Source organism: Aliikangiella sp. G2MR2-5 (genome assembly GCF_015687155.1).
Lineage (GTDB): Bacteria > Pseudomonadota > Gammaproteobacteria > Enterobacterales > Kangiellaceae > Aliikangiella.
Window position 1 is genome coordinate 1 of record NZ_JADPQF010000008.1, and the last position, 115,343, is coordinate 115,343.

Genomic DNA, 115,343 nt, shown 5'->3' on the forward strand with positions numbered 1-115,343 from the left:
TGCCGAACACAGCGGGAGATGCAGTGATAAAATCCAGCTGAATTTTTGTCGACCAGATACTTTCTAGGGATAGGCATATTTTTTCTCATCCATGAGAAGTGATTTCCTGATGTTAGTCTACTTAAAAAACTAATGAGAACAATCAGCCACAGTAAATAGCGCTTGTAGGAAATGGCCGATAATTAATGTAGGATATGGATTAAATCGGGGTGTCCGAAATTCGTTTGAGAGTTTGGCAAGGTGCTTATGCACTATAACCCGCTGTTACGCTTAATCCCTTTGTTCTCAATCCTGGAGATAGCTTGGCTATCTATGGTTATGAAAATCAACACACAGCTTCATAATTTGAGTAAACGTGATGAGAAGAATCTAATATTAAAGAAGGATTGACTAAATGATTGAACCACTATCCTCCCAGTTCCAGTGCAGCGATGTTTATCTTAATAGCGCAACGGTAGGTCTTGCTTGCAATGGATCAATTGAGGCCATGCAAGCTGACTTGCAAAAATGGGCAAGTGGGAAGGTAAATCCGTTTGAGTATGATGCCATAGTCAATCGTTGCCGTGAGCTGTTTGCGAGTTTGGTAGGGGCTGAAACCGGCGAGGTGTTAATTGCAAATCAAGTATCAACTTCCATAGGATTGTTAGCCGCTTCTTTTACCAAAGGCACAAAAATACTCGCCCCAGAGGGTGACTTTGCTAGCGTATTGTTTCCGCTCATGGCACAGCAATCCCGTGGAATAGAATTGACATTAGTTCCCCATGATCAACTTGTCGAATCCATTTCATCTAAATACGACTGGGTAGTGTGCAGCATTGCTCAGTCTAGTAACGGAAAAGTCATTGAGCCGAGTCAACTTTCGAGGGCCGCTAAGGCAGTAGGTTGCAAAATACTACTGGATGGAACTCAGTCCGTTGGATGGATGCCAGTTAATCGTGAGGATTGGGACGTTCTTGTTTGTGGTACTTATAAATGGTTGCTATCACCGCGTGGCACAGCCTTTGCCGCAATAAAGCCTGAACTTTATGAGTCAATTACGCCAATTAACGCAAACTGGTACTCAGGTGAATCTCCTTGGGAGTCAATCTATGGTAGCCCTCTTCGCTTGGATTCATCCGCGAGACAATACGATATTTCTCCGGCTTGGTTAAACTGGGTAGGAACCTTGCCAGCTCTAGAGCTGATATCTTCAATTGGAGTTGAGGCAATAAACAAACACAATGTCGGTTTAGCCAATCAGTTTTGCAAGCGAATGGGACTGTCACCAACAGATTCTGCTATTGTCAGTGTAAAAGTTGACGGCAAAGAAGCCAATCTAATGAATGCCGGCGTGACCGCTTCCATTCGCGATGAAGCTTTAAGGCTAAGTTTTCACCTTTACAATTGTGAGAAAGATGTGGACTCGGTGATTAACGCCATCATGGATTTTTAGTCAACGTAATATTGTCTGCTTTTGGCCGTTTGCCGAACTTATATAAAATAAGAAGGAGAAAGCCAATTCTTCCCCCGTCTTACTTTTCAACAATCACTCTCCCGCTAATTTAAAGTTTAAGGTGTAAGTCATATTTGGTTGTTCAACCGGCCTACCATCAACAATACGCGGTTTGAATTTCCATTTATAAATCGCTTTGCGCGCCGCTTTTTCAAAAGTTTTACGAGGATTGGCATCAACCACTTCAATATCTTTCGGCGTGCCATCGGTCGCAATAGTAAATTTAAATTTCACCCAACCTTCCACTCCTTCCATCGCGGGCTTGCGTGGATAAGTCGGTTGGATAACGACCATCGGAATTGCATCTCCATCGGAAACACCTCCATGTCCACCGGGTTTTCCCAGATAAGTATCGCCTTTGAGGCCCGGTTTAAGACCTGCAACTTTGAAGTTGATGGTTTTTAATTCTGGCTTATTCGGCTTATCACTAACCGTCGTTTTCGGTGGCGGTGGCTCTTTTGGCAGCTCTTTCTTTTCAGGTGGTTTGCGGTCTATGAGTTCGAGAGGCTTTTCATCAATCTTCATCGAAAAGTCAACTGGCGGTATCACTTCATCCTCTGGAAGTTCAACGTTTGACTTGATTAAAAATGACATTAGTGCAAATAAAGCGACTGTGATACTGCTTCCAATACCTAACCCCGTTAGTATTCTATGCATACTCTTCTCCTGTTTTAGCTTTCACTTTTTTAGTTGTTGAAGAAATCATGGCCACAATTTCGCTCTTTGCTATTACCAACGTAGCAGCCGATAATTTAGGGGTTAAAATAATTTTAATTGATGGTATCGAATTAGTATGGCGTAAAAAGATAAAGCGCCGACGGCCTGCTAGTAACTCATCTGCGACTAATTAACTTATATTGCATTGAATCTAGTAATAACAATGATATTGCACACCTTGTTCTTGTAGAAACGACTCCGCGTTTTCTTCGTTTAAAATTGCAAGGGTAGAGAGTAAGCCTGCCTGTAGACACTGATCGGCTAATACGGTAACTGTCTTAGGTGCGTTCTTTGCTGGCCAGCCGGTTTTCGGATTAAGAATATGGGAGTAGCGTTTTCCTTCATGCATGATAAAGCGCTCAGTATCTCCGCTAGTACAAACCGCGCCCACGGACAAACTGACCGCACGCTCGGTCGTTCCGCTTTTCCCGTCGACGCCAATTTGCCAACGAGGTTTGTTTTTCGGTGGGCAGGTCACCCTCAGATCGCCGCCAAAGTTGACCACTACGGAAACTTCCGGCGCTTTTTCTGCTACAAGTTGAGCGGCTTTGTCGACAGCGTATTCTTTGCCGATACCGCCAAAATCGATCTCCATAGAAGGAGGCAGACAAACACTGTTTTCGTCAAAGGTAACTTTTTTCCAGCCAATGAGCGGGAGCAGGGAATCGATGAATTCTTTATCCGGAAACTTTGCCCCCGGTTTAAATTGCCATGCCCGTCGCAGTACTCCGGAGGTAATGTCAAACAGACCATCGCTGAGCTGGTAACAGGCGTCGGCAAAGCTTAGTAATTGAAAGGTTTCGCTATCGATAGCAACAGGTTGCCCGTTGCTCTGATTGATCTGATCGCAAGGATTCCCTTTGAGGTATCGACTAAATTTTTTCTCTATTCGCCAGCCTTCATTCGCGGCAATTTGGGTGAGCTGAAGCGCAAGTTTTTGTTCGTCGCTTTCTATCAGGCACTCGCAGGGACTGGCCATAGCCTTAAAGTGTCCGACAAATCCGTAGTCGGTTTTATCAAGAGAGATCTCGGCGTTGTTTTTCATCTGGGCTCGCTTGGAACATTTCTCTGGTGTTTATTCCTATTCCTGTTTCTATCTCAATTCTTATCATGCATAGATAAAGAAAACCGCCGTTTCACACGGCGGTCGAATGGTTTTACCAAGGATAACATTTTGTTATTTAGATAGAACAGTGGCTATCTAGAATTTCCGTGACTTGAAAACTTCGACATTCAAAATTATGAAAATTAAAAGTCCGGAAATTAAAAGTCATATGTATACTGCAGGAAAACCGCGGTCAACTCAGGATAAATATCCAGACTGGCCAAATCTCCCGGATGACTGGAAAGCACGTCTTCTGCTGTTTGTTGGTAGAGTGAAAGGCGTAATGCCATATCGCTTCCCCCTTGAGTTCGCCAGCCATACTTCAATCCCAGTGTAATTGCACTAAACTCGCCCAGTCGTGAATCTGCTGATGCAAATTCAGGCATTACCTGACCTTCTATCAGATACGGCGTATAGAAGTCAGCTGCACTTTGTTGATACCAGCGAAACTGAGGTTCCAGATAGCTGTTGTTTTCCCACAGGAAGTGATGCTTGTACTCAAGTGTTACTGAGTCAATTTCCCAGTCATCCGTCATATAGCGAACGGAGAGGTCGGCAATCGAATTATCCATATGATATTTGGTTTGCCAGAAGAAACTATGTTTGGTTCGGTTATCAGGACGGCTTTCATAAAGGTGTTCCTGAGCCACGCCCTGAGCGTCGACAACCGAAACGACTTTAAAGGGATCGGTTAAATAACCACTGACATCCGAGTAGGAGTAGTTAAATTGCATAACCGTGCGCCGATTGATAATTTGCGTCCAGCCGAGAAGAAGGTCGGTGGTATCTTTATCATCACTGTCTATTCGTCGCGTCGCGTCAAAAGCTTGATTGTAAGCATCCTGATTGGCGAACTGACCTTCATCGATCACCATGGCGGCAAAAGCGTAAGGAATGCGGCCCTCCGGCTCAAATTGATCCATGGCGATAGATAGTCCGGCAGAAAGAGTCGAGTTTTTGTTATAAAAGTCCCAAGACATGCCACCGTTAAGGGCGACTGAAAGGTAGTCGTACTCTTTCGAAAAGTGCAGGCCGTAGTTGACCAGTTTGTCTTCTCCCCTGGGGGTGGTCCACTGCGCGTTCATTTGCACGCGAGTATCCCGGAAGGTATCGTCGAGTGGGATTTCTCCGGCGGCAACATCGAACTGACCACGTCCAGAAGGTCGAGTGAAGGTCTGAATATCTGTCTGGGCAACTGCGCCATTGGGAGATGCGCCTGTGAGACTGTCCAGTACCAGCTTAAAACTGAATTTGTCGTTATAGGATGCTTCGCGAGTCGCGTTGAAAACTCCTTCAACAGCTGTTACTCGATCCTGTTCGCCATAATAGAGACCGCCAGTGTTAAATTTCCAGTCTTTTGAGAAGTCCCAAAAATCTCCTTCGGCTTTCGCTGCTGAGCCAAGTAAGGCAAGGCTGGCTGCCGTGAGAGCTGAAGCTACATTTTTGGGTTTGGTCGCGGTTGCGAGCTTTTTAGTGTCTAGTTGCATCCGCAGCCTCCCCCAGCAAAGCTTCGACCACCACTGGTGGCTTCTTTTGAAAAATAGATATGATCGTCCAGCCCGAGTTCGGTACTCGGGTAAGAAAGACTCATTTCCGATTTGGCCAGTAGATCTCGTTCCCAGGGTTTTACCCCCATGTTTGCACACCCGCTAGATATCAATACCAGCGCTGCGAGACAAGCAGCTTTAAGTAGACGAATTCCACTTTTACCTGATATGCATTTACCTGCTTTACGCATACTGGATATGTGTATAGCAGGAAGGAGAGAGAGATAGGTAGTCTTTCTATTCATGACCTTCGCCTTTAGTCTTAAGTAATTGGTTTAGTTCTGATTCGTATTGAGGGATTTTTTTGGTGATAAAGCCCACATGAGAGAACTGGGGCTTACCATTTCGGTCAAACACAAAGCTCATTGGCATTCCCTGAAGCGCAAACTTTTCAGCGGTTTCACCTTTAGGGTCAAAAATAATCTGAAAGTCAGCCGGATTTTCTTTCAGAAACTGCTCGGCAAGCTGATGTTCTTTGTCCAGATTGACAGTAATGATTTTCAGTCCCTCAGCGCCGTATTTTCGTTTCATTTGATTCATCCAGGGAAACGACTGGCGACAGGGTTTACACCAGGAAGCCCAGAAATCTACATAGATGACTTTTCCTTTATTGGTATTCAGCGCGGTCTGAAGCTGAGTTATGGCGCTCTGTTCAGCTGTTGGCTCACTTGCAATGGTGACTGATGAAACAGGAAGTGTAAGCGTCAGGAAAACCAGCCCTTTCAAAAGGATGTTTCCTTTAGTGCGTAATTGGATAAGGTTGAGCATTTTTCTCCGGTCTATTGAGTTAGAAGTTTGAAAATGTTCGCTTTAGAACACTAACAATAGGCTGGAGTTTCCTTTAAAGCATGGTACATGTGTCTATGAAACTTGTAACCTACTGTTTTTTATGTGTTTATTGTAAATCTAAAAATTAATAAAACAGGCATGTGCCTGATACGATATAATCTTTTTAACTTTCCGTAAGCCCGACTTGTTAACAGATTTTGTGGCCTTAAAACATCAGGCCTCTGGGTAATGCGGAAGTTTATCTTTTTAAAATAGCTAGTATTGGGCCAAAACTAAAAAACATAATGATTGATTTCAGCTTAAACTATCTTAACCGACTACGTCTTTCTATTATTGCCATTGTTATTGTTGCGTTAGCAGCAGTGCTGGATATTTATGATGATCTTATTGAAGGCTCTTCGTTATCACACATTATCGAAGAATCTTTTATGGTGTTTTTCTTTCTGGCGGTTATTGTATTTCTTATTCGTAAGCTGGTTCTCAGCGTACAAAATATTCAGTCTCTGAAAGTAGAACTGGAAAATATCAAGCAGCTTAATCACAAGCAGTCCGAAATCATGAAGCAGGCTCGTGCAGGATATAGTGAAGTGATCCGGAGTCAGTTTAAAGAGTGGGGCTTAACAAAAAGTGAAGTTGAAACTGGCTTTCTTTTGCTTAAAGGACTCAGCTTAAAAGAAGTTGCTGCAGTAAGAGAAGTTAAGGAGAAAACGACGCGTCAGCAAGCTTCGAACATTTATCAAAAAGCCGGAGTTGCCGGACGTCATGAGTTTGCCGGCTGGTTTCTCGAAGACCGCTAAATAGATTTGCTGCCAGTGTCTGCGATAATTTCTACTCGACTTCTCTTTCCGAGAACTCGCGGCAAATTTTCAAGGTTTCATCATCATTTAAAGGTTGGCTCAGCAGGCTGCAACGATAGCCCTTGCTGGTTTGGCGATGGTAAATGCAGTAGCGACACTCTCCAAAAGCTCGGTTATCACTGGCGTTTCTGTATTCGGACAGGAGTTGGTGAACGACATTGCTCAGTAAGGCCTGAACGGACTTTGATTGATTATCAAGAACAGATATGAAGTCGGGTGGCGGATAGCTGCTGGAAATAAGTTGTGCACCTTCAGAAGTTAAATTTAAGTGAGTAAGTCGTTTGTCTTCTTTATCTTTGACCTTAGTCACGTAGCCTTTTCGTTCCAGTACCTTGATTGTTTGAGAAACGGTTCCCTTGGTCAGGCCGAGATACTCGGTTACCGCAATCGGCGTGTTAGAAAAGCGGTTGCAGCGAGATAAATACAAAAGTGCATCGTACTGAACAGCCTGCAATCCGGACTTTGTGCTTGCTGTCCTGGCCTCCTGCTTCAGCAGATTGGCAAGACGCTCGAATGTATAAACCAGCTCGTTTTTCATAAAATTATGTATTGAATCAAAACATCAAATGGGTGGTGAACAAATAACCTGGTCTAAGTATAGTCTTGTTTCGTGTATTTATGTTGCTTGTCTATAAAGTCACTTTTTAGCATTTGTAGAAATAGGGCTCATAATTGGAGCATGGTATAAGCGATAAAGTATCGTAACGATACTATGGTTTGTGAAGTAATATGCTGAATTACTTAGTTTTTTTCTAAAGAATAGCGATGTTTGCTTGCTGTCTATCTGTTCTTGTTCGTTGATAGTCTTTTGTTGTCTGTCATAAAGCATAGTGTTGAAGCGAAACGAAATGAAACAAATTCAAAGCGAGCAGCTTTAAAACCAGGATGATGTTTCTCGAAGTTCGACTCGGTAAATAGTGTTTAATAAAGTATCGATACGAATCTATCGTGGTAAGAATGCAGGTGGACAAAGAATATGAAATCACTAAAAAAGTCTCTAGTGTCAGGAAAAATCCCCAGAGTTATTGGCTTTGACGACGCGCCCTTTGTAAAGAGTGACAAACAGCCGGTAAATATCAGTGGGGTAGTCTGTTCTGGTACTCGCTTTGAGGGAATGTTATGGGGAAGTGTAACAGCTGATGGTGTTGATTCAACACGAAGTGTTGTTGACCTGGTTTCTCAGTCCAAATTTCATTCTCAATTGCATGCTGTGCTATTTGATGGTCTTGCTTTTGGTGGCTTTAACCTTCTTGATCTTCCTGCAGTATCCAGGAAACTAGAACTGCCAGTTATCGCCGTTATGAGAAAAGCACCTGACCTTGAGTCAATCAAAAATGCCCTGCAAAATTTTCCAGATTTTTCATCGCGCTGGAGCCTTGTTAGGGCCGCTGGTCCAATACATCAGATACTGTTGCCAGAAAGAAAGAAACCTTTTATTTTTCAGGTGCATGGAGCCACTCCCGAAGAGGCCGCAGAGTTACTAGAGCGGTTGACAGACACCGGCGATGTGCCTGAAGCATTGAGATTAGCCCATCTTATTGGCGCTGCGGTCAAAACAGGCCAAAGCAACAACCGCGCTTAATTGCGCCGTCACATTGTTTTCAATCGATACTATTGCTTTTAGTGATTTTTCAGCTATTTATTATCAGTTTGGATTGAATTGATTAAAGTGTCGATGCGAAACATGATAGATTTTCTGTAAGCTGCATGAGGTGTTGTATCGATACTATATGTGTGTTCGTAATAGCGGAATGATCGTAAAAGTGACTGGTATTATTTGACCTCTTTGGAGTTAACAGAAAGCTTGTCTTTTATAAAGCGGCTGGTTGCCTGCTGTAGACGACTAGCCGGTTTTCATTATTTTATTGCCATAACAGAGGAACGAGTCCTAGAAATGTCGCGACCCCCAAACCTCCTGCGACATAGCCTCCGATAACACGACCACCAACGATAAAGGCCAGCGTAGTTTTCATGACATTATTAGTTACCGCAGCAATCAGTACTGCAATAGATGCAGTTTTGATGGAAAGGTCGGCGCTGGCGCTTTTTGAAATGGACAGGGCAATAGCATCCAGGTCCGCAATACCGGAAAAAGCAGAGAAAACGTAGATCCCGGTTTCACCCAGTTCGGCCTGAATTAACTTGGTTGCCAGCAATACTACTGCCAGAAAGGCGGCAAAAGCCAAAGCAGGAAAAAGAACGAAAGGGTTTCTCATCTGGTTGAGCGCAGTCACTTCTGTTGATTGATTTCGCCACCAAAGCAGGTATGCGGCAAGGTAGGTTAGCACTGTCATCGTTGTCAGGGGGAGGGCCAGTGACCAGGTTAACCGGGATTCAAATACCAGAGTGATTACCAATATTCGCGGGAACATGGTACCGCAAGCGGCAAGGATTCCAACAGCCAGGGGAGCTGCAGCTTCCGGGGCCATTCGTACCTGGCGGGAAAACTCTAGCGTCGTTGCTGTTGAGCTGGCGAGCCCGCCGAAAAAACCGGTTAGAATACTACCCTTGGTTGGTCCTATGTACTTAACCGAAAAATAACCGATATAGGAAATGGCTGCGATAATAACGACCATCCACCAGATGTGATGAGGGTTTAACACCTGCCAGGGGTCAAAAGTCTCATTGGGCAAAATGGGGAGAATCACTAGCGCAACCAGCGCAAATTTAAAGGTCGCATAAAGTTCGTCAGGTTCGATTTTCTCGACAAAGCCATGCAGCGGTAATTTCATTCCCAGTAAAATGGTTGCGACCACTGCCACTGGCGCAGCAAGCCAACTGAAACCGATAGTGCAAAGCGCTCCAAGAGAAAAGGTAAGTGGAATAGTGACTATCGTTGTCAAACCAATTCGTTGTTGTTGTTTGCCAATTTGTTGATATCCGGCAAAAGCGAGAATACCGACAATCGCAGCCATGGTCACAAGCCACCAGGGAGTAGAAGCCTGGGCGCTGGTACCTGAGATGCCGCCCAATAAACCTATCAGGCCAAAAGTTCGGATACCGGCAACATGCTCCTGATCGGAATGTTGATAGCTATACCAGCTACGTTCGAGCCCGATCAAAAGGCCGAGGCCCATTGCGATCAAAACATCAATAACGACTTGAATCTGTTCCATAAGCTACTACTTTTTTATGGGATTAGTTTAAGCTTAGTCAATTAATCGAGATAGCTCCATTTGTCGGCTGGTGATATTGTCAGAGATAAGACTCGCGGCTTGGCCTCCGCAATTTGGCCTCCGCGATTTGAAACTCGAAATTTGATATTTGAGATGATTGATATATGGTACTGCAATATTTAAATCAAAAGTCCTGCCTGATTCGTAAATAGCTGGCAAAGCGCGGAAAACCATTTTTAGTGATACCGCGAAACCTGTAGGTTATCGTCTGCCCTATTTTGGGCGGATTTTTTCGGTTTGCCAGCGTAAAGCCGGTGCCAATTTTGAATTGGCGTCCATCGGACATTTCTACCAACAGAGAGCCCATCATTCCTGTGAATTTTCCTGTGCCGGAAATATGGGCAACCACTCGTGCTTCCGCATCTTCAAAAGGCTTGAATTTTAGAATGTCTGAAGTGCGACTAGCCTGATATAAAGAGTCACCCTTGTGTAGCATCAATCCTTCACCACCCTGTGCGATCACTGATTCTAGCCTGGCATTGAGAGTTTCTCTGTTGACGATTTTGGTCTGCTTAACGAGTTTTAGATAAGAAGAATTTGAATCGGATATGATGTCTTCGAGCTCTTTAATTCGCAGTGTAAATATTTTTAAACTGTCCGGCTTATCGAACACCATATATCGAATTTTCTGCCATTCATGATTAACCGGCGTTTGTTTTCGAACCGCGCCGGAAAGTTGAGCAAATTGTTGTCTTCCCATCCACAGCTCACCATCCAGTTGGCCGTCAGGAAAGTCTTTGGTGAACCAGTCGGGCGCGTTGATTTTATTGCCTTGACGAGTAATCAATTGTTTACCGTCCCAAAATGCTCTTACTCCATCAAGCTTTTCACTGACCCAATAATCCTCAAGATTTTGCTGATCAGTAAATACTTTGGCATGTTGTAACGGTGGCGCTGTGAAGTCAGCTGATATTGTTTTAAAAGAAGCACTGATTAAAATCGTGACGAGTAAATAAAGGTAACTTCGACTTAGCATTTTTTTCCTGTTTTATACTTGAGAGTCTTTTCTTGATTGCTAAAAGTTTAATGCGCTGTGCTTTTAAAACAAGCAGAAGGGGACTATTTGGGGCTAGGAATATGTCCGCGTATGATGTAGGAAAAGAGCTATGATTGATAAACTACCTGAGCGGACCGGCAAAGCCCTTGCTATGCTTCGAACTTTCAGGTGTTTCCTGAACCATTAAGTTTCTCAGTTGAGATATCGACCGCTATCAAGCCTTTGTTTTCATCTGCCTTTGGCGGCAAAAGAAAAGTAAATATCTTTAGTTTGAGCAGAACAACCAATATCAAAATTACAATGAACGGCAAAACATGCCAAAGTTTGATTTTGCTTTTCATAGGACTGTGCTTTCTCCAAAGCATCGTTTTAAGGAGGCGCTTTTGTTGATTAAAAAGCGCCAGCTTTATCTTTTAGGTTCTCAATTGCCTGAAATTATTATTCTGGTTCCATAGTATCAAAATAGAAACGCTTGCCATAACTATTTGCGTCGCCGGATAGGCGTACCAGATCTGGTTTACATCTAAAGACGGCGGGATTAAAAGCAGTAACGGGATTAATAAAAGGTAGATCTGGGAGAAGGTCAGAGCGATAGCTAGCGGCGCTTTTTTTACCGCTTGAAGGTAAGCAATGCCTACAGTGGTAACTCCCGAAACAGGCAGCAGAATAAACATGATAGCAAAAATTTTCTCGGCATATTTAGCCTGATTTTCACCAATTCCCAGCGTATCGAGAATATTGGCGGAAAATAAAATGAGTATCAAAGTGATAAAGAATAAATAGGTTATGGCCGTAGTTATTCCGATCCGCAAGCAGCTTTGCACACGCTCAATATTATTTGCCCCGAAGTTTTGCGCGATAATAGTTTGACTTGCGTTACTTATTGCCATCAGTGGTAGCAACAACAGGATATTGATTCTAACGGTGATGCCATAGGCACCAATCCATACTTCGGGATTGATCGAATTGTAGTTGATAATATTCATATTTACTGTCGCCATAACCATCGCTGCACCTAGCGTAGTAATCAATGCAGGAGAACCGGTTACCAGGATCTCTTTGACTATTGTCAGGTTCAACTCAATGCCAATTTTTGATAGTCTCAAAGGCGCTGAGCTTTTGGCAACAATTAATACGCCTGTTATTACGCCAGATAGTTGAGCGATAACTGTCGCTAATGCGGCACCGCTAGTGCCCAGGTTAAAAACGACAATCAGTAAATAGTCGAGAACAACATTACTCAAGGCTCCCATCAGGATAATAAGCAGCAAACCTTTCATGTTGGAAATTGCACGTAGATAGTCGCTGAGTAGAGATAATAGCAATAGGAAAATGTAGCCGGATACTATGATAAAAAAGTAATCCATGGCATGGACAAGAGTTGCATCGGAATCCGGATTTGAGCTTGAAACGGGTATGAAACTCTCTATGGATAAGTTAAAACTGGCAATCAAAACCAGTAGCGAGATGCTCAAAATGAGCACCAATGTGTTGTTAAAAATGCGTTTGATAGCTGCCAGATTATTTGCTCCGAATTGATTGCTAATCAATACACTGGAGCCATTACCGATGCAGATTGCAATAGCGATAAGTGCCATTTGCAGCGGAAATATTGATGACACCCCTGCAAAAGCTGCGTCACCGATAAAGCTTGAAATAAAGTAGGCATCCACCAGACTGTACAAGCCATTGAGTAGCATCCCTATCATCATTGGAACTGATAATTTGATAAAAAGCGTTTTCAAATCGCCGCTGACAAGACAGACGCTTTTCGTTTGCTGATGTTTTTTTGCTTGTTGTTTTGGGGCTCGTGGGCTTTGGGGGACAGGAATAGCACCTGCTTTAGAAGAGCTTTCTAATTTCATAATTCAACAGTCCTAAGTCAATTTAGCCGTACCGCTTGGGCTACTTAGTTCTGGTTGAACTGAAAATAAAAAGTTTTAACAGAGTGAATTCATCTTTTGCGGTCAAGGTCTCTCTGTCAACCCTGGCCGCGAATTCTAGAGCCTTGTAACTTCCTTGTCAAATGTCACTATTTCGGAGGGCACGCCTTTTATGCATTAGCTAATACGCTATTACTTGGTCAACTCAACGAGAGCGCCTCTAGTATCATATCTTGTTTCGACCCTGCTTCCATCCGCTTTATAGTTGAAAATTCGTTTCGCGTATCCTTCCTTTTCCGGTTGAAAAAGATTTCCTTCGGCGTCCAGAAAAGCTGCTTCGATGTAGCGTCCAGTCTCGTCTTTTGTGTAGCGAATTGTTGTGGCCCCGTTGGGATGAGTGGTATTTACGCCTGTTGAGTTGTAAACCTGTACCCACATGTACTTGAATTGTCCAAGTTGACGATTTGTCCACTGTCTGTAGTAGGACCATCTGGCAATGTTTGGACTTTCCTTTTTGTCATCTGTCAGGTTTTCATTGGGATCGAGATAGTCCCACCCGGTTTCAAATCCATATTCATCAAAGTGGACTTTTAGTGTGGCATATTTCACTTGTTCATTAACAAATGGTTTGAGACTAACCGGATCAATATTGGATACTTTATCTAGAAAGCCTGCTTCATCCAGAGTAATCATAGTTGTCATAAACGGCATTGCATTTCTAAATTTATGGGGCTTGTTTTCAAGGGTGAACTGAGTTTGAATAAATCGATTTTTAGTTAAAAATTTGGCTACAAATTTGTGACTGCCAATTCCACTTTCTATACCATTATTCTTTTGATCAAATAGCGTGACTTGCGCTCTATCTTTCTGTTTTTTATAGCGTTCGATATGAATATCTCCGCCCTGATAGTAGTGTCGCCACATGGAAGCGGGTTGATTATCCTTGTCAAAATAGCGTCTTTCGTAATCATCTTTGTTCTGATAAATATAACTCACTTTATGAGTACCAAAGTATGCGTTGTTACTGGTTTCGCCTCTTTCAAAGTAAGCCATTTCTAGTAGTCGATTGTGTTTGTCTCTGGTTACTTTGTAATAATTGGCTTTGGGCAGGTCCAATGCACTAATAGGGAGTATTGGGTGATATTCAATAAAAGGACTGATTACCCCAGCCATTCCTGCAAAATACGATATTGATATTGATATTGAGTTTTTGGACTGATTGGTATCCAGATTGTCGCTGTTGTTTTCTATATGGATATGCTCCGGCTTTGCGACTCCAAAAGTAATGTTTGAAATCAAAAGTGCTGAAAGAGCCAGTATGAGCCGAAAGAACCTGTTTTTTTGCATAGTTTCGTCGTTTGAAAATGTAAAATCAGATTGTTAATAGTATTCGAGGGAGGGTTGGTCACAAGTTGAATGAGGTGAGAGGAAGGAATCGTGGGACGAAATGGCTGTTCTGCATAGTTCGCTGCGGATACAAGGTGCAAATCAAGTGTTCATTTTGGCGAGCACTAACTTTACGTTATTTCACTAAAGGGGTCCTTTATGAACTTTTGATAAAAGTTCTTTAATATTTTTAGAAAGCGGTTTCGCACCGCTGCGCTTGCGTGCGACCTACTTTTGCCAAGAGCTGCAAAAGTAGGCAAAAAAGCCCTTTATCGCTGCGCTGGCACTCTTACATGAGCGCGTTTGTGCCACCGAAATCTTTAGCATCGATAAAACTGATAATTGCTATCGCCCTCTCGGTATAATTGCAGCCAAAAAGCTGGGCATGGTTGCTTTAGCGCTGAAATTACGAATTGAGTTAAATTCAAGCTGTAAAATCCATCCAAACCTTTAACTTATTTCGACCTGTTCTGGTTGAAGCTATTAAAGGGATTCTATTGCTTTACTTAGCTGTCTTAACGGCCTCGTGGAATGGATGATTCTTCAGACAAGCAGGGTGAATGTTTGAGCGTAGCGAGTTTTTACCCTGCCTGAAGAATCGGCTTCAAGTTGGGTGTTGCCAAAGGCTTTGATTAAATTGAAAGTCAGTAGGGGCTAGTTAACTCAGCGTAATGACCTTTTGGTTTCTTTTGGGGCATTGGCCAAAAGAAACTCGCAGGAAAGCGCAGCGCTGCGAAATTTCTTAAAAGTTTTAAGAGCTTTTACCAAAAGCTCAAGAGCTCCCATTTAGATAATAAGCTACCACCCCAATAACCACCAAATTCCAAAATAACCAAAATTCGAATAGAATAGTTTTAAGCGCGCTCTGGTAAACCTTAATGATTAATTGCTTTCCACTCTGGATCGGCAAAGTAGTCCGGATATTTTTTAAGCGCCTTAAAAATAAGGATAGCTCCCTGTTTTTTGTTGTCGGAATTTTTCATTAAGTCAGTTCCCTGTATGACTTCTGAAAGCAGAATGTGTAGCTGTGCATCAGCGTCTGGTTTTAGTTTGCAATTTTTAAAAAGAAAACCTAGATGACTTTCCATTTTTTCTGCTAGTTGGGCATACTCTGGTGCGGTAAAGCGATCATAGTGAATGGAGTCCAGACTTTCCTTTAAATCATTCTGGATGCGGCTCATGCCTGCATGTAGACTTTCATCGATGGACCACTTTTTTCCCTGGTTAAGAGCAAGTTCAGCTGTATGACTTTCGTGTTGATGTTTATGTTCTTCTGCGATCACAACGGAAGTGCTCATCGCTGAAATATAACTCGCAAAAGTTAAGGATAAAATAGTATTTTTCAAATCAATGCCTCTTAAATAATTTTTGTTTAGAGAAAGCAAACGGGCTGAAAGCTAAGTTTAATTTTTAAACGGTTAAACTTTCAAGCCCGGATGATTTATATGTTGACGTTTTTAAAATGTTTACTGCGATTACTTTGTATTGTCTCCACATGATCCGCAGCAGTAATCGACGCCATGAACCAGTCCGGAGCCTGATTCGGTAGCGGCTTCCGGAATAAAGGTTGTCGCAGCAGTTGCTTCGGGAGTCTTGGTACTCATTCCAAAAATCCCTTTGACTACTTGCCAGGCCACAGCCAGACCGCCAATAATAAAGACAACATCGCCAATGGTTCGTATCCAGCGAAGCGTTACCAATAGATCGCTTTGCAACAGAGCTTCACTACGAGCGTACCACAACCCTTCTTGAGCACTGGCAACAAACTGAATAATGCCGACAGGGAGCAGGCTGGTAAACAGCATTAACGCCAACCCGCCATTAAGCCACCAGAATGCCTTTTTCATCAGCTTTTCGTCGAACTTCATTGTCGGCCGAATATATCGAAGCACCAGCAAAGTAAAGCCTAAGGCGAGAAATCCGTATACGCCAAACAAGGCGGCATGGGCATGAGTGGCAGTGGTATTCAGTCCTTGCACATAATATAGCGCAATCGGCGGGTTAATTGAGAAACCGAGTACCCCGGCGCCCAGCATATTCCAGAATGCTACGGCGACAAAAAACATTAACGGCCATTTTATATTGGCCATCCACGGGGCCCGGCTTTTCAGGCTGTAATGCTCCCAGGCTTCATAGCCAAGCACAATCAGAGGAACCACTTCAAGCGCACTAAAGGTTGCGCCAACGGCCATTACCGGTGTGGTTGTGCCGGAGAAATACAGGTGATGAAAAGTCCCCGGAACACCGCCGAGTAAAAATAATGATGCAGAAGCCAGCGAGGCAACGGTGGCCATTCGTTTGCTGACCAGTCCCATATTAAAGAAAATAAATGCGAGTGCAGTGGTCGCAAATACCTCGAAGAAACCTTCAACCCAAAGATGGACAATCCACCAGCGCCAGTATTCCATTACCGAAATATGAGTGCGCTCACCGTAGAAAAATCCGGCGCCGTAAAAGAGGCCGATGGCTACTACCGATGCGGTAAACAGAGCGAGCAAGTTTTTGTCGCCTTTTTGTTGTAATGCCGGAACAATACAGCGGAGCATTAGCACTAACCAGAATACGACGCCTGTAAATTTGCCAATCTGCCAGAGTCGACCCAGATCGACAAATTCATAGCCCTGATGGCCCAGCCAGAAGCTCCACTCGGGAGGCAAAATCTGCGCAATCGCCAGATAGTTACCAGTGAATGAGCCGGCAACCACAGCAATGAGTGCCCAGAATAGAATATCGACGCCAACTTTTTGATATTTGGGATCTTTACCGCCATTAATAATAGGCGCCAAAAATAACCCTGCCGCCAGAAAACCTGTGGCTATCCAAAATAATGCTGCCTGAATATGCCAGGTTCTCACCAGACTATAGGGAAGCCATTCGGAGGTTTGAATGCCGTAAAAGCCCTGTCCTTCGACCGTGTAATGCGCGGTGAATCCACCGAGAAATATTTGAAAAATAAACAGGGCAACCACCACAAACAGATATTTGCCAAGGGCTTTTTGCGATGCGGTGAGCTTAAACGAAGTGATAGGATCTTCTTGCGGTGCAACTGGATGAGCTTCCTCTTTTCGTAAAAAGGACCAGGCCCAAACCAGCGCACCGATCCCGGCGATCAATAGCACCACACTGGCGATGGACCATACAATGTTTTCGCTTGTCGGTTTATTGTCAATCAGTGGTTCATGAGGCCAGTTATTGGTATAGGTGGCGCCACCTTCAGGACGTTCTGTTGAGGCTGCCCAGGCGGTCCAGAAAAAGAACTCGGTCAATCGAGCCCGGCGCTCAGGGTCGGGGAGGGTAACTTCTTTCATGGCGTAGTGCTCACGGGTCTCCTGCAATTCAGGGGCTCCGCCAAACAGCTTGTCGTAATAGGTTGCGGTTGTCTTTATTGCCTTGATTCGACGTGCAGAAAGGGTGACCTGATTTACATTTGAGTTATAGGTATTGGTTCGGTACTCCTGTTTTAAATCGAATTGTAAAGATTGTTGCTGTTTGTCGCTCAGCGCCTGATAACTGTTCTGATATTCATCGATCGCAGCCAGTTCAAGCCAGTTAAGCAGCTCTCGGTGCAGCCAGTCGGCGGTCCAGTCCGGCGCCTGGTAGGCGCCGTGTCCCCAGATTGAGCCCAGCTGCATTCCGCCAATGGATTGCCACGCTGTCTGACCGTCCAGAATTTGCTTTTCAGTTGTCAGGATCTCGCCTTCGACTGTGTTAAATTGATTCGGTATCGGTGGGGCGACCCGATAAACTTCGGTGCCAAAGTAACCCAATATACTAAAAGTGATAGCTACGACCCCAAGCAGGGTCCACCATAGTTTTTTATACTCTCTCATCGGTATTCTCCGCGACTCAATGCGTTAACGGTTAAATAAAATATTGTTTTCAATATGAATGTGCTGGTTTAGATCGCTGATAAATTCCTGCAATCCTAGATAAAGTGCGCGCCAGGTGTTGCAGGCATCCTCGTGGGGCGTGACATCATTGGTCAGCTCATAAATGGTTTCTATATTGGCGAGATGATCGTCGTGTTCTGCACGCATAACGCTGATCGGACCGCGAGCCATGGGAGCGGAATTGTTCGCCAGTAGTGGAAACAAAATTGATTCTTCCTTGCGCATATGTTGTTCCAGCTCGGCTTCCATATTAGCCAGTAGCTGGGCAAGGCCCGTCGGGCAAAGCGGGTGCTTTCCGTGAACCGTCTCGACCCTTTGTGCCAGTCGTTGCAGCTCATTGAGTTGATCCCGATGGACTTCATGAAAGCGTTGCAGCACATAGCCAATCACCTGCTGGTTGGTCAGCTCTTCAAGGCTCAGCTGCTCTTCCTTTCTTTGGCTGAGCGCTTGCAAAGCCTGCAGAATAGGCTGCTTATCGAGTGATTTTCGCTCAATCACATCTGACAATATTTTCTTGCCGTCACAGCAAAAGTTGATTCTGTTTTTAAAAAATACGGCGGTAGCGCCGGGAACCTCGGTGGCGATTTTGCCAACGGGCCAGTCAATATAGGACATGGTTTACTCCTGTTATTAAATATGTATATCAGATGCATCTTTATTAAAATGTATTTTACATACATCTTCAAAAGATGTAAACTAAATGCATCTTATTGATTAAGGAAGCTTGCCGGACACCCGTCCTGCTCGCCCGTTTACAGGAATCCACAGACGGAGAAAACTGGTGTGAACATCACTCGATTTACAGACTATGCGTTAAGAGTTCTTATTTATCTTGGGGTTAATGATCAGGAACTTATAACCATCAAGGATGCCGCGGAGCGCTACGGGATCTCCAAGAACCATTTGATGAAGGTGGTACAGGAGCTGAGTGCCAAAGGCTATGTTGAAGCCATTCGGGGGAAAAATGGCGGGATAAGGCTCAATCGTCCACCGCAGGAAATTCGAATTGGCGAACTGGTTCGAGGATTTGAGCAGGACTCGACTCTGGTTGAATGTTTCGGCGCCAATAATCAATGTGTAATCACTCCGGCGTGTATGCTCAAGCCCATGTTTGCAGAAGCGATGAATCAATTTTTTCTCTATCTGGAGAAATTTACCCTGGCCGATCTTTTGAAAGGATCGGGTAAGACAAAGCTCGATCAAATATTGGGTTCGTCAATTATTTCGACTTCAGTCAAAAGTGCTGACGAAATTAATCTAGATTTAAAATAGAGGTGTGAAGTAATGGGCTTGCTATCAAACGGTCAGGTAACTTATCAGAAAGCTTCAGGTTCCGGCATTCCTCTTTTTCGACTGGCGTTTCGTCCTTTCTTCTGGCTTGGCCCACTATTTGGCGTGTTAAGTATTTGCTTATGGGGGCTGGTGTTTTCCGGTCATATTGAATTTTCCCCATTTGGAGGTAGTTATTTCTGGCACGTACACGAGATGCTATTCGGCTTCACCGTTGCGATTATCGTCGGCTTTTTGCTGACTGCCGTTCAAAATTGGACCGGTGTTTCCAGTATCAAAGGCATGCCGCTCGCTTTACTGGTTTTGTTATGGGGATCTGCTCGTCTGCTCATGGCCTTTCCCCATCTAACGAGCGATCTTGTCGTCCGCATCGTCGATTTACTATTTTTACCGCTTGCAGCTTTTGCTTTTTCTATTCCGATTGTTAAAGCCCGAATGTGGCGTAATTTATTTCTTGTTCCTGTGCTGCTATTTATGGGCGCGCTAAACATTTTGATGCACTTTTCTATTATCGGTAGTTTCTCAGTTTCTTTCATCGAAATCAGTCATATGATGGTTGTACTTGTCAGTTTGGTCATTTGTATTATCGGCGGACGGGTATTTCCGATGTTTACTGCCAACGGGACGCGAACGCCTCGAGTGCTGGCGCTTCCCTGGTTGGAGAAAACGGCCATTATTTCAATATTGCTCAGTATTCTGGTCACGGTTCTAGTCACGATACCGTCTGTTGAATTACCTAAAACTTTCGCTGCTTTGATTTACTTAATTGCCGGGGTTGCCAACTTTGCCAGAGCCTGGCGCTGGCAAATCTGGGTCACTTTTTCGACACCATTGGTTTGGTCATTACACCTGAGCTACTGGGCCGTATGCTTAGGTTTCATTATGTTGGGGCTGGCTCAGTTTGACGTTCTGACCAATGCTTCTTTGGCCTACCATGCGATTACAGTCGGCGGGATTAGCTGGATGGTTTTGTCGATGATTTCCAGAGTTTCTCTCGGCCATACCGGTAGACCTATTCAGGTAGGCAGAATAATGCTGGCGGCTTTTTTACTGATGGGACTGGCATTTCTAACGCGTGTTATAGCGCCACTTCTATTTGACGCTTATTCAAGCTTGGTCTTAATTTCGTCAATGTTATGGGGCGGCGCTTTCGTCACTTTTCTGATTATTTATACGCCGATCCTTTTTGCTGCAAGAGTGGATGGCGGGCAGGGATAATAACGATCTTTATATGACACGCTGTACATTGCGAGCATTCGTATTCTTTCTGTGATGAGTAATCCACAATCTGAATTTGAGAAAGGTCGGGCGAAATGTTTAATTATTTAATCAGTAAGCAGGTTAACACCAAACGGCCTTTTTATTTTTTGGCTTCACTATGGGCGGTTATTTGTCCTGTCATTTTTCTGCTCTCATTTTTTGCCAACTTGGGTTTCAGCATCGATGTCGTTGAGCACGGTCGAGGTATGCTGTTTGGGTTTACCAGCGCGTTAATTACCGGATATTTAGCCGGGCCGCGTCGTGTTCTTGAAGTTATCTGGTTGGTGGGGCTATGGAGTGTAACCCGCTTGGTCGAGTTATTTAGCGCCGAGCATGAACTGTCTCTCTGGATGTATGGGGTTTACGGTTGTCATGTGGCTTTTATTATTGCCCCCAAGTTTATATCTGCCAAAAAATTAAGAAACAAATTGATGTCGCCGACACTGGCCATTTTGATTGGCTTTCCTGTGCTACTGGTTATATTTAATTCGACTTCGATTTATCAAGCCGATTTTGTTTTTATTTTCTCGCAGCTGTTGACCATGCTGATGTTTTTTATGGGCGGACGAATTATCTCTCCCATGATCGTCAAAGCGAGTATGAAAAATAATTATAGAATTCCCCACCGAGTGCAACCCAATATTGAAGGCGCAACTATTGCGTTGATTATTTTTTCGGTAGTGCTGCGAGCTTTAAATCTTGATTGGCTGGCTCCGTATAACCGCTACCTTCTTTCTGGCACACATGCTGCGATAGCTTTGCTAATTGTCACTAGAATTTGGCGCTGGACACCCACAAGTCTGTCAAAACGGAATGGTGCTATTTGGGCTCTGCTAACCGGATACCTGTGGATGGCATTGGCGCAACTAACGCTGGGCGTAAATGTTTTGCAAGAGCAAGTGGACATTTCGAGTTTGCATCTTATCTCTGTTGGCGCACTTGGTTTAATGTCCAGCAGTATTATGACGCTGGCGGTAAGCAAGCAGCGCCAGACATCAACGGAGATTTATTTTTCCTTTCTGATACTCATCAGTGGAGCTGTGATATTGCGTTATATTGCGAGCTGGCTACCGGATTATTACCGGTTACTTTTGAGTATAAGTGTGGTGTTTTGGTGCACTACATATTTATTGGTCCTCAAAGAGGTGTTGGCTATGAAACTTCCGGAGTGGAAGCTAAGGGGCAGGTAATTAGGCCCTGATAGATTTCTATCTCCTATAATTGAATTCTGAGCGAGGGGATAAAAGCTACTCAACACAATGTGAGAGGCCGAAGTTTTAATCCAGATAGTTCTGTTGCTTGTGAAGGTTTTATAATCTCGCCAGGTTGTGATTATGGCCAACAAAAACCTTCCCGCCGTACATCTGTCCCAACTATTTTCTATTTATCACAAACCTTTAGTAATCAATCAGTTGCTCAAATAAATTTGACTCAACTTTAGTCAAATTTGCTAGCAGGATGAGTTGATGGGCAGTGAGCAGAATAACTTTCAAAAGATTGATTTTACCGTAAATGGCAAGCCAGTAAGCCTGATGGTTGAGCCAAATAAACCATTGCTCTGGGTGTTGCGTGATGAACTCAATTTAAAAGGTACCAAGTACGGTTGTGGACTATCGACTTGTGGAGCCTGTACTTTGCATCTGGATGGTCAGGCCGTGCGTTCTTGCGTATTGCCTGTTTCTGCCTGTCAGGGAAAGGAAATTACTACAGTCGAAGGACTTTCCGAAGATGGAGAGCATCCAGTGCAAAAAGCCTGGGTGGAGGCTGAAGTTCCCCAATGCGGCTATTGTCAGAGTGGACAAATCATGCAGGCAACTGCGCTTTTAATGACAAATCCCGAACCAGACAATGCCACCGTTAATCAATATATGTCACAAGTGCTTTGTCGATGTGGAACCTATCCCAGAATAAAAAAAGCTATCGGACTTGCCTCTGAGCTAATCAAAGAAAAGGGAACATCACTGTGAGCTTAAATCGTCGTGAATTTTTGAAAGCATCTTTGAGCGTAAGTAGCGGCAGTTTGCTGTCCTTTTCTGTTATTACATCTGCTAGTGAGGAGCCCGGCAGCGAAGCTGATGCAGAACTGTCACCCTATCCTTTCTTATCAATCGATGACAAAGGCAGAGTCACCTACTTTACTACCCGCTCTGATCTTGGACAGGGCAGCATCACCGGGATTTGTCTAATCATTGCCGACGAGCTAGGAGTTGAGCCCGATGACATAACCGTCGACTTCAAAAGTCCACAGGAAAGACATTGGGTTGGGACTGGCGGAAGCTCTGGTACTTATTCTGTGTACCGCTACCATCGGCCTCGTATAGCTGCGGTCAGGCAGCTATTAATCAATGCTGCTGCTAAGCTATGGCAGGTATCGAGCAGTCAGTGTGAGGTGAGCAATGGTTACGTTTGCAAGAATGGAACAGAAGAAAAGGTTTCATATGGTCAGCTGGTGGCGCTTGCCAAAATGCTTGAACTACCTGATGAAAAAGCCGTTGAAGTGTTCGAGCCCGATAAATTTCGCTGGATTGGAAAGTCGCGCAGGTTAAACCACATTGCAAGTATTGTGACTGGGGAAGCTAAGTACGGTATCGATATTGAGCTGCCGGAAATGCTGTTTGCTTCTATCGAGCGTTGCCCTTATCCGCGAGGCAGTATCAGGTCATTCGACTTGAAAGCGGCAAAAGCTTCTCCGGGAGTGGTCGAGGTCACTGAACTAAAAGGAAGCGGCTGGGAAGGGCAAGCACAATATCGGCCGACAGGTATTGCTGTTATCGCAAAAAGTGCCTGGCAAGCACAACAAGCGCGTGAAAAACTTTCGGTTGAGTGGAAGTGTCCACAAAGTGACTTGATAAATGATGCATCGATTGACCGATATTATTCGCAAAAATTAAAGCAGGCAGGTGTCGTTGTACATCAAAAAGGAGATTACATCAGGGAGTTAAGTCTCGCCGAACACAAATTGGACGCAGTTTATAAAACCCCATACTGGAATCATGCTCCACTTGAACCAATGAATGCGACCGCAGTGGTTAATGATAGCCGTTGTGAAGTCTGGTCGGGCTGTCACCTACAAACAATCCTGCAAACCGAGCTGATGGAGCTACTTGGCTTTGAAAGTGAACAGGTGATTATTCATACCCCTTTAATTGGTGGGAGCTTTGGTAGACGCCTCTATCGAGATTATGCAATTGAAGCCGTCCTTTTAGCACAGAAAATAAAAAAACCGATCCAGGTTTTATTTAATCGTCTGGATGAATCAAAGCACGGTCAGTATATGCCCGCTGCGCATATCCAGATGACAAGCGGAATCCGAAAGAACGAAAAGAATACTCCGTTTGCAAATTCGCTGCATGTACGAGCGGTGCAAGCCAGCAATGAATCACAACGTACACCTGAAACGTTAAAAGATGGAAAAGATCCTTATCTTCAGTTTGATCCGCTTCGTATTCCCTATGAATTTGAAAACTTGCACTATGAGCAGTGTTACACTCATGAAATGCCTGTTCCCACGGGTTACTGGCGAGGTACCTACGGAAACAACTATTGTTTTGCCTTTGAAAGCTGGATTGACGAACTGGCTATACACCTCAAACAGGACAGATTGGATTATCGGCTTTCATTGCTGGAAAATGACAAGGAACTTTATCCTAAAGTGAGTGATGATGCAGAACAGCTGGATAAAAAGCTGGCCAAGCGAGTTATTAAACGAGCGGCAGAGCTGGCGGACTGGCGAGGAAACAAAAGTGCAGGTCAGGGAAGAGGGATTGCCTGGTGCTGGAGTTTTTTCTATTCCTATGCAGCAGCGGTAGCAGATGTTTCAGTTTCAAGTAAAAAAGAAATTACCGTTAACAAGATTACCATAGTCATTGACTGTGGTATTGCCGTCAACCCGAACATGATAAAAGCGCAGCTTGAAGGCGGTGTGATCTGGGCTTTATCAGCCATGCAAACACAGGTACATTTTGAAGCGGGGAAAGTTGTTAATAACAGTTTTGCGGACTATCCTGTTCTCAACTATAGCCAGTGTCCACCGATAGAGGTTGACATTATTTCATCGCAAAGACCAGCCAGTGGTGTTGGAGAGATTGGCAATATGCCGATATTCGCTGCTGTTTGCAATGCAATTTATGATGCGATTGGAGTAAGAGTTCGAGAGTTGCCCCTAAAAGATTTTCGAATAAAAGCGACTTAAAGAGGTGACAACTTAGTATTTTTCCAAGATCGCAAACTTTTTGGGGGGAAGCTACGACATTGGAGTAGAGAACTCTTCGTTCAATGGTAGAAATAAAAACAATGAAAAAAGTAATACTCGGGTTTTTTAGCATCCTCGTTTTTTTGCTTATCTGTAGCGGATTGGTCTATCTGTTTTTTCCGATCACTCATTTTGCCTGGATAAAACCCGGGGTAACCCAGGCCGACTTACCTAAAGGCTTATCTGGTCAGGTGGTATTTGAAAATATTAACTTGTTACCTCTGGCAAACGAGCAAGTAATTAAAGGTCAAACTCTGGTTGTGGCAGAGCAGCGTGTTACTAACGCTATTGATAGTATAGTTGATACATACAGAATTAATGGTAAGGGACTTTATCTGTTGCCAGGGCTAACAGATATGCACGTCCATCTGTTCGGTGTAGAAAATGATTTACTGCTCTACTTAGCCAATGGTGTCACTCAGATCCGGGTTTTAGGGCAGGAATCTCGGGAAGTAATGAGGTGGAGAGATCAGATCCGAGACGCTAAAAGGCCCGGACCAGTAATGAAAGTATTCTGGCCTATGATAGAGAGTAACAACAGGGGCTTCGCCTTTGGAGAATATTTTGCGTCGGAAGGTGGTAAAGTCTACGTGTCGAGTGAGCAAGAGCTTAGAGAGATAGTAAGCGATGCAAAAGAGAAAGGTTCTGACGGTATCAAAGTCCATGGTGTAAAAGAAAAGTCTGTTCTTATGTCAGCAATGAAGTTCGCCGTTGACAATGAACTGCTGGTTGAAACTCATGTCCCTGAACAGCTTACGTTTTGTAAAGACCGTATGCGTTGTTGGCAGGAATTTCTGGAAATCAACACTCATTCTGTCGCACATCTTGAAGAAATCGTAAAAGTGGTCAACTGGGATAATGGCTTGTCGAATCAAGAGGTTCAACAGGTTGCAAAAGATATTGCGGAGCGAAAGATTCAGATAACAAGCACTGTTGCTTTTATCAATAATATATCTACACAAATACAAGGACTTGAAGAAGAGCTAAATTCATCGCCCCAGGTCAAATATCTGCATCCTCAAGTTTTTGATGGATTTTGGCGTCCGGGTCACAATGATTATCAAAAGCTCAATCTTAAAACGCTTTTACCGTACAATGAAGCCCACAAAAGACTCATTCGGGCGATGCAAGAAGCCGGTGTTAAGTTACTCGCAGGGAGTGATGCCAGCGTTCCAATTTCTTTTCCCGGAAGCAGTTTGCTCGAAGAACTGGAAACTATGGTTGACTACGGCTTGACGCCGCTCGAAGCGCTGCAGACCGCGACTATAAATCCGGCAGCATACTACAAGAGTGCAGAAACGTTTTCACCATTTCGACCTGGTGCGCAAGCGAATTTCGTGTTGCTGAGGGCTAATCCTTTGCTTGATATAAAAAATATTCGGCAAATTGAAGGCGTAATGGTCAATGGCCGCTGGTTTTCTCGAAGTGATCTTGAGCAGATGCTGAGAAACATTGAAAATCATAATAGAGATTTAAAACAGACGCTGACTATTTTCAAACTTCTATTAACTGTTTTGATGGCTGGTCTGGTATTACTATCTGGATATTGGTTGAGCAAGAGGGTATTTTAAGCTAAGCGTTTCTGGTCTCCACAAGTAACGATTTTAAAACGTCTCGATAACTTTTGCTGATTATAAAATGAGTGCCACAGTTGAGTTGTACTTTATGATCTCCGCAGCTTCTCGGGGTGATCGACTGAATACAATTTCGTGCGACAATTGTAGAGCGATGTATTCTGATAAATAATGAAGGGTCCAGCATTTGAATCATCGCTTTCATCGTTTTTCGGATAAGAAAATTATCCTCGTTAGCATTTATTTCCAGATAATTTCCTGCCGCTGAAATAAAGCAGATATCATGGACATCAAGCAGAACTTTACTATTACCTTTGATCACCATTAATTGCTTTGCGTATTGTTTTTCTTGTTCCAGTTCGCTTTGCTGACTTTCTGAATGGGTTGAGGTACTTTCTCCCGCGCACATAATCAATAGTGTACCAGCGATAACAACCGCTGAATAGACGACTAGTCCAATATAGAGCTCATTAAAAAACTGTTTACTGAAGGTGTGAACAGAAAGTTCAGTGCTAAAGAGAACACTTGCAATGGTGGATAACAGAATTGCGGCCAGTGAAAATAGCAAAGCATGTAACATGTAATTTTTCAGGTGCATAATAGCAAACTGGCGAGCAACTATTTTTCGAGAGTCCAGGATTGCAAGCGGGCTTAATAGTGCCCAGCTCCACCAATATTGACCTGCCCATATTAGCGACTGTTGAAAGGAGTGAGCGCTATCACTCATCAATGTTTCGTAGCTATAGCAATTGAGCGCTACAATCAGAATAAAGCTCGACCAGAATAAATAAAGTGCTTGTAACGACTTGACTGAAAAGACAAATTTTTTTCCAGGGTATTGGATTTCGTGGGCCAGAGTTTGAAACATTTTTAATAGCACTTTTAGGTTCAATCACCGCATTATAACTGGCAGACAAAAGGACACAAGCGGTTGAATGTATCCAATGGTTTCAAAATACGGATATCTGACTATTTCCAGTAAAGTTTGAATTTTGCTTGAATTGTCGACCAGTTAAGCTGAATGCTGACTGTCTACGTTAAAAGCCTGCAGTTGTACAAGCGGTTTATTTTGCTCCGCTTGTTTGCGGAGGAATCGGTTGCGGCACCGGGTTATTGATCGCTTTGACACTCTGCAGATAAGTAAATATAGCCTCCAGATCTTTATCAGACAGTGCATTTAGAGAAAACCACGGCATCGGTGGCAAAATGTCTCTTCCGACTCCCATATGCTTACCTGTTCGCATGGATTGAATAAATATTTCTGAAGTCCAGCTTCCGAGTCCGGTTTCTTTATCTGGTGTGAGATTAGCTGAAAAGCTTATTCCCCAGGGGCCTACCCAGGCCGTTAAATCATGATTGGTTATTGCGCCCCAGCTATTCGGCCCTATAATTTGAGTGGGAACCGGAGGAAGTTTTGATGAAGACTGGTGACCGGATAAGAGTTTATCCGGATCAAGTTCGGGACCATGGGGAGTCATTATTTTGGGGGTGTGGCAATCATTGCAGCCGCCAAAATTAACCAGATATTCGCCGCGCGCTACCAATTCAGACCTATCTTCTTTATCTGATGGTTGTGCATATGCATTAATTAATGAAGTGGTCAGAAACGCGCTCAGGATGAAAATTGATAGTTTGGTTTTCATAGACGACCTCCCGGTAGCTAGTGGCAATTCCATTGAAAAGCTAACTTCAAGAAGCTAACTTTAAGAAAATAACTATAGACTATTTAGCTAGTTGCTGCGGGTATGTTATCTGACCGATTCCTGTTGATGCTTGATAGATGTCTTAGCGTGTACAGCTCTTTAGGCTCTATGAAATTTTAACTGCAGCATTGCTTGGACTTGACTAAAGAACTGTAGTTCAATAGCAAAAAGTCGGTCAGATTCGGAAGGTTAATCTGAAGTTTGAACGTATTTAGTCCTTTCACCGGAACAGGATAAGAAGTGAAAAAAAATAAAGTATTTGTCATTTTTTTGGGGTTTCTAAGCTTTGTTTCCAATGCTCGGGAGACTGAACTATTTAATTCAGAACTTTTTTCTCCAATATTTTTCACCGCCAATGCCAATCGAAATTTACCTAATAAACAGATTCTAAAGTTAGCTCAAGACGAGAGAGGTTTTATTTGGGTTGGTACCCGAGGTGGCGTATTCCGCTTTGACGGCTACGGCTACCAAAAATTAATCCCGTCAAATCCGTCGGCTGATTTATCGAGTATCTATGTTCGCTCAATGATAGCAGAAGGTGACTTTTTGTGGATCGGTACCATGTCTAGCGGTGCATTTCGGGTAGATTTAAGGACACTACACACTTCGCATTACATACATGATCCTGAAAATGCTGATTCTCTGGGTGGAAACCAGGTCAATGGTATCGAAAAGGGACCGGATGGCCATATCTGGTTTGCACACAGTTTCGGGCTCGATCGGCTGGACCTGTCGAGCAACGAATTCAGACACTTTCAATCTCAGGATAAGCCCGATGATCGTTATCACAATTATTTGTTGGATCTGACTTTTGACGCAGATGAAAAGCTTTGGTTATCAACAGCAAAAGGACTGGCTTTTTTCGATTCGATATCGGAAAAATTTTTGCTATTTAATCAAAAAAACTTTCCTCAGCTGAGCAATAATAAACTTGATGGAGTCGTCATCAGACGATTATTCCTGGCTAGTGATGAACGCCTCTGGCTGGCGACACAAAAGCAGGGAACCTATATTGTTGAACCGAAAAAAAGCGAGGTTATGAAGTTGGATGACTCAGCTAATCGAAAGGGGGTTGTCAATACCTCACTTGTTGAGGTTGCGGCTAAAAGCGGGGGGAAGCGACAAATTTGGATTTCCGGAATGACAGGTATTGAAATACGTGATGCTGACAGTGGTAAATTATTAAAGGAGCTGCGCGGTAATTTGCTGAATGAGTTTGGCTTGCGCGGAGATACTGTGTATCCGATTATGCGTTCGACCTCCGGAATGGTCTGGTTAGGGGTGAATGATTTTGGTTTGCAATATTTTAATCCCGATACCTCGAGCTTTTTATATCTGGATCGGTTTTCCGAGTCGTTGCAGGCGCTTTTTTCAACCTTTATTCATAAGGTCATTCCAGTTAATGAATTTGAACTATTGATACTTACCGAAAAAGATGCCTATCGTCTGAACTTGTTGAGCGGAGCGCTAACCCAGTTTTTTCCTGAAGCGCAATCATTGCCGAAAAATCTGGCTGGCGGGATCATCGACAAAGATAGAGCTTACTGGTTAGGTGGTGGTAATGGTGATTTATATCGGGTCAGCAGTGATTTAAAAACAGTAATAAAATATGAGTTACCATTAACCAAGAATGAAGGGGTATTTGTTCGTAATATCGTTGAAGGTCAACAAGGTGAATTATGGGTCGGTTCCGATCGAGGGCTGGTTAGACTCAACCTAGACAATATGACATTTGATAAACTGAAAAATGAAGATGGCTCTCCATTTATAAGTTTTGTGCGTAATTTATTTGTCGACTCTAACAATCGACTCTGGATTGGTACAACTAGCGGACTGGGTGTCGTTGAACCTGGCGATGACCGAGTGGTTTTCTATTCCAAAGAACAGCGAACAGAGAAAACTTTAAGTCATAATACCATTTATCAGGTAATTGAAAACCAGCAAGGAACCATTCTGGTTTTTACTCGTTCTGGTATTGAGCAGCTAATTACCGATACCAAAGACAAAAAGATTTTCAAATCTTTTGCTCGAGAGGCTACAAAGCAATTGAATGTAGAAGACCGCCTGCTACAAATTGATGACAGGCGGTACTGGCTAGGTCATCAGTTTATTCTTGATCAAGAAGGACAAATAATCAGTCAATTTGGTGAAGCTGACGGCGTAATTAAAAATGGTCGAGGAAACGATATTTTTAAACTAAACTCCAGATACATAATGAGAGTGACTCCGGGATGGATTATGCTCATGGACCTTACCACAGAATCCACTTGGGACTATCAGCCTCAAACTGCAGTAACCGAGTTAATGATAAGCAACCAGACAAGAGAGTTCGACTTTTCCAGGCCCGAAATTCGGTTAACTGCTTCGGATGACCGCTTTTCTGTCCGCTTTGCGTCACTGGATTTTTCGGATCCGGACTCTAATCAATATCGCTATAAACTTGAAGGTTACGATAAAGAGTGGATCTCGACGCCATTTGATATTCGGCAGGCAAAATATACGAGCTTGCCTCCCGGAAGATATGAACTGTTGCTGCAGGGAAGTAATCGAAACGGTATCTGGCCTGTAACATCAGCGAGAATAGAGGTAACAGTTGAACCTAAGTATTATCAAACGCTATGGTTTATGCTGCTGGTTCTACTTAGTGTTTCATTTCTTTTTTATGGACTGTTGCGTTGGCGACTGGCGGTGGTAAAGGCTAAGCAAATGGAACGCTTTGAAAAAAAGGAAGCGATTCAGCGTGCAGAAATGATGACTGAGCTAATGGATCAGAAAAATAAAATGTTGGCTGAAGTGACACATGACTTAAGAACTCCTCTGGCCACGGTTAAGGTTCAACTGGAAGCATTACAGGATGGGGTGTTAAAAGCCGATGAAAAAACTTATGAAACATTGCAAAACAGGATTGCCAATCTGAGTCAGTTAGTGAGCGATCTGTATCAATTGTCATTAACTGAAAGTAGTGCTCTTGTGCTCAACAAAGTTCGTCTCTCTATTAATCATTTATTAGAAGATATGGTTACCTCCTTCAGACCTATGTTTCAGCAAAAGTTTATCGAATTGGAGTTTTTGGAAAAAACAAAATCCGAACTCTATATTCTTGCTGACCAGGGGCGCCTGTCTCAAGTAATCGGTAATTTGTTGAAAAATAGCTATCGTTACACTGATTCAGGTGGGCGCGTGAATGTACTCCTTGCTTCAAGCAAACAATATATTAAAGTTATTATCGAAGACAGTGAGCCGGGTATTTCAGAAGATGAGCTGAATAAAATATTTGATCGATTATATCGTGCTGACTCGGCTAGGGGACTAGAGTCCTCTGGTTCCGGGTTGGGACTTTGGATTTGTCAGTCGATTATTCAGGCGCATGATGGTGAGATAAAGGCGAAATTATCGCCCATGGGAGGATTATCGATTACTATAGAGCTTCCACGAATAACTGAAAAACAAAACCAATAATCGAGAAAGGCAATACCGAATGGCACACAGGATATTCATTGTAGAAGACGAAAAAGAAATTGCTTCGGTGGTTGAAATGTACCTTAACGCAGATGGCTTTGAGACGCAGGTCTTTCATGAGGGAACGAATGTCACTGAGGCTATAAAACATAGCAGGCCGAGCGTGGTATTGCTTGATTTAATGCTTCCTCAAAAAGATGGGGTAACCATTTGTAAAGAAGTTCGAGAGTTTTCCGATGTGCCCATTATTATGACCACTGCCAAAGTTGAGGAAGTTGATCGCTTGCTAGGGCTTGAGATCGGAGCCGATGATTATGTGTGCAAACCATACAGCGTAAAGGAGCTTGTGGCACGAGTAAAAGCGGTTACTCGTCGCTTGGATAACAAAGTCAGTCAATCGTCCCCAGAAATGGTTGTTAATGCCGACAATCACACGATTCAATTTCGGGGGCAGACTATCAGTCTGACAACCGTTGAGTTTAATCTGTTTCATTTACTTTATACGAATCCCAATCGGATCTATTCTCGACAACAGATCCTCGATCAGGTGTATTCTGACTATCGAGTCATCTCTGATCGCACCGTTGATAGTCATATTCGAAATTTGCGTAAAAAACTGGCCGAACTGGAAACCCCGGAAGAACCCGTTCGGTCGATTTATGGCGCGGGCTATAAATATGAGCCGTGGTACTGAATAAACTGAATAATGAATAAGAATCTTATGACAAGGGAGTGTTCGAGGAATGAAAAATAATTTCTGCATATTGTCTGCACATTGCTATGGTCTACTTTAGGGCCAGTGTAATTTGAGACCGTCTATGTTTACCAAGCAAGCGTTTTTACGTTTTATTACCGCCAATATCGAATATAAAGATGATATCGCATTATTGCGTAAGCTAGTGATCATCAATGCCCTGATTTTAGCAATTATTCTGCTTTTTTCGATTTTTTCTCTGTATAACCTGGCTCGAGATGAATGGTTGGTTGCATCGCTTGATCTGGCAGGACTGCTGGTGTGTGGCTACGCCTACTTTCAATTATACGCTAACAAACGGCTCGATTTTGCTGTATTTACTGTAAGCGTAACGCTCATCGCCTTTTTATTGGCGTTGGCTTATGTGGGACAAAACCGCGAATACAGTCTGATCTGGACCTTCTTTTTGCCCCTCTTTGTGTTTATGCTGAACGGGCGAAAAACCGGCAGTTGGATGATGCTCGTTTTTTATGGAATCTTGATTCCGATGGCCTTCATTTATATTGGTGAATGGCAAAATGGTGACTGGACCTTTACCAGTTTTTTACGTTTCTCAATAGCATCGATGGTAATGGTCTATACCTGTTATTACAGTGAGTTGGCGATGGAAAAGTCATATAAAAGTTATAAAGAAGCTCAGCAGGAAGAAAAACGCTTGTTGGACGAGCGTAATGCGATGATGCTGGAAACATTGGAAAAACAAGATAAACTGTTAACCGACGTGTCGCACGAATTTCGCACGCCGTTATCCGTCATGCGCATGCAGTTGGAAGCCTTACAGGACGGCGTAGTGAAAGAGCCGAAAGAGGCGTATCAAAAGTTACAGTCTAAAATATCCGAACTGGATTGTTTGATTCATGACCTGGTACAGGCTTCCAATCTAGGCAGGGAACATCACGGCAGGAATCGTCAAACACTCGATTTAAAATCGTTGCTCGATGAAGTTATTCAGATGTACCAATCCAGGTTTGCTGACGCCAATTTGCAATTGACTTACTCAGCAATTGATGAGGATTGTTTTGTTCACGTCGATCGCGACAATATGAAAGTTGTTTTCGATAAGTTGCTGGACAACTGTCTGCGTTACACTGATGCGCCGGGACAAGTGGTGGTGTCTGTAAAGAAAACTGAAGAGGGTGTAACCATTGGTATTGAGGATTCGGCGCCGGGTGTTCGCAAACACGATCATGTTAAGTTGTTTGATCGGTTATTTCGTGTCGAGAATTCTCGCAATCGCGAAACTGGCGGTGCTGGACTCGGACTTTCGGTGGCTAAGGCAATCGTCGAGGCGCATAAGGGTTTAATTGCCATAAATTCTTCAGACCTCGGTGGCTTGTCTGTGACCGTAACACTTGCTAGCGCTTAAAAGATCGGATAATACAGTAACGTAGCCAGCAGCCAGCAGCCAGCAGCCAGCAGGCTACATCAAGGCTACTAAACTTCCTATCGCTAGATGCTCGGCTAAGACAGTTCGAGCGGTTAATACAGCTCGGTAAAATCTTAACAAAATTAATCCTCTGCATATTTCCTGCATATTTACCCGATAACCTAAGCACAGTAGAAAAAATTCATTACCCAATAAGGAGAGTACTATGAGTTTCTATCGTTATGTGCATAAGGGAGCCTTAGTAATGGTGGCTCTTTCAATAAACTTGTCAAATGCTTGGGCTGGCTCTGGTGGCGGTACGGTTAATTCAACGCCCACAGAATTTTCATTAGTGAGTTTATACTCTCCAAATAGTAAATCCTTTTTCTCGTTTAAAGATTTAGGACGCACTTCAGAGGGAGATGACTATTTTGGTTTGTGGACTAAAAAGCATACCTATCATAATAGTACTTATTACCCTTATCATTCTGACGAATCGATAATTTTTGAGTTGGTTGATGATAATGATAATAATAATTGCATATCAAATAATGACACTGTTGCTATTTCCGATCCGACTACAGGCGCTTATTTGGGCGGATATAATCACGGTTATTTCAATTCAAATCAACATGTTATTCAGCACAAGCTATTTAAAAACCCTGAAAAAGTACCTACCTATAAAATATTTAATTTATCGGGTGGTTGCTTAAACCGAAATGGTATGCAAACTTTCCAGCTTGCTTCGACGGTAGACTTGATTAAAAAGTATTTTTGGAATAATACCGAGTACGCAAAAAAGGCTATTGGCGAAGTTCTTAGTGATAAATTTGGCAATAAAAGCTTTCAGATTAAATCAATGGGGGCTGTGACTAATCAGTTAGCCATAGAGCATTTACATTCAGCTGCTCATAATACACCGGTTGCTTTAGTGAGCTATCAAAGTACCTTTATTAGTGGCGATGGTAAAGCCTATTTACCCACTATTAATGGCGCCAGTGAAAAGTGGGAAATTTTGGCCGTCAATCAGTTTCAAGCGCTACGCCATTATTGCATCCCTGATGGCACCAAAGTCAGATTAAAAAATTCGGGGAATAAAAAGTTTTTAGTGCAAACCGGTTGGACTTTCGGTATGAATGAAACTGGAACCGAATTTGAAATGAAAAACCGAAGCTATGAAGGTGCTTGTATCGATGAAAAAGATGCTTTTTCGTTAATGCTACCTAATGGTGATTTCGTTCAAACCAATCCTGGTCATCACAATATGGATCACCATCAGCCCTTTATTCATAAAACCATGACCTTTGCCTATGTAAAAAATCCTGATCTAGATTTAAGAGTTAATAAAGCGAATCTAACTTTTGAAATTGATATTAACGGTGGCGGTTATGGATTGCCTAAACATGAAGACAACACTATGTCGGTTGACGGTAACGGTAATAGGGCATTTCCTTTTAGCAAAGATGCATTAGCTTCTCATCCTGCTGGTGTCGCTGTTCAGTACAGTTTTCATAGTGACAGCAACAGTTTTTGTGATAACTCTTCATTTTTCTTAAAGCGTTCAGGCTCACAAAACGAGCATAAGTTTTTTGGTGCGACAACAGAAGGAGCATTATCTGCAGCAAAAATAAGAACCGATCGACCACATGTTTTAGCCTGGGAAAGCTTTCGTTTTGTCTTTGAAGGTGACGATAATGATGCCTGTTATACACCAAATCAACTAGAGAATACCTGGGTTAATAGTACAGGTTCGCTTGTGGGGACTCCTTATTACAAAAATTTAACTCGCGGTGGTAATCTGATGCGCATGTGGGATCCTGAGGGAGGTTCACTTGGCTTTTTTGATACCTATTTTTATCCTTTTGGCGCCGATTCATTTATTCAGGTGACTGAACCGCCTGTCGATTTAGGTAATTTTGATGGCAGTATATTAGGTGATTTGGTAAATACTGATCCGTTAGTAGGACTACGCTATTACTTTGGGCCTCCTGAAGTTGGGCAGAATTATGCAACAGAATTATCGGTAACGGGTTTACAAGCACACGATGCTCGTTATCTCGGCAATGTGAATGCTGGTGGCGAAAGGGCTATAGCACAAAGTGAAATGCTTCATAATTGGGAATTTATGACTTTCGAGCCGGTCAATCGCACCTTGTCTCAATGTATACGAGGGGGAGATAAGGTTTATATTCGTACCTATAACGGCCATAGGTTACAGGCGCACCAATTTGACAATGTGGTAGACTCAGATACATACAATCGTTTAACTTGGGAAACCTTTACCATAAAAAAATTAAATGGTAATGCTAACAGTTGTATCAGACACGGTGATACGCTGCAGTTAGATACTTATCATGGAACCCATTTACGTGCGGTTGATGGTTATGTGATCCATGACAGTGAGTACAACGAAAATAACGATCATCAATTCAAATTATTGTTAAATAACTTTGCTCCTCAATAACATTGTTATTTAATAAAGGTTTAGAGAGGTGATTATCACCTCTCTTTTGTTTTAGTGACAGAAAAATGCTGCATTTCAAAAAACTTTCTTTAGCTCTGCTTTCTTCTTTTGCGCTGATATTAGCTTATGTTTATGAACCCTTAGGCTGGTTAGGGTTTGTTGCCCTTGTACCGATTATTTATGCCACTGAAAAAGCAAAAACTAAAGTGGATATTTTATGCTGGATAATTTGCATTTTTGTATACGCAGCTGTGGTGTATTTTCGTATGCCACAAATGTTATTGGAAAAGGCAACAAGTTCGGCTTGGATAGCTTATCCGAGTACGTTCTTATTTATCCTCTGGCAAACGCTACCATTTATGGTGTTCGCTCTATGTCGCTTTAAAATTAAAATAATGGGTGAAGGCGCAAATGTTTTTCTTCTCGCTGCCACATTAACGCTGCTTAGCTTTTTTCATTGGTCTCCTCTACCGCTTATTATCAGCAGTCAGCTTGAAATCCCGGTTTTATTTTTACAAGTGTTAGATATTGGTGGTTTGCCTTTGGCTGATTTTCTCATTTATGTGGTTAACTTTTCGTTCGCGAAATTATTGTTCGCATTGAAAGATGATAAAAAACAACAACTGAGAAAACACATAGTCACCATTTCGGCTGTTTTATCAACCTTGATTATTTATGGTCTATTTTCTATTTATCGGTTTGGTACGAATGAGGAACAAAATTCACAAAACAGCATTTCTGTCGGTTTAGTGCATACAAGTTTTGCCTATAATGTTTCAAAAAAGGCAGAGCTGAACAAACTTTTAGAGTTAACCCGTTCATTAAAGTCGGCGCAACAAAATATCAACTTAATTGTTTGGCCGGAGCTACCTAATCCACCTCGTCAACGAGCAGACATCAATTTAAAAAGGGTGATTTCACAACTTAATAAAGAATTTAATTCCCCAGTGCTCACGCATAATCTGGCATTTTCCGATAAGCATAGTGGGTTTAACAATCAACCTTATCGATATAATCTGGTTTCTTTATTTGATGCTGAAAAAATAGTTGCTGAACATAAAAAGCAATTGCTGTTGCCTTTGGTTGAGTACCTGCCTATGGAAAATTTATTACGCGATGTTTTTCCCAAGCCTGCTTCCTATATTCCTGGAGAAGGCAGCTCGGTTTTGACTCTTGCGAATGGCGTCATGATTGCGCCACTAATATGTTACGAGTCAGATTTTCCTGATTACTCCATGCAAGCGGTTAATCTGGGCGCTAATTTATTAATCAATGTTGTTAACGATACCTGGTCACAAAACCATTTAAATGCACGTAAGCATTTTCGTTTAGCGCAAATGCGTGCCATTGAGTTACGAAAATCAATCATTCGTGTGACTAACAATGGTTACAGTGGAGTGGTTTACTCTTCTGGAAAAGGCCAACGAATATATGCTCCCGGAGAATATTCTTCACAGCTAAAATCGGTACCATTGAGTGAGCATCGAAGCTTATATTTTTATTTGGGAGACTGGGTGTTTTGGGGATGTCTATTAATTATCGTTTGGCAATTTTTGCGTTATAGATATTTTTGAATGATTCATTATTTTGGATAGACTCTCGTACCTTTTACAATATAAGCAATTCTAAAAATCTGACTCTGCATTTTTCCTGCATATTTGCTCTGTAAAGTACACGCTAATCATTATCTTTGGACGCGCGTGGAGTAATAATGCAACAAATTAATGGCATTTCAATTAACCGAATCCAGTGTTTAGTTCGCCTTAAACAGGTGTTGTTGATCATTGGTTTACTGATGACCAACCTCGTGTCGGCCTCAATTGAATCGGGCAGTGTGAGCCCCAAATTGAGTACAACGCCTGTCGACGTGGGATTAACCAACAGCGAACAGCGCAGTGTGTTTGTGCAAGTCGTGAACCCAATAAAATCCGGCGAAGCTCAGGAAGTTGGCAATGGCCAATGGCGATTCAACACCAGTGACGGTAGCAACACTTCTGATCTATCCGCTTACTACATTGCCATCGATGGCGCTCCAGCATTATTGGGTGTACCCAGCGAAGCCGGTACCTTAGTGGTTGGCGAAAACAATGAAATTGAAGACCTCTGGACCGATCGTATTTTCAGTCGTCCCGTCGTCTTCGTTTCATTTGAAGATCCAAGTAGCACTTCTGGCGCGATTATCGTACCGACTGCGCCGATCACTTCTGGAAATCAATTCTTATTTGACATTCGTTTCGCCGAAGGTGTTTCAGCCAATTTTGCGGGCGCTAAAGTCCATTATTTTATTGCGGAAGAGGGTTGGCACCGTTTAGTGGATGGCCGCATGCTGTTGGTGTCTAGCACAGAACTTAAAGATACTGGTTTTAGTGGTAAAACCATCGAGCTAGGTGCGACTTTTAACGACGCGGTGACCGTGGCGCAATTGCAACGACCCATGCTATTCCATAACGGTACTTTATTTAGAAACTTATTGGATATGGAAACCTATCAAGGTGCTACTGTCACCGCAGGTATTGGTGATATTTCCAGTGTTAGCTTGCGCTTGATGCAAGAAAGAAATGCCGAAGAGAGTTATGGAAGTAGGGTGTTTGCAGGCCGCGTGGGTTTTATGGTGTTGGGTAATCTCACCAGTATTGCTAACACGATAAAAACGCATCTGGATACCAGTACCAATATCCGTGGTGGCAGCTATTTAACGGTACCCAAATCACATTTTCAAAATTACCCGCACAGTGCGGCGACCTCGCCCTTGTTAAACAAAGCTGCCTGTGCCGAGGATGACGATGTACAAAACTATTGTATTTACTTATCGATGCCCGTCGATGTGTTTAGTCGTGGCCTGTTTGACACCCCACGTTTGCCTTATGTCGATAGTGACTTTGAACCGCTTGAAATGGAACGTACGCTGTATTCAGAAGCCTACGACAATTGGGAAGCCGTGGTTAAAGCTGAAATGGCAGCGCCGGTTACCGACGCCGACAATCAACCGATAACTGGTACCTTAGCGCAGATGTTTCCCAACTTTGTTGCTGATCGAGGCTGGGACCATGTACTCATAGGTAGTAATAATTACTGGCACTGGTTTGCTACCTACCATTACAACACCTGTGTTTTTGATAGCGTAAATACTGCCTGTGTCGATTACGCGCCGGGTGATACCATTATTGAAGACAGAACTTTTGAGTGGATCCCGACGACGTCTTTATATGATTACGAAGAGCGTAATACAATTGGCTTGCACGCACCAGCGGATACCGCTCAGGGTTTTTTTATTGTCAACGATAGCGGTTTAAATGATAAAGGCTCATACAGCGAAAGACTCACTCCGCCAAGTTGGGCTGCTAACCAAACCCTTGATTATTTAAATTTTGATGTGCCAACTGACGCTAAACTTTTAAAGGTGCATCAACAAAGTCAGGATCGCAAAGTGACGATTGAGCGCCTCGCGGAACCCTGGCAATTTGCTTATGCCAGAATCGATGCGTCTTTGACAGAAGTATGGTGCGACAGTTGTGAGACCATTCCTACCTACAATTATGGAGCCTTCCAGGCAACGGGTAATTTGACGTATCAGTTTGCGGTTTATCCTGAAGATTATCATTACCTTATGGATTCGCTGCCTCATATGTCCTATACCGGTGAGTCGCATGTTAAGCCTCAGGTTGCCAAAGTGGGGCAAAATATCCGTGTTGGCGACTATCTTTTTGCCAATATCGCCTACTCCATTGAAGCGACGAATTTTGTCTGGCTGCGCTCTGCTACTGGAAAAGTTGATGACGCTGTGGTTGTTGCGACCAATCAATTGGGTTATCAGGCAACGGTAGATGATGGCAATTCCTACGTCACCATGTGCATGACGTTTAACAATAGTCAACGTTGTGGCAACTGGATCAAAGTAGGGCAAATACCGTTCGCAACCAATGTAAAGGTTAAGCCGCAATACGCCGAGCCATTAGCGGGGGCTGGTTTAATCGGCCAATACACTTATATTGCACCAAACAATAATGCTTACGATGGGTTGGAGTATCAAAGTCTTTACCAGTGGCAATATGCGCAGTCTGACACTTGGGTGGACTATGCGGGTGAGAATGAAATCACCTTTCAGAAAGATGTAGCTGCCGGTACGGTGATTCGTTTTTGTGTGACGCCCAGCAGCCATCTACAGTCTGGCCCAACCGAGTGCTCTGTTGGCGTGAAGATGCAACTGGATACCGATGGTGATGGCATATCCGATGATTGGGACATCGATGATGACAATGATGGCTATGCCGATTGGGAAGATAGATTCCCTATCGATGCCAGTGAATATTTGGATACAGACAGAGACGGAATTGGCAATAACGCCGATTTAGATGATGATAATGACGGCATCAGTGATGAAGATGAGCTTGCCGGTTTAACCGACCCACTAAAATACGATACTGATGGTGATGGTACCAGTGACTCAGAAGATCCATTCCCAACCAGCTATGGCAACTTTCCGGATTTTGATAACGATGGTTTAGACGATACGGTTGATGATGATATCGATGGCGATGGTGTTGTTGATTTTATCGAGTTAACCTTTAATGGTGAAACCTTTCTACGTCGGCTTGATGATGATCCCTACAGCCCTTGCGTATCCAATCATATTACGGTTACCAGCAATGCTGACAATGGCCCAGGCTCATTACGGCAGGCACTGATTGATTTATGTCCAAGTGAGGTTTATTCGGAGTTAAGCGTCATTGATTTTAGTGATGCGATGACCATTACATTGCAAAGCCCACTGCTAATTAAAAAAGGCGTTGAAATTAACGCTAATCATAGCGTTGTGCTTGATGCGCAAGGACAAAGTGGCATTTTTTATGTAGCGATGACGGCTGGGCTTGCGGGTACACAATTTCCACATCTGATCGGGCTTACGTTGCGCAATGGGGCATCCTATCAAGCCGATGACTTAGTCGCTTCAACTGATAGCGGAAACGGCAGTGCTATCCATATGCAATCGAACTCAACTGTTATTCTTGACTCGGTATTAATCGAAAACATGACAGCGCCTGCTATTAATGGCGATGACTTCGATCTGTATATGGAAAACAGCCTTATCGCTAATGTAAGTGGCAGGGCATCAGCTGTGCGCACCACTGATGGGCAAATTTCTTTGTTCTCCAGCACCCTTTACAACAGTGAAGGCGGAACCATTGCTATTTGGGGTGACGGTAAAGCCCAGTTACGTAATAGCCTGCTGTTAAAAGGCCCAAATGGCTCAACCGTGTGTAATGTTTCAAATTGGGAACAACAAACCGCCAGTTGGGTAGAAGACAGTGAATGTGGCATTAGCTCAACGGGGACCGTCGAGTTAGCCGATCCGGATAACGGTGACTACCGCCCAATACCCGGCAGCGCAAATATCGACACGGGTGAGACCGGTGAACTTCCATCAGACGCAGTAGACTTGCTCGGTAATGCCCGTTTAATGGGCGAATACAATCCGGATAATCCAGAAGAACTGGGCGGACCGATTTATCCTAAGCTCGATATCGGTGCGATTGAATATGATTTTTACGGTGATTTTGATGGCGATGGTACCGATGATTTGAACGATGCTTTCCCGTTAGATGTCTCTGAATCAGCTGACACGGATAATGACGGCGTGGGCGATAACAGTGATGCATTTCCCGACGACGCTGACGAAACCATGGATAGCGATGGCGATGGCATAGGTGATAACGCTGATCTCGATGATGATAACGATGGTTACAGCGATAGAGTTGAAATTGACGAAGGGAGCGATCCGCTTGATGCAACATCGACACCATTAGATACGGATCAGGATGGCGAGCCCGACAGTACTGATACTGACGACGATAATGATAGCGTTCCTGACAGTGAAGATGCCTTTCCGTTAGACGCTACAGAGTCGGTGGACACTGATGGAGATGGGATTGGTAACAACGCTGATACTGACGACGATAATGATAGCGTTCCTGACAGCGAAGACGTCTTCCCGTTAGACGCTACAGAGTCGGTGGACACTGATGGCGATGGGATTGGTAACAACGCTGATACTGATGACGACGGTGACAATGTTGCCGACAGTGAAGACGCCTTTCCGTTAGACGCTACAGAGTCGGTGGATACTGATGGTGATGGGATTGGTAACAACGCTGATACTGATGACGACGGTGACAATGTTGCCGACAGCGAAGATGCATTCCCATTGGACGAAACTGAGTCTGAAGATACAGACGGTGACGGTATCGGTAACAATACCGATACTGATGATGACAATGATGGTTATTCTGATGCGATAGAAGTCGCGGTCGGCTCTGATCCGCTCGATTCAAACAGTCGACCACTTGATACCGATTTGGATGGAATTCCTGATTCAATAGATACTGATGATGACAATGACGGTGTTGTCGATAGTGACGATACCTTCCCTTTGGACAGTTCTGAATCAGTAGACACCGATGGTGATAGTATTGGCAATAACGCCGACTTGGACGACGATGGCGATAATGTTGCTGACAGCGAAGATGCCTTCCCGTTGGACAGTTCTGAATCAGTGGACACCGATGGTGATGGGATCGGTAATAACGCCGACTTGGACGACGATGGTGATGGTGTGGCCGATAGTGATGATGCCTTCCCGTTGGACAAATCTGAATCAGTAGATACCGATGGTGATGGTATTGGTAATAACGCCGACTTGGACGACGATGGCGATAGTGTTGCTGACAGCGAAGATGCTTTCCCGTTGGACAGTACCGAGTGGCTCGATACTGACTTGGATGGCGTTGGTGACAATGCGGACAGCGATGATGATAACGACGGTATTTTAGATGTGAACGATGCCGAGCCTCTTTCTGTTCAACAAACCAGTGGTGGCGGTTCAATGTTCTGGATGTTGTTATTCTTGACTCTTCTGACGATGCGAAAAAGAACTAGTACTTTGAAAAAGAGCAGGGCGTAGTAATTAGAAATATTGGTAGGTTGGGTTGAGGTACTAAACCCAATAATTTCAAAAGTAGGGGGTTGCCGATACAGTAACATTGTTCTTGAGTTTATTTGTTGGGTTAGCAAGGCTAACCCAACCTACCAGGCTGAATTCAACAAACAACAAGGATTAAGAAACAATAAAAAATTTCACTCGCCTGTAAACCATTTCGCCATTCACTCGTTACAACAAGCATATTCGTAAAAATTAATGAGGTTGTAATCAATGGTTCGAAAAGTGATGGTAAAAGTTTCACTGCTTCTCTTTATGAGTCTTTTTTTTCTGACCGGCTGTGGTGGCGGTGGTATCGATACTGATACTGACCAGGAAGAAGAAGTAGTCGATACTCCGGCAGATGAATTGGCATTGGAATTTAGCGTAACCGCGCATAACAGCAATGTGCTGATGGTCAATGCCAATGTGGTTACCGAAGAATTGACCGATGTGTCTATTCGATTTGAGTCGGCCGAAGGTGGAGTACATGAGACCTCAACCTCATCCGCTTTAAATAACCACAGCATCACCGTGGTGGGATTGAGGCCGCAAACAGCTTACCAGTTTACCGCGGTGCTCACTCGTGAATCTGGAGAAATTACAACCAGTGAACCGCTGGCTTACACTACGCCTGCACTTCCGTTTGCTGTGCCGGATATGGAGCTGGTTACGACAAGCGATAGCAGTTATCAGGGGATTACCTTTTTTGCCATTTCAGACTCCGAGTCTCACTTTATCGGTGTCGACGAATCGGGAGTACCTGTCTGGTATTTTTACAATAGCGATGCGTCAATGCTGGGAGGCGCCTCTGCCATCAAATATCTGGGGGACAGTCGTCTGATGCTAATGTTGAGTCGCGAAGTCTGGGTTATTGATATGGCGGGTAATATTCTTTCTACTTACCCGTTACCAAACTACCATCACGAAGCCACCATCCTTGAAAATGGCAATATCATGGTGCTGACCAACGAATACGAAGAGTTTGACGGCAAAATGCTAAAAGGCGACCGTATTCAGGAATATAGTTCTGCAGGTGCTTTAGTGTGGGAATGGTCCAGCTTTGAACACCTTGATACCAGTCGTTTTCCTGGCGTCTTGTCGACCCGTATTCTGGACGACGGCTCTTATGACTGGAGCCATTCCAACGCCATTTTCCAGCAAGACGATGGATCGATTTTACTGTCAGCTCGCAACCAGAGCTGGGTTATCAATATTGACCATGCCAGCGGAGATATTAACTGGATTTTGGGAAGCGCCGAAGGCAACACGAATGAGTCGCTACAGAATAAATTTTTAAGCCTGACTGAAGGAAGCTGGATGTCGGCTCAACATGCGCCGATGCAAACTGTTAATGGCGACTATCTGATTTACGATAATCGTAATGAGTCGGAGCTGCCGGGAAGCACCAACAATAGTCGTGCGGTTAAATATCGGGTCAATACTGACAGCATGAGCGCGACCCAAAGCTGGGAATATGTCATCAACAAATATACCCAGGCTATGGGGGATGTTGATGAATTGCCGAATGGCAATATTCTGATCACAGCCGGCGGCCCCGGTAGTAACGACAACGCGCATTTAATTGAAGTGACTGCAAACGTTCCTTCGCAAACGCTATGGGAATTACATATTAACAACGAGACGCTTTATCGTTCAGAGCGGGTTGGTTGGAGTGATTTTTTAGCAATAAAAAGTACGGCTGAGACCGCGCTAAAACTATCCGGCAAAATAACCGGCCTGCATTTGGACGGGCTTTCGATTAGTGATGGAGTTGAAACCTTGTCACTGCCTGCAGGTACAACGACATTTGAGTTTTCTGGAAATTTGTCGGATGGCGAGCAATACGCTATTCAGCTAATCAGCGAACCCGACAATCATAGCTGCATTATAGAAAATGCATCCGGCACGATCAGTCATAATACTGCTAATGTTATGGTCAGTTGTAATGACCATATTGTAAATGCCGACCTGACTCACCTGCCGATAGGAGACACGCTGATTTTGCAGCGCATACAGGGCGATATGGAACCTGAAGTGGGTAAGCTCTGGCTGTGTCGTCTGCCTGAGGATGGGGCTGGTGCCGCGCCTTCAGATGACTGGACAAATGCAGATGGTTCCTGGAACTATATTATCAAACCCCAGGTTGAAGGCGAGAATTACTATAACAGTGAACTCAGTGTGACACTCGATGGGCAGGGGAACCGAATTATCACCGGCAACGCGCTGCCAACGACACCCACCGGAACTTTCCCGGTTGAGCAGGGCACCGTTGCATTTGAATATGATAAAAACCCTAATTTCATTTCTGCGCATCAGGTTCAGATAACTTTTGATGCCATACCTAGTGTAAGCCCTGAGCCAAGTTGTGTTGGATTTGGCGCGACAGGCATTTCATTAACCGGCTCCCCGATTTATCAGGGCTCATCGACTGTTGGAACCGATGCTTCGGCTTTTGAAATGCTGGATAGCAGTGGCGGTCATACCGATGGTACAGAAACCTACCATCACCATTTTCTGGGGCAAAATGTGCTGGATTTGCTGGACCCTGACGATGGCGGTCACTCTCACCTGATGGGCTATATTCAGGATGGTTTTGGTATTTTTGGTCCGAGAGGTGAAGATGGAAAAGCTCTGTCATCGGCGGAACTGGATGAATGTCATGGGCATACTCACGATATTGAATGGGATGGTGAAATTCGGAATATGTACCACTATCACTGGACTTATGACTTTCCTTACAACGTGGGTTGTATTAAGGGAACGCCGCAGGATTTGGGGATTAATAATAGCTGACGATAACCGCAGGTTTACTCTGTCAATGGCGTAAACCTTTGAAGCGGTTTAATTGATAGTGGAAGAGGCTTAATTTGCACAGCATTTTAATAAAAGATCCCCACTTGAAGGTGATGCTTTAAACATTTAATCATTATCTTTTATTAAAAGTATTTATCTTTAATTATTGATTCTCCCTTGTAAATATGACTTCTGCCCCAATATCAAAGGAATTAGATGAAAATTTTTTCATCTAATTCAGGGAGACACACACTATGTCCCAGAATAATGACCCTCCAGGAGACCCTTGGGGGCGTAATAGTAAGCCTCCTCCAGATTTAGAACGACTCCTAGTTCAAAATTTCGACCATTATAAAAAGTTTCTTCCAGGTGGAAGTCCCACAAGTTTCTTTATAATTTTTATATTGTTTTTCTCCGGTCTCACTATCTGGACCGCGTTATATACCGTCCCAAGTGATTCCGTTGCGGTCGTACAGCGTTTTGGCAAGTATGTCGACAATGTTTCACCTGGCCTACATTTTAAGCTTCCCCTTGGTATTGACTCAGCAACGATAGTTCCAATCAAAAGACAATTAAAGCAAGAGTTTGGATTTTCAACGCCTGGTGCAACCGATCCTTATCAAACCTCGCGGGTTTATGATCATAGTCGCGAAACTCAAATGGTAACTGGCGATTTAAATGCCGCGCTGGTTGAATGGGTTGTACAGTATCGAATATCTGATCCAGCCAAATTTTTATTTGAAGTAAGAGAGCCCAGTGACACTCTTCGATATGTATCTGAGTCCGTCATGCGCGAAGTCGTGGGTGACCGTACTGTCGATGAAGTGATTACGGTTGGTCGTCAAGACATTGAGTCTGAAGCGCTCGTAAAAATGCAGGAGTTATCAACCAAGTATGCAATGGGGATCAGTATCGATCAGGTGCAACTAAAAAATATCAATCCGCCAAAACCGGTTCAAGAGTCATTTAATGAAGTTAATCAAGCTCAGCAGGAAAAAGAAAAACTGATTAATGAAGCACGTAGAGACTACAACAAAGTTATCCCGCTTGCTCTGGGTGAAAAAGATCAGCGAATTCGTGAAGCCGATGGCTATCGTTTAAAGCGCATAAATGAAGCTGAAGGTGATGCTGCAAGATTTAACGCCCTTTATGTGGAATATATTAAGGCTCCAGAGGTTACTAAACGTCGAATTTATATCGAAACAATGCAACAAGTCTTACCAAAAGTTCGAGCGAAAATTATCATCGATGAGAAAAGCAGTCATGTTTTACCTTTGCTCAACCTGGATAGCAATACAAGGGGAAAACAATGAAAATGCTGAAAGCTTTGTTTTTTATTGGACTAATCGCGAGTGTTGCTCTTAGCTTAAAAAGTGCCCTTTATACGGTCAGTGAAGTTGAACAAGTCATTATTACTCAATTCGGTAAACCCGTAGGTGAACCGGTGGTCGATGCCGGCCTCAATATAAAAATGCCTTTTATTCAGTCTGTTAATGCAATCGATAAGCGTGTATTGGAATGGGACGGCGAGCCGTCGGATATGCCCACTAAAGATAAACTCTATATTTCTGTTGATCTATTTGCTCGTTGGCGTATTACTGATCCGCTGCAGTATTTTCTAAGGCTGAAAGATGAACGTAGTGCTCAGTCCAGGCTTGATGATATTCTTGGTAGTGAAACACGTAATGCTGTAGCAAAGCATGAACTCATCGAAATTATTCGCACCACGAAAAATAGAGAACCGTTACAAATTGGGGGATTAAAAGATAAGGATTCAGACTTAAATGTCGGACAGTTGGTTCCTATTCATAAAGGTCGAAAACTTGTGGAGCAAGAAATATTTACCGCTGCGGCCGATAAGGTCAAAGTGTTTGGGATTGAATTACTCGACATTCGTTTTAAACGGATTAATTACAACGCGAGTGTAAGGCCTAAAATATACGAACGCATGATTAGTGAACGTCGACAAATTGCCGAACGTTTTTTATCGGAAGGAAATGGAGAGGCCGCCAGGATTCGTGGTGATCGAGTGAGAGAGCTCAATAGAATTCAATCAGAAGCTTATCAACAAGTGGAAAAAATTCGAGGGATTGCTGATGCGCAGGCAACGGAAATTTATGCGCTCGCCTACAACCAAAGTCCGCAAGCAGTAGAACTCTATGAGTTCACTCGTACGATGCAATCTTATGCTACGGTTATATCCGAAAGCACCACTTTAGTTTTATCGACGAACAATGAGCTGTTTAAATTTATTGATGGTATTCAAACCGTCGATCAAAACTCGACTGATGAACTGAAAATTAAGGTGAACGACAAACGTTAATAGTAACCATTCATTAGTTCGTATATAGACAGGTTTTGAAAAAATGAAAATTGTTGATTTATCTACGATGAAAAAGTACGGCATAACTAGTGAACAAAAAAGTATTTACCGCTATAAGCAATACCAATATGACGTTCTTCAAGATGCCATCAATTATGCGAAGCATGAGCAAGTTCAATCCAGTTTGAACTTGCCTGTGAAAGTCGAGGAGGAGGCTCAATTATCAAAAAGAGGCAAAGATGACTTATGAAATGATGAATGATAAGCGGGGCCATCCAACTCAATTACCCAAAGAACATGTTGATTGGGTCGTACAACCTATCGCTCGATTTGTTAAAATTGAGGCGGCCGCAGGAGTTGTTTTACTGCTATCCACTTTACTGGCTTTATTTTTGGCAAACTCCCCGTTAAGAGAATTATTCGATAGCTTATGGCATGTACCGCTTGGTGTAAATATAGGTGCCTATACATTTGAACGCTCATTACATGGATGGATAAACGACGCGGTAATGACGCTGTTTTTCTTTCTGATTGCGCTTGAACTCAAACGAGAGCTCGTTTTGGGAGAGTTGCGAAATCCTCGTCTTGCAATGTTATCTATTTCCGCCGCAGTAGGCGGTATGCTCGTGCCGGCACTGGTATATCTTTTTTTTCAATACGGCGAACCAGGCCAGCTTGGTTGGGGAACCGTTATGGCAACGGATACCGCATTTGTGATCGGTTGCCTGGCCCTTTTAGGTACTCGCATCCCGAAAAGTTTGAGAGTGTTCATGCTATCCTTAGCCGTAGTCGACGACATAGGTGCTATCATCGTTGTTGCCGTTGGTTACGGTAGTGAGATTAACTGGTTTTCCATTGGGCTTGCGTTACTTGGTTTCTTCGTTGTTAAAATAATGGCTTTCATCGGTATCCGCAATATGGCTTTGTTTTTTATAGTGGGGGCGATAATATGGTTAGCCGTTGATTTTTCTGGTATCCATCCAACAGTCACCGGCGTCGTTCTGGGATTAATGACTCCAACAAAAAAATGGATAACCGATGAGCGTTTACATACGATTATGGATTGTGTAGTAGCTTATCCTCCGGGTGATCACTGGAGCGGTGACACACCTGATCGTAAGGTATTGAAAACGGCTGAGGCGGCTGCTCGCGAAGCGCTCTCACCGGTTGAACGCCTGGAGATGATACTTCATCCATGGGTGGGGTTTGTCGTTATGCCTTTGTTTGCCTTTGCGAATGCTGGGGTGGCTTTTGCCGGCATAGACTTTAGTTCTCCCTTGACGATGGCCATATTTCTTGGTTTCGTGGTCGGCAAACCACTAGGGATCTTCTTGTTTAGTTGGGTCGCGGTGCGGTTGCGAATTGCGGTGCTACCGGCCAGTCTAAATTGGCCGCTGATTCTTGGCGGAGGCATGTTAGCCGCGATAGGTTTTACCATGGCTCTATTTATTGCCAATCTTGCTTATAGTCCAGAGCAAATTGTTTCAGTGAAGTTCGGGATTTTGTCAGCGTCAGTTTTCTCGGCACTATTTGGCTTCGCGTTGCTTCGATATTTTTCTGTTTCAGGTGAAGAAGATAAAGGTATCCACAATGGTTAAATCTTCGATGCAAAATACAACAGGAAAAACGAATGTCGCCTCAAAAAACTCTACCATAGCCAATGAAGAACAAAGAGTGCTGTGGGGCAAACAAACTCAGCTATCGCTTAAATATTTTGCTATTGGAAAACATACCTTCGAAAAGGGATTTATTGACGCTCTGATTTCAATTAAGCGCGCTTCTGCGCAAGTCAATCACGAACTTCAGCTGATAAGCGATAAGCAGCTGGAAGCCATTGTCTATGCGTGTGATGAACTGCTTAAAGGAAAGCACGCCGACCAATTTCCGTTGCGAGTATGGCAAACCGGTTCTGGCACACAAACGAATATGAATGTTAACGAGGTTATCGCCTCACTGGCTAACCACTTTATTCATCAAAGTAAACAGAAAGAAAACTTAAACGGAGATGATTTTTTACATCCGAATGACCATATCAATATGTCACAGTCATCCAACGATGTGTTTCCCACGGCTATGCATATTGTCATCGCCAAACAGATTACGGAATTTCTGCTGCCATCACTAGAGTTGATCGAGCACGAGATACGTCAAAAACAAAGAGAGTTTGAAAGCGTTTATACAGTCGCTCGAACTCATTTGATGGATGCTTTACCGATCAATGCGGGGGCGATTTTGTCGGCTCACGGCAATCAGACAAACGCAGCAAAAAAGGCCATTCATGAGAGTCTGGAGTCGGTATACCAGCTAGCGCTGGGCGGCACTGCGGTAGGTTCAGGTGCCAATACTCCGGCGCTATTCGGTCAGCAAGCCGTTGCGCTGTTAGCGGAGCAATATCAGCTACCATTTGTTCAACATCCAAACTTATATGCGGCAGTTTCAGGTGAGGAATCTTTGTTGAGGCTTAGCGGCGCGCTTAAACAGTTGGCCGCTACCCTGTTTAAAATAGGGAATGATTTTCGACTATTGGGTAGCGGACCACGCTGCGGCCTTAATGAATGGCATCTTCCTGCTAATGAGCCGGGCAGTTCCATTATGCCGGGGAAAGTCAATCCAACCCAATGCGAGGCTTTAAGCATGGTGTGCTTGCAGGTCATGGGCAATGATCTGACTGTCTCTCTTGCTGCCTCAAACGGGCTCCTGCAATTGAACACTTACCGTCCGGTAATTATTCATAACGTCATGGAAAGTATTGAGTTGCTGGTTGATGCTGTTACCTCTTTTTCAGAAAACTGTATTCGAGATTTAGCACTTAACCAAACTCAAATTGATGCCAATATGCATAATAATTTATCGGTAATAACACTTTTAGCTCCCCAACTTGGATACGACGTTGCTGCCAAAATTGTCAAGCAGGCAGCCCGGAAAAAAATATCCCTGGCCGCTGCTGCGGAGGACCTTGGTTTATTCAGTGTTGCACAGTTTAATCAATTACTGGATGAACATTTGAATACACAGACTGGTCAATCACCGGATTAGTCAATATCTGGATTAGTCAACACGCGGACTGTTCAAAATGGGGACTGGTCAATTCTTAAAACTCGCTGTATTTCATTGATCTGGATGTCTGACGTTATTTTACTTTTTAGCTTCTCGGTAGCTGACCATGCGTTGTGCCTTTTCATCCCAGAGGCAGGATTTAAAACAGTTGCTCATCTCGGATAACCCCAAAGTCGTGACTATTGGTGTCTGTAGCTCAGGAATAGCTTTCATCGCTTCGGGTAGTCGATAAAAAGGGATTCTGACGTTGAGATGATGTATATGATGATAACCAATATTACCTGTCACCCATTGCATGAATTTGTTTAGTTTTAAATAACTGGACGACTTCAACGCTGCTCGATAATAATTCCAGGCGCTCGGCGTAATAATAGTCATGCGCTTGAAGTTATGTTGGGCAAAAAAGAGGTAGGAGCCAAACGCACAGTTAAGCATCATCGGCAATAGAATGACAAAAAATGCCGTACTGAAACTACCAAAATACCAAAGGATAGCAATGACTGAGCTGTGCAACACTAATGACAATAACGAGTCAAAATGTTTTATCGGACTTTTTAAAAAAGGTAACAAACAGAAACTGATGCCAAAAATTGTCAGATAACCCAAAAGCATGGTTAACGGATGGCGTTGTAAGCGATAGTAAAAGCGTTCCCATTTGGACGCTGCTTGCCACATTTTTGTGGTCATTATGGGGAAAGTCCCAACACCTAGCGTGTCGACCTTTCCTACGTGTCCATGATGGTAGTTATGGCTCTTTTGCCAGGCATGCATCGGAACCAAAACCAGCATACCGTATAAGTGAAAAAAATAGTGGGCACAAGATGAGTTGGAGAGGATGGCGCCGTGCATATAATCGTGAAAAGTAATAAACGCACGTATCATTAACATTGCGCTGCTAAGTGAAAATAACAATTGCAACCAGGGCCACTGCGCGAGCCCGGCTCCCGCCATTGAGGTAAACAATAAGAAAAAAACGGTGAAGACTAATCGCCTGCTTTTATTTCTGGACTCTTTGGCAAAAGGTAACGTCGCTTTAAGCAGTTCTTTACCGACTCGCAATCCATCACTGTGTTCGGCAATCTTAATATTGTGTTCGGGATTTGTATTATGATGCTCCATAGTGTACAACTCATTTCTTTCAATTAAACCTCTTTTCAGAAATAAAATCTCAAGCTAGTTTTTCTCCAATAGGTAACTCAATTTCGATATTTTTATGTTTTTATATTATAGACAGTAGTATTGGTGCACTCTAGGAAAAAACGAAAATAAGGAACGGTAGTAATGTTTCTACGAATGTCAATGTAGCTAAAGTGTTTAAGTCATTCACACAGAGGCGCATCAATTTGAATTTTGGGGCGAAAAGAATGTCAAGTGCTTGGCTCTTTCCTGCCTGGACTGAGTTCAAATGAGAAAGCTAGACTTTTCCCTGCCAAATCTTATATGAAATATTATTCTTATCAGAGTTTTTTACAGAATACATAAGGTCATCAGCGATTTTTATTACTTCTTTTATATCATCAGGCATAACTTCGAAAGTTACCAGGCCAACACTAAAGGTGACAGGCCACTTGCAATAAGTCATCCGCTTTTCAAGTTGTTGACTTGCTTTCTTAAAGGCGGCTTTTGCTTCTTCTTGTCCGGTTTCTGGCAACAGGCAGGCGAACTCGTCACCGCCTAACCTGGCAATAGTGTCAGTTGCTCTTAACGAATCTTTCAAACAGGCTGCAACTTCAATCAGCAATTGATCCCCGACAGGATGACCATGGGAATCGTTGATAGCCTTAAAATCATCGATATCGATATAGGCCAGAGAAAATATATGCTCGTATCTGGATGAGCGTACTAACTCATTCGCCAGCTCGATATAAAACCCTCTGGAATTATATACGTTTGTAAGAGAGTCGGTATCTGCTGCTATAGACTCGACCCGATGAACATTCCTGAAATTGGTGATTAGTATTGCCAGAATAGAGAAGCTGACGGCACAGGAAAGACCATAGTAAAATAAAGCTATAGCATCAATCCTTTCCTGATATGCGTAAATTAAAAGCAGTATAAGGGTCGAGAATAAAGCTAATGCTACTCCTGCTTTGCTAGAGCCATACCAGCTGGCAATAGTAATAGGAAAAATATAGAAAACCTCCAAAAACAAGTCTTTACCGAATAAGACTGTAAGGATTGCCAGAGAGAAAAGCATCAGTAAGCATAGCCACCAAACATATTTATTGGAGCGTTTATCTAAAATACTTAATATAGTCCTCAGCCTTTCCAATCCAGCTCCACTTTAACGTTTGCCATAAGCTTGAGTGACTTAGTATAGCTTACCTCATCTGTTTCGATAGAAGTGTCCGTTATCAACCATTAATGAGTGTTTTTGTATTTTAGTGGGTGATAGGTTTATAGAGGTTGTAGGTGAATGCCATGCAGCTAAAGAACAGCACTTTGCATAGAGTGTAGATTTAGAGGTTAAAACGTACGGTTTAAGTGTTGAAACAGTACTCGTGTTAAAAAATGAATTAAAGTCAATATGTTATGTTGTTCCGATCCGGAGTTCTTGCATCCATTAACCTGTCGGGCTATATAAGTGTCTGCCAAACAGACTAATCAGGAGAAAAATAGCAATCTCGATATGAGGTGATTTTGAGCTGGCTTACTTGTATCATTCTGCCATATCTCAAAATGCAGTACTTTGTTAATGAATCGATACCTTCTTATACTTGCCTCAATCGTCATCATTAGTTTTTCCAAATCACCGAAAGCTTCAACTCCTTCCAAGAGCCATCAGCTCTCTTCTACAAGCCATCAGCTCTCTTCTACAAGCCATCAGCTGTTATCGACAAGCCTAAACGCCAAAGTGAATTCCCGTGATGTAATCACATTCAGAAAAGCGAAAAGTATTCTGAAGGACCTCTATAAGGAATCTCCCGAGACTTTCTACTGTGGGTGCGAAATCAACTGGGACGGCAAGAAACTAGTTCCTGACTGGAACTCTTGTGGTTTCACTCCCCGCAAACAAGAAAGAAGGGCGTCACGCATTGAATGGGAGCATGTTGTCCCTGCCTGGGAGTTTGGTCATCAGCTTCAGTGTTGGCAAAATGGCGGTCGAAAAAACTGTAGTAAGGTCAATGCAAAGTTCAGAGAAATGGAAGGCGATTTATTTAACCTGGTACCAGCGGTCGGTGAGGTTAACGGTGACCGCTCGAACTATCGATTTGGGATGATTGAAGGTGAACCCAGAGTTTATGGCAGGTGTGACGCCGAAGTAGATTTTAAAGCACGTGTGTTTGAACCTAAGGAAGATATTCGAGGGGATATCGCGAGAACTTATTTTTACTTTGAAGAAAAGTACGGTCTCAAAATTAGCCGCAAACAAAAGCAATTATTTGCTGCCTGGGAGAGAAGTGATCCGGTAAGCAAAAAAGAGTGTCTGGTTGCAGAATTAAAGTCTGCTGCTCAGGGAAAAATAAACGAGTTTTTGGAAAAGAAATGTAAGGCTTTCGCTAAAAAGCTATAAAGCGATGAAACTAGCTCTCTGTAGTCAAAAGCATAGTAAAAAGGTAGTTAAATAGATCAAAAGGAGGAGTGTTTGATATATAATCAGGCTACCTCTTCCCAATCAACAATTATCCATCGGCGGCATTCTCGGAAAATAGAGGGATGTTCGTCTACATGTGATCTTGTTTCAGAGATAGTCGAGAAATCAAGGATAGTCGAAACATCAGTAAGTATTGAGAATAAAGTTGTTCGGTTTAAGTATCAGGTAAAGGCTCAATCTGCTAAAAAATTACACACTAACCAGGAAGTAAATATAGTCTCGGTACGTGGCTATTGTGGCGCAGACTTACTTGCATCATTCAACCATATCTCGCTATCCTAATCTTCCTGCATCAGCCTGGTGACTTGCAGAGCCTCCTGTTTTTCTTAGGAGCGTCCTGTTGGATAATGCATATGTTTTTAATATTTTTTCAATATTCTGGAAATGCTTTGGCTTTTTCTTTGTAAGGACAATATCGTAATGAAATTTGATATTTGTATTGCTGGTGCAGGTGTTATAGGCCTGGCGATTGCGCAAGAACTGGCGACGCAAAAAAAGACTGTTTTACTACTAGAACGAAATTCCTCCTTTGGTCAGGAAGTTAGTAGTCGTAACAGTGAAGTGATTCATGCTGGAATTTACTACCCGGAAGATGCGTTGAAAACAACGCTATGTATTGAAGGCAGAAGGCGACTTTATTCATTTTGTGAGCAATACCGCGTCCCTTATCGAAAACTGGGAAAGCTCATTGTTTGTTCCGATAGTCAAGACATAGCACAGCTTGAGTCGATTTATCACAATGCAGTAAATAATGGCGTCGAAGAAGTTCATTTGGTTGATTCTGATTACTGTAAAAAGCATGAGCCGGCAATTAAAGCCTGTATGGCGATTAGCTCTCCGCAAACAGGCATTATCGACAGTCACTCTTATATGCTTACGTTACTTGGTCTGGCACAAAATCAAGGCGTAGATTATGTTGCGAATACTTTGGTTGAAAGAGTAGCGTGTACTGAAAATGGCTTGAATGTTCATTGTAAAGACAGGCTATCCGCTGAGACTATGACGATCTCTTGTGGCATTTTTATTAATGCGGCAGGCTTAAATGCAGTTGAGTTGGCCAAAAATATAGAAGGTATCGACCCGTTGTCGCTACCTCAATATTATTATGCAAAGGGCCATTACTTTCGATTGCAAGGGAAATCCCCTTTTAGTCACTTGATTTATCCCCTCACTGAAAAAAAGATTCAGGGGTTGGGGGTGCATGCAACGCTTGACCTGGCAGGTCAGGTTAAATTTGGTCCTGATGTTGAATATATTCAGCAAGTTGATTATCAATTCAATAGTTTGGCTGAGGCACGTTTTAAGAAAGCTATAGCAGCCTATTACCCTGAAATCGAACAACGGACTATCTCATCTGATTATGTTGGGGTGCGCCCTAAATTACAGGGCCCCAATGATTCCTTCAAAGATTTTTATATTGAAAGAACAGATGCTGTTATCAACCTTTTTGGTATTGAGTCTCCAGGATTGACTGCGTCATTAGAGATTGCAAAATATGTAAGGAATCTGATTGGTTAAAGGTTATTTATAACCAGTCAGCACCTATATAAATTAACCTGTATTAAGTGAAACTGATCGAACAATATAAGTCAGGTTCAATTAACTAAAGTGGATTAAAATAATTAGAGTAAAGTAAGTAAAGAGAGTAAAGCTAAAAGTTTACACTGCCAATCCGCTTGATCTAATTCTTCAGTAAAAGCAGTTGTCTGAGTAATTCTATAGAAAATTAAATTGGCTAGCCGCAGTGCTGCCGAGCAAAAAGGTCAGATCACTTGTTAGGTTTAAGTTCTAAGAAAATATTATGTCTTCTAAAAAAGCAACATTCTTATCCTTATGTATAAATGTTGTGATTTTTCTCGATAAAGGCATCTAAAATTAAAAGACAATTTTAGGGATCTATTATGGCCCGGCTTCGCCTGAGAAGATGGCTATGCCGTGGCAGTCTTCCCCTTCGGGCTCGCCAAGGCGAAGTTCCCCAGGCATTGCCTGGGGAACGAAGACTGGTGGAGGCGGCGGGGATCGAACCCGCGTCCGAAAATCCTCTGCTCTTGGTACTACATGCTTAGTTAGTCTATAAGTTAACCCAGAGCTTTTCCGACTAACAGGAGGCTATGGGCGAGTTTGCTTAAGTTTAACGCTTGGGGGGCAAACACCCTTACACGCGAGTCTCCGTATATGACTGTTATTTCCCTACCGGTGACGCTCAGGAGTAACAGTTAGCCTTAAGCGGCTAAAGCGTAGTTGTCGTCGTTTGCAACTATATTGTTCAGCTAGTGGGTACGAGGTTCGCTGACACCTCGGCATGCACCTTGAGTTTTGTAATCTCCGTCGAAGCCAATGTCGCCCCCATAAAGAGTTACTGGTTCTCAGTGTGTCTATTTATTACTCGAAACAGAAGTTAAATTATGCCACACTTAGTGGCGCTAACAAACGAATATAACAATAAATATATGAATTAACTGGTGAATTTCAAGGGCCCGATGGAAGATAACACACATATTTGTTGTCAATCTGTACAAATAACCGACGTTGGCTGTGTCAGAGAGCTAAACGAAGACTCGTTATACTCTGGCGATGGACTTTGGTTGGTCGCCGATGGTATGGGAGGACATGCCTGTGGGGAGGTTGCCAGCCAGCTGGCAGCAGAGACGATATCGAGCGAATTCCTGCAAGCGGGCGACCTCAGTCAAGCCATTCAAAAAGCACACAAACAGATAATCAAAGCCGGTGAAGAAGGTCAGGGCCAGTCCGGGATGGGAACTACCGTGGTAGCGCTTGCTGCCAACGCCAAAAGTTACCAAATTGCCTGGGTCGGTGATAGTCGTGCCTATCTCTGGGATCACAAAAAAAAGTCGTTGAGTCAGTTAACCGAAGACCATTCACTGATTGTGCGCTTGATCAACTCAGGGTTAATCTCTGCGGAGGAGGCAAAATCTCACCCTCAGCGTCATATGATTACCCAGTGTCTGGGTTCCGTTGAAATAGGGGACGTGAAGGTGGATACACTGGAAGCACAGTGGCTTCCCGGACAAAGCATTTTACTGTGTAGTGATGGATTAAGTGATGATGTTTCTGAGGCCGAAATCAGTAAGGTATTGGGGAACTCGGATTCGGTAGAACAAAAAATGGTCCAACTGGTCGAGCTAGCCAAAGCGGCCGGTGGTAAAGATAATATTAGTGCCATATTGGTAGAGTCCCCCATTCAATTCGAACCCGGATTATGGGAAAAAATTAAAGCTTTATTTAGCAAATACAAATAACTGTTAATACAGGGGTAGTTAATGAACAATAAGACTGAGAAGGACACGTCTACAGGACCTCAGGGAACGCAGGTATTTAACGTTGACTCAGTGAATGAGATGATCGCCGCAGAGATTGCCGAAAGTCAGTCGCCAGATGCTACAACGCCTGCGTTAATTGGCGTGAGCACCAATGTATCAGGATTAAAGTACATCCTGAACAAAGATAAAATGGAAGTGGGACGCCGTCCCAATAGTGATATTGTATTAGACGACACCAGTGTTTCTTCGATGCATGCACATATCATTAAAAGTGGTGACAACTGGAAAGTGCTTAACTTGTTATCGTCGAATGGAACTTTTGTAAATGGTGAAAAGGTCGCGGAGCAAGTGATTACTCCTGGAGATAGGGTCGCGTTTGCTGGTGTCGAGTTTGTATTTGCGATGGTGGATGATCATATGCCGGTGGCGAAAGCTGCTAACAGCAACCTACCGTTGATTGTGGTCGGTGTTGCATTGGCGGCTGCACTGGGCGGCGTTTTGTATTATCTCATGTGATATTTTTCATCCTGGTTTTTAAACTGAAATAGCCGTTGCATAGATATTTTAGAATACAAAGGTTATTGATTTTCAGTTGGTAGTTATTCTGAATGAGTCGAGACGAAAGTGACAGGCGGCAGGCGCCACCAAAACAGTTAGGTCGATATCGCATTGTTAGTGAAGTCGGGCGAGGTGCGACTGCGTTTGTTTACAAAGCCTACGACCCTCAACTGGATCGATTCCTGGCGCTGAAAGTTCTCAGGCCTGAGTTGGCTGACGATAAAACCTATCGTACCGCATTTATTAAAGAAGCACGTCTTGCGGCTCAACTTACCCATCCCGGCATCGTAACCATTTTTGATGTTGATATCACCGATAACAAGCCCTACATTGCAATGGAGCTACTCGAAGGAGCGACTCTAGAACAGATTTTGCAGGCTCAGGGTAAACTTAACCTGAAAACCGTACTGGCAATGTGTCAACAGCTCTCACGTTCGCTGAATTATGCACATAAACAAGGTGTGGTGCATCGTGATATAAAGCCTGGAAATATTGTTGTTCTAAAAGATAAGAAGACCGTAAAAGTCACTGATTTTGGTATTGCCCAGCTTGATGATAACGTGAGTCATTCTGGTAAGCGGAGTGATAAGGTATTAGGGACGCCAGAATACATGGCCCCGGAACAGGTTCTGGGTAAGCCGATGGATAATCGCTCCGATCTTTATGCTCTCGGCGTTGTGATGTTCCGAATGCTAATGGCTGTACCGCCTTTTAGAAATGATGATCTGGGAACCTTATTTAAAGACATTGTTAAAAGGCGTCCACCGGAAATTCAAATTGAAGAAGAAAAGGTTCGAGATGATGTTCAGGACCTTATTCGAAAATTACTCCAGAAAAGTCCTGACAAACGTTTTCAGTCCGCGGCTAATGTCACCGCTGAATTAAGTAAAATTCAAGCTAAGCTTGGTACCGTTAAACCGAAAAAAAGAAAGAGTTTTGTATCTCTCAGGCTGCGCTGGACTGCGACCATGGCGGGCGTGGTATTTCTTTCAATGTGTATCAGTCTGGCAATCGTATATTTTGTACAGTATCGCTCTCTTTCCGGAATTACTTTTGACTATGGACGCTCGATTGCACGAATGCTCGCATTCGAAAGCGCTGAGCCTATGTTGCTCGATGATTCTGTTGGATTGAATGCCATCATTCAGGAATCGAGCAAGAACGAACAGTTAACCAGCGTGTTTGTAATGAACACCGATAACCAGATTGTTGCTTCGACTGATGAATCGATGCTCGGTAAAAACTTTGCTCCACCGGCAGAAAGAGAGCTGGAGCAGGCGATTGAAAGCACACGTATTTATCAGCGAGAACTGGAAAATGGAAAAGTCCTGTTCGATATTGAAATGCCGATTGTCTATTCCTCTGCGGAGCTGGGCTCTCTCTATGTGACCTTCAATGCCGAATCAATGTTTTTAGCATCTAAAACAACGCTTATAACCATGTTAGTTGTCATGATGATTACCTTAATGGTGGTCTTTTTGATTACTCTTGGTCTTGCGCGAAGGACTTCGAAAGATTTTCAACGTATCACTCAGGCGATTAATAAGCTGGTTGGCGGAAGGTATGATGCCCGTTTGATTTCTGAACGTAATGATGAGTCAGGACAACTATTTATGACTTTTAACCGGCTGGCTGAATCAATTGAGAACAAGCTGGAAAAAGCTGATTCTGCTAATCAATCGGCCAAACTAGGAAAAATAAAAAAGTCACAAAACAAATTGCCGGATACTTCAAAGTCGTCTGTTGATCTGGAAGAAACCATTGAGCTGAATATAGAGAACTAAACAGAAATTAACGCTCGATTGAGGAGAGCGAAAATGTCAGTTGTTGAACATCTTAACCCCATGCTTGCTGCGGTATTTATTACCGGAGCACTCACTATTTATAACCTGATATCCCTGATTCTGAAAGTTAGAAAGTTAAAACTTGTCAGTGCATTTTCTCGTCTGTTCAGTCTGTTTGTTTTCACTACGGTGACCGGGGCTCTTTCTATTATTTTGCTGGGAACGCAGGGATACAATGCACTCACCAGAGAGGAAAAAGTTGCACGAGTGATTGTAACACCTGTTGGGCAACAGTCATTTCATGCAAGGCTAAGATTTAATGACGGTACCGAACAGGTTTTTTCGCTCTCCGGTGATGAGTTATTGATTGATGCGCACATTTTAAAATGGAAAAGCTGGACCAATATTCTAGGTTTGCACACCGGTTACCGGCTGGACCGAATTGCTGGTCGCTATCGCGCAATCAATGATGAGAAAAGTAAGGAACGTTCTGTTTTTGCAATTCAAAATACTGACGGAAAAGGTATCGCACAATGGCGTGAAGATTTCTCCATGCTTTCTGCTCTGCTCGATGTTGAGCATGGCTCAGCCAGCTTTGTTGCGGCAGATAAACAAACAGAGTATTCGTTAATGGTAACGACTGATGGTTTGTTGCTAAGACCTTTGACTCAGGATTTATAAATCTCAGCCAATAAGTTGTATTAATTTTTATTTAGTACGACATACTCAAGTTTTCTTATCTCTATCCTGACTTTACTAGAATCTTACCATTATTAAGATGACAAGGAGTTTTCTATAGGGGACATCCTTGTTTAAATGAAAATTCACTACTTATATAAATGGTTTGCGGTCAAGTGATAATGTTGTTACCACGCTTCAAAAACTAAACAAGACACCCTGATATTGACAATTTCCTATCAAAAGTACTGATTCATCGACTTTTCAGGATGAGTACTTTAAAAAGAAGTTTGAAGTTGGGATAAGAAACCTAAAAAGTAGAACTTTGAGAGTAAAGATAACTAGGTTCAAAAACTTCGGATAAGACGAACCCTGCTAAATCAGCACTAGTTCAAGTTTTGGTCTTGATTAATTACGACTGATACAAAAGCTTCGCCTGTCCAATCCCTTTAACCCAGCTTTTTTTGATTTCTATCGCCCTGGCTTTAAGTTTTTCAATAGACCCCATCATGGTCGGTTGACTCTGACCGAGCCTTTGAATTTGAACCAGCCAATTATCTTGTTGCAGGTTTAATCTTTGAAAAATTGACATGATGTGGGGCGGAATAGAAGCCTTGTTTGGGTGCACAATCGCTCTGCCAGTCCAATCAACCAATGACAGATAGTCATTCAGGCTCATTGAATAAAGCGACTCATCTTTTGACTGGTTCACTGGTGTTAATGGCTCATTACCTGCAATGAGAAAGTGTTGCAAATTATCTATTCGACGCTTGATAGACGTATGCAGTGAGTTCTGCAAATCTTGAGTGACACCAGCCCGAATCGGGTTTAAATCCACATAGCTCATACTAGCGAGTACTGCGGTTTCATCGAGCAGTGGAATGGATTGATATCGGGACTCCCAGAATCTGCCTTTGACAAAATCTTCCTGATTACTCTGTTTAGCCAAGGGCTCATTTAACCGCGACATAAACCAGGAGAGTTTTCCGAGTCGTTTACGATAACGTTGTAACTTTGTTGAGTCTGCCATAATAGCAAGCTTCTTCAGCTCTCGTTGCTGCTTATACTCCGGTTTATCCAGCCTGCCCGGATAAGCTAACAACCAACGTTCAGCCACCTGTTCATCGGACAAGGCTTTGGCGGCTTCAGGGTTAATCTTTAATACTAAGTGATAGTGATTATCCATGACGGCATAGGCATAAAGAGAAATACAGAATACATCCGCAAGCTCAATCATTCGAATTTCCAGCCAGGCTTTTCGATGGTCATAATTACGACCTGACACTAAATCTTCACCACACAGATGAGCCCGTCTGACGCAACGGGATATACAGTGATAGAACCCGGCTGATTCATTATCGACCAGATACTTTCTGGGGATGGGCATGGTTTCTCGTCCTTGAGAATTAGATTCCTAAGACTAGTTTAAATAAAACCAAACCCAACACTAGTAGCGAAGTCCAAAAGCCTTGTAGGAAATTGACAACAGGTGGTGTAGGATATTTGCTTAAAATAGGGTCTCTGGAAATTATTTTTCTGGAAATTATTTTTTCTAAACTTTATTTTTCACTTCCTTCACCGCCTTTCTAAAAGTAATGTTAAAACGTTCGGTCAGGTTCGGTTGCTGCTTATCCGCTTTAATCGTTTTCACGCCATGATAGATTAGTCGGGAATCTCCACCCCAAACCAGCACATCACCGCCATGAAGCATCAATTCTTTTTCAACACCACTACGAGTTTTTCCAAATATTTGAAATGTCGCCGGCAGGCCAATCGAAACTGAAACAATCGGCGAGTCGAATTCGCCCTCATCCTTATCTTGATGACTGCCAAGTTTATCGCCTATTTGGTAGTGATTAATTAAGCAGGCGTCACTGTTGAAATTTTTAAAGCCGGATTTGAAGGCTGCATCTTTGGCAAGCTGGAAAAAACTTTGCGGCATCGCCGGCCAGGGCTTTCCTGTTAGTGGATCTTTCGCTGCATAGCGATAACCTTTTGAGTCTGAAACCCAACCATAGGGACCGCAATTTGTGAGTTCTATGCCGGTGTAGTGTCCCATCGGCGTTTGCATTTTTCGAAAGGGAGATTGAGCCGCTATTTCCCAAATCACTTGCAACAAAGGTTGTGTATCTACAAAATCAGCGAGCAGGTATACCTCTGGGTAGATCTCCTGAATATCTGGTCTCTGACTGGAAAATAAATCCTGTGACATTGTTTTAAAGCAAGCAATTAAATACTAATCATAAAATGATACATTGATTTAAGCTGATAACAAAACATCAGCGAAAACTAAGCCTCGTAGATGTGTAGAAATACCCGGTTTTTAAAACAAAAGAAAACCTCGATTAACATCGAGGCTAGAAGAGTTTATAAGTTTCGTTTAAATAAAACTGACTTAAATAAAACTGGCTTAAATAAAGTTCCCTGTCTGATAATCATTAAATGCCTGCTGGACTTCTTCGCGAGTATTCATCACAAAAGGCCCGCCCCTTGCCACAGGTTCATTCAGCGGTTTACCGGCAACCAACAGATAGCGGGCATCTTTGCTCGTCTCGATGGAAACTATATCTCCATCTTCAAATACTGCCAGTTCGCCTTTTTGAACTGACTGGTTGGAGTCTCCGACGATAATTTCGCCTTCAAAAGGGTACACAAAAGCATTTTGTCCCCGCTCAATGGTTTCGATCAATTTGGTCCCGGCGGGTTGTTTAACATCCCAATAAGTCGGGGTAATGTAGGGGTTGTCGATAATACCTTTTGTTCCCGAACTGGTTTTCCCGGCGATAACTTTAATTTCGATTCCATTTTCCCGCTGTTCAACAGGAATTTCGTCAGCGCTTTTCTCCTGATATTGGGGCGCTGTCATCTTTTGCCTAGCAGGCAAGTTTACCCAGAGCTGAAAGCCAGCCAGGAGTCCGTTAGTCTGTTCGGGCATTTCCGAATGGATAATGCCTTTGCCGGCAGTCATCCACTGCACGCCACCGGTTTCAATAACACCGGAATTACCGACACTGTCCTGATGGCGCATTTTCCCCGCCAGCATATAGGTTACTGTTTCAAAACCGCGGTGGGGGTGCGGTGGAAAACCGCCGATATAATCCTGTGGTTTATCCGAACCAAATGCATCAAGCAGCAAAAAAGGGTCCAGCATGTTGAGATAAGGCGAGCCGATAATACGCGTTAATTGTACGCCATCGCCATCGGCCGCTGGAATGCCTTTAATCTTCTGTTGAAGCTCTCTAGCCTTTGGCGCCTGTTGAGTCTGTTGCATGTCTATTTCCTCCATTGCTGCCCGATTGTCAGGCTTTAGCCTGAATCAAGCCGGTGTGTTCGCTTGAAAGGTCTACTTTGGTGGCGTCGATAACCGTCACATCATCAATTCCAATAAAACCCATGACCTGTTTTAAATAGCGGGTTGCCAAATCCGCTTCGCTACCAATCGGAACGCCGCCCGATGCCATAACCAGATAAGCTTTTTTGTTTCTTAAAAGACCTTCGGGACCATTTTCAGTATAGCGGAAAGTTAATCTGGCTCTTGCTACCAAATCTATCCAGGCTTTTAACACCGCTGGTACGCTAAAGTTGTACACCGGTGATGCGATCACAATATGCTCTGCGTCTTGCAATTCTTTTACCAGAGAGTCGGAAAAGCTCAATCTTTCTTTATGCTCTTTGTCTCTCTCTTCCGGTGCAGTAAAGTTGGCGCCGATCCATTGCTCGTCGATAAAGGGGAGACCCGTAGCCAGATCACGCTCTATCAGAGTTTGTGAACTATCTTCTGCTTGCAGCTCCTCAACCAGTCGAGCTGAAACGTTTCGGGTAAGCGATCCCTGATAGCGACCACTTGAATTTACCAGTAGGATATTATTTGTACTCATGATTTGTCCCTCGCGTCTAATTTGCATTTCTTAATCTTCAACATCTAAATTAATGGGCTGGTTTGGGCATACCCTGGTCGATTGATACCGGACCTGCACCGTTAGCAACTAGAAAAAGGAAGCCTCCCGCAATAGCTACATTTTTCATAAACATGATGGATTGCATCTGATCGGCAAAGTTAAAGTGGAAAACAAAAGCAGAAATCAAGCTGAAACCTGTCAGTAGAAAAGCTGCCAGTCTGGTTTTATAACCAACAATAATGGCAATTGCTCCCAAAACTTCGGTTGCAATAACTAAAGGTAAAAGTGCGCCAGGTACTCCCATCGCCTCCATATAGCCTTGAGTTCCCTGGTAGCCGCCAATTTTGTCCAGGCCAGCCATTAAGAAGATCGCGCTGATTAGTATGCGACCGCTAACACTTGAGTAGTTTTCGATAAATTTCATGTTCTGTCTCCTGTTGTTTTAAATCGTTGGTATGAAGTAATTCAGTTCATGGGACTATTTTATCGTTGCTAAAAAATAGAAAAACACGCATTATCGGAAATAACTGTTCTTGATATAAGAACAAATAAAGTAAAACAAAGAGGAGCCACTGATGAACTTTTCTCGACGTTCCCTGCTTAAATCTGCGTTACTTGCTTCTGCTGCAAGCGCTCTTCCTGCGAGGGCTGGCTGGCAACGGGCTGCGAATTTGCCCTATCGGGTACAGGAAATCTATCCGGTCCTCCACGAAGGGAAAATCTACGTTGCAGGTGGGATATCTCCGGATAAGTCTGAAAGTAACTTTGTTGCTCGTGATGTAGCAGTTTACAGTCTTTCAGAAAATAGCTGGAAAGTGGGCACTCGCTTACCTGAACCAAGACACCATCCTCATCTGGTCTCTCATCAAGGTATTCTTTACGCCTTTTCAGGATTTATTCTAAGCGGGGCAGATCGCTGGTATGCCAGTGGGGATGTTCTCTGGCTGGATGAATCTGAAGGGCAGGTTGCGAAATGGAAAAAACTGAAAACAAAGATGCCACATCCTCTGTGTGAAACAGTTGCCACTTCATATCAGGGGCGTATTCATTTAGTAAGTGGTCGCAAACCTCTGGGAAAGGCTAACGGGCGCTGGCAGGATCACGTTGATGTTAATAGTCATTGGCTGTTTGACACGGCAGAAAATCGATGGTCACAGGCGAAACCTGTCCCTACTGCCAGAAATAGCGCTGCCGGTGTCTGCTTGAACAATCAATGGTTTGTTTTTGGTGGACGCACTGTCAACGGAGGGAACCTTGCGGTAAATGAGGTGTATGATTTTAAATCAGATCGTTGGGAGAAACGGGCCCCTATGCCACAGGCTCAGGGCGGCCTGGCCGCGGCCGCAATAAAAGATAGAATCTATGTTTTTGGTGGTGAGTTTTTTGATAACGGTGGTGGAGTGTTCAAGGAAGTCTGGGAGTATTCTGTCCGTGAAGATCATTGGCGAAAAGTCGGTGAAATGCCGCTACCCAGACACGGACTGGGGGCGGTGGCCTATGATGATTCTATTTTTGTTATTGCCGGAGCTACCAAAGCGAGTGGAAATGGTACCAGTGATCGCATGTCGGTATTCAGGTTGTGAGCCTCCGACTTTGTCTAAGTGAATATTAGCGAGCGGACATGATAGTTATTGGAAGAGTAATATGAATCCATTAGAGGAAATGCAAAATTTTGTGCGTATTGTTGAGGCTGGGAGCATTACCCGGGCAGCTGAACAACAAAACACTGTCAAATCCGCGGTAAGCCGCAAGCTGGCTGATCTGGAAAAGCGCCTCGGGGTGACGCTGCTTACCCGAACTACGAGACGACAAACTCTGACCGATACGGGACGAAGCTACTACCAGCAGTGTATACGCATTATCGGTGAGTTGGAGGAGGTAGAAGCGGAAGTCAGAAATGAAAACTGCGCGCTTGCCGGAAAAATAAAAGTTGCTGCTCCGCTGTCTTTTGGTTTGATGCATCTGTCCCAGGCCATTCGCAAGTTCAATGAAATTAATCCTGAGATTTATTTTGAGCTCGACTTTAATGATAGAAAAGTGGACATCGTTGAAGAAGGTTTCGATCTGGCGATACGTATTGCCAGACTCGAAGACTCGAGTCTGGTTGCCCGGAAACTGATCCACGCCAGAACCCTGTTATGTGCCAGTCCGGCATACTTGCAGGAATTCGGTGAGCCACAAATGCCGGAAGATTTGAAAAAGGGGCACGTCAAGCTTAAGTATGCGACTAACAATGACTACTGGCAGTTCAAAGGAGAAAATGGCGAAGTCGTCCGAATCAAAGTTCCCGCGGTTATTTCGGCCAATAACGGAGAGTTTTTATGTCAGGCTGCAATAGAAGGTAAAGGGTTGTTATTTTCGCCGGATTTCATTTGCTATAAAGCCGTGCGAAGTGGCCTGCTAAAGCCTATTCTGTGCGAGTATTTGCTCGACAATGAGATTTCCGGATATGCACTCTATCCACAAAACAGACATCTATCAAGACGGGTCAGGAGTCTGATTGATTTTCTTGCGCAGTATTTTGGTGAAAAACCTTATTGGTCCTGTTTATAGTTTCAGACATCGAAACTATAGATTTTAAAATCTTTAGTAGATCTATTTTTTAGAAAAATAAACATTTAATGTTCCGGCGTTCTTAAAAATAAGCTCGATTTGAGATAATTGGCTTTTTTTGTCGAATTTGTAGTAATTATTGACGCTCCTTTGCTAACGCCTCCTTCATTTTGTATGACACATTCCTCGTGCATTTTTTATGCAACCATTTGATTGCCATTTTAGTGGCTACTTGTTGTTTTCGAGAAAAGAGTGGCCTAAAAAAATGGGGTTTCAACTATATAAAAATAATTCAATGAGGTATCTCTATAATGATAACTAAATTAACCAAAGTCACGGCAGCCACGCTAATGGGGTTGGGAATTTCTGCCGTATCTGCAGCAGAAGAAACTCGCTACATAGTTAAGTACAAAGAACAGGGAAGTCAGAAAGTTGCGTCTCAGGCGAAAATTAAATCAGCGGTTCGTGCTGCTGGTGGTAAAGTTGTTTTACCATTAAATGCAATGGGAGCAGCTGCTTTCACTGGTGATACTAATGCTGTTGCCAGACTGCGCTCAAATCCAAATATCGAATATGTTGAAGTTGATGAAAAACGTGAGCTGAAAAGTCTTTACAATGATGATGCTGGTAATCCAATGTCTCAGCAGTTGACTCCCTATGCTATTTATCAGTCTCAAGCTGACCAGCTTTCTCTCGACTTAGCCAATGCAAAGCGTGTTTGTGTTATTGACTCGGGTATTGCTGGTGATACGGGTGAAACTGGTGGTCGTAATAATGATTTTGACTGGAACAATATTACCGGTTCGAACGACTCTGGTACCGGCGACTGGTTCCGTGATGGCGGGCCACACGGTACTCACGTTGCAGGAACTATTGCTGCGGCGGATAACGGCTATGGCGTAATTGGTATGGCTCCAGGAAATCCTCTTCACATTGTTAAGGTTTTTAATGCAGCAGGTTGGGGTTATTCATCTGATCTGGCTAAAGCCGCGCAGGAATGTTCTAACGCCGGAGCTAGTATCATTTCAATGAGTTTGGGCGGTGGACGCGCGAACCGCACAGAAGAGTCTGCTTTCGACTCGTTTACTGCAAATGGCGGTCTTGTTTTGGCGGCTGCGGGCAATGACGGTAACTCGACTCGCTCTTACCCAGCCGGATATGAGTCTGTCATGATGATTGGTGCCAATGACGGTGATAATAATATTGCCTCATTCTCTCAATTCCCATCTTGTCGAAATAAAGGCAAAGTTCGTGATGGTTACTGTGTAGAAGTTACAGCTGGTGGTGTTAACACGCTTTCAACTTACCCATCAGGCGGAGCTACTTTGGCTTCAATGGAAGTTGACGGAGTCGGTTATGCGTCGTCGGCGATGGAAAATGGTGGCACTGTAACGGGTAACACTTATGACTTCGGTTTAGGTGAAGCGACTGACAATGGTGCCAGCGGTAAAATCTGTGTAATTTCTCGTGGTAACATTACCTTCCATGACAAAGTTAAGAACTGTGAAGACAGCGGTGGTATTGGTGCAATCATCTATAACAATGAGCCAGGCATGTTATACGGTACATTGGGTGATACAAATACAACCAGCATTCCTGCCGTAGGCGCTACTCAGGAAGATGGTGCGGCTCTGGTTGCTTCAACTTCCGCGACCATTAGCATTGAAAGTAGTGACTTTGGTTACATGAGCGGAACTTCAATGGCGACGCCTGGTGTATCAGGGGTTGCTGCTTTGGTTTGGTCAAATCATCCGGGTTGTAGTGGTACCGAAATCCGTAATGCGCTTAAAGCTACTGCACAAGACAGTGGTGCAGCGGGTAAAGATGACTATTTCGGCTACGGTATCGTTAAAGCGAAAGCTGCTAGCGACTACCTCACCGCAAACGGTTGTTCAGGGCAGTAATTGTCAAGAAACGCCCGGCTTTGCCGGGTGTTTTTTTAGTGGGAATGACAAGCTTGTTGTCATTAAGTTTGTGGTCAATTGAGTGATGCCAAAAGACATATCACCTATTCAAAAACAGCTGAGAATAATCAGGCGTCGAGCTAGTTAAACGAGTTAATTACAATCACCTTGTTAACTCGACTGTCTTCGAAGTTCACTATTGCCTTACTCTTATCGACGCGAAAATATTTCCAACTGACACTTTTACTCTTTGAATCAGGAAAACCCCACGCCAGAAGCACTTCCTTTTCGGTCATACCTTTTTCTACTCTGGAGTTGTCTATTCTTTCCCAGTCCCATTCCGGGTGACGGGATTTTAGCTCGCCAAATATAAGATTATATTGGTTTTCATCGTCCGCAGAAGAAAACACAGAGCCGAGTCTTTTTTTGATTTTTACTGCATCATTTATCAATGTTTCCGTTTTAGTAACTCCGAGACTATTACTGCTATTGGAGTATTTTGTTCCTCCGCAAGCAGAAATCAGGGTAATAAACAGTAAGCAGAATAAATTTTTTTTCATTGAACGAATTCCTGAGAATCAAATTTTGCTGAAATTATAGCATGTCCATTTTTGCCTTTTTAGTCTGTCTCGCGAGCTAATTTGTCGGTCTTAGCGGCGCAAATAAAGTCATTGAGATGCAGGCCCTTAATTTTATGCGTCCACCAGTGAACAGTAACTTTTCCCCATTCAGTCACAAGGGCTGGGTGATGTCCTTCTTGTTGTGCAATTTCTGCTACCCGATTTGTAAACTGCAGGGCGTCTTCAAAATTGGAGAAATCGAACTCCTTTATGAGTTGTTCCACTCCCTGTAAGCTTGCAATCCTCCATCCTGATAGTTCTTGCATGAACTTGGCTTTTTCTTCAGCATTCATCTTTGCTGAGTCAGTCCTGCAGGTCTGACAAAGCTTTTCGCATAGCTTGCTTTCCATGGTTTCGTTCCTCACTTGACTCTTCATCCCTTGTTAATTTTCATTTTTGCGGCGGGCTTAAATTCAGTAATTCAGGCCTGTGAATGGTGGTTTCTCTCAATTATAGGTTTTACCGTTATCAGCAGGCCAGCTTGCTTTCACTTTTCTTACATTGTAGTATCTCTGTTACTTTTGTAATTGATAAATAGAATCATGACCAAATCAAAGCTTAATGAGCTCCCAGATCTCAACAAAAATGAATTACAAATTCTCAATATTTTGTGGAAAAGTGAAGAAGGGTATTCGATTCGAGAGGTACACGACCAGATTGCAGAAGAAAATGCCTGGGCTTACTCCACTACAAAGACCACGATGGATCGTATGGTTAAAAAAGGGCTGCTGTGTCGTCAAAGCTTTCATGGAGTATATCTATACTCCGCCGCGATTTCTAAACCGGCAGGGATCGCCAAATTGGTTAATTTTTTTATGAAAGAAGTTCTGGATATGGACAGCGGATCTTTATTGGCTCTTTTTGGCAGAAGCAAATCTCTCACCGAAAATGAAATTGACGAATTAGAAACGCTACTCAAAAATAAGCGTAACGATAAGAAGTAGCTAACGTGATTGAGCAACTTCTAGCACTCTCACGACCAACAATAGAGTTTTTATGGTTAAACTCATTATATGCCGGAGTCTTAGCGCTTTTTGTTTTGGCAATAAAGTGTTTTTATCCCAGGCTTTCTAAAAATATAGAATACGGGCTTTGGTGCCTGGTTCTTATACGCCTTGTTTTACCCAATCATCTTGCTTTTAGCTATGCAATTTCAGGAAATCTCCGTGAGTGGGTTGTCGGTTCTCTTATTTCCTATCCGTTCAATGATTTTGTTATCCCTACTCAGGATCCGTTGAGTGTGTCATCGATTTTTTCAGCTGATGACCTGACCTTTGGCTTGCTCTTTGTTTTTTGGGCGGGGACAGTAAGTGTTGTCTTGCTACGCTACCTGGCAATCAGGTTTTCGCTACTAAGGTTAATTAACCGCGCATCGCCTGTCGTTGCTTACCCTATCGTATCCTGTGCAAATCGGTGGCGGCTTAATTTTTGGATCCGACAGCCAGTACACGTAATAGCTGAAGATAAATACTTTTCTCCCTTTACCTTTTTTTTTAAATCTCCGGTGATTTTTATTCCTCGCGCGATACTAACCAACGCAGAAGAGAAAACTATAGAGTCAATTATTGCCCATGAAATGGCCCACGTGAAGCGCAAAGACTCTTTTTGGCTGCTGATTCAGAATATTATTCAGATAGTGTTCTTTTTTAACCCTCTGGTCTGGTTCATTGTTCGCAGGTTGAGTAATTTGCGCGAAAGAATTTGTGACGAAATGGTTCTGTCTACTAATGAAATTGAGCCTCAGGTGTATGGGGAGAGCCTTTTAAGCGTTCTACGATTCAATATTAACGGCGAGTTTACCGTCAAACTATCGAATGCGTTTCTAGGGTATAAGGGGCAGATTAAGCAGCGAATTGTTGCCATCGGTATGTACACCTCGAAAACACAGCGTCCTTTGATGTCCAGAGTAGGGCTCTTGTTGGTCAGCTGTTTCTTTTTGCCTTTTCTCAATCAGGCTCCTGTATCACCTACAGATAAGCAAGTCGTCAAGAAACTGGATCCTGACTCTCCCTTTCCGGAGCATATTCGGGAGCAGGTCCGGTTACCGGTAGTCCATCGGGAACATGAAGAATAGTTTTTTGTTCGTCCTCGGCTTTCGTTGAGCCGATGTCTTTGATCTTGTTAAATCGAGTAGCTTTTAAGTAATTAGCCTATATAAAATCTTGCCGTTAAGATTTTATCCTATTGAAAAATAAGTGTTTATTATGTTTCTGCCATTTTGAATTTGGCAGGAATTGAAATGAGATTGGCAGAATCCTGTTATGAGATTCTTCCAACTCAGGGCACAATTAGTGTCGCTCATAAGTCAGATTCTGAATATGAGCAATCAAGTGAAGCAGTCCTGGCCGGGCAAGTCTGTGCACAGGATTTGTTCGGCCAGGTATCTATCTGATACCAAAGACTGCTTTAGCTTGAAAACTCGAAAGTCATGAGAGATAGAAAAGTTGTGAAAAATCACTATTGCTTTTCTTTAATAACTACAGATACTAGCGATTGACACTCGTGAAAATTCTGAAAGTCGTTCGCGGGACTTTTGAGGCAATCATTCAGTTTGAAGCTGAGAGATGAAACTGCTGCTTTTCTTGATTAAAATTTGTACAAAAATAATGTAATTATATTTGCATCATGACATAAGTGTATCCTTTGACCGGGGTAAGCTTTATGTAAACAGCATTTTCTCTCTTTTGTTGATATGACTTTTAAGGGAAGAATAATGTTTTATATTAAGTTAATTTCAAAAATATTAATTACCGCGCTTATAGTTGCTGTATTGCTCACCACCGATTCTTTGGCATTTGGCTCCCTTGACGGTCCCAAGTCTGATAGCCAACAAGAGAACGGAGATGACTGGGCGCCTCGCAATATTCTCAGGCTACATCCAATCTATCTTGAGCCTGTTTTACTCGACAAACTATACGAGACTGAAGAGAAAGCCTATTACAAGGTCAATGCTCTGGTTCAGCCTCCGAAAGACAGAATGTGTGATGACTACCCAGACTCTTGTGTCCTGGAAAGGTCAAACGAGTAACAGGCAAGAGATACTCGTTCCATGAAGTGCTATCTTTACCCGTTATTGTGCCTGCTTTGTGCATTTACCTGTTTGCTTGCTGAAGCGTTTCCAATCGAAACACCGATTTCTTCGCTTCAGTTCAAACCTGTGGAGGTAAGCTCGGAGCTTCCGCGAGAAGCTCCTCTGTATATAACAAGGCATAGTAACGGAAGCCAATGGCTATTTTATTCGGATAAGTTGATACGTCGGCACGGAAGTCTGCTCGAGTCTAAAAAGTATCCAGAGGCTGTTATCAGCATTTTTAATCAGTCTCCGCGAATTGAAGCCAGAGAGGTCGATAAGATTATTCTTCTGTCTATAGATGGTTTTCTACTGGAGGTTAATGCCAAATCCTTAAACATGAATATTCTGGAAGATTTTAGCTCCGAAAAAGAAATCATTACCGGGTTTGAGTCACTTTCCAGTGGAGGAATATTTTTAACGACCCATAAGAACGTCTATTTGAAAAAAGATATTGAAAGTAAAGGAATCAAACAGATACTCAATGAGTCGTTATATCCAACCAAGTATAAATCGATAGCTTCTTTTACTACTTTCAAAGCTTATTCGGGCGATGTATGGGTAGGCTCTTTTTTTGGTAATCTGTTTCGAGTCTCGTTAGACAGTGAGTCAAATCTTATCTATGAACGATTTGACCTGAAGTTTGAAGAAAGAAATATTATTTATAGTATTGCGCAATATGATGAACAGACCCTCCTACTCGGGACTTCAAAGGGGTTGTTTGAACTTGACCTGTTACAACAAAAACTTAACCCGATAATCGGTGATGAAGAGCTGATTGAAGTTTCGGATTTAACGATCAACTCGGGTAGACTCTGGTTCATTTCAAATCAGAAAGTATATGTTTATGAGCCAGATAAGAAAATAGTAACTGCAGTCGTAGGAACGACTGCATTTAATAGCTCTGCCTACGTAGCACAAAATATATCGAGTGATGATGAAGGTTTGGTATGGGCGAGCTTAGTGGGGCAGGGCGTCTTCTATTATTCATCAACATTTAATTTTGTTCAGCCTTTGAAAAGTGAAATCCTTGCTGATACTAGTGGAGATTTCAACTTTGTAAAAGCCATTGGTGAAGAGCTGGTTTACAGCAAAGGAGAAAAAACTTACGTATACAACGGTAAGTCGCTGAGAGTTTTTTCAGGTTACTCATCTACTGCCAGCAAGCTTGCAACTGGCGTCTATGTGTTTGGCGGTCTGGGGAATGTAAGAGTGGTTAGCGAAAATAACAGCCGCACCATTGAAATTCCTAATATGTCCTCTGCGGTGAGGGATATTATAGTCGATAAGGATAGACGTTGGTGGATTACAACTTATGAAACCGGAGCTTATCTGTTCTTTCCAGATGAAGGAAAATTTATCAATATCAGAGAGGAAATTGGTGCAAGCTCGAATATTAAATATATTCTAAACGGAGAAAACAACAATGTTCATTTATTTACTGATAATGAAATCCTTGTTGTTTCAAGTATAGATGGTGGTTTAAATCAAGTTGCTTCCATACCTATTTCTGCTGGGATAACTGATATTCAGTCTTTGGGCGAGGAGCATTTAATATTTAGCCGCGATAATCAGGTATATCTTTACAATAGCAATTCCTTGCAATTTTTGCCTAGTGATCTCGACTTTCATGGAGAAAGAGGCTGTATCATTTTTACTCCAAATGGGGAGGATGACTATTTGGCTTCTATTAAAAATATCGGTTTGAAGAAGTTCTCTACTTACAAAGCGAAAACAAAAATTTTCAATAAGTTTGAAGGTGTACCCAATTCCGGGCTAGATGGAAAATGGTGTCTAACTTATAAAAATCACGCCGTTTTTTCTGCTTATGGTAGTTTATTTACTTTCAATTCAGGGGGGGCGGAGGCTCTGGCGGTTAAGGAACCTCCAAGCGTAATTACACAGGGCATTAGCTTTAATGGCGTTTTTAGGAAATCCTTTATTCAAAGTGTTAACCAATCAGATTTCCCAATAAAAATTACATTTTACGCTTCTCAACTTGAAAATCAGTCAGCTACAGAGTATTCCTACAAAGTGATGGGACTTCACGAGTCATGGAACAACCTGCAGCAGCAGACTCTCACTATAGATTCTTTACCAACCGGCAATTACACTTTACTAATTCGTGCTCGTACAGGAAAAAATGAATGGGGCGACGCTGCGCAATATGCTTTTGATGTTAGACCGCCGTTCTGGCTTAGTATGTGGGCTATTATTTTTTACGGTTTAATGCTAGTCGGGATTACCTATCTGTTCTTTATTTTTAAAACCAGGCTTTTAAGACAAAGAGCTGCTCAACTGGAAGAAACTGTCAAAGAGCGAACCTACGAATTGCAAGAAGTTCTCAATAAAAAGAATGATGAATTCATTAATATTTCGCATGAGTTTAAAACGCCACTTACTTTAATTCTTGGCCCCGTCAACAGACTGTTATCGTCCAATCTAAGTGATGAAAATAAAGGCGCTCTAGAAACGGTTAAACGTAATGGCTTTCGTCTACTAAGAATGGTTGAGCAATTGCTTCAGTTGGAAAAGTTTAGAGTTGATCACGTCGTATCAAAGCAGGCGATAGCTGTCAGGCCGATTTCAAAGCGCATTGCTGAATCATTTTCTGATCTTTCCAGAGAAAAAGGCGTCTTTTTAAAGATTGGTGAACTTGATGATGAGTGGCTTCTCTTCACGCCGGATGCGTTTGAAAAAATTATACTGAACTTGTTGTCAAATGCTGTTAAGTACACGGAGGAAAAGGACACGATTGAATTTTCAATCACTCGTTCTGAAAACAAAAAGATAAAGATAGTGGTTTCAGATACCGGAATAGGTATTTCTCAAGAGCAACAAGCAACTATCTTTGAACGTTTTACTCGAATACTTGACAGCAGAGCGGAACAGGTAACTGGTGCTGGTATAGGACTGGCTTTGGTAAAAGAGCTAGTTGATAAGCATGACGGTTCAATCGAACTTTCAAGTGAAGCCAATATGGGGACAAAATTTACCATAACTCTTCCTGCTTATAGCGCAAGCGAGAAAGAGAAAGAAAGGTTTTATTCAAGCGATAAACTCAATGAGGAAATCCTGTCATTAGAGTTGCAAAGTTTGAACTCTCAAACGAATGAGCAAATAGCGCATAGGAACAATAGTGAAATAGTTTCTGACGACGGTAGAGAAACAATACTTGTAGTCGAAGATAACCCTGATATGCGCTGTTATATTGCGGATACACTCAGTCAAAGGTTTAATATTCATCTTGCGAGTAACGGCAAGGAAGGTATAGAGATGGCAAAAGCTATTGTACCGGATCTCATTGTTAGTGATGTAATGATGCCAGAGATGAACGGGTATGAGGTATGTAAAAAACTGAAAGGATGTGAAGTGACAAGCCATATCCCCTTGATTCTTTTGACTGCACGCAGCGATAAGAAAAGCAGGCTGGAAGGCTGGCGAAACAATGCTGATGAGTATCTTACCAAACCATTTGATACCGAAGAGCTTAATATCCGAATCGATAATCTCCTGAGTATTCGCGAATTATTAAAGTCGAGACTACATTCAAAAATATATACAGAAATCAAATCTTCTATTAAGAAGTCAGAACAGGTTGTCAACAACAAATCAATACAGCGAAATATGGATCTGGATCCAGATTCTTTGCTCAACTCGGATTCTGACTGGGAGGAGTATGAAATACGATTTGTCGAAAAATTCTCTAAAGAAATCGAAAAAAATATTGATAATCCGGATCTTAAAGTAGAACAGCTCGCTAAAGCATTGGCAGTAAGCGAGCGCCAGCTTTATAGAAAGTTGAAAGGGTTGCTTAATGTAACGCCTGCTGAATTTTTGAGGAACTATCGACTGAATACCGCTGTTAACTTACTTAAGGATGGGGAATCAGTCAGTAACGTTGCTTTTACGGTCGGTTTTGGCAGTCAAAGTTACTTTAGTCGATGTTTTAAAGCCAAATATGGCGTGCCTCCGTCAGAATATGTGAACTAAAAATTCATAATGTATTTCTAATGATTTATTACTATTAGTTCGCATCCGAAATAGTCTGACTTTGAATCCTTTCTATTCATTTAACTCATATTTTGCCTTATTTTAATCTAAGTTGAAATCTTGATTACAGTCGATAAATCTAAATGCAAAAGCTTTTTCAATCTAGAGCGACTACTTTAGTACTCGCTTCTTTGTAAGTAGCAAATAGAGAGAATTTCTGTTTACTAAAAATCATATGTATGCCTGAGTAAGCACAAGGATTACGAACTTGTGATTCACTGTAATTCAGATATGAATTATTCTGCCAGAAAAATTAACTATTTATTTCCATAGTTTAAATTTTTAGCCAAAAGCATTTCATTTCTTGCCTAATAAAACTCAGGCCATTGTAGACTTTTCCAATATTCGGAATAATTCCTTCCGTCAGCAGATGACTGTTGGCAATAACAACTAACTTAAGGAAAATTAAGATGAAGAAATTTAATGAATTTAAAGAAATCACTACTCAAGAAGAATTAGCTCAAGTTTCAGGTGGCGGTTCTACAGTCTTTACACTAACTCCAAAGTGTACTGCTGACTCGTGCGACACTAAGCAGGATCCTAAGTCTGATACTGGTGGTGTTGACGGTAGTATCTAATTTTTCGAAAGCTCTGCCAGCCCTGGCTGGCAGAGTATGGAGTTAACCATGATTTTACTTTTATCAGAGAATAACGAGCCTAATACAGCGAGTGTTATCGAAATTCTCAATAAACTGGAGAAGCCCTGGTTCAGGCTTAATGGTGAAAGCTTTCCTTCACAAATAAACTTTCATCTTTCCAAGAACAAAGAGGAAAGTTTTGTCGTAGATGAGTCGGGAGCCAATAAAGTTAATCAGGTGTTTCTTAAGGATGTTAAGTCTGTCTGGTTTCGTAGGGCGGGAAAATTTAGACCCTCGGACAAAATTGAAGGCAGGGTTGAGAGACAGTTCTGTTTTTACGAATGTGTCGCTGCGTATGAAGGATTATCGGAACAACTGAGTTCAGCAAGATGGATGAATGATTTATGGAATGAAAAGAGCGCAGATAACTCTTTGTTTCAATTGCGAGCCGCGGAGCAAGCTGAACTGGATGTGCCTGACTATATTGTTTCTCAGGATATCGTTCAGTCAGAGAGGTTTTTCGATAAGTATAACGGTGAGGTTATTACCAAAGGGCTCAGTAAATCAAATCCGGCTCAATATAGTCTTAATATGATTTTTACTTCGAGCGTGAAAGAGACATTTCCAAAATATATTGAGCATATACCAGAATGCCCGACATTGCTGCAACAAAAAATCGAGCGAGAAGTTGAGCTTCGAGTCACTATCGTAGGGGAAAAAATATTTGCCGCCGCGGTAATCCCCAATGAACAAACCTTTGAGGTGGATATTCGCGCTTCTAATCTTCGTGAACTTTCTTATTGTCTTTATCAGCTTCCGGAGACTGTTCAGCAGAACCTTTTGAAATTAATGAAATCTCTGGGGTTAACATTTGCCACTATAGATATGATTGTCGATAAGCAAGGAAGACATGTATTTATAGAGCTTAATATTGGTGGTCAGTGGGGGTGGATTGAGGGGTTTACCGGTATGGAAATATCAAAAGAAATCGCTATGTGGCTCTAAAATAGGAGAAGTTAAATGTGTTTTGTACTGCTATATCAGACATTGTCGATAGATGATTCAAATATGATTTACTTTTTTGATAGTGTCTATAACGGAAATTCTAGAAAAAAGGATTTTGAAATTTAGAGAGGGGTATATGTTTCAGGTTAATCCAAATTTATTATGGAAGAGCGGAGTAGCAAGTACATGCTTAATGAACTTGTCTGCTTCGACTGTTCAATCTGTTCCTCGAGGAGTAGGCGAGGTACTTGATTATATTGGTTATGAGAAGTTTGAATTGGAAGAACTATTAAAGGAGTTTACAGAGGACAGGCAGGTCGTAAGTTCCTATTTTAACTATTTGAAAGAAAGAAACCTGATTATAGAGCTTAAGCCATTTATTGAGTTGAAAGAACTGGTGAGAAAGCCTCTGGAGCTAAGCTTTATATCGACTGTTTGGATCGATTGGACAAAAGATATTGTTCCTGAACGAATGAAGTTACTTCTATTCCTCAGGGAAAAGTACTCAAGCTACAACATTATAATTAAAACCGATAAGCTGAATTTAGTGGTACTAGAAAACGCTCTCAAGCGATTAAGAGCTCAAGGGTGGCACAATGTTGCGTTATTCTGCCCAGGAATGGTGTTAAAAAGCAATATAGAGAAGGCCCTGTCTATTCCATTCGACTATTTCCTGTCTGATGATAAAAGCGTTGTCGATAGTAATGTTGACGAGCGCGTAATTTACTATTCCAGGAAGAGCAAAAATATTGAAGGAACAAAAGACCTTTTTTGCAGTTTAAGAGATATTCGTCGGATTTCTGGAGGCCAGGAGAATTCGGATAGTCTCTATCTTACTCAGGAGCAAAAGCTATACTTTCATCCATTTGATACTCACTATCTTATAGGTCATGTTACCGATGTGAAATCACTTAAAACGCTGCTGGAAGGTGAAAGATATTCTGAATATGCAACATGGTCAAAAGATAAAGTAGAAAAATGTTCAAATTGTGAATTCTCTCTGGCTTGCGCCAATCCACGCTGGTTTAGAAAGAAAATGGATGACCTTTCGTCTGAACCAGAAAATTGTCTTTATGATCCAAAACTTTCTGTTTGGCAAGTCAGGTCTTTAGAGACAGCATATGAGTGAGGAAGGCCTTTTTCGCAAAGAAGTCGTTTTGCATAAACAAAACTCAAGCTTTGGTCAGCTTCTTGATTGTAAACCAACAGAGCTCAACGTTTTAGTCGGCTTTATATTATTTGTTGTGACAGTGATGCTCATACTCTCGTACTTTATTTCGATAAATCGAGTCGAGAATGCTGTTGGAGTAATTTCTCTAGATTCAGGAGTGCTAGAGCAATATTCAGTGTCAACATCAGTAGTTGAGACTGTCTATATAAAAGAAGGAATACGCGTTAATAAAGGAGAGCCATTGTTTGAACTTGTTAATAGGAAATTTGATCTTGAAGGAAATGAATACGGCGAGCTATCACTCGAAGAGTCAAAAAAACAACTGGCACTTTACCGTTCGAAAATTGTTAATAAGAATGCGCTTTATAAGCGTTATTTGAAAGATGCCAGTCAGGATGTCCTATACAAAAAAAAACTTATTGAATTGGCAAAAAAGCAGCGTTCAATCTTGCTTGAAAAAAAGAAACTGGCTATGTCGCGGCTGTCTCGCTACGAGAAACATAAAGGTAAAAATTTAATTGAAGTTGTTTCAATTGAAGGTGAAAGAGAAAAACTGTTTGATATTAATATGTTACTTGCCAAGCAAAACGAAGCGATAACTCTTGCTGAGTTAGATTTAACGAACAAAAAGAGTGAGATAGCAGACTCTGAAGCTCGCCATTCGATAGAAGTTGAAGATATAGAAATAAGAATATCTGAACTAAAGCAAAAAATAAACTCTGCCAATAGTTTGAGAAGAACAGTATATCGGGCAAAAAAATCTGGCATTGTGACATCAATACTTGTAAGCGAGGGGCAGCAGGTGATGGATGGTCAACTTCTTTCAAAGATTTTACCGGAGAATTCAAAATTGTCAGCGAAAATCATGATTTCCTCCAGCTCGATCGGATTTGTTAATGAAGGTCAAACAGTCAATCTGAAGTTGGATTCCTATCCTTTTGAAAAGTATGGTGTGCTGAATGCTACGCTTGATAGCGTATCAGAAGCAAGTGCGCTGAGTGAGGATTTTGTCAATTTTGAGCGATTTCGAAGTAGTTATATTGCCACTGCGATTCTGGATGACGATGTTTTAGCCTATGAAGGAAAAGTGTACCCAATTAAGCCTGGGATGAGACTGAATGTAGAAATTATTCTAGGTAAGGAAAGGGTGCTGACGTACATTTTTAAGCCATTTATCAAAATATTTAAGGGTTAGATAAGAGTTTATGATAGTGTATCAAGCTGAATCGTCGGAGTGTGGCATTGCCTGTTTATCGATGATATCCAACTATCACGGTGGAGGTTTTGGATTAAAGGAGCTAAGAGAAAAATTACGTGCAGGTAGTCGAGGTGTTAATCTTTCTCAATTAATCAAACTTGCGGAGTCGATCCACTTTTCAAGTCGTCCGATCAAAACGTCAATAGATAGCTTAAAGAAAGCTCAACTTCCATGTATATTGCACTGGGATATGGAGCATTTTGTTGTTTTAAAAAAAATTAAAAGGAACGCATTTGTTGTTCTTGATCCTGCCTATGGAGAGGTGGTTCTGTCTGAGGACGAGTTTTCAAAGCATTTTACCGGAATCATACTGGAGCTCTCACCGAATAAGAATTTTGAAAGCAGGAAAAAAAGAAAAACTATTTCCTTTAAAGAACTTCTAGCAGGCCTTCAAAGATTACTTCCCTCTTTTTTTCAGATAGTTATGCTCTCATTTGTAATGCAGGCATTTCTGTTGATTATACCTTTCTATATTCAGACGATTACTGACAATGCAATATCAGGTTCTGACACAGAATTGATTCTCGTTTTAGGAATAGGATTCTCGGTAATATACATATTGCAATCCATTACAAACCTTGTCAGGGGCGGGATAGTAATATTTATTGGGAATTTATTAAACGTAGAACTGTGTTCCAGGTTATTCCATCATTTATTAAAGCTTCCGATGGACTATTTTAGTAATCGGCATGTTGGAGATACAATTTCAAGATTTGAATCTTTAAAGCAAATAAAGGAAGCTATTTCAACAAAGTTTACTGAGTCGGTAATTGATGGAACCTTTTCGATCATTGGACTGGCGATCCTGTTGAGTTACAGTGTACCGCTTACACTGATAGTTTTACTGAGTCTATGCCTGTCGATAATCATTCGAGTTATCTGGTTTCCTATATATCAAAATGGAGTATACAAAAAGATACAGACATCAGCCAAAGAGAATACTACCTTTATTGAGAGCTTGAGAGCTATTCAAACGATCAAACTGTTTGGGCTGGAAGATGCAAGAAATTTACTATGGAAAAATGCCATGGTCGATACGACAAATGCGGCCGTTAAACTTGAGAAACAGGAACTTTATTATCATACAGGAGAAAGACTAATTTCAGGCATAGAGAATATTGTCGTAGTCGGACTCTCTGCCAGTTATGTTATAGATTCTGCCTTTACTTTAGGTATGATGTTTGCGTTTATTGCTTATAAATCACAGTTTGTTACCATGTTTTTGGGATTGCTCGATAATGTCTTTCTTTTTCGATCACTTCGTCTTCACCTTGACAGACTAAGTGATATTACCGATAGCAAACCCGAAGCGGATTTGGATTGTGATAACAACTTTAAGCTGGAAGGAAGTATTTCAGTTAAAAACCTGTCATTTAGATATTCAGCTGATAATGAATTTTTACTTGATAATATAAACTTGCAAGTTAATTCCGGGGAGTCAGTTGCGATTGTCGGTCCATCGGGAAGAGGTAAGACAACATTAGTCAAAATTTTACTTTCTCTAATCGATGCAGAAAGTGGCTCGATTGAAATAGATAAAGTTCCGCTTCATAAAGTTGGTAAAAGAAATTATCGTTCACAAATAGCGAGCGTAATGCAAGATGACCAATTACTGATGGGATCAATCAAAGACAATATCTGTCTTTTCGATGTGAATCAGGACGATGAATGGATTATAGAGTGTGCCAGAAAAGCTTCAATTCATGATGAAATAATGCAGATGCCAATGGGGTATTCGACTCATCTTGGAGAAATGGGGGGCACTATTTCTGGTGGGCAGAAGCAGAGGTTATTATTGGCTCGTGCGCTTTATAAAAAACCCAAAATATTGTTTCTTGACGAAGCGACCAGTCATCTCGATATAAAAACAGAACGTAATGTCAACGAAGCTATCAAAGCTCTTCAAATGACTCGAATAATTATTGCCCACCGCCCTGAGACGATTAAGTCAGCAGATAGGATTTTTGAACTTTGAAACTGCCTCTAAGAAACAATCTAATTATCTATTAGAGGCCAGTATATCAGGCTGTATTATCTTAGCTTCGATGGTTCCTTTTACTTGAGCCCGTCATTTCCTGGGCTTCCATTACGATCATTAACGCCTGTGGGTCAGTCTCAAGCACAATACTTTTAAGTTGTGGAATGCGTCTGGCGCCCACTACTACAAAAAGTAGCCGTTTATCTCGTTGGTTTATCAGGTTGTGTCCGGACAAAATTGTGCCATCGCGATCCATTTTTTGATTGATTTTTTTTCCAATGAGATCGGCCTGGTCGGATACAATGTGAACAATTTTCTCTGGAACAGCCATGGTCAAAACTTTGTCAATAACTTGAGTTGTGGCGTAAATACTCAACATTGCCCAAAGCATTTTCTCCATATCCTGCAAAATTGCTCCCGCGGCCAAAACGATAAATGCATCGATGATCAATACAACCTGAGCTGGTTTTACATGGGTAAAGGTAGCGACTATTCGAGCTATGATTGTAGTTCCTCCCGCCGATGCATTTCCCTTTAGAACAAGACCTACCCCCAGACCGACACAGGTTCCGCCATAAATGGTAGAAAGCAAAATACTTTTTATTGAGGGGAAATTGATATAGGTTGTAAGTAGATCAACCATTATCGAAGTGACGACCATCGAATATATCGTTCTCAATGCAAAACGAGAGTCGATAAACTTGACGCCAGCGATTAATAGCGGAATGTTGATAAGTAGCATCGAAATACCAGTAGATATGTCTGTCAGAAAGTGGAGCAGCATACCCATTCCAGGTGTTCCTCCGGTGGCTATTTCCCCAGGCAAAAGGAAAAATGCGACGCCGCATGCCAGGATGGCTGAACCTAGCGTAATAAAGGTGATGTTTTTTATTTCGGGAATAATTTGGGTCATTGTTCTCTGCATAGATAGAAACCTGTGATACTAATCTTTGTTGTCAAGCTTATTGCTCGTTTCCACAAGTTGCACTCAGTTAGATAAGTCTAGTCGAATCGACCAACTTTCTGAGCAAATAGTTGGGCCCTAAGAATACCGCTTTTGATTTGTCGGAGTATGATGATGATCAAGAGGAAGGAGATGTACTAATAACGAAATGTAATGAAGCGTAACTGATACTATCAAAAGTTCAGGATTTGAAGGAAGTTATGAAAAAATACCACATGAATAAATAGCCATATGAAAAAAGTCCAGCTGATTAGCTGGACTTTCCCCATGGTCGATAATCGAAATTAAAAGTTGGTAGATATGCCTAACATCACAACCCAGGGATCGATATCAACATCGACACTCGCAGCAACCGCATTGTCGATTAGAACATCAGCGGTGGTATCAATTTGCATGTAGTAAATATTTCCAGTGAAATTCCATTCTTTAGTCATTGGAGTATCAAAGCCAAACTTGACCGCTGCGCCCATTGAGGAGTCTAGCTCTAGTTCGGCATCGGCACCAAGTACGCCATTCAGAGTTGCACTGGTTTTTTCGTCAAAAAAGACTGTGTAGTTTAGACCAGCTCCCACGTGCCATTTTGTTTCGTTACCCCACTGGTAAATCATGCTAAATGTTGGTGGTAAATGTTTGGTTTCCCCAATAGGTACACCCGCTAAAATTCCTGTTCCATTGATATCATGACTAAATGGAAGGGCTCCAAGAACTTCGAATCCCCAGTTTTTGTCGAACATGTAGGTCAAACTAACGCCCAGACCAGTAGATGAGTCGACGCCAACGCCTCCTCCTAAAATGGTTCCACTGTCGTCATTTGGCGAAACATGGGCAGCACCAGCTCTGAAAATCCAGTTGTTATCAGAGTCGTTAGCAATCGCTGCTGTTGAAAAAACTGACATGAGGGCTAATGCAATAGTTGTCTTCTTCATAATACTCTCAATTTTATTAGGGTTAATTGACGGAATGAATACTACCTCTTTGGAGGTATGAATTGTTGACCGGGATCAATATCCCTACTTTTGTCACGGTTTTGTTGACAGGTTATCTCCCGGATAGGATATACAGGCCTGTTGGAACCTGGTTGACCTATCCTGATAGCAAATGAGAGACAGAATCATTTAACCTGGATTGCTGCGACGTTTCCACTGAGTATTTGATGAGTGACCGGCGTATTCAAACCTAAATGATGTTGCTGTGATAGCTCAAAGGCTACTGTCTGTACAGTATTTCTGGCATCCAGTAAGCGGTAGGGATTATTTATATAAAACAGGAGGCGCCAGGTAACCGCATGATCTCCGTTTTCTACAACGATAATCTTAGGCTTCGCGCAATTATTTAGTGCGGCTTCACATTCACAGGACTTTTCCCATACTGAGTACAAAAACTCTTTTACATCTTCTGCAGATTCCTGATAACCAATTTTAAAGTCAAGGTAGTCGCGAAAACCGTTACTGCTTGAGTTGGTCAATGTTTCAACGGTTGAATTCCTTAGCTTTGAGTTAGGTATCGTGATCTCATGTTTTTGAACTAGATCGCGGATGACTGTTTGCGACAAAGTGATTTGCATCACCACACCGGTTACTTCCAGTTCTTTTACCCGGATCACTGAGCCTGCTTCGACTGAGTGGTTGTAGTGCATTATCAGACCACTGATCATATCCCCCAGAAAATAATCTTTTGACGCAAACAATATGAGTAGAACGCCTCCGATGACACTTGTTGTCTGTAGCCAGCTGTTGAGTTCCCATATGTTGATTAAAATAAGAAAGACAACGGATGATACCAGCACCAGACCGATGAGACTGATAATTTCGCTGGCGTATGATTCGCCTTTAAGTTTTTCTCCTTCAACCTCTTTTTCTTTGCCGAATCTAATGACAATCCAGTTCTGGACATAATGCATAATTATATAGGCTATCAATATTGTCAGACCGGTTTGAGAGATTTGTTGTAGGTGTGAAACTTCAAAGCCGAATACCAGTTCAAACAGGCCGGCGAAAGCATAGATACAGAAAAGTACCAGGTTGATTGCTCTCAACCCCATCATTCTATTTTTAATGCTGCCGAAGTTAAGTTTATTGGCTGAATTTCTGATAATTAATCCGGCAAAAAGGAAAATGATCAGATTCAAGCTGATAACCAGGTAGTCGAGCCAGAGGAAGGGCAGCTTCTCGGTTTGTTCAATAATCCACTCGGCATTGATTGTCATTATTGCTCCTCAGCATTCGCTTTATGTCATTTATAGCTCAAAGTCTTTTTGATTCTGGAATGGTATCACACGTCAATGAGAGTTAATTAGAGTTAATGAGAGTCAAAGAGTATACCCGTTTCTTTAAATTGACAGAACTATTCATGACAAGCTTAAATAGAGCAAGATTAGTCAAGTTTCAATTTCATAGAGTCATTACACTTTGTTTCCGCAAATATTAAACACAGGTTGGAGTATCGTTGAAAAGTATTAGGTATCGAATTTCTGAAGTGGTGACTTACATTGAAATCCTGCTGGAAAAACAATTTATATTAGAAGAGCCCATCGAAAAAAATGAACTGGAATTGAAAAGCCTGGCTAGTATCGCCTGTCTTTCTTCTTATCATTTTCAAAGATGTTTTACATCCTTGCTCGAATTGAGCCCTTTTGAGTTTATTCAGCTACTTCGTTTTAAATGGTCGGCTTCCAAATTGCTTTATCGAAGTGAAATATCGATAACTGATATAGCATTTCTATGTGGATTTGAAAGTGCTGAAGGCTTTTCAAGAGCATTTAAGAAAAAATTCATGCAGTCTCCGCGTACTTTTCGCCAGTCACCTGATTTAAATTCCTGGGAAATACTTAATCAAACGATCAATAGAATCAGGAGTAAGTTGATGAATCAAAATAGTGATATTCTGGATAATTGTCTTGATAAAAGGCCGACTGTAGAAGTTGTGATGATAGAAAAAGTTCGAGTGGGTGTTCTTAAACATGAAGGCTCGCCTGCACAGATACCGTTAACTCTTCGCAAGTTTATTCAGTGGAGAAAGGAGAATAAGCTTTCTCCTAAAATAAGTCGGACTTTTAATCTCATGTATTCCGATCCAAGAACCACCGCTGATAGCGAGTTCCGTATGGACCTTTGTGCTCAGATAAAAAGCGAACTAAAGGAAAACCTGCAAGGAATTGTAGAGTCTACTATTCCGTCCATGCGATGTGCCAGAGTCGATTTTAGAGGAAGGGACTCAGATATGGCCAGTGTGATTGATTACTTATACAGAGACTGGCTTGATACGGTCGATGAGTTGCCCGGCGAATATCCTTTAATTATTGAGCGAGTCAGTTTTTACCCGGACGTTGCAGAAAAAGATGCTTTTTCCAAAATTTATCTGCCATTAAAATAAGGTTTGTAGATATTGGCGCAACTAGTCAAACAGGAATTTGTTTAAACAAATGACCAACAATTTACATTGTTTTCATTAAATTAAATTGATAGAGTTTAATCAAATTTCTGAAGGTAAACCTTTATAGAGTTAAAATCTTTAATTGAGATTTTCTTGGTTTGCATAAATTGACTGAGCTTCTGCTTGAAGAATTCCTGAGTGAATTTAGGGTGTTTTCAAGAGGCAGGCTGTTCGTCACGTCTAGATAGGGATATGTTTTGGCAAAGGAATGCGTATCGTTGGATGATTATCGAGCCGATTTTGAGTTGTCTGTTAATCGCTCTATGTCAATGCCATTTGCTGGATTAATGGTCTGGTCTTCAGTGGCTGTTTTATCTACCCAGCTTGACTCCGATATCGCCATACTTGTGCTCCTGTTCATGACTGGCGCAATCTTTCCGCTGGCTCTGCTCATCGCTAAAGTTCGTGAAGAAAACCTTATCTCGTCTAAAAATCCTCTGGCCAAGCTAATGGGAATGTGCGTACTTATGGTAAATCTGCTATGGGTGGTTCACATTCCTTTATACCTTTATCAGCCGGAGTTTGTACCATTGAGTCTCGGAGTGAGTCTGGGTTTACACTGGGTTGTTTATTCATGGATAGTACAACATCCCGTAGGTCTCGTTCATGCAGGCCTGCGTGCGCTAGCTTGTTTTATCGCCTGGTTTTTGTGGCCGGAAGCTCGTCTTTTTGCTATCAGCACCGTGATAGTTGTTATGTATTTGTTTAGTCTCTTTCAATTAGCGACCCGCCCCGTAAGTTCTTTATTTACCGAGTCTACCTAGTCGCTTTCATTGGTGATTCGCTTCGCGTAATTATTGAGTCATTTGACATTTATCAATTGAAAGCAGCTGCATCCTTGTTCCTTCGATGATTAGCGATTAGTATTAACAGCAGTCGGAAGTTTTCTGGAGCAAGAATTGTCCGCTAATAATGAGTCCGTGCAAAGCGTTGGTCATGGCCAGTCCTCAACTCAAAAACTCAGTTATAGTGCGCGCGCTTTAACTAAGATTTATTTGTCGGGAGAAACTCAGGTTCATGCATTGAGAGGCGTCGATATCGATATTCCCCGGGGGGAATTTGTTGTAATGCTGGGGCCTTCAGGAAGTGGAAAGTCAACATTCTTAAATATCATTGGTGGACTTGACAAGCCGACTAAGGGTGAGGTTTTTTATAAAAATAGAAACCTGAGTTTGCTATCAAGTAGGGAATTGACCCTATATCGCAGAGATAGCATCGGTTTTGTTTTTCAGGCATATAATCTGGTTCCCAGCTTAACCGCTTTGGAAAACGTTACTCTGGTTACGGAAATTTCAGACAACCCCATGGATCCCCGAGCCGCTCTTGAAATTGTAGGACTGGAACAAAGAGCGAATCACTTTCCGTCTCAGCTTTCCGGGGGCGAGCAACAAAGAGTTGCTATCGCAAGGGCTCTGGCCAAACAGCCTGAAGTGCTCCTGTGTGATGAACCTACTGGAGCTCTGGACAGTGAAACAGGCGCGCTTGTACTTGAGGCATTGTTGGCGGTTAATAGAGACTTCAACACTACCTGCGTGATTATTACTCATAATGCATCCATCGCAAAATTGGCACACAGAGTCATTTATTTTGCGGACGGCAAAGTCAGTCGTGTAGAACTGAATGAGTCCAGGCTTTCACCTTTTCAGGTCTCATGGTAAGGAGGAGTTGCTCGTACACATGATAGGGACCTTGAATCAGAAACTACTCAGAGACATCTGGAAAATAAAAGGCCAGATGTTAGCTATCAGCATGGTGATGGCTGCGGGTATTGCTGTATTTATTATTATGTTCGGTGTTCTTGATAGTTTGAAGTTAACCAAAGACACCTACTATGACCGCTATCAGTTTGCCGATGTGTTTGCTTCTTTAAAGCGCGCTCCGAATAGTTTGGTAAAGCAAATAGAAGAGATTCCCGATGTTGCTCTTGTTCAGGATAGAGTCGTTTTTGGTGTGACTTTGCAAATGCCAGAGATGATTGAACCTGCAACCGGGCTAATTATTTCTTATCCCGATCACGGAGAGCCTCTTCTAAACAAAGTTTACCTAAGGCACGGAAGGTTGCTTTTTCCGAACGAGACAGATGCGATTCTTGTTGATGAAAGCTTTTTCAAAGCGCATGGGTTGGAGTTAGGCGATAAGGTTTCAGTGATAATGAATGGCCTCAAACGAAAACTGACTGTAGTCGGTGCCGTATTGTCTCCAGAGTATGTTTATACCATTGCGCCAGGCGCGATGATGCCGGATGCTAAACGCTACGGTGTCTTTTTTATGAGTCGCCGTTCATTGGAAGCTGCAGTCAATATGAAGGGAGCATTTAATGATCTTAGTGTTAAGGTTGACCCTTCAGCGGATACTATCCAGATAAAGTCGTCGATTGATCAGGTTTTAAAAAACTATGGCGGTTTGATGGCATATGACAGGAAAGAGCAGATTTCCAACTTCTTCGTTGAGAACGAGCTGAAACAACTTAACGCACTAGGTTGGTTAGCCCCGATTATATTTCTAAGCGTCGCAGCTTTTTTGGTTAACGTTGTAATGTCACGACAAATTGCGACTCAACGAGAGCAAATCGGAATGTTAAAAGCCATCGGTTATAGTGATTTGGATATCTCTCTTCACTTTTTAAAGATGGTGATAGTGGTGTCTACTCTCGGAGCACTCATTGGACTGGTGTTGGGGAGCTGGATGGGAAGTGGAATGACCGCTATGTACACTGAGTTTTTCCACTTTCCAATTCTAAAATACAGCTTTTCAATCGAGGTAATGATTATTGCTGTATTCTCGTGTTTTATTGCTGCGGTTGTCGGTACACTGGTAGCGATCAATAATGCGGTAAAACTGCCCCCGGCGGAAGCTATGCGGCCGGAAAGTCCGCCGGTATTTAAGCGTGGACTTCTCGATAGATTGAAGTTTTACTCCTGGCTGTCCCATCTTTCGAAAATTATTGTCAGGCAACTAGAAAGGCGTTTTACTCGAGCTTTACTGTCTTCCATTGGAATGGGATGTGCTTCAGCTGTGTTGGTTTTTAGTTTGTTCATGAAAGACTCAATGGATTATCTGCTTGAAGTTCAATATGAAGTAATTCAAAGGGAAGATATTAATATTTCGTTTATTGAACCAAGAAGTACAAGAGCGCTCGAGGAACTAAAAGCGCTACCGGGTGTGCTTCAGGCAGAACCGCTCAGGCAAGTTCCGGTTAAATTGAGGTTTAATCAATATTATAAAAAAGGGGTTATAACAGGGTTGAGTTCTGAGCCTCAACTCTCCAGAGTGGTCAATAAAAAGCTTATGCCAGTCAGGTTGCCTGAGCGGGGAATTTTATTAAATAGTAAGTTAGCTGAAATTCTCAATATTCAGATTGGTAATCAGGTTACTGTAGAAGTACTAGAAGGCAAGAGGCAACAGTTACAAGTTCCGGTGGTTAATATTGTCGAAGAGTTTATCGGAACCGGAGCCTACATGAATTTAACTGCCTTAAATCAGCTTTTGGATGAACCTCCCAAAATGAGTGGTGCTGCGCTGTTGATCGATCAAAAGTATGCGGGAGTTATTTTTAATCGGTTGAAATCAATTCCACAAATTGTAGGGCTTAACATAGTATCGGTTTTGAAGCAGATATTCGACGATATTATGGCTGAGAATTTGTTGAAGATGGTGACAACGAATATTTTATTTGCCTGTATTATCAGTTTCGGCGTTATCTACAATACTGCTCGAATTGCGCTTTCTGAAAGGGGAAGAGAGCTCGCTAGCTTAAGAGTTCTAGGTCTGACTCGACGAGAAGTTGCTTATCTACTTTTTGGTGAGCTTAGTATTATAACACTGGTTTCATTGCCTCTTGGCTGTCTCATTGGTATCGGGTTAGCTCACGGAATGGTGAACTCTATGGAGTCGGAAATATTCCGAATTCCCATGGTCGTCAATCGGGATACTTTTGGTTATGCAATCACTATTGTTCTTTTTTGCGCACTTTTATCATTTTACATGGTTTGGCAACAAGTAGAAAAAATTGATTTGGTAAGCGCTCAAAAGGGTGTTGAGTAAATTGTGTGTTGCTATTTGTTATAAATATGGAATGGAATTTTGATTCATGAATAAACAAAGCGAATTTGGTATGAAACAGCAAAGAGGAAAAAGTATAAAGCTTTTATTAAAGTTAACTTTGGTGGTGGCTTTTGTTGGAGCGCTAATTTTTGCTTTTATGCCAGAGCCGATAAAAGTTGATATTATTTCAGTCAAGCAAAAAGAATTACTGGTGACGATAGAAGGTGAAGGGAAGACTCGAATTCATGATATCTATCAGGTTTCTACGCCAATTGAAGGGCGAGTAACGCGAATAGAAGCTGAGCCTGGTGACAGGGTTTTGGCCGGTAAGACTGTATTGGCAAACATGTCTCCTGCTAACCCTCGCTTTCTGGATAAGCGATCAGAAACTCAGGCTAAGGCAGATGTTGAAGGCGCGAAAGCTGCTCTTGCTCTGGCTAATGCCAGAGTAAAGCAGGCTAAAGCACAACTGGACTATGATGAGGCCGACTTTAAGAGAACTCAAGAGCTGTTTAACAAGGGGAGTGTCTCCAAGGCTAACCTGGAAAGAGCTGAACTAAGACTCAAAACTTTGCGTGCTGAGCTGGAAACAGCCGAGTCTAACCAACAGGTGATGCAATCCAGGCTTGAGGCTGCTCAAGCCAGGCTTCTCCAGCCTGACGAGGCACCTAACAGCGCAACGCCTTCTGTATCGACTTGTCAGATTTGCATTTACTCTCCGGTTGATGGAACTGTACTAAAAGTATTGCATCAAAATGAAAGTGTTGTGCCTGTGGGAACCCCCTTAGTTGAAATCGGTAATATTCAGGATCTGGAAGTGGTTATTGAACTACTATCAACTAATGCTGTTTTGGTTTCTCCAGGTGATCAAGCTTTAATAAAACGATGGGGAGGAAAAGAGGATATTCTGGCTGAAGTTAAGCTGGTAGAGCCTGCGGGGTTTACGAAAGTTTCGGCGCTTGGAGTAGAAGAGCAAAGAGTAAATGTGGTTTTGCGCTTTATCGATCCTGTTGAAAAGTGGCGCTCTCTAGGGCATGCGTTTCGCGTTGAAGCCGCGATTATCATTGACCGAACCGGGAAAACACTGTCCATTCCATTGAGTGCACTATTCCGCTTTAATGAAAACTGGTCGGTATATCGTGTGGTTGATGGCAAAGCGTTCATAACTTCAGTAAAGTTAGGTAAACGTAATGAGCGCTACGCAGAAATTATAGAAGGCCTGGAACTGAACGACCAAGTGATAAACCATCCCGGTAGTCATGTTGCTGATGAGGTGTCAGTTGTCGCAAGGTAGTATTGGATTGTCGAAATTATTAGGGAATATCTTCTTGATTGAAGCGTTTACTCATAACCCCTGCTTTACAAATATGGGGATAACCGTAAATCAGAAAAAGAACAATGAATATTTAAATTAGCGGGACAAATTCGATTCAAGCTAATAAACAGGAGAAGGTATTTGAGTATTGCTTCCATGATTACTCTGGGGATTGCAACCATCGTCCTCATATATTTAATCATCATCTATAACGGATTGGTCGGGTTAAAGCATACAGTTTCTAAGAGTTTCGCTAATATCGATGTGCTTCTCAAACAGCGACATGATGAGTTGCCAAAGCTTGTACAAGTTTGTAAACAATACATGACTTATGAAGAAAAAACTTTCAAGTCGATAGTACAAGCGCGCAATGATGTCGCAAAAGCAAATGTTGCGGGAAACATGAAAGCACTTGGTGATGCCGAAACTCAACTACGAACTGGGTTAGGTAACTTGTTCGCGCTGGCTGAAAATTATCCTGAATTAAAAGCTGATCAAACATTTATCCATCTTCAACAGAGAATCTCGGGACTTGAAAATGGTATTGCTGATCGACGAGAAGTTTACAACGACTCGGTTAATAATAATAATATTCGTATTGAACAGGTTCCCGATGTTTTTGTCGCTAAATTGTTCGGTTTCAAGCCATTTGAAATGCTCAAATTTTCAGAAAGTGAAAAAGCAAATGTTGATATAGGGCAGTTGTTCAAGTCATGATTTTTCATATTATCGCTTCAGTCATTGCTTGTATTGTATTTGCATGGTTAGGCTTTTCTTTTTTGATCAAAAAGCGAATCATCGAAGATACTCCAACATCAAAAATTCGCTCTGCTGCTCAGGGGTATGTTGAACTTCAGGGACTTACAAAGGCATTTGAAGATAATAGAGTTTTTGCACCCTTAACTGGAAAGCCATGTCTTTGGTATAAATATCAAATTGAAAGATATCAACGATCAGGAAATAGCAATGGTTGGAGTAAAGTTGAAGGAAATTCTAGTCAGGCCTTTTTCTCTCTGGACGATGGCAGTGGTTGTTGTGTTATTAATCCAGACAAAGCTGACATTACCGCTGCGTTGAAAGAGCGTTGGGAGGGAAGCAGTCGCTACCCAAGGACTTCAACACTCCCAAAGCCTACCGGTATAAAAGGTTTTTTTTCCAAACTTGGGCGTTACCGTTACACTGAATGGCGTTTGAATGAAGAACAGTTTCTATATGCAATTGGTCTTTTTCAAACTATTCATGCTCCGAGTACCGAGACTCAACAAAAGGAAAAGATGAAAGAGATTCTTACTGAGTGGAAAAAAGACAGTCAATTCCTGTTGAATAAATTTGACGTTGATGGCGATGGCAAGATTGATATTCAGGAGTGGGAAACCGCCAGAACAGCTGCCGCTAGAAAGGCAGCCTATCATGTTAAACACGAGCCAGGGGACGAGGCCGTTCATACCATGAGTTATTCACCTTCTCGTGGTCAGCCTTTTATTTTGTCTTCAATTGATCCAAAAACGCTGACAAAACGATTGCACTGGAAGTCTCTAGGCTGTCTAGCACTGTCCCTTGCGGCAGGGACTTATGCAGGGTACCTGCTAACTCAAAACCTATTCTAGTATTACTAGATTCATATTGATTTTAACGTCTTGTTTTAGTCAAACTGGCTTAATCTTACGCTGTCCAAATAGAGGGTTTTGGGCTTTTTGAGATCAATTGTAAACACGCTGAAAGCGATTATATTTGCCAGATCCACCTCTCTTGATTTGGGGCGAGTCTTAACTTCTTCCAGATCGAAACTCAAATGATTAATGCCTGGCTTTAAAGTGATTTCTTCATTAAAGCGATCACTGAACTTATAGCCCGAAGACGGATGTAAGCGATCGTAGACTTTAAACACTATATCGAGTGATTCATCTCCCTCAAGGTAGAGATCAAAGTGAATGGCTTTATGATCTCGCCAATCGTGGACAAAATGGTTTAAGGTGACATCTGGGTAATCTCCCGGAACCCAGTTGATTTTCAATGAGCCTGAACCATGAGTTGTGTGTTGGTCGCTAATTGAAAGCGTTGCATGTTTTGAATCCCATCGCCCTAGTTCAAGTTCTGATTCAAAGCCCGCTAAAAGAGGATACTCTTTTGGAAGGCGAGTCTCATCGACCACTGCAAAAATTAGGTCTCTTATTCCAATTAATGACAGCATGAAAACCAATATTATGGCCACGACGCTAGATGTCTTTCTGGTTTTATCTCCAGGTATCATCAAGCAGAAGCCTGCGTACCCACCGACAAAATCATTAAAAATATCTTTTAGTTCAAAACTTCGACCGAAAGCCAGCTGGGCTAACTCTGTACCCAGGCCTGCTATTAAGCAAAACACCGTAATCGCAATAAAGCGAATGAGGAAGTTTTTGCTTTGCAATGGAGTGAACAGAATTAACCCGATGGACAGTAGTGCGAACAGTGCAAAGTGGCCTGATTCCCAGATTTCCTTGATAATGCGATTATCATAGTAGTCAGGGTTACCAATAAATAATAAGCTCGCTAAAACCAGAATACCTACTAAAATAATCCACTTCATTGTTCTACTTCCTGTTTTTGTTTAGTAGAGTGAATAAATCACTGGTGTCGATTCTTGATACTGGAGCGAGAAGCTAATCCAGATCAAAGAAAAAGCTTCTCATCCTCCACAACCAAATCCCTAAATAACCCGGCAGTGAATAAAGAATACAAATACCAAGGGCTATCGATAACCCCCAAAATAGCCAGGCTATTTCAAGGTCTGCAGTCAGGACCAGAGCGAGCATACAGATCAAAGCACCCAGTGTTCCTGCCAAAAGCCTTTTAAGTTGGGTTTTTGGGGTGAGTGCCATATTTTTAAATCGAGATTTCAGCGAGCTCCAGTGCATAACCTTATTCGTTTTGTCTGACCGCAGCAGAGTACTATAAACAGTCACTCAGAGGAAAGGTACAATTATAAGTAGAAATAGAGGAATATAAAGAGCCCGTAAAAGGAGAACGGGCTCTAAACAGATTATTTATCGGAAAAAGCTGAAGTCAGGATCGGAGTTGAGCTAGTTTTACTATTTGGACTCTCGACTGTGTGGATCAATAGTAAGGGTTTTCCCCTTCACTATGTTCAGTTACATCCTTAACGCCTTTGACTTCAGGTACCTTCTCAAGCAATGTTTTTTCAATGCCTTCTTTCAAGGTAACATCTGCCATTCCACAGCCCTGACAACCTCCACCAAACTGAAGCACCGCAATACCTTCTGCGGTAAACTCTGCTAATGCAACTTGTCCGCCATGGTTAGCCAGCTGAGGATTTATCTCGGCTTCAATGATATAACGAATCCGATCTATAGCTGGCGCATCGTCAGGAACTTTGCGTGCTTTAGCATTCGGCGCTCGCAGAGTAAGCTGACCACCCATGTCGTCTGTTTGATAATCGATCTCTGCTTCTTCAAGATAAGGAATACTTTCTTCATCGACAAATGCGTTGAACTTCTCAAATTCGATCTTCAGATCGTCCTTCTCGACTGCATCGGTTGGACAATAAGAAACTCCACACTCGGCGTGAGGGGTACCGGGATTAACAACAAAAACACGAATACCTGTACCTTCTTCTTGAGAAGAGAGAAGTTTCACAAAGTGTTCTTGAGCCGGTAGGGTTATTTCAATCATTGGACTTTACTACGTTTAAATATTCATCTGCGCGAATTCTACCAGATCGTGGCTTTTTATTATCCATGTTTTTTATGGGGTTTAATGGAATAATTTCAATTAATTTTTCCATTCTCTACTTTTTGCTATTAGTTCGGCCGTAAAGCCATCGCCCAATACAGACGGGGAAGGGGGGGGCTGCCCCAGCCAAGGGGAACTGGGGCCTGACAGTAGTGCTGAATATTTGTAAATCACTGAAATCGGTGCGCCCCTACCTGCCTTGATTTAAGTGTAATTTCTGGATAACCGAAACAGAAAAGCTGCGGATTAATACCAATTATCAAAATACTCGGCTAATCCCTTGATTTTGATGGGATATTCACACTATATTGTGGGCTAGATAAGAACTCTTCTCAGTAAGTGGCTAAAAATAAGGCTTTTCTCAACTTTTAGGAATCAGACATGAAAAATGCGCTCGCCTTTCTCTCCTTCTCACTACTAGCACAGTTGGTTTTCGCGGTTACGCAGCCTGCCTGGGCAGGTAAATTGACAGAGTTAGAGCGATCTTACGAACTGGATAACGGGTTTGTCAGTATTATCCGGGACGTCAAGCAAGATAAGATTTATCTTAAAATTGATAACCTGGGTCAGGAGTTTATATATCAGACGAGTTTACCATCTGGCTTGGGCTCAAATGATATAGGCCTGGATCGAGGACAGCTCAGTGATACGCGCCTGGCGGTATTTGAGCAACTCGGTAATAAAGTCCTGCTAAAGCAGATTCCAGTGAGGCATAGGGCTGTTAGTGACAATATAAAAGAAAGGGAAGCGGTGGAAGAAGCCTTTGCAAGCTCTGTTCTTTACGGATTTGAGGTTGTTGATAGCGGTAAGGGATGGGTCCTTGTTGACGCGAGTGATTTTGCGCTACAGGATATCCACGGGGTTGCCAGACGTCTGGCTGATCGTAAGCAGGGAAGCGGATTTAAAGTTGATAAATCTCGTTCAGCTGTTTACATGCCGCGCACCACAGCATTTACCGATAATACAGAAATAGAGTCAGTAATTACCCTGGTGGGCAACGGGACTGGTGAGTATTTAAAACAGGTTGCCCCCGAAGAGGACAGTATTAGCCTTAAAATGCATCACAGTTTTGTCCGCCTCCCTGATGACAAATATCAGCCTAGAACTTTTTATCCAAAGAGCGGCTACTGGAGTATTCAATATAAAGACTATGCTTCGCCGATTAATGAACCCTTAACCAAAAGGTTTATTGGTCGTCATCGGCTGGAGAAAAAGAATCCAGATGCAGAAGTAAGTGAGCCGGTGAAGCCGATTATCTACTATCTCGACCCGGGCGTTCCTGAGCCTGTGCGTTCGGCGCTAATCGATGGTGCTATGTGGTGGAACACAGCGTTTGAGGCGATTGGCTATAAAAATGCTTTCCAGGTCAAAATGCTACCTGACAATGCCGATCCTATGGATGTTCGCTACAATGTTATCCAGTGGGTTCACAGGGCAACTCGAGGCTGGTCCTATGGTTCAACCATTACCGATCCTCGTACTGGAGAAATTATAAAAGGACTGGTTACTCTTGGCTCTCTTCGGGTCAGGCAGGATTACCTGATCGCTCAAGGGATGATGTCGCCCTTTGCACAAGATGAAAAAGACGAAAAGTTAACTCAGTTGGCCTTGGCAAGAATTCGACAACTTTCCGCTCATGAAGTAGGACACACTCTTGGGCTGGCTCACAATTTTGCAGCCAGCACATACGGCAGAGCATCCGTTATGGACTATCCGCATCCACTGTTTCAATTGCAGGGGAATCAGATCGTGGCAGGTCAAGCCTACACCAATAGCTTGGGCGCCTGGGATATGGCGGTCATAGCTTACGGGTACCAGGATTTTGCAAAGGGTAAAGAAGAGGCGTGGTTGAAGCAGTTGATTGCTCAAAATGATCAGAAAGGGATGCTTTATATTACCGATCAGGATGCAAGGAGCGTTGGAAGTCCCAATGCCAGGGCAAGTTTATGGGACAATGGTAGTGATCCGGTTGCAGAGCTAAAAAGAATGTTCGAACTTCGCCAGGTTGCGTTAGGTAATCTGGGGAGCAAAAGCATCAAACGTGGCACCCCCTGGTCACAGCTGGAGGAGGTTTTAGTGCCTGTCTACCTATTCCATCGCTACCAGACTACTGCGGCGGTTAAACTGATTGGTGGACTGGATTATGATTATTCTATAAAACGAAATAACCAGTTACCGAAAGTTAATGTGGTTTCAGGAGAAAAACAGACTGCCGCTTTGAATGCCATTTTAGCAACTCTGAAGTCAGACTTCTTAAAACTGCCAGCTAACATTGCACAGTCTATACCACCTAATGCTTACGGGTTTAGGTCTACTCGGGAATCAGTTGTCGGAGCGAGTGGCGCGGCATTTGATCAAATTGCGTTGGCACAGGCTTCTGCCCAAATTAGTTTGAATGGTCTTTTCAATAGTGAGCGACTTTCTCGTCTCATAGAACAAAGCGCCACAGACCCTACCATTCCATCCATTGATTCGATCGCGACAGAAGTTCATCAGCAAATTATCGAGCAAAACTTTGATGGTATCGATGCTGTTCTCCATCAAGCGGTTGTCGATCTGGTATACACGCACTACTTGAATCTGTATATCAACGAAAATACTTCGCAACAAGTGAAAATGCAGATTTTGGGTGTGATTTTAAAAGAAAAAGATTACCTGCAGCGGAAACTTACTGCGGTAAGAAAGACGACGAGTTACTATGGTTTTTACGCTTATCAGGCAAGCAGAATGGATGCGATTCTGAGTCATCCAGAACCTAAGGTAATTCCGGTTCCGACTGTACCCCCTGGCTCTCCGATTTAATGGCATAAAGGCGCATTTAAATGCGCCTTTTTTAGTAGTGCTCAATCAGGAACAATTTCTTTAGCAAACGGCTGCAGCTCTTCCCTGATAATTTCGATAATTTCTTTGGGAATAGAGAGCTCTTCAAGCGTATTTAACATCATGGTTAACCACTTATCAACGTGATTTTGATTGAGACCTCTTTCAAGCAGGGGCGCGTGAATCTCACTTAATCGTGCCATTGATATTTCCGACTCTCCGCCAAGCACGAATGTGAAAAATCGTCGAAGTTTTATTTTTTGAGCATCGAGCGGTATTCCAGTGAAAAATTCCGCGATTTCAGGATCGAGCAGGAATTTATCATAGAAACGATTTACAGCAGCCTCTACTGTTGGTTTTCCACCGATCCTGTTGAATATTGTATGGTCGTTCATCCAGTGATTTCCAGAGGCTGTCAGGTATTTCGCTTGATTATGTATTTCGTTTTAGTTATTGACGATAATTTGGGGACTCAGATTCTATTATAGTCACTGATATGGAACACTGAGCGGTATATCTCACCTGATTAAGCTAAATATATCTAAAAAGCATAAAGTGTGACTACTTTAGATGTGGAGACGGGACAAACTTCTTTGTTTCTCCAGAAATTCCAGGCTACGAATCCCGTACCAGGAATACTTTTCTCCATCAACCAGAGCGCACGAATATCCCAGAGACAAAAGCTCTGAGCGATAGCGCTCAAATGGAAATGGTTCGCTCGAAAAAAGCAGTAGTGTTTTTTCAGGAGGGTAGTCCTGCAATGAAATCTGAGGATATTTATGATCAAACCTGACTCTTTGGTTTTTATAACCCAGGTGATCCAGCATAGATTGAATAAATATTTTTTCACCGGCCGCCATCCAGGGATCTTTCCAGATCAGGTAGATAAGCTGACTTTGTTTTTCTGGCTTTTTCCACCACTCAATTACTCCGGGTATCTCGTTTATTTTTGATTTAAAGAATTCTGCTGTGGCGATTTCTTCCCAGCGATGAGCAATGGAAGTCAAGTTGGAGTTGTTAATTTTATTGGCGAGTCTCGCAAGTTCCTTGGCGACGTCATGGATTGATTGAATGTGCAATGCGATATAGTCAAATGGACAGGAGTTTGCCATTTCCAACGTATTTTCTTCTTTATCAAAAATAACCAGGTCCGGTTTGAGGAGACTAACCTTGTCCCAGTCGACGTCTTTCGTTCCGCCGACCTTGGGAATTGATTCGACTGCTGGCTTGGGATGAATGCAAAAGCGCGAGCGCCCAATCAGCTCTACTCCTGATGCAATCAAGGTTTCTGTAATTGAGGGAACCAGGCAGATTATTTTCATACTACTTATGGCAGAGTGATACTCGGTTCTGCTAATTATACCTGTAGTATCAGGACAACTGTAGCTGACACTCCTGAAATTTGGGCGGTTGATTAATATGAAAAAGACTTGCAACCCTTTAGCAAGCACCTAGAATAGAGTGCTTTAAATATTTATCCAGCTCGGAGCAGCCCGAACTAGCTGTCAATAAGAGCCAACCATCGACCGCAGGTTGTTGGTTTTATAGAACATTGGACAATGGTATATATTATGGGAAACCGACTTTCAAAACTAGCTACCAAAACTGGAGATGATGGAACTACGGGTATCAGTGGGAATAAACGGCTAAATAAAGATTCTGCTCGTATCGAAGCTATCGGTGCGGTTGATGAGCTGAACGCATCAATAGGTATGGTAACCAGTCAATCGATAAGAGAAGATATGGCCAAGTGTTTAAATGTTATTCAGCATCGACTGTTCGATTTGGGAGGAGAATTAGCGATGCCGGATTATCAGCTAATTAAACCTGAACATATTATCGATCTAGATAATTGGTTGGACCAATTTAATCAGGAATTACCACCACTCAAAGAGTTTGTTCTTCCTAAAGGCAGTTTCGCAACTACCTGCTGCCATATGGCGAGAACTATATGCCGTCGAGCAGAGCGTCGTTTGGTTACTCTTTCTCGGGAAGATAGCATCAATTCTGAAGTCCAGGTGTATTTGAACCGACTATCAGATTTATTGTTTGTTTTCTGTCGTTTGCTCAGTAAAGGTGATGGCAGCGAGGAGATGTGGCAGTCAAAAAGAACCTCTGACAAGTCCTAGCGCTATTCGGGATGAATAGGATGATTCGAGCCCTGGAAGCCTAATCAGTGCTTTCAGGATTAGGTATTGGAATTGGAAGTTAATCATTTCTGGGCTCTATTTCCCCTATTATTTTGCTAAATCGACTAAAATAATAGATCAGAGTAGAGATACAGATATTGATCTATAGAGATACAGACATTGATCTATAGAGATACAGACATTGATTTACATAGACACAAGTATTGATTTTCAGCGAATAGAGATAATTTAGGAGTGTTATTTCATGGATGCTAATCAAGCTGAAGAGCTAGATAGGTTGGTACAGGTTAAGGTTGACAAGGACCGAGGCTTCGCAGAAATTACATTTGAAGGTGGTATAACGCGAAAGCATCTGGATCATTCATTCTCCCTGCTTATTAATGATCCTGATTTTAAGAAGAATATGAACGCCTTGTATGACTATTCGAGGGCATATTCGGATTTGGAAATGCCTGAAATTGAGGAACATGCACAGTTTGTTGTTGAGCATTTGAACCTGCGGGGGACAAACTATAAGCTGGCATTAGTTGCATCGGATACTTTGAACATTGCCTTACTCGAAGTGTATAAACTACTGATCTCAAAGACGAGTGTCGAAGCTGAGGTTTTTCATAATATCGCCGCAGCGAGACGCTGGCTAATGGAAAAGCACTGAATAAGTTTTTTATTGTTATCGCTAACCTTTGATTTCTCTATAACAACCTCACCGTATTTTTATATTACTCTTTAGTATAAAAGCTATTATTTCAATTAAATAATTGAGTAGAGATAAATCCCATCCATTTTTACCGACCAAAAACCAATTCCTTCTGGTGATTGCGATGTGCTATAATCTGCGCGCTTAATATTCGGTGCGCCATGCGCTTAATAGGGAACGCGGTTTAACTCCGCGGCTGTGCCCGCAACTGTAAGTAGAGCTGAAAGCAATACCACTGATCTCCGGTTTATTTATAAGCTAAGCGATTGGGAAGGTGCTTGAAGGTTAACTCTACGAGCCAGGAGACCTGCCGAAAAGTGATCGAATACTATTCGAGCGGGTTACTCGATGGTGTAGTGATGTGTCGTGCAAGCTAATCGAGCTTCTCTTTCCTCCTCCGCCAGTCATGCCCGCTCCTCATAAGATATCTGGCGATGTTCAAACAAAACAGATCGACAACAAACCGTGCCGTTATTGAGACTCGGAATCTATGCTGGAAAGTTAGCGACAAGCTAATCCTTGACGGTATTTCCATGTCTGTTCAAAGCGGCAAGTTTGTTGGTTTGATTGGTCCTAATGGGGCCGGAAAATCTTCATTGCTACGTTTGATTTATGGGAAAAATAAATTAACCAGTGGCGAGTTGAGTATTCAACAAACTCCTGTCGAAAACTATAGCCGTAAATCGCTTGCGCAGAAAATTGCGGTTGTGTTGCAGGAACCTGACACCCAATTTGAATTAAGCGTACACGACGTTATTCGAATGGGATTGACGCCTAATAAATCACTGTTGTCTTTTGATAGCAAAGATGATCACGCAGCGATCGTTCGTGCTGCGATTCAGGTTGATATGGAAGATAAGCTGAGTCAACCATTTAATTCACTGTCTGGCGGCGAAAAACAAAGAACAATTATCGCTCGCGCAATTCTGCAAACTCCTGAAATTTTGTTAATGGATGAACCAACAAACCATCTGGATGTACGCCATCAAATTGAAGTTCTGGAACTAGCTAAAAAAATGGGAATTACGGTAGTGGTCAGTATTCATGACCTCAACCTTGCTGCAAGTTATTGTGATAGTTTGATATTGTTGTCCAAGGGAAAAATAGTTGCTCAAGGGAGCGTAGAAGAGGTTTTAACCGAAGAGCAAATCGAATCGGTTTTTAATGTACGAGCCAAAGTTGATCGTCATCCATTCAACCAGAAGATCAGAATTTCATTTGATATGGCCAGCAACATAAAACACTCTGAGGTTATGGAGTGATGGAAGTTATGAATGCATCACAAACTCAAAACTCCAGAGCTTCTTATGCTTCGAAGGCCTTTGATTTTCGCTTCTCAGCCTATCTATTGGCAGCTCTGTTCTTGTTGGTTTTCAGTGTTATCTTTGCAACAGGCAGTGGCAGTATCGAGTTAAGTTCTCAACAAGTTTTTGATGCCTTGTTTGTATGTAGTCAAGGAGCTGTGGGCTGTGATATTAGTGCTGTCAACTATCAGATATTGTGGGAGATTCGTCTACCTCGAATTATCATGGCAATGATCACTGGTGCGGGCCTTTCCGCTAGCGGTGCCATATTGCAATCAGTTACACGAAATCCATTAGCAGATCCTTATCTTTTTGGCATTTCTTCCGGGGCTTCTCTGGGGGCTGTAATTGTGATGGCTGCGATATCATCTGCGATTATTTCGATAACTGCCGGCGCGTTAATTGGCGGGGCCTTGTCGGTGGTATTAATGCTAGCTCTAGCCGGTAAGTCTGCAACTCAGGTAGAAAAATTACTACTCTCGGGAGTTGCGGTATCCTTTATGCTAAGTGCATTTACCAGTCTGACGCTTTACTATTCGAGTCCGGAAACTGCGGCTTCTTTACTCTATTGGATGATGGGCAGTTTCTCCAATAGTCAATGGTCAGAACTGGGCTTACCCATCATTACACTGTTTCTCGGTGTTGCTACTTTTTTTCTTTATCGCCGCTGGTTAGTTGTCATGCAGGCAGGAGATGAAAGTGCAATCACTTTAGGTATTCCGGTACATCGACTTCGCCTGGGGATGTTGATCGTCTGTTCAGCTATTACTGCTGTTCTGGTGGCTCATGTCGGCGGGATCGGATTTGTCGGATTGATGATACCTCACATTTCTCGATTTATTGTCGGTGCGCAAGTTCATAGAGTTTTGCTGATGTCTCTTGTCATTGGGGCGAGCTTTATGGTCTGGGTTGATGTGGTTGCTCGTTCTTTGCTCGAGCATCAGGTACTGCCGGTCGGAGTGGTTACCTCTGCAATGGGAAGTTTATTCTTCTTTATCATTCTTAAACGTCGCACTCGGTCTTAACGATTTTAGTCAATTCAGGATTTTTTATGTTTCAAGTTTTACCGTTAGACAAAGAAAAGTTAGAGCAAATCCAAGAAAAGATTGATCTAAAAACCAAGCCTAAAGGGGCTTTAGGTGAGTTGGAATCTTTGGCTTTACAGTTGGCGTTAATAACCGGTATAGAAAAGATTGAACTAAAGCAGCCTGTCATGCTTGTCTTTGCCGGGGACCATGGAATTGCTGATAGGGGCGTAAGTATTGCTCCGTCTGAAGTGACTGGGCAAATGGTATTGAATTTTTTATCGGGTGGAGCGGCGATAAACTGTTTTTGTAAGGCCAACCGCCTCTCTATGGAAGTTATTGATGCCGGAATAAAAAGCGAAATCGCGCACCCTCAACTTATCAGTCAGGCATTAGGAGCCGGAACTAAAGATTTTTCTGTTGAGAAGGCAATGACTCTTGAACTCGTTGACAAAGGACTTTCTCTGGGAGCGCAGATTGTTTATCAAAAAGCCGATCAGGGAAGTAATGTTTTTGCTTTTGGTGAAATGGGTATAGGCAATACCTCTTCAGCATCTGCCCTGTTATCTGCCTTTACCGGAATGCCTGCAACCGAGAGTGTTGGTTGTGGTACCGGAATAAATCAGCAAGCTTACAACAAAAAAGTAGCTTTAATAGAGCAAGCATTAGAGCTTCACAAAAAAGAGTTTGCTGATATTAGAACCACCCTGGCTGCTCTCGGAGGCTTTGAAATTCTTCAAATTACCGGAGGAATGCTGGCGGCAGCTGAGCGTGGCAGCGTTATTCTGGTTGACGGATTTATCGCGTCGATTGCGGCAATGGCTGCGATTCGTATTGATGAAAATGTACGAGACTATATGGTATTTTGTCACCAGTCAGAAGAAAAAGCTCATAAAGCATTATTGGCTAATATTCAGGCTAAACCATTGCTGGACCTTGGGCTTAGACTGGGTGAGGGTACTGGCGCCGCGTTAGCTATGCCGCTGTTAAGAGCCGCTGAATGTTTTTACAATGATATGGCCAGTTTCGAAAGCGCAGGTGTGACTGCTGTATGAGAACCATTCGCGCACAACTGAATCTTTTTTTTATTGCTTTGGGATTTTTGACCCGATTACCCGTCCCTGTAAATCTGAATTTCAGCCAGATGAATCTCAACCGCGCCAGCCGCTATTTTTCATTAATAGGCTGGGTCGTGGGCGCGATGTGCGCAGTAATATTTTTTGCCGCCTCTCAACTTTTCCCGCCAGCTCTTGCCGTTGCCATATCAATGTTGTTCGGCTTGTTGTTAACCGGTTGTTTTCACGAAGATGGTCTGGCCGATACATGCGATGGTTTGGGAGGCGGATGGAATGCACAGCAAAAACTTTCTATTATGAAAGATTCGCGAATTGGTACCTATGGAGCGGTAGCCTTGTGGACTGCATTAACCATGAAACTGCTCGCACTTGTTGCACTTGCACAGACAAGTGTTTCTGTTGACTATGCCTCTTATAGCATTGCCAGTCGATTGTTTGGTTCAGAGGTTGAGCTGAATTTTGCTTTGCTCGCTCTTCTTGTTGCTCATCCGCTAAGTCGCGCACTCTCGACGACGCTAATATATTTTTTGTCCTATGTAAGTGGTAGTGAAAAAAGTAAAGTAAAACCTCTTGCAGAGAAAATTAACCTGCTAGATATTGTGCTTTCAATTTTTATTGGCGGACTTTCTCTTTTTCTTGTGCCTGAGTTTGCTATTCATATTCTTGTGGCGTGTATCATGGTTACCTTTTTGTGGAGTGTTTGGCTTAAGAGACAAATTGGAGGTTTTACCGGAGATGCGCTCGGGGCGACTCAACAGCTTAATGAGTTATCAATATACCTGACAATAATTGCGATGGGGGCCTCATGATTCATTTAGTTTTAGGTGGAGCTCGAAGCGGCAAGAGTCGTTTTGCCGAAGCAACCATTAAAAAAACTGCTGAAGAGTCAAACAAGCGCGTAACCTACATTGCAACAGCCTCTGCCGGTGATGACGAGATGAGAGTGCGAATAGAACGTCACAAAAGTCAACGTCCGAATGACTGGAGACTGATCGAAGAGCCGTTAAAAGTTGCCGAGGTTATTCGTTCGTGCTCGCACAACGATTTGCTCTTGATTGACTGTTTGACGTTATGGTTGAGTAACTGGTTGTGTGAAGGCTCTCTGGATGATTTTGAAGAAGCAAAACGTTCACTGCTCGCATCTTTGAAGTCGACTGAAGCAGGTGTGGTTCTTGTATCCAATGAAGTAGGAAGTGGCATTGTTCCTCTGGGCGAACTAAGTCGTGATTTTGTCGATCAGGCTGGCTGGTTAAATCAGGCTATTGCTGCAATGGCAGATAAAGTGAGTTTAATTGTCGCCGGGTGCGAAGTTCCACTGCAACCTTTTGAACAAGCCAAGATAAATTAACTGTTTAATTTTTATAAGAATATTTACGAATAATGAATACTGAAATTTTTCTCATTCGACACGGTGAACCTGTATTAACCGGAGCGTTGCTCGGTTCTACTGATTCTCCATTAAGTCAGAATGGTTGGACGCAACTAGAGACGGCATTCAAAAATATCGAAGATATCGATTTACTTGTTAGTAGTCCTCTCAGTCGCTGTGCTGCTTTTGCTCAGTATTATGCTGATGAAAATAGTCAGTTACTGCATATAGAAGAAGATTGGAGAGAGTGTCATTTCGGTGACTGGGACGGGCAAACCTACCAAAGTCTTCATCAAAAATATCCTCAAGAAGTTGCCCGTTTCTTTTCAGTACCTGCAGTTCAGACTCCGCCTCAAGGCGAAAGTTTGCTCGACTTTTGTCATCGTGTGGAAAACGCGCTTACATCATTATTGCAGTCTTACCAGGGAAAACGAATTGCGATTCTGACGCATGCGGGAATCATTCGAACATTGGTTGCCTGGTGTTTGAAAATGGATTACACACAAGGCACTCACCTTAGACGTTTTGCCGTTGATTATGCCAGTATGACCCATATTTCTATCTATCATGGTGATAATCTGTTTCCTCAATTGCTGAATCTGAATCAGACTTTTGTGCAGGAAATCTACCCAAAAAGTGTTCCCGTTGTAGCCGAATTAGCGGACTAGTTGCTCATGATTTATTCCGGAAACAACTTGAAAGGTGCTTTGATGATTCAGGGCACAACTTCTGATGCAGGAAAAAGTATTTGTGTCGCGGGTTTGTGCCGAATATTGTACCGACGGGGAATTTCGGTTGCGCCTTTTAAACCGCAAAATATGGCACTCAATAGCGCTGTTACCGCCTCCGGAGGCGAAATCGGTCGCGCTCAGGCACTGCAGGCAGTCGCCTGTGGATTAGAGCCTGCCACCGATTTTAATCCTGTTTTGCTTAAACCCAGTACTGATATGAAGTCTCAAGTGATTATTCACGGCAAGGCGGTAAGTCAGCTAGACGCAAAAACTTTCGGCAATATAAAAGCGCTGGCTTTTGAGCAGGTACTTGAATCTTATCGAAAGCTTAGAGAAAGCTATGATGTAGTTTTAATCGAAGGAGCAGGTAGTCCTGCAGAAATAAATTTAAGAGAAAATGACATCGCGAATATGGGGTTTGCAGAAGCGGTTGACTGTCCAGTAGTGCTTATTAGTGATATAGATCGTGGTGGCGTGTTTGCTCACCTAACGGGAACTGTTAATTTACTTTCGCCTTCTGAACAGGCGCGCATTAAAGGTTTTATTATTAATAAATTTCGAGGACGATTGTCGTTATTGCAATCGGGGGTTGACTGGCTGGAAGAATATAGTCAAAGAAAAGTTTACGGTGTCGTTCCATACCTCAGTGACTTAAAGTTGGACGCGGAAGATGCTATTAACCCTGATAGCTTTCAAAAAAAGTCGACGATAAAAGTAAAGGTGCCGGTCTTAACCAGGATTAGTAATCATACTGATTTTGACCCGCTCAAATGGCACGAACAAGTTGAATTTGAGTTTGTCAGACCCGGTGAAACTCTGCAAGGAGCCGATCTGATTATATTGCCTGGTAGTAAAAGTGTGATAGCAGATATGAAGCATGTGATCGCGCAAGGTTGGGATAAAGATATTGAGAAGCACCTTCGTTACGGCGGCAAGCTTTTGGGTATTTGTGGTGGTTTCCAAATGCTGGGAAATTTAATAGAAGATGAAGAAAAGATTGAAAGCGAAATAACGCATTTTCCAGGTCTTCGACTTTTAGATTTTTCTACCCGTATGCAAGCAGAAAAACAATTGACCAACGTGAGTGGTGAGTGTCACTTACTCTCGGAAAAAGCGACTATCCGAGGTTATGAAATTCATTGCGGAGTCAGCCAAGGTAAGGCTCTGGCAAAACCATTTTGTCGTGTGCGTCAGAAAGATGGCGATTTTTATTCCGATGGTGTGATTTCCGAAGATGGACAAATTGCAGGTACTTATCTGCATGGTCTTTTTGAGCAAGCGGACACACTGCAGTTAATCCTCAAGTGGGTTAGCGGAGAAACTTTTGATGCCAAAAGTTGGAATGATATTCGAGAGTCTGAGCTGGACCGTCTGGCTGATTGTTATGAAGAGTGTCTCGATCTGGATTCTCTATTCACCACGATAGCCTGAACGATTAGAAATTTAGAAAACAGGATAGGAAATATTTATGTCAGAAAATAGCCAACATGATAAAAGCCAGGAAAGTGCTGAACGCGAAGAGAAACATAAACGTAAGTCGCAAAAGCAAAAAGAAAAGGTCGACGCGAAAGTTGCCAAAGCGACCATAGAAAAAGGCGTGATGATAGTTGTTACCGGTAATGGCAAGGGGAAGACAACCTCAGGTTTTGGAACTGTTTGCCGTTGTGTAGGACACGGTTATAAGGCCGCAGTGGTTCAGTTTATCAAAGGCAAATGGGATTGTGGTGAAAGGGACCTGCTGGAAGGTCACGGTGTACCTTTTGCGGTGATGGGTACCGGGTTTACCTGGAATACTCAGGATAGAGCGGGTGATATTGCTGCAGCAGAAGCTGTTTGGACTGAGGCGAAAAAATTTTTAGCCGACCCACAATATCACCTTGTTTTACTCGACGAACTGACCTATATGCTTGGCTATGACTACCTCGATAAAGAAGAGGTTCTGTCGACGATTGCTAATCGTCCAGAGAATCAGTCTGTTGTGGTGACTGGCCGCGGAGCTATTCGTGAGCTGAGAGATATGGCCGATACCGTGAGCGAAGTGAAAGAAGAAAAGCATGCATTTAAGGCCGGAATTAAGGCTCGTAAAGGAGTTGACTGGTGAGGATTTTCCTGGTTTGTTTTTGTCTGTTGTTAGCCACTAACGCTGTTGGTAAAGAAATAAAACGCATAGTAGCGTTATCGCCTCATTCGGTTGAAATGCTTTATGCAATTGGCGCTGGAGATAGAATCGTTGGAACAGTTGAACATGCCGACTTTCCTGAAAAAGCAAAAGAAATTCCACGTATAGGCAACTACGTTGGAGTCAACATTGAAGAGCTGGTAGCGTTAAAACCAGATCTGGTGGTCGGTTGGAAAACAGGTAACAAGCAGTCCGATCTGAAAAAGATAGCATCTCTGGGGTTTGATCTGTTTTACACTCATCCGCTTTCTGTTGCTGAAGTAGGCGAAGACATGCTTCGTCTGGGTAAAAAAGTGGGTAAGGTAAATGAAGCGAACACTGCTGTCGAGAAAATGAATCGTCGCTATCAATCGATCAAACAGAGATTTTCTGATAAAGAGAAAGTCAGAGTCTTTTATCAGCTCTGGTATGACCCTATACGAACAGTTGGACCTGATAGCTGGGTAGAGGCGTTAATCGAAGACTGCAATGGAAAAAATATTTTTGACGATGCATCGACAGATTACCCAATTGTTTCTTTGGAAAGTGTGTTAGCAAAAAATCCACAAACAATTGTTATGGCGAGTCACTCAGAGAAAGTTAAATCGAGACAAATGATCTGGGACAAGTGGAACAATATTTCTGCAGTCAAGCATGAGCAACTCTATGTAATCGACGGTTCCTTGTTGCTAAGAGCAAGTCCGAGAGCTTTAGATGGACTGGAAATGCTTTGCGGTTTGATTGATAAGGCTCGAACGTTTTGAATGAGCAATATTAAAAAGAATTCTTGTGGTAACTGGAAATTAGTTGCTATTAAAGAATGTATTGTCGCTCCGGGTTAGTTTAATCGAGTTTGGAGCGAAGTACTTTTGGGGAAGTTAAGGCAAGGCGGTTCGAGTAAGAATCGAACTAGTAATGGGAAGTGAGCGAAAATCTCACACTGCCCCCGCAACGGTGATAGTGTTTACCGCACTTCAGTCCGGATACCAGCCTGCTTTATTTTTTTGGGAAGACTATAACTCGTCTTCATTTTAAGACACGGTGGGTGTCAGAATATTTAGGTAAAAATGTAATGAAAACAAATCTAGTTGCAGCTTCAGTGATTGCTGCTATCTCTACCTGCTCGGTAAATCTTAAAGCCGATGAAACTCTTGTCGTAACCGCTAACCGCATTCAGCAAAATGCTAATGAAGTGCTTGCCGATATTGAAATTATCAACCGCTCCGATATAGAAAAAATTCGTCCAAGAACTTTGGTTGATTTGCTCGAAACGGTTGCCGGAATCGACGTCGTCAAACGTGGTGGCCATGGGCAAAATTCTTCGATGTTTGTACGCGGAACCAATTTCAATCAAACTCTCATATTAATTGATGGAATTCGTATTGGCTCGGCGACTCTTGGAGAGACGCCTCTTTCTGGAATTGCTGTTAATCAAATTGAAAGAGTAGAAATCATTAAAGGCGCACGCGCAGCCGTTTGGGGAAGCGATGCGATCGGTGGCGTAATCCAGATCTTTACTCGCCGATTCGATTCCGGCGATTATCAGCTTTCTGCCGAAGTGGGAAGTAACAGTTCCGAGGCAAGAACATTGGCGGCCGGATTTGGTGGCGAAAACTTTGCGCATACTTTCTCCTACGCAATGAAGTCTAGCGATGGTATTGACGCCAGAGTGGAGGGGGATGAAGATGAAGACGGTTCAGCTAACGAATCCTATGCGATAAATGGTGATTACCTTTTTGGCGACGCCGGCGAGTTGAAATGGTTGATTCAGAATGATCGCTCCTATTCGGAGTTTGATACCAGTTGGGGAGGGGATAAAACGCGAAGCGATAATGAACTGGCAAGTTTGCGTTATGCGTTAAATATTTCTGGGTGGTCAACCAGTTTTACACTGGCTTCAAGTAAAGATAAATCTTCTACTTTCGACCAGTCAACCGGCAACGACGAGTCCAGTTTGTTCGTTACCAATAAGAAGCAGGCCAGCGTTTTAACCACTACTAAGTTATCTGAAAAATTTAACTTGGTTGTTGGTTATGACTGGTATCAGGACGATATCAGCGAAACGACAACAGCTTTTCCGGTAGAAGAACGTGATACCAACAGCTATATGGCTGGTACAAATTACATTGGTGACGATTGGCTATTTGATCTGGTCGCAAGACACGATGATATCGATGGCGTTGATTCCCGAATTTCGACAAATGCGGCTATCGGTTATCAGTTGGATGAATCTCAGCGTTTAAGCCTGAATTTTAGTCAAGGATTTAAGGCTCCGTCATTTAACGATCTTTATTCTCCGTTTGGCGGCAACCCTGATTTGAAGTTTGAAACTTCTGATAATTATGAGTTGGTTTACAAGGGGGTATTTGACGCTCTTTCCGTAACATCAACGTTTTATCGCTCTGATATCGATAATTTGATCCAATGGGCACCTACCGATGGTATTTGGGCGCCGGAAAATGTTGGTCAGGTAAAAATTAGCGGTGCCACTTTTGATCTGAACTATCGAGTTGAGCAGTTTACTCATGGATTTAATGTGAGTGTTACTGAGCCGGAAGATAAGGCCTCTGGTGAAAGATTGATTCGCAGAGCCAAACTTCAAGCAAACTATGAGATTGTTTACGATAGCGATAACTGGCAATGGGGAGTTCAGGTGAATCATGCGGGTAATCGAGTTGATAGTGGAGAAAAGCTGTCTTCATATACCAAACTGAACCTTACTACCTCTTATCGTTTTAACGAAAAGTTACGTATGCAGCTAAAAATCAATGACTTAACTGAAGAAGAGCCAGTTCAAGTTTCGGGTTATAATCCACTTGAACAGGAGATTTTCCTTTCGGTTACTTACCAAAATTTTTAGTTTGTCGATTAAGGAAAGAAGGGCGTAAACCTATGCCCTTCTTTTTATAAAGCAGGATTAGCTCATTTAAAATGTCATTGATTACTCGATTTTTTGTCGCACGACACGGTGAGACCGAATGGAACCAGTACAAGCGTCTCCAAGGACGACTGGATAGTCCACTTACTGTGGCTGGACAGAGTCAGGCTAGAAATATTGCCAGACAACTGGCAGATTCAAGAATCGAACTTATCGTCAGTTCAACATTAGGTAGAGCGGTCCATACTGCAAAAATATGTCAGCAAGAACTGGCGCAGCAATGGATTCAGGATGAGCAATTGGTTGAAAGAGATTTTGGCGATTGGCAGTCGAGTTTTTTTGATGATTTAGCAGACCAAGTCTTATTTGAATCAGTTTTTTTTCGAGTGACTGAGGATAGTCCTCCCAACGGCGAATCGGGGATTGATTGTGGTGCAAGAATAGAAAATGCGCTCCAGCGGTTAGCCGTCACCAACGTTGAAAAAAGAATTTTGGTTGTTACCCACGGGGATGCGATCCGTTGTTTAATGGATCGACTGCACGCACAGGGACAATGTGATGCTTACAGCCAGTATGGAAACGGTAGAATTTTTTATTTGCAGTTTTGCCACCATCAGCAAGTTTTAAAATTAGTCGATACAGAATAATTTGATGATTATTTTTATTATACCGGCTCTTGCCTTACTACTCGACAGAATATTAGGAGAACCCCGAAAGTATCATCCTTTAGTGGGATTCGGAATACTGGCTAGTAAACTAGAGAAGAATCTTAATAAAGAGGCAAAAAACACCAGGCTAAAGCGTGCTTCGGGAATCTTCGCCTGGGGAATTTTATGTCTTCCACTTCCATTAGTAGCCTATTTTTTACAGCTTTATTTGTTTATGTTCAGTGAACTTATTGGAGTGATTTTTTCATCAGTCTTGCTCTATCTGGCGATCGGCATGAATAGTTTGAACGAACACGCGATGGCAGTCTATTCGCGTTTATCTGAAGACAATATTGATGGTGCAAGAAAAGCGGTGTCTATGATGGTCAGTCGAAAATGTGAAGCTTTGCAGTCAGAGGAAATATCAAGAGCGACGATTGAATCCGTTTTGGAAAACGGACACGATGCGGTTATCGGGTCGCTATTCTGGTTTATGATTGGTGGTGTTCCGTTGGTTATTTTGCATCGACTGGTTAATACTCTGGATGCCATGTGGGGCTATCGTAATAGTCGCTTCAAATCTTTTGGCTGGTTTGCCGCTAAATTTGATGACCTGATGGGCTGGCCTTCGGCTAAGTTAACTGCCATGCTCTATCTTGTGGCTGGAAAAGTAAGACATCTTAAATTTTTTATCAGACTGGCAGCTGTTCAGGCACGCCAGTACAAAAGTCTTAACGGTGGCTGGGCAATGTCGGCTGGTGCATCGGCGCTAAATATTTGTCTTGGTGGTAATGCCGTTTATCATGGCAAAGAGATAATGTCTCCTGCTTTGGGCAGGGGGGACAATCCCGTGGTCCTGCATATTAAAAAAGCTTGTAAGCTGGTCGAGAAAGCAGCATGGTTGTCTGCTTTTTTATGCTTTGTATACGGAGTTGCCGGAGGTTCCTTACTGTGGCACTAACACATGGAGGTCAACTCTCCAATGTAGCAGCCGCTTTCGGGCTTGATGAGGAAGGTTGGCTGGATTTATCTACCGGAATAAGCCCTTATCCGTTTCCTTATCCTGAGCCAATTCCTTCAATTGCGGATAATCTATTCCGGGATCTGCCTCAGGTAAGCGCCGAGTTTTGTTTCGCAGCCTCCAATTACTATGGTACAAAAGACTTGCTGGTAACTGCCGGCAGCCAGCCTGTCATAGCTGCTTTGCCATCGTTGTTGCTTGATGAAAATTCATCGGCTCGAATCTTTATTCCTGAAATTGGTTACAAGGAGCACGAATTCGCCTGGAAAAAAGCGTCTGTCGAAGTCTGTTTTTATCGATCGCTTCCTTCTATTGAACAACTTCAGGAAAAAGACCTGGTGCTCGTTATTAATCCTAATAATCCGGGATGTGACTTCTATGAACCGGAACTGTTGGAAGAGTATCTGCGGAGACTTGGTAAGCTAAACGGCAAACTCATTGTTGATGAAGCATTTATTGATGCCCGAGTGGAAGAGGGACATTCCATGATTCGTGCGCATATGCCAGAGGCGCTAGTCGTATTACGCTCCGTCGGAAAGTTTTTTGGACTGGCCGGTCTGCGCGTCGGGTTTGTCGCGGCAAACCGAAGCTTACTGCAAAAAATTAACGAGTTACTTGGTCCATGGTCGGTCAATGGCCCTGCATTGAAAATTTGTGAGCTGGCACTTACCAATCGAGAATGGCAAGTGTCTCAGCGAAAACGAATTAGGACGCAGAGAGAAAAGTTAATTGCTATCCTGACTCAATATTTTGCATCAGAAAATATTCGCCATGGAGAGTTATTTGTTACTGTGAAAATGGAAGTTGATAAGGCAGCCTGGATCTTTGAGGCTCTTGCGAAACAAAAAATATATATTCGGTTATGTGATGAAAAGGACTGTGTTC

General features: G+C 42.6%; 95 protein-coding genes, 1 other RNA gene and 2 riboswitches (1 of these 98 running past the window's edge). Of the genes, 63 read left to right on the forward strand and 33 right to left on the reverse strand.

The window, feature by feature from the left end:
* Positions 1-394: 394 nt before the first annotated feature.
* Positions 395-1,432: an aminotransferase class V-fold PLP-dependent enzyme gene (locus tag IYN84_RS19205; protein WP_196140897.1), complete on the forward strand. Its 1,038-nt coding sequence runs from the start codon at positions 395-397 to the stop codon at positions 1,430-1,432.
* A gap of 93 nt (positions 1,433-1,525) precedes the next feature.
* Here the strand turns inward: IYN84_RS19205 and IYN84_RS19210 are convergent, their stop codons facing one another.
* From IYN84_RS19210 to IYN84_RS19230, 5 genes are all read right to left on the reverse strand, one after another.
* A complete protein-coding gene (locus IYN84_RS19210) occupies positions 1,526-2,149 on the reverse strand; it encodes an energy transducer TonB (RefSeq protein WP_196140898.1) in 624 nt (207 codons plus the stop codon).
* A gap of 211 nt (positions 2,150-2,360) precedes the next feature.
* Complete coding sequence (locus tag IYN84_RS19215; protein ID WP_210330736.1) at positions 2,361-3,254, reverse strand: FAD:protein FMN transferase; 894 nt, start codon at positions 3,252-3,254, stop codon at positions 2,361-2,363.
* 218 nt (positions 3,255-3,472) lie between these two features.
* Positions 3,473-4,801 (reverse strand): DUF3570 domain-containing protein, encoded by a 1,329-nt coding sequence (locus tag IYN84_RS19220; protein WP_196140899.1) that lies wholly within the window; start codon positions 4,799-4,801, stop codon positions 3,473-3,475.
* Entirely contained in the window at positions 4,792-5,106 is a 315-nt protein-coding gene (locus tag IYN84_RS19225; protein ID WP_246723051.1) for a DUF4266 domain-containing protein, read from the reverse strand. Before IYN84_RS19225 ends, IYN84_RS19220 begins: the two co-directional genes overlap by 10 nt.
* Positions 5,099-5,629: a TlpA disulfide reductase family protein gene (locus IYN84_RS19230; protein ID WP_196140900.1), complete on the reverse strand. Its 531-nt coding sequence runs from the start codon at positions 5,627-5,629 to the stop codon at positions 5,099-5,101. The genes IYN84_RS19225 and IYN84_RS19230 overlap by 8 nt, the downstream gene beginning before the upstream one ends.
* Before the next feature lie 305 nt (positions 5,630-5,934).
* On the opposite strand from IYN84_RS19230, the gene IYN84_RS19235 reads away from it, so the two are divergent.
* Positions 5,935-6,447, forward strand: coding sequence for a LuxR family transcriptional regulator (locus tag IYN84_RS19235; RefSeq protein ID WP_196140901.1), 513 nt, complete (start codon positions 5,935-5,937; stop codon positions 6,445-6,447).
* 31 nt (positions 6,448-6,478) lie between these two features.
* Here IYN84_RS19235 and IYN84_RS19240 read toward each other — a convergent pair whose 3' ends face one another.
* Positions 6,479-7,045, reverse strand: coding sequence for a MarR family winged helix-turn-helix transcriptional regulator (locus IYN84_RS19240; RefSeq protein ID WP_196140902.1), 567 nt, complete (start codon positions 7,043-7,045; stop codon positions 6,479-6,481).
* Between the two features lie 438 nt (positions 7,046-7,483).
* On the opposite strand from IYN84_RS19240, the gene IYN84_RS19245 reads away from it, so the two are divergent.
* Positions 7,484-8,089 (forward strand): DUF99 family protein, encoded by a 606-nt coding sequence (locus tag IYN84_RS19245; RefSeq protein ID WP_196140903.1) that lies wholly within the window; start codon positions 7,484-7,486, stop codon positions 8,087-8,089.
* A gap of 280 nt (positions 8,090-8,369) precedes the next feature.
* Here IYN84_RS19245 and IYN84_RS19250 read toward each other — a convergent pair whose 3' ends face one another.
* The 7 genes from IYN84_RS19250 to ytfE form a co-directional block, all read right to left on the reverse strand.
* Positions 8,370-9,623, reverse strand: coding sequence for an MgtC/SapB family protein (locus IYN84_RS19250; RefSeq protein WP_196140904.1), 1,254 nt, complete (start codon positions 9,621-9,623; stop codon positions 8,370-8,372).
* 184 nt (positions 9,624-9,807) lie between these two features.
* A complete protein-coding gene (locus IYN84_RS19255) occupies positions 9,808-10,659 on the reverse strand; it encodes a DNA ligase (RefSeq protein ID WP_196140905.1) in 852 nt (283 codons plus the stop codon).
* A gap of 434 nt (positions 10,660-11,093) precedes the next feature.
* Positions 11,094-12,545: an MATE family efflux transporter gene (locus IYN84_RS19265; protein ID WP_196140907.1), complete on the reverse strand. Its 1,452-nt coding sequence runs from the start codon at positions 12,543-12,545 to the stop codon at positions 11,094-11,096.
* A gap of 210 nt (positions 12,546-12,755) precedes the next feature.
* Entirely contained in the window at positions 12,756-13,910 is a 1,155-nt protein-coding gene (locus tag IYN84_RS19270) for a hypothetical protein (RefSeq protein ID WP_196140908.1), read from the reverse strand.
* A gap of 914 nt (positions 13,911-14,824) precedes the next feature.
* Entirely contained in the window at positions 14,825-15,295 is a 471-nt protein-coding gene (locus tag IYN84_RS19275) for a hypothetical protein (protein ID WP_196140909.1), read from the reverse strand.
* A gap of 129 nt (positions 15,296-15,424) precedes the next feature.
* The gene (locus IYN84_RS19280; protein WP_196140910.1) at positions 15,425-17,779 is read right to left on the reverse strand and encodes a nitric-oxide reductase large subunit; all 2,355 of its coding nucleotides are present in this window, start codon (positions 17,777-17,779) and stop codon (positions 15,425-15,427) included.
* Positions 17,780-17,803: 24 nt separating this feature from the next.
* Complete coding sequence (gene ytfE / locus IYN84_RS19285) at positions 17,804-18,454, reverse strand: iron-sulfur cluster repair protein YtfE (protein ID WP_196140911.1); 651 nt, start codon at positions 18,452-18,454, stop codon at positions 17,804-17,806.
* A 168-nt stretch (positions 18,455-18,622) separates the two neighbouring features.
* Here ytfE and IYN84_RS19290 point away from each other — a divergent pair, with 168 nt between their 5' ends.
* The 6 genes from IYN84_RS19290 (at position 18,623) to IYN84_RS19315 (ending at position 26,212) form a co-directional block, all read left to right on the forward strand.
* Positions 18,623-19,111, forward strand: a complete 489-nt coding sequence (locus IYN84_RS19290; protein WP_196140912.1) for an Rrf2 family transcriptional regulator — start codon at positions 18,623-18,625, stop codon at positions 19,109-19,111.
* Positions 19,112-19,123: 12 nt separating this feature from the next.
* Positions 19,124-20,347 (forward strand): NnrS family protein, encoded by a 1,224-nt coding sequence (locus IYN84_RS19295; RefSeq protein WP_196140913.1) that lies wholly within the window; start codon positions 19,124-19,126, stop codon positions 20,345-20,347.
* A gap of 95 nt (positions 20,348-20,442) precedes the next feature.
* On the forward strand, positions 20,443-21,579 hold the full coding sequence (locus IYN84_RS19300) for an NnrS family protein (RefSeq protein WP_196140914.1): 1,137 nt from the start codon (positions 20,443-20,445) through the stop codon (positions 21,577-21,579).
* A gap of 276 nt (positions 21,580-21,855) precedes the next feature.
* Positions 21,856-22,356 (forward strand): (2Fe-2S)-binding protein, encoded by a 501-nt coding sequence (locus IYN84_RS19305; RefSeq protein ID WP_196140915.1) that lies wholly within the window; start codon positions 21,856-21,858, stop codon positions 22,354-22,356.
* The gene (locus IYN84_RS19310; RefSeq protein ID WP_196140916.1) at positions 22,353-24,581 is read left to right on the forward strand and encodes a molybdopterin cofactor-binding domain-containing protein; all 2,229 of its coding nucleotides are present in this window, start codon (positions 22,353-22,355) and stop codon (positions 24,579-24,581) included. Before IYN84_RS19305 ends, IYN84_RS19310 begins: the two co-directional genes overlap by 4 nt.
* Positions 24,582-24,682: 101 nt before the next feature.
* Entirely contained in the window at positions 24,683-26,212 is a 1,530-nt protein-coding gene (locus IYN84_RS19315) for an amidohydrolase family protein (protein WP_196140917.1), read from the forward strand.
* Between the two features lies 1 nt (position 26,213).
* Here IYN84_RS19315 and IYN84_RS19320 read toward each other — a convergent pair whose 3' ends face one another.
* Positions 26,214-27,083: a LytTR family DNA-binding domain-containing protein gene (locus IYN84_RS19320; protein WP_196140918.1), complete on the reverse strand. Its 870-nt coding sequence runs from the start codon at positions 27,081-27,083 to the stop codon at positions 26,214-26,216.
* 196 nt (positions 27,084-27,279) lie between these two features.
* The gene (locus tag IYN84_RS19325; RefSeq protein ID WP_196140919.1) at positions 27,280-27,858 is read right to left on the reverse strand and encodes a diheme cytochrome c-553; all 579 of its coding nucleotides are present in this window, start codon (positions 27,856-27,858) and stop codon (positions 27,280-27,282) included.
* A gap of 300 nt (positions 27,859-28,158) precedes the next feature.
* On the opposite strand from IYN84_RS19325, the gene IYN84_RS19330 reads away from it, so the two are divergent.
* The 12 genes from IYN84_RS19330 (at position 28,159) to IYN84_RS19385 (ending at position 51,089) form a co-directional block, all read left to right on the forward strand.
* Positions 28,159-31,377 (forward strand): ATP-binding protein, encoded by a 3,219-nt coding sequence (locus IYN84_RS19330; protein WP_196140920.1) that lies wholly within the window; start codon positions 28,159-28,161, stop codon positions 31,375-31,377.
* Between the two features lie 19 nt (positions 31,378-31,396).
* Positions 31,397-32,071, forward strand: coding sequence for a response regulator (locus IYN84_RS19335; protein WP_196140921.1), 675 nt, complete (start codon positions 31,397-31,399; stop codon positions 32,069-32,071).
* Positions 32,072-32,183: 112 nt separating this feature from the next.
* Positions 32,184-33,497 carry a cell wall metabolism sensor histidine kinase WalK gene (locus IYN84_RS19340; protein WP_210330738.1) on the forward strand — a complete coding sequence of 438 codons (1,314 nt, stop codon included), beginning with the start codon at positions 32,184-32,186 and terminating at the stop codon, positions 33,495-33,497.
* 226 nt (positions 33,498-33,723) lie between these two features.
* Complete coding sequence (locus IYN84_RS19345) at positions 33,724-35,961, forward strand: hypothetical protein (RefSeq protein ID WP_196140923.1); 2,238 nt, start codon at positions 33,724-33,726, stop codon at positions 35,959-35,961.
* A gap of 65 nt (positions 35,962-36,026) precedes the next feature.
* Positions 36,027-37,535 carry an apolipoprotein N-acyltransferase gene (lnt, locus tag IYN84_RS19350; RefSeq protein WP_196140924.1) on the forward strand — a complete coding sequence of 503 codons (1,509 nt, stop codon included), beginning with the start codon at positions 36,027-36,029 and terminating at the stop codon, positions 37,533-37,535.
* Positions 37,536-37,672: 137 nt separating this feature from the next.
* Positions 37,673-42,919 carry a hypothetical protein gene (locus IYN84_RS19355; protein ID WP_196140925.1) on the forward strand — a complete coding sequence of 1,749 codons (5,247 nt, stop codon included), beginning with the start codon at positions 37,673-37,675 and terminating at the stop codon, positions 42,917-42,919.
* Positions 42,920-43,168: 249 nt separating this feature from the next.
* Complete coding sequence (locus tag IYN84_RS19360) at positions 43,169-45,730, forward strand: aryl-sulfate sulfotransferase (RefSeq protein WP_196140926.1); 2,562 nt, start codon at positions 43,169-43,171, stop codon at positions 45,728-45,730.
* A gap of 254 nt (positions 45,731-45,984) precedes the next feature.
* Positions 45,985-47,043 (forward strand): FtsH protease activity modulator HflK, encoded by a 1,059-nt coding sequence (gene hflK / locus IYN84_RS19365; protein WP_196140927.1) that lies wholly within the window; start codon positions 45,985-45,987, stop codon positions 47,041-47,043.
* Positions 47,040-48,053, forward strand: coding sequence for a protease modulator HflC (gene hflC / locus IYN84_RS19370; protein WP_196140928.1), 1,014 nt, complete (start codon positions 47,040-47,042; stop codon positions 48,051-48,053). Before hflK ends, hflC begins: the two co-directional genes overlap by 4 nt.
* A gap of 43 nt (positions 48,054-48,096) precedes the next feature.
* Positions 48,097-48,303 carry a hypothetical protein gene (locus IYN84_RS19375; protein WP_196140929.1) on the forward strand — a complete coding sequence of 69 codons (207 nt, stop codon included), beginning with the start codon at positions 48,097-48,099 and terminating at the stop codon, positions 48,301-48,303.
* A gap of 4 nt (positions 48,304-48,307) precedes the next feature.
* Entirely contained in the window at positions 48,308-49,651 is a 1,344-nt protein-coding gene (gene nhaA, locus IYN84_RS19380; protein WP_210330740.1) for a Na+/H+ antiporter NhaA, read from the forward strand.
* Positions 49,644-51,089: a lyase family protein gene (locus tag IYN84_RS19385; RefSeq protein WP_210330742.1), complete on the forward strand. Its 1,446-nt coding sequence runs from the start codon at positions 49,644-49,646 to the stop codon at positions 51,087-51,089. Before nhaA ends, IYN84_RS19385 begins: the two co-directional genes overlap by 8 nt.
* A 99-nt stretch (positions 51,090-51,188) precedes the next feature.
* Here IYN84_RS19385 and IYN84_RS19390 read toward each other — a convergent pair whose 3' ends face one another.
* Positions 51,189-52,229: a fatty acid desaturase gene (locus tag IYN84_RS19390; RefSeq protein WP_196140931.1), complete on the reverse strand. Its 1,041-nt coding sequence runs from the start codon at positions 52,227-52,229 to the stop codon at positions 51,189-51,191.
* Positions 52,230-52,524: 295 nt separating this feature from the next.
* Complete coding sequence (locus tag IYN84_RS19395) at positions 52,525-53,382, reverse strand: GGDEF domain-containing protein (protein ID WP_196140932.1); 858 nt, start codon at positions 53,380-53,382, stop codon at positions 52,525-52,527.
* A gap of 423 nt (positions 53,383-53,805) precedes the next feature.
* On the opposite strand from IYN84_RS19395, the gene IYN84_RS19400 reads away from it, so the two are divergent.
* Positions 53,806-54,624 carry an endonuclease gene (locus IYN84_RS19400; protein WP_196140933.1) on the forward strand — a complete coding sequence of 273 codons (819 nt, stop codon included), beginning with the start codon at positions 53,806-53,808 and terminating at the stop codon, positions 54,622-54,624.
* A gap of 501 nt (positions 54,625-55,125) precedes the next feature.
* Positions 55,126-56,223: an NAD(P)/FAD-dependent oxidoreductase gene (locus tag IYN84_RS19405; protein WP_196140934.1), complete on the forward strand. Its 1,098-nt coding sequence runs from the start codon at positions 55,126-55,128 to the stop codon at positions 56,221-56,223.
* A 483-nt stretch (positions 56,224-56,706) separates the two neighbouring features.
* Here the strand turns inward: IYN84_RS19405 and ssrA are convergent.
* Positions 56,707-57,053: a transfer-messenger RNA gene (ssrA, locus tag IYN84_RS19410) on the reverse strand.
* Positions 57,054-57,185: 132 nt separating this feature from the next.
* Here ssrA and IYN84_RS19415 point away from each other — a divergent pair.
* The 4 genes from IYN84_RS19415 to IYN84_RS19430 all read left to right on the forward strand — a co-directional run bounded on the left by IYN84_RS19415 (position 57,186) and on the right by IYN84_RS19430 (position 61,009).
* Positions 57,186-57,965, forward strand: coding sequence for a PP2C family serine/threonine-protein phosphatase (locus tag IYN84_RS19415; RefSeq protein ID WP_196140935.1), 780 nt, complete (start codon positions 57,186-57,188; stop codon positions 57,963-57,965).
* 21 nt (positions 57,966-57,986) lie between these two features.
* The gene (locus IYN84_RS19420; protein ID WP_196140936.1) at positions 57,987-58,502 is read left to right on the forward strand and encodes an FHA domain-containing protein; all 516 of its coding nucleotides are present in this window, start codon (positions 57,987-57,989) and stop codon (positions 58,500-58,502) included.
* 92 nt (positions 58,503-58,594) lie between these two features.
* Entirely contained in the window at positions 58,595-60,328 is a 1,734-nt protein-coding gene (locus tag IYN84_RS19425; RefSeq protein ID WP_196140937.1) for a serine/threonine-protein kinase, read from the forward strand.
* Positions 60,329-60,361: 33 nt separating this feature from the next.
* A complete protein-coding gene (locus IYN84_RS19430) occupies positions 60,362-61,009 on the forward strand; it encodes a hypothetical protein (RefSeq protein WP_196140938.1) in 648 nt (215 codons plus the stop codon).
* Between the two features lie 409 nt (positions 61,010-61,418).
* On the opposite strand, the gene IYN84_RS19435 is transcribed toward IYN84_RS19430, so the two are convergent.
* From IYN84_RS19435 to IYN84_RS19455, 5 genes are all read right to left on the reverse strand, one after another.
* A complete protein-coding gene (locus IYN84_RS19435) occupies positions 61,419-62,393 on the reverse strand; it encodes a transposase (RefSeq protein ID WP_196140939.1) in 975 nt (324 codons plus the stop codon).
* 165 nt (positions 62,394-62,558) lie between these two features.
* Entirely contained in the window at positions 62,559-63,218 is a 660-nt protein-coding gene (locus IYN84_RS19440) for an alpha-ketoglutarate-dependent dioxygenase AlkB (RefSeq protein WP_196140940.1), read from the reverse strand.
* A gap of 198 nt (positions 63,219-63,416) precedes the next feature.
* Positions 63,417-64,277, reverse strand: a complete 861-nt coding sequence (locus IYN84_RS19445) for a pirin family protein (protein ID WP_196140941.1) — start codon at positions 64,275-64,277, stop codon at positions 63,417-63,419.
* A gap of 28 nt (positions 64,278-64,305) precedes the next feature.
* Positions 64,306-64,884, reverse strand: a complete 579-nt coding sequence (locus IYN84_RS19450) for an FMN-dependent NADH-azoreductase (protein WP_196140942.1) — start codon at positions 64,882-64,884, stop codon at positions 64,306-64,308.
* A 49-nt stretch (positions 64,885-64,933) separates the two neighbouring features.
* Positions 64,934-65,329, reverse strand: a complete 396-nt coding sequence (locus IYN84_RS19455; RefSeq protein ID WP_196140943.1) for a DoxX family protein — start codon at positions 65,327-65,329, stop codon at positions 64,934-64,936.
* Between the two features lie 151 nt (positions 65,330-65,480).
* Between IYN84_RS19455 and IYN84_RS19460 the strand changes: the two genes are divergently transcribed.
* The 3 genes from IYN84_RS19460 to IYN84_RS19470 all read left to right on the forward strand — a co-directional run bounded on the left by IYN84_RS19460 (position 65,481) and on the right by IYN84_RS19470 (position 69,362).
* Positions 65,481-66,488: a kelch repeat-containing protein gene (locus IYN84_RS19460; protein WP_196140944.1), complete on the forward strand. Its 1,008-nt coding sequence runs from the start codon at positions 65,481-65,483 to the stop codon at positions 66,486-66,488.
* A gap of 61 nt (positions 66,489-66,549) precedes the next feature.
* Complete coding sequence (locus IYN84_RS19465; protein WP_196140945.1) at positions 66,550-67,458, forward strand: LysR family transcriptional regulator; 909 nt, start codon at positions 66,550-66,552, stop codon at positions 67,456-67,458.
* A gap of 311 nt (positions 67,459-67,769) precedes the next feature.
* The gene (locus tag IYN84_RS19470) at positions 67,770-69,362 is read left to right on the forward strand and encodes a S8 family serine peptidase (RefSeq protein ID WP_196140946.1); all 1,593 of its coding nucleotides are present in this window, start codon (positions 67,770-67,772) and stop codon (positions 69,360-69,362) included.
* Positions 69,363-69,502: 140 nt separating this feature from the next.
* Here the strand turns inward: IYN84_RS19470 and IYN84_RS19475 are convergent, their stop codons facing one another.
* Both IYN84_RS19475 and IYN84_RS19480 read right to left on the reverse strand, forming a co-directional pair.
* Positions 69,503-69,922, reverse strand: coding sequence for a hypothetical protein (locus IYN84_RS19475; protein WP_196140947.1), 420 nt, complete (start codon positions 69,920-69,922; stop codon positions 69,503-69,505).
* Positions 69,923-69,981: 59 nt separating this feature from the next.
* A complete protein-coding gene (locus tag IYN84_RS19480) occupies positions 69,982-70,332 on the reverse strand; it encodes a 4a-hydroxytetrahydrobiopterin dehydratase (RefSeq protein ID WP_246723053.1) in 351 nt (116 codons plus the stop codon).
* Positions 70,333-70,524: 192 nt separating this feature from the next.
* Here IYN84_RS19480 and IYN84_RS19485 point away from each other — a divergent pair, with 192 nt between their 5' ends.
* The 10 genes from IYN84_RS19485 (at position 70,525) to IYN84_RS19530 (ending at position 83,092) form a co-directional block, all read left to right on the forward strand.
* On the forward strand, positions 70,525-70,926 hold the full coding sequence (locus tag IYN84_RS19485) for a BlaI/MecI/CopY family transcriptional regulator (protein WP_196140949.1): 402 nt from the start codon (positions 70,525-70,527) through the stop codon (positions 70,924-70,926).
* Positions 70,927-70,931: 5 nt separating this feature from the next.
* Entirely contained in the window at positions 70,932-72,056 is a 1,125-nt protein-coding gene (locus tag IYN84_RS19490) for a M56 family metallopeptidase (protein ID WP_196140950.1), read from the forward strand.
* A 165-nt stretch (positions 72,057-72,221) separates the two neighbouring features.
* Complete coding sequence (locus IYN84_RS19495) at positions 72,222-72,374, forward strand: hypothetical protein (protein WP_196140951.1); 153 nt, start codon at positions 72,222-72,224, stop codon at positions 72,372-72,374.
* A gap of 321 nt (positions 72,375-72,695) precedes the next feature.
* Positions 72,696-73,010: a hypothetical protein gene (locus tag IYN84_RS19500; protein ID WP_196140952.1), complete on the forward strand. Its 315-nt coding sequence runs from the start codon at positions 72,696-72,698 to the stop codon at positions 73,008-73,010.
* Positions 73,011-73,031: 21 nt separating this feature from the next.
* Complete coding sequence (locus IYN84_RS19505; protein ID WP_196140953.1) at positions 73,032-77,045, forward strand: ATP-binding protein; 4,014 nt, start codon at positions 73,032-73,034, stop codon at positions 77,043-77,045.
* Between the two features lie 470 nt (positions 77,046-77,515).
* Positions 77,516-77,683 carry a hypothetical protein gene (locus IYN84_RS19510; protein WP_196140954.1) on the forward strand — a complete coding sequence of 56 codons (168 nt, stop codon included), beginning with the start codon at positions 77,516-77,518 and terminating at the stop codon, positions 77,681-77,683.
* Between the two features lie 48 nt (positions 77,684-77,731).
* Entirely contained in the window at positions 77,732-78,688 is a 957-nt protein-coding gene (locus IYN84_RS19515; protein ID WP_196140955.1) for an MvdC/MvdD family ATP grasp protein, read from the forward strand.
* A 136-nt stretch (positions 78,689-78,824) separates the two neighbouring features.
* Positions 78,825-79,817: a hypothetical protein gene (locus IYN84_RS19520; RefSeq protein WP_196140956.1), complete on the forward strand. Its 993-nt coding sequence runs from the start codon at positions 78,825-78,827 to the stop codon at positions 79,815-79,817.
* Entirely contained in the window at positions 79,810-81,054 is a 1,245-nt protein-coding gene (locus tag IYN84_RS19525) for an HlyD family efflux transporter periplasmic adaptor subunit (RefSeq protein WP_196140957.1), read from the forward strand. Before IYN84_RS19520 ends, IYN84_RS19525 begins: the two co-directional genes overlap by 8 nt.
* A gap of 10 nt (positions 81,055-81,064) precedes the next feature.
* The gene (locus IYN84_RS19530; protein WP_196140958.1) at positions 81,065-83,092 is read left to right on the forward strand and encodes a peptidase domain-containing ABC transporter; all 2,028 of its coding nucleotides are present in this window, start codon (positions 81,065-81,067) and stop codon (positions 83,090-83,092) included.
* A 61-nt stretch (positions 83,093-83,153) separates the two neighbouring features.
* On the opposite strand, the gene IYN84_RS19535 is transcribed toward IYN84_RS19530, so the two are convergent.
* From IYN84_RS19535 to IYN84_RS19545, 3 genes are all read right to left on the reverse strand, one after another.
* Positions 83,154-84,008 (reverse strand): YitT family protein, encoded by an 855-nt coding sequence (locus tag IYN84_RS19535; protein WP_196140959.1) that lies wholly within the window; start codon positions 84,006-84,008, stop codon positions 83,154-83,156.
* A gap of 335 nt (positions 84,009-84,343) precedes the next feature.
* Positions 84,344-84,985, reverse strand: a complete 642-nt coding sequence (locus tag IYN84_RS19540) for an OmpW family protein (RefSeq protein WP_196140960.1) — start codon at positions 84,983-84,985, stop codon at positions 84,344-84,346.
* A gap of 185 nt (positions 84,986-85,170) precedes the next feature.
* Entirely contained in the window at positions 85,171-86,265 is a 1,095-nt protein-coding gene (locus tag IYN84_RS19545) for a mechanosensitive ion channel family protein (protein WP_196140961.1), read from the reverse strand.
* Positions 86,266-86,504: 239 nt separating this feature from the next.
* Between IYN84_RS19545 and IYN84_RS19550 the strand changes: the two genes are divergently transcribed.
* From IYN84_RS19550 to IYN84_RS19580, 7 genes are all read left to right on the forward strand, one after another.
* The gene (locus IYN84_RS19550; RefSeq protein WP_196140962.1) at positions 86,505-87,431 is read left to right on the forward strand and encodes a GyrI-like domain-containing protein; all 927 of its coding nucleotides are present in this window, start codon (positions 86,505-86,507) and stop codon (positions 87,429-87,431) included.
* Between the two features lie 257 nt (positions 87,432-87,688).
* Positions 87,689-88,255 carry a hypothetical protein gene (locus IYN84_RS19555; protein ID WP_210330744.1) on the forward strand — a complete coding sequence of 189 codons (567 nt, stop codon included), beginning with the start codon at positions 87,689-87,691 and terminating at the stop codon, positions 88,253-88,255.
* A gap of 225 nt (positions 88,256-88,480) precedes the next feature.
* A complete protein-coding gene (locus IYN84_RS19560) occupies positions 88,481-89,149 on the forward strand; it encodes an ABC transporter ATP-binding protein (RefSeq protein ID WP_371735008.1) in 669 nt (222 codons plus the stop codon).
* Positions 89,112-91,535: an ABC transporter permease gene (locus tag IYN84_RS19565; RefSeq protein WP_196140963.1), complete on the forward strand. Its 2,424-nt coding sequence runs from the start codon at positions 89,112-89,114 to the stop codon at positions 91,533-91,535. The genes IYN84_RS19560 and IYN84_RS19565 overlap by 38 nt, the downstream gene beginning before the upstream one ends.
* Before the next feature lie 46 nt (positions 91,536-91,581).
* Entirely contained in the window at positions 91,582-92,829 is a 1,248-nt protein-coding gene (locus IYN84_RS19570; RefSeq protein WP_196140964.1) for an efflux RND transporter periplasmic adaptor subunit, read from the forward strand.
* Between the two features lie 162 nt (positions 92,830-92,991).
* Positions 92,992-93,567 (forward strand): LemA family protein, encoded by a 576-nt coding sequence (locus IYN84_RS19575; protein ID WP_196140965.1) that lies wholly within the window; start codon positions 92,992-92,994, stop codon positions 93,565-93,567.
* The gene (locus tag IYN84_RS19580) at positions 93,564-94,457 is read left to right on the forward strand and encodes a GIDE domain-containing protein (RefSeq protein WP_196140966.1); all 894 of its coding nucleotides are present in this window, start codon (positions 93,564-93,566) and stop codon (positions 94,455-94,457) included. Before IYN84_RS19575 ends, IYN84_RS19580 begins: the two co-directional genes overlap by 4 nt.
* Positions 94,458-94,492: 35 nt before the next feature.
* Here IYN84_RS19580 and IYN84_RS19585 read toward each other — a convergent pair whose 3' ends face one another.
* From IYN84_RS19585 to nfuA, 3 genes are all read right to left on the reverse strand, one after another.
* Positions 94,493-95,419 carry a VanZ family protein gene (locus IYN84_RS19585; RefSeq protein ID WP_196140967.1) on the reverse strand — a complete coding sequence of 309 codons (927 nt, stop codon included), beginning with the start codon at positions 95,417-95,419 and terminating at the stop codon, positions 94,493-94,495.
* Between the two features lie 73 nt (positions 95,420-95,492).
* Positions 95,493-95,747, reverse strand: coding sequence for a hypothetical protein (locus tag IYN84_RS19590; RefSeq protein WP_196140968.1), 255 nt, complete (start codon positions 95,745-95,747; stop codon positions 95,493-95,495).
* Between the two features lie 199 nt (positions 95,748-95,946).
* Entirely contained in the window at positions 95,947-96,522 is a 576-nt protein-coding gene (gene nfuA / locus IYN84_RS19595) for a Fe-S biogenesis protein NfuA (protein ID WP_196140969.1), read from the reverse strand.
* A gap of 441 nt (positions 96,523-96,963) precedes the next feature.
* Here nfuA and IYN84_RS19600 point away from each other — a divergent pair, with 441 nt between their 5' ends.
* Positions 96,964-99,384, forward strand: a complete 2,421-nt coding sequence (locus tag IYN84_RS19600) for a zinc-dependent metalloprotease (RefSeq protein WP_196140970.1) — start codon at positions 96,964-96,966, stop codon at positions 99,382-99,384.
* Between the two features lie 41 nt (positions 99,385-99,425).
* Here the strand turns inward: IYN84_RS19600 and IYN84_RS19605 are convergent, their stop codons facing one another.
* Complete coding sequence (locus IYN84_RS19605; RefSeq protein ID WP_196140971.1) at positions 99,426-99,797, reverse strand: truncated hemoglobin; 372 nt, start codon at positions 99,795-99,797, stop codon at positions 99,426-99,428.
* A 171-nt stretch (positions 99,798-99,968) separates the two neighbouring features.
* On the reverse strand, positions 99,969-100,724 hold the full coding sequence (locus tag IYN84_RS19610) for a helical backbone metal receptor (RefSeq protein WP_196140972.1): 756 nt from the start codon (positions 100,722-100,724) through the stop codon (positions 99,969-99,971).
* Between the two features lie 249 nt (positions 100,725-100,973).
* Between IYN84_RS19610 and IYN84_RS19615 the strand changes: the two genes are divergently transcribed.
* The 15 genes from IYN84_RS19615 to IYN84_RS19685 form a co-directional block, all read left to right on the forward strand.
* Complete coding sequence (locus IYN84_RS19615; protein WP_196140973.1) at positions 100,974-101,531, forward strand: cob(I)yrinic acid a,c-diamide adenosyltransferase; 558 nt, start codon at positions 100,974-100,976, stop codon at positions 101,529-101,531.
* 265 nt (positions 101,532-101,796) lie between these two features.
* The gene (locus IYN84_RS19620) at positions 101,797-102,207 is read left to right on the forward strand and encodes a hypothetical protein (protein ID WP_196140974.1); all 411 of its coding nucleotides are present in this window, start codon (positions 101,797-101,799) and stop codon (positions 102,205-102,207) included.
* 177 nt (positions 102,208-102,384) lie between these two features.
* A riboswitch (cobalamin riboswitch) is annotated at positions 102,385-102,579 on the forward strand.
* 104 nt (positions 102,580-102,683) lie between these two features.
* Positions 102,684-103,511, forward strand: coding sequence for an ABC transporter ATP-binding protein (locus IYN84_RS19625; RefSeq protein ID WP_196140975.1), 828 nt, complete (start codon positions 102,684-102,686; stop codon positions 103,509-103,511).
* Positions 103,512-103,519: 8 nt separating this feature from the next.
* Positions 103,520-104,578: an iron ABC transporter permease gene (locus IYN84_RS19630; protein WP_196140976.1), complete on the forward strand. Its 1,059-nt coding sequence runs from the start codon at positions 103,520-103,522 to the stop codon at positions 104,576-104,578.
* Positions 104,579-104,604: 26 nt separating this feature from the next.
* Positions 104,605-105,633, forward strand: coding sequence for a nicotinate-nucleotide--dimethylbenzimidazole phosphoribosyltransferase (gene cobT / locus IYN84_RS19635; RefSeq protein WP_196140977.1), 1,029 nt, complete (start codon positions 104,605-104,607; stop codon positions 105,631-105,633).
* Positions 105,630-106,463, forward strand: a complete 834-nt coding sequence (locus IYN84_RS19640; protein WP_196140978.1) for an adenosylcobinamide-GDP ribazoletransferase — start codon at positions 105,630-105,632, stop codon at positions 106,461-106,463. Before cobT ends, IYN84_RS19640 begins: the two co-directional genes overlap by 4 nt.
* Entirely contained in the window at positions 106,460-107,002 is a 543-nt protein-coding gene (cobU, locus tag IYN84_RS19645) for a bifunctional adenosylcobinamide kinase/adenosylcobinamide-phosphate guanylyltransferase (protein ID WP_196140979.1), read from the forward strand. The genes IYN84_RS19640 and cobU overlap by 4 nt, the downstream gene beginning before the upstream one ends.
* A gap of 32 nt (positions 107,003-107,034) precedes the next feature.
* A complete protein-coding gene (locus tag IYN84_RS19650; RefSeq protein ID WP_196140980.1) occupies positions 107,035-107,691 on the forward strand; it encodes a histidine phosphatase family protein in 657 nt (218 codons plus the stop codon).
* Positions 107,692-107,697: 6 nt separating this feature from the next.
* Positions 107,698-109,185, forward strand: a complete 1,488-nt coding sequence (locus tag IYN84_RS19655) for a cobyric acid synthase (RefSeq protein ID WP_196140981.1) — start codon at positions 107,698-107,700, stop codon at positions 109,183-109,185.
* Positions 109,186-109,222: 37 nt separating this feature from the next.
* Positions 109,223-109,855: a cob(I)yrinic acid a,c-diamide adenosyltransferase gene (gene cobO, locus IYN84_RS19660; RefSeq protein ID WP_196140982.1), complete on the forward strand. Its 633-nt coding sequence runs from the start codon at positions 109,223-109,225 to the stop codon at positions 109,853-109,855.
* Positions 109,852-110,676: a cobalamin-binding protein gene (locus tag IYN84_RS19665; protein WP_196140983.1), complete on the forward strand. Its 825-nt coding sequence runs from the start codon at positions 109,852-109,854 to the stop codon at positions 110,674-110,676. Before cobO ends, IYN84_RS19665 begins: the two co-directional genes overlap by 4 nt.
* Before the next feature lie 108 nt (positions 110,677-110,784).
* A riboswitch (cobalamin riboswitch) is annotated at positions 110,785-110,922 on the forward strand.
* Between the two features lie 62 nt (positions 110,923-110,984).
* Positions 110,985-112,772 (forward strand): TonB-dependent receptor domain-containing protein, encoded by a 1,788-nt coding sequence (locus IYN84_RS19670; RefSeq protein WP_196140984.1) that lies wholly within the window; start codon positions 110,985-110,987, stop codon positions 112,770-112,772.
* 71 nt (positions 112,773-112,843) lie between these two features.
* On the forward strand, positions 112,844-113,437 hold the full coding sequence (locus IYN84_RS19675; protein WP_196140985.1) for a histidine phosphatase family protein: 594 nt from the start codon (positions 112,844-112,846) through the stop codon (positions 113,435-113,437).
* 4 nt (positions 113,438-113,441) lie between these two features.
* Positions 113,442-114,398 carry an adenosylcobinamide-phosphate synthase CbiB gene (gene cbiB / locus IYN84_RS19680; protein ID WP_196140986.1) on the forward strand — a complete coding sequence of 319 codons (957 nt, stop codon included), beginning with the start codon at positions 113,442-113,444 and terminating at the stop codon, positions 114,396-114,398.
* A protein-coding gene (locus IYN84_RS19685; RefSeq protein WP_196140987.1) for a threonine-phosphate decarboxylase crosses the window boundary here: on the forward strand, positions 114,389-115,343 show its 5' portion. 65 nt of this gene lie beyond the right edge of the window; the window shows 955 of its 1,020 coding nt (coding positions 1-955); the start codon lies at positions 114,389-114,391; the stop codon falls past the right edge of the window. The genes cbiB and IYN84_RS19685 overlap by 10 nt, the downstream gene beginning before the upstream one ends.

Bases quoted from the DNA above. Each gene is read 5' to 3' on its own strand.
- IYN84_RS19205 (WP_196140897.1), top strand. From the start codon at position 395: ATGATTGAACCACTATCCTCCCAGTTCCAGTGCAGCGATGTTTATCTT.
- IYN84_RS19210 (WP_196140898.1), bottom strand. From the start codon at position 2,149: ATGCATAGAATACTAACGGGGTTAGGTATTGGAAGCAGTATCACAGTC.
- IYN84_RS19215 (WP_210330736.1), bottom strand. From the start codon at position 3,254: ATGAAAAACAACGCCGAGATCTCTCTTGATAAAACCGACTACGGATTT.
- IYN84_RS19220 (WP_196140899.1), bottom strand. From the start codon at position 4,801: ATGCAACTAGACACTAAAAAGCTCGCAACCGCGACCAAACCCAAAAAT.
- IYN84_RS19225 (WP_246723051.1), bottom strand. From the start codon at position 5,106: ATGAATAGAAAGACTACCTATCTCTCTCTCCTTCCTGCTATACACATA.
- IYN84_RS19230 (WP_196140900.1), bottom strand. From the start codon at position 5,629: ATGCTCAACCTTATCCAATTACGCACTAAAGGAAACATCCTTTTGAAA.
- IYN84_RS19235 (WP_196140901.1), top strand. From the start codon at position 5,935: ATGATTGATTTCAGCTTAAACTATCTTAACCGACTACGTCTTTCTATT.
- IYN84_RS19240 (WP_196140902.1), bottom strand. From the start codon at position 7,045: ATGAAAAACGAGCTGGTTTATACATTCGAGCGTCTTGCCAATCTGCTG.
- IYN84_RS19245 (WP_196140903.1), top strand. From the start codon at position 7,484: ATGAAATCACTAAAAAAGTCTCTAGTGTCAGGAAAAATCCCCAGAGTT.
- IYN84_RS19250 (WP_196140904.1), bottom strand. From the start codon at position 9,623: ATGGAACAGATTCAAGTCGTTATTGATGTTTTGATCGCAATGGGCCTC.
- IYN84_RS19255 (WP_196140905.1), bottom strand. From the start codon at position 10,659: ATGCTAAGTCGAAGTTACCTTTATTTACTCGTCACGATTTTAATCAGT.
- IYN84_RS19265 (WP_196140907.1), bottom strand. From the start codon at position 12,545: ATGAAATTAGAAAGCTCTTCTAAAGCAGGTGCTATTCCTGTCCCCCAA.
- IYN84_RS19270 (WP_196140908.1), bottom strand. From the start codon at position 13,910: ATGCAAAAAAACAGGTTCTTTCGGCTCATACTGGCTCTTTCAGCACTT.
- IYN84_RS19280 (WP_196140910.1), bottom strand. From the start codon at position 17,779: ATGAGAGAGTATAAAAAACTATGGTGGACCCTGCTTGGGGTCGTAGCT.
- ytfE (WP_196140911.1), bottom strand. From the start codon at position 18,454: ATGTCCTATATTGACTGGCCCGTTGGCAAAATCGCCACCGAGGTTCCC.
- IYN84_RS19295 (WP_196140913.1), top strand. From the start codon at position 19,124: ATGGGCTTGCTATCAAACGGTCAGGTAACTTATCAGAAAGCTTCAGGT.
- IYN84_RS19300 (WP_196140914.1), top strand. From the start codon at position 20,443: ATGTTTAATTATTTAATCAGTAAGCAGGTTAACACCAAACGGCCTTTT.
- IYN84_RS19305 (WP_196140915.1), top strand. From the start codon at position 21,856: ATGGGCAGTGAGCAGAATAACTTTCAAAAGATTGATTTTACCGTAAAT.
- IYN84_RS19315 (WP_196140917.1), top strand. From the start codon at position 24,683: ATGAAAAAAGTAATACTCGGGTTTTTTAGCATCCTCGTTTTTTTGCTT.
- IYN84_RS19320 (WP_196140918.1), bottom strand. From the start codon at position 27,083: ATGTTTCAAACTCTGGCCCACGAAATCCAATACCCTGGAAAAAAATTT.
- IYN84_RS19325 (WP_196140919.1), bottom strand. From the start codon at position 27,858: ATGAAAACCAAACTATCAATTTTCATCCTGAGCGCGTTTCTGACCACT.
- IYN84_RS19335 (WP_196140921.1), top strand. From the start codon at position 31,397: ATGGCACACAGGATATTCATTGTAGAAGACGAAAAAGAAATTGCTTCG.
- IYN84_RS19345 (WP_196140923.1), top strand. From the start codon at position 33,724: ATGAGTTTCTATCGTTATGTGCATAAGGGAGCCTTAGTAATGGTGGCT.
- lnt (WP_196140924.1), top strand. From the start codon at position 36,027: ATGCTGCATTTCAAAAAACTTTCTTTAGCTCTGCTTTCTTCTTTTGCG.
- IYN84_RS19355 (WP_196140925.1), top strand. From the start codon at position 37,673: ATGCAACAAATTAATGGCATTTCAATTAACCGAATCCAGTGTTTAGTT.
- IYN84_RS19360 (WP_196140926.1), top strand. From the start codon at position 43,169: ATGGTTCGAAAAGTGATGGTAAAAGTTTCACTGCTTCTCTTTATGAGT.
- hflK (WP_196140927.1), top strand. From the start codon at position 45,985: ATGTCCCAGAATAATGACCCTCCAGGAGACCCTTGGGGGCGTAATAGT.
- hflC (WP_196140928.1), top strand. From the start codon at position 47,040: ATGAAAATGCTGAAAGCTTTGTTTTTTATTGGACTAATCGCGAGTGTT.
- IYN84_RS19375 (WP_196140929.1), top strand. From the start codon at position 48,097: ATGAAAATTGTTGATTTATCTACGATGAAAAAGTACGGCATAACTAGT.
- nhaA (WP_210330740.1), top strand. From the start codon at position 48,308: ATGAATGATAAGCGGGGCCATCCAACTCAATTACCCAAAGAACATGTT.
- IYN84_RS19385 (WP_210330742.1), top strand. From the start codon at position 49,644: ATGGTTAAATCTTCGATGCAAAATACAACAGGAAAAACGAATGTCGCC.
- IYN84_RS19390 (WP_196140931.1), bottom strand. From the start codon at position 52,229: ATGGAGCATCATAATACAAATCCCGAACACAATATTAAGATTGCCGAA.
- IYN84_RS19400 (WP_196140933.1), top strand. From the start codon at position 53,806: ATGAATCGATACCTTCTTATACTTGCCTCAATCGTCATCATTAGTTTT.
- IYN84_RS19405 (WP_196140934.1), top strand. From the start codon at position 55,126: ATGAAATTTGATATTTGTATTGCTGGTGCAGGTGTTATAGGCCTGGCG.
- IYN84_RS19415 (WP_196140935.1), top strand. From the start codon at position 57,186: ATGGAAGATAACACACATATTTGTTGTCAATCTGTACAAATAACCGAC.
- IYN84_RS19420 (WP_196140936.1), top strand. From the start codon at position 57,987: ATGAACAATAAGACTGAGAAGGACACGTCTACAGGACCTCAGGGAACG.
- IYN84_RS19425 (WP_196140937.1), top strand. From the start codon at position 58,595: ATGAGTCGAGACGAAAGTGACAGGCGGCAGGCGCCACCAAAACAGTTA.
- IYN84_RS19430 (WP_196140938.1), top strand. From the start codon at position 60,362: ATGTCAGTTGTTGAACATCTTAACCCCATGCTTGCTGCGGTATTTATT.
- IYN84_RS19435 (WP_196140939.1), bottom strand. From the start codon at position 62,393: ATGCCCATCCCCAGAAAGTATCTGGTCGATAATGAATCAGCCGGGTTC.
- IYN84_RS19440 (WP_196140940.1), bottom strand. From the start codon at position 63,218: ATGTCACAGGATTTATTTTCCAGTCAGAGACCAGATATTCAGGAGATC.
- IYN84_RS19445 (WP_196140941.1), bottom strand. From the start codon at position 64,277: ATGCAACAGACTCAACAGGCGCCAAAGGCTAGAGAGCTTCAACAGAAG.
- IYN84_RS19450 (WP_196140942.1), bottom strand. From the start codon at position 64,884: ATGAGTACAAATAATATCCTACTGGTAAATTCAAGTGGTCGCTATCAG.
- IYN84_RS19455 (WP_196140943.1), bottom strand. From the start codon at position 65,329: ATGAAATTTATCGAAAACTACTCAAGTGTTAGCGGTCGCATACTAATC.
- IYN84_RS19460 (WP_196140944.1), top strand. From the start codon at position 65,481: ATGAACTTTTCTCGACGTTCCCTGCTTAAATCTGCGTTACTTGCTTCT.
- IYN84_RS19465 (WP_196140945.1), top strand. From the start codon at position 66,550: ATGAATCCATTAGAGGAAATGCAAAATTTTGTGCGTATTGTTGAGGCT.
- IYN84_RS19470 (WP_196140946.1), top strand. From the start codon at position 67,770: ATGATAACTAAATTAACCAAAGTCACGGCAGCCACGCTAATGGGGTTG.
- IYN84_RS19475 (WP_196140947.1), bottom strand. From the start codon at position 69,922: ATGAAAAAAAATTTATTCTGCTTACTGTTTATTACCCTGATTTCTGCT.
- IYN84_RS19480 (WP_246723053.1), bottom strand. From the start codon at position 70,332: ATGGAAAGCAAGCTATGCGAAAAGCTTTGTCAGACCTGCAGGACTGAC.
- IYN84_RS19485 (WP_196140949.1), top strand. From the start codon at position 70,525: ATGACCAAATCAAAGCTTAATGAGCTCCCAGATCTCAACAAAAATGAA.
- IYN84_RS19495 (WP_196140951.1), top strand. From the start codon at position 72,222: ATGAGATTGGCAGAATCCTGTTATGAGATTCTTCCAACTCAGGGCACA.
- IYN84_RS19500 (WP_196140952.1), top strand. From the start codon at position 72,696: ATGTTTTATATTAAGTTAATTTCAAAAATATTAATTACCGCGCTTATA.
- IYN84_RS19505 (WP_196140953.1), top strand. From the start codon at position 73,032: ATGAAGTGCTATCTTTACCCGTTATTGTGCCTGCTTTGTGCATTTACC.
- IYN84_RS19510 (WP_196140954.1), top strand. From the start codon at position 77,516: ATGAAGAAATTTAATGAATTTAAAGAAATCACTACTCAAGAAGAATTA.
- IYN84_RS19515 (WP_196140955.1), top strand. From the start codon at position 77,732: ATGATTTTACTTTTATCAGAGAATAACGAGCCTAATACAGCGAGTGTT.
- IYN84_RS19520 (WP_196140956.1), top strand. From the start codon at position 78,825: ATGTTTCAGGTTAATCCAAATTTATTATGGAAGAGCGGAGTAGCAAGT.
- IYN84_RS19525 (WP_196140957.1), top strand. From the start codon at position 79,810: ATGAGTGAGGAAGGCCTTTTTCGCAAAGAAGTCGTTTTGCATAAACAA.
- IYN84_RS19530 (WP_196140958.1), top strand. From the start codon at position 81,065: ATGATAGTGTATCAAGCTGAATCGTCGGAGTGTGGCATTGCCTGTTTA.
- IYN84_RS19535 (WP_196140959.1), bottom strand. From the start codon at position 84,008: ATGACCCAAATTATTCCCGAAATAAAAAACATCACCTTTATTACGCTA.
- IYN84_RS19540 (WP_196140960.1), bottom strand. From the start codon at position 84,985: ATGAAGAAGACAACTATTGCATTAGCCCTCATGTCAGTTTTTTCAACA.
- IYN84_RS19545 (WP_196140961.1), bottom strand. From the start codon at position 86,265: ATGACAATCAATGCCGAGTGGATTATTGAACAAACCGAGAAGCTGCCC.
- IYN84_RS19565 (WP_196140963.1), top strand. From the start codon at position 89,112: ATGAGTCCAGGCTTTCACCTTTTCAGGTCTCATGGTAAGGAGGAGTTG.
- IYN84_RS19570 (WP_196140964.1), top strand. From the start codon at position 91,582: ATGAATAAACAAAGCGAATTTGGTATGAAACAGCAAAGAGGAAAAAGT.
- IYN84_RS19580 (WP_196140966.1), top strand. From the start codon at position 93,564: ATGATTTTTCATATTATCGCTTCAGTCATTGCTTGTATTGTATTTGCA.
- IYN84_RS19585 (WP_196140967.1), bottom strand. From the start codon at position 95,419: ATGAAGTGGATTATTTTAGTAGGTATTCTGGTTTTAGCGAGCTTATTA.
- IYN84_RS19590 (WP_196140968.1), bottom strand. From the start codon at position 95,747: ATGCACTGGAGCTCGCTGAAATCTCGATTTAAAAATATGGCACTCACC.
- nfuA (WP_196140969.1), bottom strand. From the start codon at position 96,522: ATGATTGAAATAACCCTACCGGCTCAAGAACACTTTGTGAAACTTCTC.
- IYN84_RS19600 (WP_196140970.1), top strand. From the start codon at position 96,964: ATGAAAAATGCGCTCGCCTTTCTCTCCTTCTCACTACTAGCACAGTTG.
- IYN84_RS19605 (WP_196140971.1), bottom strand. From the start codon at position 99,797: ATGAACGACCATACAATATTCAACAGGATCGGTGGAAAACCAACAGTA.
- IYN84_RS19610 (WP_196140972.1), bottom strand. From the start codon at position 100,724: ATGAAAATAATCTGCCTGGTTCCCTCAATTACAGAAACCTTGATTGCA.
- IYN84_RS19615 (WP_196140973.1), top strand. From the start codon at position 100,974: ATGGGAAACCGACTTTCAAAACTAGCTACCAAAACTGGAGATGATGGA.
- IYN84_RS19620 (WP_196140974.1), top strand. From the start codon at position 101,797: ATGGATGCTAATCAAGCTGAAGAGCTAGATAGGTTGGTACAGGTTAAG.
- IYN84_RS19625 (WP_196140975.1), top strand. From the start codon at position 102,684: ATGTTCAAACAAAACAGATCGACAACAAACCGTGCCGTTATTGAGACT.
- IYN84_RS19630 (WP_196140976.1), top strand. From the start codon at position 103,520: ATGAATGCATCACAAACTCAAAACTCCAGAGCTTCTTATGCTTCGAAG.
- cobT (WP_196140977.1), top strand. From the start codon at position 104,605: ATGTTTCAAGTTTTACCGTTAGACAAAGAAAAGTTAGAGCAAATCCAA.
- IYN84_RS19640 (WP_196140978.1), top strand. From the start codon at position 105,630: ATGAGAACCATTCGCGCACAACTGAATCTTTTTTTTATTGCTTTGGGA.
- cobU (WP_196140979.1), top strand. From the start codon at position 106,460: ATGATTCATTTAGTTTTAGGTGGAGCTCGAAGCGGCAAGAGTCGTTTT.
- IYN84_RS19650 (WP_196140980.1), top strand. From the start codon at position 107,035: ATGAATACTGAAATTTTTCTCATTCGACACGGTGAACCTGTATTAACC.
- IYN84_RS19655 (WP_196140981.1), top strand. From the start codon at position 107,698: ATGATTTATTCCGGAAACAACTTGAAAGGTGCTTTGATGATTCAGGGC.
- cobO (WP_196140982.1), top strand. From the start codon at position 109,223: ATGTCAGAAAATAGCCAACATGATAAAAGCCAGGAAAGTGCTGAACGC.
- IYN84_RS19670 (WP_196140984.1), top strand. From the start codon at position 110,985: ATGAAAACAAATCTAGTTGCAGCTTCAGTGATTGCTGCTATCTCTACC.
- IYN84_RS19675 (WP_196140985.1), top strand. From the start codon at position 112,844: ATGTCATTGATTACTCGATTTTTTGTCGCACGACACGGTGAGACCGAA.
- cbiB (WP_196140986.1), top strand. From the start codon at position 113,442: ATGATTATTTTTATTATACCGGCTCTTGCCTTACTACTCGACAGAATA.